This window comes from Ensifer sp. LC384 (assembly GCF_001695865.1).
Classification (GTDB): Bacteria; Pseudomonadota; Alphaproteobacteria; order Rhizobiales; family Rhizobiaceae; genus Ensifer.
On record NZ_MBST01000029.1, the window covers coordinates 1 to 81,713 of the forward strand.

General features: G+C 61.6%; 68 protein-coding genes, 2 tRNA genes and 4 pseudogenes. 38 read left to right on the plus strand and 36 right to left on the minus strand.

Features of this window, described 5'->3' with window-relative positions:
- Nucleotides 1-169: 169 nt before the first annotated feature.
- The 8 genes from pheT to BC363_RS20980 form a co-directional block, all read right to left on the minus strand.
- Nucleotides 170-2,596, minus strand: coding sequence for a phenylalanine--tRNA ligase subunit beta (gene pheT, locus BC363_RS20945; RefSeq protein ID WP_065784572.1), 2,427 nt, complete (start codon nt 2,594-2,596; stop codon nt 170-172).
- A gap of 133 nt (nt 2,597-2,729) precedes the next feature.
- Nucleotides 2,730-3,812, minus strand: coding sequence for a phenylalanine--tRNA ligase subunit alpha (gene pheS / locus BC363_RS20950; RefSeq protein WP_065784574.1), 1,083 nt, complete (start codon nt 3,810-3,812; stop codon nt 2,730-2,732).
- Nucleotides 3,813-3,864: 52 nt separating this feature from the next.
- Nucleotides 3,865-4,692, minus strand: coding sequence for a hypothetical protein (locus BC363_RS20955; protein WP_065784575.1), 828 nt, complete (start codon nt 4,690-4,692; stop codon nt 3,865-3,867).
- Nucleotides 4,693-4,783: 91 nt separating this feature from the next.
- The gene (gene rplT, locus BC363_RS20960) at nt 4,784-5,188 is read right to left on the minus strand and encodes a 50S ribosomal protein L20 (protein ID WP_029742440.1); all 405 of its coding nucleotides are present in this window, start codon (nt 5,186-5,188) and stop codon (nt 4,784-4,786) included.
- Between the two features lie 40 nt (nt 5,189-5,228).
- Complete coding sequence (gene rpmI, locus BC363_RS20965; RefSeq protein WP_025425550.1) at nt 5,229-5,432, minus strand: 50S ribosomal protein L35; 204 nt, start codon at nt 5,430-5,432, stop codon at nt 5,229-5,231.
- Nucleotides 5,433-5,604: 172 nt separating this feature from the next.
- Nucleotides 5,605-6,972 (minus strand): sensor histidine kinase, encoded by a 1,368-nt coding sequence (locus tag BC363_RS20970; RefSeq protein ID WP_065784577.1) that lies wholly within the window; start codon nt 6,970-6,972, stop codon nt 5,605-5,607.
- Nucleotides 6,969-7,634 carry a response regulator transcription factor gene (locus tag BC363_RS20975; RefSeq protein ID WP_065784578.1) on the minus strand — a complete coding sequence of 222 codons (666 nt, stop codon included), beginning with the start codon at nt 7,632-7,634 and terminating at the stop codon, nt 6,969-6,971. Before BC363_RS20975 ends, BC363_RS20970 begins: the two co-directional genes overlap by 4 nt.
- Nucleotides 7,635-7,641: 7 nt before the next feature.
- Nucleotides 7,642-8,136, minus strand: a complete 495-nt coding sequence (locus tag BC363_RS20980; RefSeq protein WP_141690388.1) for a hypothetical protein — start codon at nt 8,134-8,136, stop codon at nt 7,642-7,644.
- Nucleotides 8,137-8,337: 201 nt separating this feature from the next.
- Here BC363_RS20980 and BC363_RS35175 point away from each other — a divergent pair, with 201 nt between their 5' ends.
- Nucleotides 8,338-8,943: a hypothetical protein gene (locus tag BC363_RS35175; protein ID WP_065784580.1), complete on the plus strand. Its 606-nt coding sequence runs from the start codon at nt 8,338-8,340 to the stop codon at nt 8,941-8,943.
- Nucleotides 8,944-9,263: 320 nt separating this feature from the next.
- Here the strand turns inward: BC363_RS35175 and infC are convergent, their stop codons facing one another.
- Nucleotides 9,264-9,800 (minus strand): translation initiation factor IF-3, encoded by a 537-nt coding sequence (infC, locus tag BC363_RS20990; protein WP_077503129.1) that lies wholly within the window; start codon nt 9,798-9,800, stop codon nt 9,264-9,266.
- Nucleotides 9,801-10,018: 218 nt separating this feature from the next.
- Between infC and BC363_RS20995 the strand changes: the two genes are divergently transcribed.
- Both BC363_RS20995 and BC363_RS21000 read left to right on the plus strand, forming a co-directional pair.
- Nucleotides 10,019-10,828 carry an alpha/beta hydrolase gene (locus BC363_RS20995; protein WP_065784584.1) on the plus strand — a complete coding sequence of 270 codons (810 nt, stop codon included), beginning with the start codon at nt 10,019-10,021 and terminating at the stop codon, nt 10,826-10,828.
- A 287-nt stretch (nt 10,829-11,115) separates the two neighbouring features.
- Nucleotides 11,116-11,736 carry a transglutaminase-like cysteine peptidase gene (locus BC363_RS21000; RefSeq protein WP_065784585.1) on the plus strand — a complete coding sequence of 207 codons (621 nt, stop codon included), beginning with the start codon at nt 11,116-11,118 and terminating at the stop codon, nt 11,734-11,736.
- A 73-nt stretch (nt 11,737-11,809) separates the two neighbouring features.
- Here BC363_RS21000 and mbfA read toward each other — a convergent pair whose 3' ends face one another.
- Entirely contained in the window at nt 11,810-12,793 is a 984-nt protein-coding gene (gene mbfA, locus BC363_RS21005; RefSeq protein WP_065784586.1) for an iron exporter MbfA, read from the minus strand.
- A gap of 164 nt (nt 12,794-12,957) precedes the next feature.
- Here mbfA and BC363_RS21010 point away from each other — a divergent pair, with 164 nt between their 5' ends.
- Complete coding sequence (locus tag BC363_RS21010; protein WP_065784587.1) at nt 12,958-13,767, plus strand: lipo-like protein; 810 nt, start codon at nt 12,958-12,960, stop codon at nt 13,765-13,767.
- A 43-nt stretch (nt 13,768-13,810) separates the two neighbouring features.
- Here BC363_RS21010 and BC363_RS21015 read toward each other — a convergent pair whose 3' ends face one another.
- Nucleotides 13,811-15,052 (minus strand): cyclopropane-fatty-acyl-phospholipid synthase family protein, encoded by a 1,242-nt coding sequence (locus BC363_RS21015; RefSeq protein WP_065784588.1) that lies wholly within the window; start codon nt 15,050-15,052, stop codon nt 13,811-13,813.
- Between the two features lie 301 nt (nt 15,053-15,353).
- Nucleotides 15,354-15,923, minus strand: a complete 570-nt coding sequence (efp, locus tag BC363_RS21020) for an elongation factor P (RefSeq protein ID WP_065773805.1) — start codon at nt 15,921-15,923, stop codon at nt 15,354-15,356.
- A gap of 177 nt (nt 15,924-16,100) precedes the next feature.
- Here efp and epmA point away from each other — a divergent pair, with 177 nt between their 5' ends.
- The 5 genes from epmA to BC363_RS21045 all read left to right on the plus strand — a co-directional run bounded on the left by epmA (nt 16,101) and on the right by BC363_RS21045 (nt 21,901).
- A complete protein-coding gene (epmA, locus tag BC363_RS21025; RefSeq protein ID WP_065784589.1) occupies nt 16,101-17,153 on the plus strand; it encodes an EF-P lysine aminoacylase EpmA in 1,053 nt (350 codons plus the stop codon).
- The gene (locus BC363_RS21030) at nt 17,150-18,202 is read left to right on the plus strand and encodes a lysine-2,3-aminomutase-like protein (protein WP_065784590.1); all 1,053 of its coding nucleotides are present in this window, start codon (nt 17,150-17,152) and stop codon (nt 18,200-18,202) included. Before epmA ends, BC363_RS21030 begins: the two co-directional genes overlap by 4 nt.
- A gap of 87 nt (nt 18,203-18,289) precedes the next feature.
- Nucleotides 18,290-19,192 (plus strand): RNA polymerase sigma factor SigJ, encoded by a 903-nt coding sequence (gene sigJ / locus BC363_RS21035; RefSeq protein ID WP_065784591.1) that lies wholly within the window; start codon nt 18,290-18,292, stop codon nt 19,190-19,192.
- A gap of 195 nt (nt 19,193-19,387) precedes the next feature.
- Nucleotides 19,388-20,830 (plus strand): MFS transporter, encoded by a 1,443-nt coding sequence (locus BC363_RS21040; protein WP_083223565.1) that lies wholly within the window; start codon nt 19,388-19,390, stop codon nt 20,828-20,830.
- A 255-nt stretch (nt 20,831-21,085) separates the two neighbouring features.
- On the plus strand, nt 21,086-21,901 hold the full coding sequence (locus BC363_RS21045; RefSeq protein ID WP_065784592.1) for a class I SAM-dependent methyltransferase: 816 nt from the start codon (nt 21,086-21,088) through the stop codon (nt 21,899-21,901).
- A gap of 82 nt (nt 21,902-21,983) precedes the next feature.
- Here the strand turns inward: BC363_RS21045 and BC363_RS21050 are convergent, their stop codons facing one another.
- Nucleotides 21,984-22,649 (minus strand): OmpA family protein, encoded by a 666-nt coding sequence (locus BC363_RS21050; RefSeq protein ID WP_065784593.1) that lies wholly within the window; start codon nt 22,647-22,649, stop codon nt 21,984-21,986.
- Between the two features lie 206 nt (nt 22,650-22,855).
- Here BC363_RS21050 and BC363_RS21055 point away from each other — a divergent pair, with 206 nt between their 5' ends.
- On the plus strand, nt 22,856-23,494 hold the full coding sequence (locus BC363_RS21055) for an exopolysaccharide biosynthesis protein (RefSeq protein ID WP_065784594.1): 639 nt from the start codon (nt 22,856-22,858) through the stop codon (nt 23,492-23,494).
- Nucleotides 23,495-23,586: 92 nt separating this feature from the next.
- Here BC363_RS21055 and BC363_RS21060 read toward each other — a convergent pair whose 3' ends face one another.
- The 3 genes from BC363_RS21060 to BC363_RS21070 form a co-directional block, all read right to left on the minus strand.
- Nucleotides 23,587-23,940, minus strand: coding sequence for a hypothetical protein (locus tag BC363_RS21060; protein ID WP_065784595.1), 354 nt, complete (start codon nt 23,938-23,940; stop codon nt 23,587-23,589).
- Nucleotides 23,941-24,168: 228 nt separating this feature from the next.
- Entirely contained in the window at nt 24,169-24,702 is a 534-nt protein-coding gene (locus BC363_RS21065) for a GNAT family N-acetyltransferase (protein WP_065784621.1), read from the minus strand.
- A gap of 2 nt (nt 24,703-24,704) precedes the next feature.
- Nucleotides 24,705-25,283 (minus strand): XRE family transcriptional regulator, encoded by a 579-nt coding sequence (locus BC363_RS21070; protein ID WP_083222702.1) that lies wholly within the window; start codon nt 25,281-25,283, stop codon nt 24,705-24,707.
- Between the two features lie 209 nt (nt 25,284-25,492).
- Here BC363_RS21070 and BC363_RS21075 point away from each other — a divergent pair, with 209 nt between their 5' ends.
- The 3 genes and pseudogenes from BC363_RS21075 to BC363_RS21085 form a co-directional block, all read left to right on the plus strand.
- Entirely contained in the window at nt 25,493-26,734 is a 1,242-nt protein-coding gene (locus BC363_RS21075) for an MFS transporter (protein WP_065784597.1), read from the plus strand.
- 72 nt (nt 26,735-26,806) lie between these two features.
- Nucleotides 26,807-28,642 (plus strand): translation elongation factor 4, encoded by a 1,836-nt coding sequence (lepA, locus tag BC363_RS21080; RefSeq protein WP_065784598.1) that lies wholly within the window; start codon nt 26,807-26,809, stop codon nt 28,640-28,642.
- A gap of 358 nt (nt 28,643-29,000) precedes the next feature.
- Nucleotides 29,001-29,282, plus strand: a pseudogene (locus BC363_RS21085) (GIY-YIG nuclease family protein); the annotation flags it as partial.
- A 369-nt stretch (nt 29,283-29,651) separates the two neighbouring features.
- Here BC363_RS21085 and BC363_RS21090 read toward each other — a convergent pair.
- From BC363_RS21090 to BC363_RS21105, 4 genes are read right to left on the minus strand one after another with little or no spacing between them, the layout of a single operon-like run.
- Nucleotides 29,652-30,164 (minus strand): GNAT family N-acetyltransferase, encoded by a 513-nt coding sequence (locus tag BC363_RS21090; RefSeq protein WP_083223566.1) that lies wholly within the window; start codon nt 30,162-30,164, stop codon nt 29,652-29,654.
- Nucleotides 30,165-30,182: 18 nt separating this feature from the next.
- Nucleotides 30,183-30,749, minus strand: a complete 567-nt coding sequence (locus BC363_RS21095) for a sugar O-acetyltransferase (protein ID WP_065784599.1) — start codon at nt 30,747-30,749, stop codon at nt 30,183-30,185.
- A complete protein-coding gene (locus BC363_RS21100; RefSeq protein WP_065784600.1) occupies nt 30,746-31,225 on the minus strand; it encodes a GFA family protein in 480 nt (159 codons plus the stop codon). Before BC363_RS21100 ends, BC363_RS21095 begins: the two co-directional genes overlap by 4 nt.
- Nucleotides 31,225-31,980, minus strand: coding sequence for a type 1 glutamine amidotransferase (locus tag BC363_RS21105; protein ID WP_065784601.1), 756 nt, complete (start codon nt 31,978-31,980; stop codon nt 31,225-31,227). Before BC363_RS21105 ends, BC363_RS21100 begins: the two co-directional genes overlap by 1 nt.
- Nucleotides 31,981-32,372: 392 nt before the next feature.
- On the opposite strand from BC363_RS21105, the gene rnk reads away from it, so the two are divergent.
- Nucleotides 32,373-32,780 (plus strand): nucleoside diphosphate kinase regulator, encoded by a 408-nt coding sequence (gene rnk, locus BC363_RS21110; protein ID WP_065784602.1) that lies wholly within the window; start codon nt 32,373-32,375, stop codon nt 32,778-32,780.
- A 258-nt stretch (nt 32,781-33,038) separates the two neighbouring features.
- On the opposite strand, the gene BC363_RS21115 is transcribed toward rnk, so the two are convergent.
- A complete protein-coding gene (locus tag BC363_RS21115; RefSeq protein ID WP_065784603.1) occupies nt 33,039-33,494 on the minus strand; it encodes a DoxX family protein in 456 nt (151 codons plus the stop codon).
- A gap of 300 nt (nt 33,495-33,794) precedes the next feature.
- Here BC363_RS21115 and BC363_RS21120 point away from each other — a divergent pair, with 300 nt between their 5' ends.
- Together BC363_RS21120 and BC363_RS21125 are read left to right on the plus strand one after the other, a co-directional pair.
- Complete coding sequence (locus BC363_RS21120) at nt 33,795-34,076, plus strand: SelT/SelW/SelH family protein (protein ID WP_025425523.1); 282 nt, start codon at nt 33,795-33,797, stop codon at nt 34,074-34,076.
- A gap of 83 nt (nt 34,077-34,159) precedes the next feature.
- Nucleotides 34,160-34,504 (plus strand): VTT domain-containing protein, encoded by a 345-nt coding sequence (locus BC363_RS21125; protein ID WP_065784623.1) that lies wholly within the window; start codon nt 34,160-34,162, stop codon nt 34,502-34,504.
- A 152-nt stretch (nt 34,505-34,656) separates the two neighbouring features.
- Here BC363_RS21125 and BC363_RS21130 read toward each other — a convergent pair whose 3' ends face one another.
- The gene (locus BC363_RS21130) at nt 34,657-35,283 is read right to left on the minus strand and encodes a ribonuclease D (protein ID WP_065784604.1); all 627 of its coding nucleotides are present in this window, start codon (nt 35,281-35,283) and stop codon (nt 34,657-34,659) included.
- Between the two features lie 112 nt (nt 35,284-35,395).
- On the opposite strand from BC363_RS21130, the gene BC363_RS21135 reads away from it, so the two are divergent.
- The 3 genes from BC363_RS21135 to BC363_RS21145 all read left to right on the plus strand — a co-directional run bounded on the left by BC363_RS21135 (nt 35,396) and on the right by BC363_RS21145 (nt 39,055).
- Nucleotides 35,396-35,701, plus strand: coding sequence for a hypothetical protein (locus BC363_RS21135; RefSeq protein WP_065784605.1), 306 nt, complete (start codon nt 35,396-35,398; stop codon nt 35,699-35,701).
- Between the two features lie 200 nt (nt 35,702-35,901).
- Complete coding sequence (locus tag BC363_RS21140; protein WP_065784606.1) at nt 35,902-36,933, plus strand: hydroxyacid dehydrogenase; 1,032 nt, start codon at nt 35,902-35,904, stop codon at nt 36,931-36,933.
- 145 nt (nt 36,934-37,078) lie between these two features.
- Entirely contained in the window at nt 37,079-39,055 is a 1,977-nt protein-coding gene (locus BC363_RS21145) for an adenylate/guanylate cyclase domain-containing protein (RefSeq protein WP_065784607.1), read from the plus strand.
- Nucleotides 39,056-39,068: 13 nt separating this feature from the next.
- Here the strand turns inward: BC363_RS21145 and BC363_RS36045 are convergent.
- The 3 genes and pseudogenes from BC363_RS36045 to BC363_RS21155 all read right to left on the minus strand — a co-directional run.
- A pseudogene (locus tag BC363_RS36045) lies at nt 39,069-39,218 on the minus strand (adenylate/guanylate cyclase domain-containing protein); the annotation flags it as partial.
- 220 nt (nt 39,219-39,438) lie between these two features.
- Nucleotides 39,439-39,525, minus strand: a tRNA-Leu gene (locus tag BC363_RS21150).
- 78 nt (nt 39,526-39,603) lie between these two features.
- Nucleotides 39,604-41,031, minus strand: coding sequence for a phosphomannomutase (locus BC363_RS21155; RefSeq protein WP_065784608.1), 1,428 nt, complete (start codon nt 41,029-41,031; stop codon nt 39,604-39,606).
- A 218-nt stretch (nt 41,032-41,249) separates the two neighbouring features.
- Between BC363_RS21155 and BC363_RS21160 the strand changes: the two genes are divergently transcribed.
- Nucleotides 41,250-41,771 carry a BA14K family protein gene (locus BC363_RS21160; RefSeq protein ID WP_065784609.1) on the plus strand — a complete coding sequence of 174 codons (522 nt, stop codon included), beginning with the start codon at nt 41,250-41,252 and terminating at the stop codon, nt 41,769-41,771.
- A 326-nt stretch (nt 41,772-42,097) separates the two neighbouring features.
- Nucleotides 42,098-42,871, plus strand: a complete 774-nt coding sequence (locus tag BC363_RS21165; protein ID WP_065784610.1) for a hypothetical protein — start codon at nt 42,098-42,100, stop codon at nt 42,869-42,871.
- Here the strand turns inward: BC363_RS21165 and BC363_RS21170 are convergent, their stop codons facing one another.
- Nucleotides 42,872-43,204 (minus strand): DUF6665 family protein, encoded by a 333-nt coding sequence (locus BC363_RS21170; protein WP_065784611.1) that lies wholly within the window; start codon nt 43,202-43,204, stop codon nt 42,872-42,874.
- Between the two features lie 412 nt (nt 43,205-43,616).
- On the opposite strand from BC363_RS21170, the gene BC363_RS21175 reads away from it, so the two are divergent.
- Entirely contained in the window at nt 43,617-45,215 is a 1,599-nt protein-coding gene (locus BC363_RS21175) for a hypothetical protein (protein ID WP_065784612.1), read from the plus strand.
- Between the two features lie 139 nt (nt 45,216-45,354).
- Here BC363_RS21175 and rpsA read toward each other — a convergent pair whose 3' ends face one another.
- From rpsA to aroA, 3 genes are all read right to left on the minus strand, one after another.
- Entirely contained in the window at nt 45,355-47,061 is a 1,707-nt protein-coding gene (gene rpsA / locus BC363_RS21180; RefSeq protein ID WP_025425511.1) for a 30S ribosomal protein S1, read from the minus strand.
- A 166-nt stretch (nt 47,062-47,227) separates the two neighbouring features.
- Entirely contained in the window at nt 47,228-47,863 is a 636-nt protein-coding gene (cmk, locus tag BC363_RS21185; protein WP_065784624.1) for a (d)CMP kinase, read from the minus strand.
- A 113-nt stretch (nt 47,864-47,976) separates the two neighbouring features.
- Entirely contained in the window at nt 47,977-49,323 is a 1,347-nt protein-coding gene (gene aroA, locus BC363_RS21190; protein WP_065784613.1) for a 3-phosphoshikimate 1-carboxyvinyltransferase, read from the minus strand.
- A 284-nt stretch (nt 49,324-49,607) separates the two neighbouring features.
- On the opposite strand from aroA, the gene BC363_RS21195 reads away from it, so the two are divergent.
- From BC363_RS21195 to BC363_RS21215, 5 genes are all read left to right on the plus strand, one after another.
- Nucleotides 49,608-50,000: a TIGR02300 family protein gene (locus tag BC363_RS21195; protein WP_065784625.1), complete on the plus strand. Its 393-nt coding sequence runs from the start codon at nt 49,608-49,610 to the stop codon at nt 49,998-50,000.
- Nucleotides 50,001-50,199: 199 nt separating this feature from the next.
- Nucleotides 50,200-50,275 (plus strand) — tRNA-Ala (locus tag BC363_RS21200).
- A 338-nt stretch (nt 50,276-50,613) separates the two neighbouring features.
- Entirely contained in the window at nt 50,614-51,171 is a 558-nt protein-coding gene (locus BC363_RS21205; RefSeq protein ID WP_141690390.1) for a hypothetical protein, read from the plus strand.
- Entirely contained in the window at nt 51,168-52,022 is an 855-nt protein-coding gene (locus tag BC363_RS21210; RefSeq protein WP_065784615.1) for a ParB N-terminal domain-containing protein, read from the plus strand. The genes BC363_RS21205 and BC363_RS21210 overlap by 4 nt, the downstream gene beginning before the upstream one ends.
- A 394-nt stretch (nt 52,023-52,416) precedes the next feature.
- Nucleotides 52,417-53,037, plus strand: coding sequence for a recombinase family protein (locus BC363_RS21215; protein WP_065784616.1), 621 nt, complete (start codon nt 52,417-52,419; stop codon nt 53,035-53,037).
- A gap of 193 nt (nt 53,038-53,230) precedes the next feature.
- Here the strand turns inward: BC363_RS21215 and BC363_RS36390 are convergent, their stop codons facing one another.
- Together BC363_RS36390 and BC363_RS21225 are read right to left on the minus strand one after the other, a co-directional pair.
- Nucleotides 53,231-53,653: a hypothetical protein gene (locus BC363_RS36390; RefSeq protein WP_065784617.1), complete on the minus strand. Its 423-nt coding sequence runs from the start codon at nt 53,651-53,653 to the stop codon at nt 53,231-53,233.
- 165 nt (nt 53,654-53,818) lie between these two features.
- Nucleotides 53,819-55,216, minus strand: coding sequence for a tyrosine-type recombinase/integrase (locus tag BC363_RS21225; protein WP_065784618.1), 1,398 nt, complete (start codon nt 55,214-55,216; stop codon nt 53,819-53,821).
- Between the two features lie 311 nt (nt 55,217-55,527).
- On the opposite strand from BC363_RS21225, the gene BC363_RS21230 reads away from it, so the two are divergent.
- Both BC363_RS21230 and BC363_RS21235 read left to right on the plus strand, forming a co-directional pair.
- Nucleotides 55,528-56,433: a tyrosine-type recombinase/integrase gene (locus BC363_RS21230; protein WP_065787073.1), complete on the plus strand. Its 906-nt coding sequence runs from the start codon at nt 55,528-55,530 to the stop codon at nt 56,431-56,433.
- A 3-nt stretch (nt 56,434-56,436) separates the two neighbouring features.
- Nucleotides 56,437-57,630 (plus strand): IS91 family transposase, encoded by a 1,194-nt coding sequence (locus tag BC363_RS21235; protein ID WP_083223762.1) that lies wholly within the window; start codon nt 56,437-56,439, stop codon nt 57,628-57,630.
- Nucleotides 57,631-58,176: 546 nt separating this feature from the next.
- Here BC363_RS21235 and BC363_RS21240 read toward each other — a convergent pair.
- Nucleotides 58,177-58,650, minus strand: coding sequence for an isoprenylcysteine carboxylmethyltransferase family protein (locus BC363_RS21240; protein ID WP_065786012.1), 474 nt, complete (start codon nt 58,648-58,650; stop codon nt 58,177-58,179).
- A 21-nt stretch (nt 58,651-58,671) separates the two neighbouring features.
- Nucleotides 58,672-59,565: an NAD(P)/FAD-dependent oxidoreductase gene (locus tag BC363_RS21245; RefSeq protein WP_065786011.1), complete on the minus strand. Its 894-nt coding sequence runs from the start codon at nt 59,563-59,565 to the stop codon at nt 58,672-58,674.
- 290 nt (nt 59,566-59,855) lie between these two features.
- Between BC363_RS21245 and BC363_RS21250 the strand changes: the two genes are divergently transcribed.
- The 7 genes from BC363_RS21250 to BC363_RS21280 all read left to right on the plus strand — a co-directional run bounded on the left by BC363_RS21250 (nt 59,856) and on the right by BC363_RS21280 (nt 77,862).
- Entirely contained in the window at nt 59,856-60,503 is a 648-nt protein-coding gene (locus tag BC363_RS21250; RefSeq protein ID WP_065786010.1) for a TetR/AcrR family transcriptional regulator, read from the plus strand.
- A gap of 639 nt (nt 60,504-61,142) precedes the next feature.
- On the plus strand, nt 61,143-61,772 hold the full coding sequence (locus tag BC363_RS34610; protein WP_141690391.1) for a hypothetical protein: 630 nt from the start codon (nt 61,143-61,145) through the stop codon (nt 61,770-61,772).
- Nucleotides 61,769-72,292 (plus strand): hypothetical protein, encoded by a 10,524-nt coding sequence (locus BC363_RS21260; protein WP_141690392.1) that lies wholly within the window; start codon nt 61,769-61,771, stop codon nt 72,290-72,292. Before BC363_RS34610 ends, BC363_RS21260 begins: the two co-directional genes overlap by 4 nt.
- A 164-nt stretch (nt 72,293-72,456) precedes the next feature.
- Nucleotides 72,457-74,610, plus strand: a complete 2,154-nt coding sequence (locus BC363_RS21265; protein ID WP_244519931.1) for a type I secretion system permease/ATPase — start codon at nt 72,457-72,459, stop codon at nt 74,608-74,610.
- Nucleotides 74,607-76,070 (plus strand): HlyD family type I secretion periplasmic adaptor subunit, encoded by a 1,464-nt coding sequence (locus BC363_RS21270; protein WP_065786006.1) that lies wholly within the window; start codon nt 74,607-74,609, stop codon nt 76,068-76,070. The genes BC363_RS21265 and BC363_RS21270 overlap by 4 nt, the downstream gene beginning before the upstream one ends.
- A gap of 192 nt (nt 76,071-76,262) precedes the next feature.
- On the plus strand, nt 76,263-76,652 hold the full coding sequence (locus BC363_RS35180; RefSeq protein ID WP_065786005.1) for a hypothetical protein: 390 nt from the start codon (nt 76,263-76,265) through the stop codon (nt 76,650-76,652).
- A gap of 172 nt (nt 76,653-76,824) precedes the next feature.
- A complete protein-coding gene (locus BC363_RS21280) occupies nt 76,825-77,862 on the plus strand; it encodes an IS110 family transposase (RefSeq protein WP_065786004.1) in 1,038 nt (345 codons plus the stop codon).
- Between the two features lie 280 nt (nt 77,863-78,142).
- On the opposite strand, the pseudogene BC363_RS21285 reads toward BC363_RS21280, so the two are convergent.
- The 3 genes and pseudogenes from BC363_RS21285 to BC363_RS33725 form a co-directional block, all read right to left on the minus strand.
- A pseudogene (locus BC363_RS21285) lies at nt 78,143-78,559 on the minus strand (transposase); the annotation flags it as partial.
- Between the two features lie 43 nt (nt 78,560-78,602).
- The gene (locus BC363_RS21290; protein WP_065780833.1) at nt 78,603-78,908 is read right to left on the minus strand and encodes a hypothetical protein; all 306 of its coding nucleotides are present in this window, start codon (nt 78,906-78,908) and stop codon (nt 78,603-78,605) included.
- Nucleotides 78,908-79,132: pseudogene (locus BC363_RS33725) on the minus strand (transposase domain-containing protein); the annotation flags it as partial. The pseudogene BC363_RS33725 and the gene BC363_RS21290, both read right to left, overlap by 1 nt.
- Nucleotides 79,133-79,444: 312 nt before the next feature.
- Here BC363_RS33725 and BC363_RS21300 point away from each other — a divergent pair.
- A complete protein-coding gene (locus BC363_RS21300) occupies nt 79,445-79,624 on the plus strand; it encodes a hypothetical protein (RefSeq protein WP_065785974.1) in 180 nt (59 codons plus the stop codon).
- On the plus strand, nt 79,611-81,683 hold the full coding sequence (locus BC363_RS21305) for a recombinase family protein (protein WP_065793326.1): 2,073 nt from the start codon (nt 79,611-79,613) through the stop codon (nt 81,681-81,683). The genes BC363_RS21300 and BC363_RS21305 overlap by 14 nt, the downstream gene beginning before the upstream one ends.
- Nucleotides 81,684-81,713: the final 30 nt, after the last annotated feature.

An 81,713-nucleotide genomic window follows, 5' to 3' on the forward strand; every position in this document is an offset into this window, starting at 1 on the left:
ACCGGCCATGGCGTGAGCCGGCGCGTCCTTCTTCCCCTCCGCCAAAACACGGCCGTCAAAAACAACCCAATCCGCAAAACAAAACCCGCCGAAAAATCGACGGGTTTGTCAGCGGTCTGAGCGCCGCTGCGAGCAGCGGCCTTTACGATGGTTACGGTTCGAACCGCTTTCAGGCGCGCAACACGCCGCCGGTCGTCTTGGTGACGTTGGCGACGATCTTGGCGGTCAAAGCCTCGAAGTCCTCGTCGGTGAGCGTGCGCTCGACCGGCTGGATCGTCACTTCGATGGCGATCGACTTCTTGTCTTCACCCAGCGAAGCCCCCTCGAACACGTCGAAGACACTGACGCCGGTCACCAGTTTGCGGTCGGCGCTGGACGCCGCGCGCAGGATGGCACCTGCCTCGACGCCCTTGTCGACGACGAAGGCGAAGTCGCGCTTGACGGCCTGGAAGGGCGAGAGGTCGAGCGCCGGCTTGGTGCGGGTCGCCTTCTTCTTCGGTTCCGGCATGGCATCGACATAGATCTCGAAGCCGCAGAGTGCGCCGGAGACGTCGAGCGCCTCGAGCGTCTTCGGGTGGAATTCACCGAAGGAGCCAAGCACGATCTTCGGGCCGAGCTTGATCGTGCCGGAGCGACCGGGGTGATACCAGGCCGGGCCACCGGCTTCGAACTGGATATTGCCCATCGGCACGCCGCAGGCTTCCAGCACCGCGATCGCATCGGCCTTGGCGTCGAAGACGTCGACCGGCTTGCCGCCGCCCTTGGCCGCATTCGACCAGAGCCGTCCGGCGCCGTTGAGCGATGCGGTGCCACGACGCACGCCACCGGCAACGCGTCGCTGCTGATCCGCGCCGTCGCCCTCGTAGGTACCGGAGACTTCGAAGAGTGCAACGTCGCCAAAGCCCTTGTCGGCATTGCGCTGCGCCGCAGTCAGAAGACCCGGCAACAGCGACGGGCGCATGTCCGACATATCGGCGGCGATCGGGTTGGCAAGCTTCAGGGCCGGCGCACCGCCGCCGAAGAGCTTGGCATGATCTTCGGAAATGAACGACCAAGTGACGGCTTCCAGCATGCCGCGGCTTGCCAGCGCGCGCTTGGCAAGGCGAGTGCGGATCTGCAGCGTCGTCAGGATCTTGCCGTTGACGGTGCCATGGCTCGGCAAGGGTGCTGCAACGATATTGTCGACGCCGTGAATGCGCATGACCTCTTCGACGAGATCGGCCTTGCCGTCGACATCCGGGCGCCAGGACGGCACCGACACATTGACACGATCTCCCGAGCCCTCGACGCCGAAGCCGAGCTTCTTCAGGATCGTCACGCTCTCTTCTGACGAAACCTCAAGCCCCGTCAGGCGCTTGACCTCGGACATCGGGAAATCGACGATTTTCGGTGTATAGCCCGCATAGCCGACGACTTCTGCCTTGGCCGGCTTGCCGCCGCAGAGTTCGAGAACCAGCTCGGTGGTGCGCTCGAGACCCGGCACCATGTATTCGGGATCGGCGCCGCGCTCGAAGCGGTAGCGCGCGTCCGTGATGATGCCGAGCGTGCGGCCGGACTTGGCAATGTTCATCGGGTCCCAGAGCGCCGATTCGATCAGCACGTCGGTGGTGTTCTCGTCACAGCCGGAGTGTTCTCCGCCCATGATGCCGCCGATCGACTCGATGCTCTTTTCGTCGGAGATGACGACGTTATTCGGGCCGAGCTTGTATTCGCGCTGGTCAAGCGCCAGCACGGTTTCGCCTCCCTTGGCGCGGCGGACGGTCAGGTTGCCCTTGACCTTGGCAGCGTCGAAGACGTGCATCGGCCGGCCCTGGTCGAAGGTCATGTAGTTGGTGATGTCGACGAGCGCGTTGATCGGACGAAGACCGATGGACAGCAGCCGCTGCTGCATCCACTTCGGCGACGGTCCGTTCTTGACGCCGCGCACCAGGCGCAGGCTGAAGCCTGGGCAAAGGTGACGGTCTTCGCCAAGATCGATCGTCAGCTTGGCCGTCGTTTCGCCTTCGACGGTAAAGGACGGTGCAGCGCGGGCCTTCAGTGTACCGAGGCCGGAAGCTGCAAGGTCGCGGGCGATGCCGTAGACGCTGGTGCAATCCGGGCGGTTCGGCGTCAGGTTGATCTCGATCATCGGGTCGTCGAGGCCGGCATAGGCGGCATAGCTCGTGCCGACCGGCGCATCCGCCGGCAGGTCGATGATGCCGTTGTGGTCGTCGGAGATCTCGAGCTCCTTTTCCGAACACATCATGCCGCGGCTTTCGACGCCGCGAATGTTGCCGACGGAGAGTGTGACGTCGATGCCCGGCACGTAGGTGCCCACTGCAGCAAAGGCACCGACGAGGCCGGTACGGGCGTTCGGCGCGCCGCAGACGACCTGAACCGGCGCGCCGGAGCCGGTATCGACCATCAGCACCCTCAGCTTGTCGGCATTCGGATGCTGCTCGGCGGAAACGACCTTGGCGATGACGAACGGCTTGAAGGCGGCCTTGTCGTCGACATCTTCGACTTCAAGCCCGATCATCGTCAGGCGCGCGCAGATCTCGTCCAGCGAGGCGTCGGTTTCAAGGTGGTCCTTGAGCCAGGAAAGCGTGAATTTCATGATTTCACCTGTGTCCTCGAGCGTTTCCGGCTTAAACCGGGTTGCGGAAACGCTCTATCCCTTTGTTTTTACGCATTGCCTGACGGAAAACCGCTTCGCACTTTTCCTGGAAATGCTCCAAATTTCAGCGCGATCAGGCCGAGAGGCCGCCGAACAGCGTCGGCATGTCGAGCGGGCGGAAGCCGTAATGGTTCATCCAGCGGACATCGGCGTTGAAGAAGTCGCGCAGGTCGGGCATGCCGTATTTCAGCATGGCGATGCGGTCGAGGCCCATGCCCCAGGCAAAGCCCTGATACTCGTCCGGGTCGAGCCCGCCGGAGCGCAGCACGTTCGGGTGAACCATGCCGCAGCCGAGGATCTCCATCCAGTCGGTGCCCTCGCCGAACTTGACGATCGGGCCGGAACGGTCGCACTGGATGTCGACCTCGAAGGACGGCTCGGTGAACGGGAAGAACGACGGGCGGAAGCGCATCGTCACCTGGTCGACCTCGAAGAAGGCCTTGCAGAACTCTTCCAGCACCCACCGCATGTTGGCAACGTTCGCGGACTTGTCGACGACCAGGCCCTCGACCTGATGGAACATCGGCGAGTGGGTGGCGTCGGAATCCTGGCGATAGGTCTTGCCGGGGATGATGATGCGGATCGGCGGATCCTGCGCCTCCATCGTGCGTATCTGCACCGGCGAGGTATGGGTGCGCAGCACCTTGCGCTCGCCCTTTTCGTCTTCATTGAAGAAGAAGGTATCGTGCATCTCGCGGGCTGGGTGGCCTTCCGGGAAGTTGAGCGCCGTGAAGTTGTAGTAGTCGGTCTCGATATCCGGACCTTCGGCGATCGAAAAACCCATGTCGCCGAAGATCGCGGTGATCTCGTCGACGATCTGGCTGATCGGGTGGATGCGGCCGCGCTCGACCGGCGACGAGCGCACCGGCAGGCTGATATCGACCGTTTCGCGTGCGAGGCGCTCGGCGATCGCCCGGTCCTTCAGCGCCGACTTGCGGGCGGTGATCGCGTCGGCGACCGTGGTCTTCAGCGCGTTGATCTGGGCGCCACGGGTCTGGCGCTCCTCCGGCGTCATCGTGCCGAGCGTCTTCAGCAGCTCGGAGATCGAGCCCTTCTTGCCGAGCGCGCCGACGCGCACCGCCTCGATCGATCCTTCGTCGCCGGCGGCATCGATATCCGCCAGCAGTGTCCGTTCCAGTGTTTCCAGTTCGCTCATTCTGTCCTGCCTCGATGCGGGAATGGGTTCGGTTCTATATCGGTTGTTGTCTTCAGGATTGTGATTGCGTCGCACTCGCCAGGTAGTCCGTCGCCGCCACGAAGCGCACAAGGTCATGGCCGTTCTGGATGCGCAGAAGGAAGCGCGCCAGCGGCAGGAGCCGCGTGAAAAATGGCATGATCTCGGCAAGAGCGACGGCGGTTTCCGCCGGCGCTGCAAGTTTCCAGGCAGCAAAGGCCCGGTCCGGCGTTTCGGGTTTCAGTGCTCGGCTTGCAATCTGCAGGAAGAGCAGCCAGACGTCGCGCGCCTGAGCGGTCGCGAGCGGCATGACCGCTGCCGGCTCCTCCTCGAAATCGAGGAAACAGAACTCGCCTTTGTCGATGACGAAATCGCGCGGATGCGGGCGCCCGTGGCAGAGCCCCGCGGCATGCAGTCGGCCGAGCTCGGCGGCGCAGCGCACCAAAAGCGCGTCGTGTCCGTCGATGTCTTTGTCGCGCAACGCGCTCATCTGCTTGCTGACCGGCAGGCCCAGATGCGAAAGCACCAGCGCGGTCGTGCCGCGATAGAGGATCTGCGGCGTCTTGAAACCGGCGGCGGAGAAAGCGGTGATCTGCCGGACTTCACGGTCGAGCATGCCTTGCGGGTCGAGAAGAGGCGCCGGCCGGAGGATGGTGACGCCGGTCAGGCGCGAAGCGAGCCACTGCAGGCGCTGGCCGAGACGCGCCCCGAGGCGCTGGTAGCGCTTGATCCAGACCATACGATCCCTAAGCTGGCACCGTTCGACGCGGGACGATCCGCCGGCAAGTGCTGCCAGCAGAGCCGCCATGTCCTCGTCGTCAAGCTCCGGAACCGCAAGCAGTTCCCTTCGATCGTCGTGCACTTTCGTCTCGCCAAATAAGAAAAACCCGCGCTAGCCCTGCCAGCGCGGGTTTCCCAACAAAATTCAAGAACGGTTTTGGGAAAACGCTGGCTTAACGAACAGCGCTTTCAAACTCGTTGGCCGTACCGGCTTCCTTGAGGTAGGCAAGTGCCTTCTTGGAAGCTTCGACGAGGGCGCCGAAGGCTGCCGGCTCATGGATAGCCATGTCGGACAGAACCTTGCGGTCGACTTCGATGCCAGCCTTGTTCAGGCCATCGATGAAGCGGCCGTAGGTCAGGCCGAACTCGCGGACGGCAGCGTTGATGCGCTGGATCCAGAGAGCGCGGAAGTTGCGCTTGTTGACCTTGCGGTCGCGGTAAGCGAACTGCTTCGAACGATCAACCGCAGCCTTTGCAGCGCGGATGGTGTTCTTGCGGCGGCCGTAGAAGCCCTTGGCTGCCTTGAGTGTCTTCTTGTGCTTGGCGTGAGCGGTTACGCCGCGTTTTACACGTGCCATGTCATGATCTCCTTGAACGTGTCCAAAATGCCTGAAAGTCTTAGAGACCGTTGGGCAGGTAGTTCTTGATGACCTTCTTGCCATCGGGCTCCGCGAGAACCATGGTTCCACGTGCGTCGCGGATGAACTTGTTGGAACGCTTGATCATGCCGTGGCGCTTGCCAGCAGCAGCTGCACGAACCTTGCCGGTCGCGGTGATCTTGAACCGCTTCTTGGCAGACGATTTCGTCTTCATCTTGGGCATTTTGCTACTCCATTTTTCTTAAGAATACGAAACGGACAGACGAGGTCCATTTCCAGCGTTAAGAACGGCCACGGCATGCCCTGCCGGACCGTTCGGACGGGGGCTTATACCCGGACATCCCCAAAAGCGCAACTGGGGAATCGAAGAAGCGTCACAGAAGCGACAGGGAGCCTCAAACCGGATCGCGCGGGCGCTTGCGCCCGCCGGCCGTTTCGAAGGTAAGAACCGCCTCCAGCCCGCCGAGCGGCGACTGGCCGAGGGTCAGCGTCGCGCCATAGGCATCGGCGATATCGGCGCTGATGGCAAGTCCAAGCCCGGTGCCCGGCACCTGGCCGGCTTCGCCATCCGCGACGCGGCCGCCCCGTTGCAGGACCCTTTCGCGATCTCCGTCGGCAATGCCCGGACCGTCGTCGCCGACAACGATGCGCAATCGATCCTCGGTGCGCGCTGCGGAAACGCGGATGCGCGACCGCGCCCATTTGGCGGCGTTGTCGAGCAGATTGCCGAGGCATTCGGCCAGATCGGCCGGATCCATATCGAGAGACAAGGACGGATCGATCGTCTTCTCCCAGACGATGCCGCGCTCGGCGGTGACCGGCCGCAACACGTTCACGAGCTTGCCCGCCATGCTGGCAACCGATGTCGTCGCCATGCGCTCGACACCCATTCGGGCGGCCTGGAGCTGACGGTCGGCACGCTGGCGCACAAGATCGACCTGCTGCAGCGCCATCCGGCGCTCGGCATCGGGCAGGCTTTCGGCAAGCTGGGCGAGCACGGTCAACGGCGTCTTCAGGCCATGGGCGAGATCGCTGGCGCGGGCGCGGGCGCGCTCCACGGCGGTTTCGCGCTCGGCCAGAAGCAGGTTGATCTCGTTGATGACAGGCCCGACCTCGCTCGGGCCGGCCGAACCGAAGTCCCGTTCGCTGCCGGCGCGCACCAGCGCCGCCCGCTCGCGCAGCCTTCTAAGCGGCGCAAGGCCGAGAGCGCCCTGCAGGAAGGCAGCGCCGGCGAGCACGGCGGCGGTTGCAAGCAGCATCAGCCGCATCCGCCCGTGAAAAGAAGAGAGCGCATCGTCGAGCTCCTGGCGAGCGAAGCCGGCCTGAACGGAAAAGCGCTCGGCGTTGGGGCCGTCACCGAGCGCCAGCGTCTGGGCATGAACAAGCATCGGCGCGCCGTCGGGACCTTCGAGTTCCACAAAGCCTTCGTAACGGCGCGCGGATCGAGCCGTGGTATCGATGACGGTATCCCAAAGGGATCGGGATCGGATCGGCGTGCCCGCTTTCGGCGTGAGCTGCCAGTAGCGACCGCCGGCCGGCAGCGAAAAACGAGGATCCGCCGGCTCGCGCGGCAGGGCAAGTTCGCCGTTCCTGACGACAACCTGGGCGGCGACCGTGTCGACGACGGTCACCATTTCGGCGCGATAACGGCTGACGACGTAATCGGTAAAAAGCCGCGACAGCGAGAACCAGACCACCAGCAACACCACGCCGACGGCGATCAGCGCGCCAATCGCCAATCGCAGCCGAAGCGAACGGATCATCTGCTATCGTCCGGAAGCAGGTAACCGAAGCCGCGCCGCGTCTCGATCGCCGAACTCTCGGTCTTCTTGCGCAGTCGCGCAATCATCGCCTCGACGGCATTCTTGGCGGCGTCATCCTCACGACCCTGCACATGGCTTGCCAGCTCGAGCTGCGTCAGAACCTGGCCCTTGCGCTCCACGAACAGCGCGATCATGCGATATTCGAGCGGGCTCAATTCAAGAACCTGACCATCGAACGTGACGCGCCGCGTCGTTTCGTCGATGGTGAAGCGCCCCGCCGAGCGCACAGACTGCAGCCGCGGGCCTGCGCGCCGGAGCAGCGCACGCAATCTTGCGACCAGTTCCTCGGCACGAAACGGTTTTGGCAGATAGTCGTCGGCGCCGGCGTCGAAACCGTCGACGCGCTCCATCCAGGAGCCGCGCGCCGTCAGCACCAGCACCGGCGTTTCCAGCCCCGCCTGGCGCCAACGCTTGAGGATCGACAGGCCGTCCATGCCGGGCAGGCCCAAATCGAGGATGATCGCGGCGTAAGCACCGTTTTCGCCCTGCTCCCAGACGTCCGGGCCGTGGGCCAGCGTGTCGACGCCGTAGCCTTCGGCCTCGAGCTTCGTCACCACATGGGTGGCAATGTTACGATCGTCCTCGGCGAGAAGAATGCGCATTCTGCCCTCAGAATCCGAAGATGTTCATGAATTTCCCAGTGCGCGCGTTGATGCGCAGATTTCGGATCGTGCCCTGCTGGTCACGCGTGCGCAGCCTGTAGACTTCGGCATCGTCATATCGCCTCAGGTCCACGGCAATGACCGCACCATATTTGTCCTCGTCGACGAGGCGAAGCACATCCTTCAGCGCCAGGATGCGTCCCTTCTCCACGCCGTCGCGGGCCCGCTCCTGATCGCTGCGGCGGCCGCTGCCGGAGTTGCCGTCGTCATCGCCACCGCCGGGGCCGCTATTGTCGTCGCCGTCATCATCGTCCCCGCCGCGACCGCTGTTGTCGTCGTCACCGGAATCGCCGCCGCCATGGCCACTCGACCCGCTGCTACCGCTACCGCTGCTGCTGTCGTCGTCGCCGTCCTTGGCAAAGGCGGAAAAGCCGCCCACCTGCGGCGCAAGCGAAAGCAGCATAGAACAGCAAAACAGTGCGAGCAGATTTCGTCGTGTCATCGGCATGGTTTCGTCCAGTTCCACATTTTCAAGCCTTGCGAAGGCGCCGCGTCATTCCCGACATCGTCCGGCGCCATGCTTCCCCAAGGCGCATACCCGACATGCGCTTGCAAATTCCTCTCGCCCGCCTCCCAGCAGATTGATCCCCCGCGCTGTCAAGCGCAAGAGGTCGCGCGCGCCGGGCCCGACATGGAAAAGCACATGACCCCCTGCGTCGGTTCCGGCGCAGGGGGTCATGCGTTCCTTGGGCCAATCCGCTGGGCGGGCGTTAAGCGGAATGAGCCCATCATTCCGGTGCACTACGGGGGCGGATGCACCGGACATCAGTTTGGATCAAAGCGCCGATGCGGGCCTGATCGAAACGCTGGTAATTGGACCCGGATTGCGGCGGGCATCGCCACCACCCGGCTTCACGGTCACGACGCGAACCCCATCCTCGATTTCGATCTCGACCTCCAGAACCCGGCCAAGATCGTCAACGGCGATCAGCGATCCGTTGAGCAGACCCCTCAGGCTCTCCTCAGAAACACTCAGCGCAACCTCAGGCCGGTCAACGTCGTCCCGGTTGCCTGGACCGCGGTTGTCAACGCGATCATCATCGTCATCGTCATCGTCATCGTCATCGTCGTCTCGGTTGCCGGGACCGCGGTTGTCATCATCATCGTCGTCGTCATCGTGATCGTTGCCGGGGCCGCGGTTATCGCCGCGATCGTCATCATCATCCCGGTCGTCGTTGTCGCGGTCGTCATGGCCGCCATCATCGCTGCCGCCGCGACCACTGCTGTCGCCATCGTCGGCAAGCGCTGACGTGGCGAACGGATGCGCCGGACCGGTCGCGATCAGCGAGAACCCAACGGGTGCGGACACGAGCCCACAAACACCCATGGTGGAAACAAGCAAAGCTTTTCGAAGCGTGACGTACATGACTTTCGTCCTTCTCCTGATTTCGATCACGGGAGAATGACATGCCGCCACTGACAGCTCGCTGAGGCCGGCTGTCAGCATTCTGTCAGCAGAGGCGCAAAGGCGCTGCGGAGGAAGTCGGGGCGCCCTCAAACGCAAGAAGCCGCCCCGAGGGCGGCTTCCTACCTGATACGTCGCACGGACGACCCGTCCGTCAGCGGCGGTCAACGCGGAGCGAGGACCATCATCATCTGGCGGCCTTCGAGCTTCGGCTCGGCTTCGACCTTGGCGATCGTCTGGGTGTCGTCCTTGACCTGAAGCAGGAGCTTCATGCCGAGTTCCTGGTGCGCCATTTCGCGACCGCGGAACTTCAGGGTCACCTTGACCTTGTCGCCTTCCTCGAAGAAGCGATTCATCGCCCGCATCTTCACTTCATAATCATGCGTGTCGATGTTGGGACGCATCTTGATCTCTTTGATCTCGACGATCTTCTGCTTCTTGCGCGCTTCGGCCGCCTTCTTCTGGTTGGCGTACTTCAGCTTGCCGAGATCGAGGATCTTGCACACCGGCGGTTCGGAGTTCGGCGCGATCTCTACCAGATCAAGACCGGCCTCTTCCGCCATGCGGAGCGCCTGGTCGATCGGGACGGCACCGATATTCTGGCCTTCGGCATCGATAAGCTGAACCCGGGGAACCCGGATTTCCTTGTTTGAGCGCGGTCCCTCCTTGACGGGGGCGTCCGTTTTGAACGGTCTGCGAATGGTCGTACTCTCCTCGAGCTGTTTCCGAAATGCGGTTCAATTAATAGTCGGCGCGGCCTCAGCCGAAATGCTTCAATCTGCCGCCGACGGCAATGTGTGAATTGCGACGGGAGAGTCAATAGCATGGCTCACAAGGAAAATCACCACCTGTCGAAGCCAAGACGAATCTGTTTTAGAAAGAAATTCGCCGCCAATCCGGGCATTTGGAGAGAATTGAGATGCAAACGACGCCAGCCGAAACCGAAACAACCTTCATCGAGGTTGGCAAGGATGCCGCCCGTCGCCGCATCGCCATGAAGATCCTGCGGGCGCAAAAGCCTTCCGATCGGCCGACGCTTGCGTGGCTCGGCGGCTACCGCTCGGACATGACCGGCACGAAGGCCATCGAGGTCGAGCGCCTTGCCCGCGAGCGGGCAACCGACTGCATCCGGTTCGACTATTCCGGCCATGGTGCCTCCGGCGGCGCCTTCAAGGACGGGACGATCTCGCGTTGGCTGGAAGAAAGCCTTGCCGTGATCGAGCATGCCGCCCCCGGGCAGCGCCTGATCCTGATCGGCTCTTCGATGGGTGGCTGGATCGCGCTGCGGCTGATCCAGGAATTGCGCCTGCGCGGCATGGGCGAACGCATCGCCGGGCTGGTGCTGATCGCGCCCGCCCCCGACTTTACCGCCGAACTGATCGAACCCAACCTGACGGAGATCGAGCAGCGCTCGCTTGCGGAACGCGGCTATTTCGAGGAACCGTCCGAATACAGCCCCGAACCCAACATCTATACGCGCGCCCTGATCGAGGACGGCCGCGACAACCGCGTGCTCGTCGGCACGATCACTACGGGCTGCCCGGTTCACATTCTCCAGGGCATGCGTGACCCGGATGTGCCCTACACGCACGCGCTGAAACTGATGGAGCACCTTCTCGCCGACGACGTCGTCATGACGCTCATCCGTGACGGCGACCATCGTCTTTCGCGCGAGGAAGACATTGCTAAAATGAAACAGGCGATCGGAAATATGCTGCCTTCGGCCTAAGCCGATAAGCCTGCGTTCGAAGCCCCTTCTACCCCAATTTTTCGACCCCATGCGCGGCAGACCGCCTGCTACGCAAGGCTTTGCGCTGCATTTCGACATCGGCCTTAACCATAAAGTCCAATGCCCGAATCAGTAGATTGACTCTCCCGTCCCAACTCTATTAACTCTTTGTTAACGATTAGAGCAGCATGAGGCGGAAGACCTGAACAAGCTGCCCTCAACTCAAGATTGCGCGAATACGTCCGGACGGGAAGAGCCCGGAATACCGCGTCACGCAGGGGATTTGTATGGCGTCTTGGACTGGGGTTAAGGGAAGTATCGCGGCGTTTTGCGCACTTTTCATTTCAGCGAACACGGCAATTCCCGCACAGGCGGGATCCTCTCCTTGGATGCAGACCGGCTCGGTTACCTCGCAGCCGATCGGACATTACGAGTTCTGTCAGAAGCACAAGGGCGAATGCAGCGTCAAATCGAAGACGAGCGTGGCGCCGCGTGTCACCGAGCGCGGCTGGGCGACGATCCGCCAGGTCAACGCTTCCGTGAACCGCGAAATCACACCGGTGACCGATCAGGAACTCTTCGGCAGGGATGAAGTCTGGACCTATCCGCAGGATGCAGGCGATTGCGAAGACTTCGTTCTCGAGAAGCGCAAGCGCCTGATGCGCAAAGGCTTCCCGGCAAGCGACCTCCTGGTCACCGTTGTGCGCAAGCCTGATGGTGAGGGCCATGCGGTCCTGACCGTGCGCACCGCCCAGGGCGATTTCGTCCTCGACAATCTTGAGAACGGCGTGAAGCTCTGGACCCAGACGCCCTACCGTTACCTCAAGCGTCAGGCGTCTTTCAACAGCGGTCGCTGGGTCACCATCGACAATGGCGCGGAAGTGGTCGTCGGCTCGGTCGGCAACTGATACCGCAACATCATCGCTTTACAAAAATGGGCCGGTCAGACCGGCCCATTTTTCGTTTCAAGCGGGGGGCTGATCAGGCGTTGCCGATCAGGATGCCCGCCGCCAACACGAGGCCGCCGCCGAGCACAACCTGGAATGCGGCACGCAGGAACGGCGTTTCCATGTAGCGATTCTGAATGAACGCGATCGCCCAAAGCTCGAAGAAGACGATGACCGCGGCCGTGATGGTCGCCGTCCAGAAATGCGGAATAAGATAGGGCAGCGCGTGCCCGAGGCCGCCGAGGGCGGTCATGATGCCCGAGGCGAGGCCACGCTTGATCGGCGAGCCGCGCCCGGAAAGCTTGCCGTCGTCGTGCGCCGCCTCGGTGAATCCCATGGAAATACCGGCGCCGACAGAAGCGGAAAGGCCGACGAGGAAGGTCTGCCAGGTATCCTGCGTCGCAAAAGCGGCAGCGAAGATCGGCGCCAGCGTCGACACCGAGCCGTCCATCAGCCCTGCCAGTCCCGGCTGAACGTAAGTCAGGATGAACTGTCGGCGCGCCGTCTGATCCTCTTCCTCGCGGACATCGTCCGGCGTGTGTTTTTCACCGAGCCTGCGGGCAAGCGATTCATGCGATTTTTCCGCAATCGCCAGGTCGCCCAGCAGCTTGCGCGTCGCGGCATCCTGGGTTCGTGCTGCCGCCTCGACATAGAAGCGGTGCGCCGTCTCCTCCATCGCCTCTGCCTCCGCGCGCGCCTTCTCGATCGGCATTTCAGCGATCAGCCAGTCGGGCTTGCGATCGGGAAAGTCGCGCACATGCTCACGGCGGACCAGCGGGATCCGGTTGCCGAAGCGCTGGACATGCATGTCGATCAGCCATTGCCGGTGGTGGCTCTCCTCCTCCGCCATCTCCTCGAACACTTTTGCCGAGTGTGGATATTTTTCTCTCAGCGCATCCGCATAGGCGAGATAGATGCGGCCGTCGTCTTCCTCCGACGAGATCGCCAGGGCCAGGATTTCCTGTTCGGTGAGAGAAAGAAACGAACGCTTGGAGCGGGAGAAGAGGCGGGAAAACATCAGCGAAAACCTTCTTTAGAATAGTTCTAAAATAGAAACCCTGGGAATGTGCGTCAAGGCCAAAGCCATGCAATCACGAGACAATCACTCGACAGAGTGTCGCGGCTCGGCCACCATGCAGGCGCATGCTTATCCCCATTCCCGTCGTTGGAGCGGCCGCCTCCATGAAGACCATCTACCCGCTTTCCGAAAGCAAGGATACATTTCTGGACCGGCTCGGCGCCCGCATGGCCGCAAGGCTGCAGACACAGACCCTTGGCTATGAACCCTACACGCCATCCGATCAGGAAACCCTGGCGCGCACGCTGCGCCCGGGCGACGTCCTGTTGATCGAAGGCAACCAGAGGGTTTCCGCTGCGATCAAATATTTGACCCAATCGACCTGGTCGCATGCTGCATTTTTCGCCGGCGACCAGATGCCGCTGACGCTCGACCAGGCGACCCTGCCGGTAATCGAAAGGCCACAGCTGATCGAGGTGAATATCGGCGAAGGCTGCATCGCCGTGCCTTTAAAGAAATATGCATCGTTCAACACGCGCATCTGCCGGCCGGTGGCGCTGACGCCCGACGATCGCACCGCGCTGGTCGGCTTCATGATCTCCCGGCTCGGCATGAAATACGACCTGAAGAACATTCTGGACATGCTGCGCTATTTCATGCCGGCACCGCCGGTGCCGGTACGCTGGCGCCGGCGCCTGCTGGCGCTTGGCTCGGGTGATCCGACGCGGGCGATCTGCTCGACGCTGATTGCCGAAGCCTTCCAGCAGATCCGCTATCCGATCCTGCCGGGGGTCACGCGCGCGCCCGGGCACGCGTCGGCCACCTCCACCTATTCACGCGAAGAGATCCTGCATATCCGCCACCATTCGCTCTACACGCCACGCGACTTCGACCTTTCGCCGTTCTTCTCGATCGTCAAGCCGACGCTCGAGTTCGGCTTCGACTACAAGCGGCTGCGCTGGAACGGAGACTGACCGGCACGAAGCCGGTCAGATGGGGCCGGTCAGATGGGGCCGGTCAGATATTGAGGTCGAGTGCGTGCTCGCGGGCCATGAAGTCGCGCTGCCGGTCGGTGATGTAATCGCGCACGATCGGCGCCGCGTCACGTGAGCGCGACAGCTGCATGTGGAAGACGAGCTGGCTGCCGGTGCGGAACATCATCTCGGCACTGATCAGATAGAACTCCCACATGCGAGCGAAACGCTCGTCATACATCGCGATCACCTTGTCGCGGTTGGCCTCGAACCGCTCGCCCCAATGCGCCAGCGTCGTGGCGTAGTGCACGCGCAGGAACTCCAGATCGGTGACCCAGAGACTGTTGCGCTCGACGACGTCGAAGACCTCCGAGAGTGCCGGCGAATAGGCGCCGGGGAAGATGTATTTCCGCAGCCATGCGCTCGCCATGCCGGGCGGGCTCATGTGGCCGATCGAATGCAGCACGGCAAGGCCGTCATCCCGCATCAGCGCATTGAGTTTCTTGAAAAACTCATCGTAGTGATGCACGCCGACATGCTCGAACATGCCGACCGAAACGATACGGTCGAACGGCCCCTGCACGTCGCGATAATCCTTGAGCTCGAAGCGGACACGATCGGCGAGCCCGGCGGCCTCGGCCCTTTGCGAGGACAGCGCCTGCTGCTCCTTCGAAAGCGTCACGCCCAGCACTTCGACATTTTCGAGCTTCGCCAGGTACATCGCCAGATCGCCCCAGCCGGAGCCGATATCGAGCACCTTCATGCCCGGCTCCAGGCAAAGCTTGGAGGCGAGCAGCCGCAGCTTGTTGCGCTGGGCCTTCTCCAGGCTCTCATTCGGCTCACGGAAATAGGCGCAGGAATAGAGCATGTTGTCGTCGAGGAACAACTTGTAGAAGTCGTTGCCGAGGTCGTAGTGATGCGCAACGTTCTCTTGCGCCTTGCCCTTGGGATTTGCCTGCTGGCGCTTGCGAAAGCGCATCTTCACCGCGCGCAGCACCTTCTGGATCGGATAGGAGCCGAGCGAGAGCCGGTTGATCGAAAACAGCGTCAGGAAGTCCTTGAGCGTCGAGCCTTCCTCGAACCGCATGGTGCCGTCCATGTAGGCTTCGCCAGCCGCCAGCTCCGCATTGAAGACAAGGCTGCGATAGAGCTTCTTGTCGGTGAGCCGCATCGTGACTTCGGGTCCCGGCACGCCGGAGAAAATGTGTCTTTTGCCATCGGCGTCGATCACCGTCAGGCGACCCTTGCGAATGAACGACTTCATCATGTGCGACAATGGAAACATGCAGACCCTCTCGTGACAGCAACGTCGTGGCGCCGGCATCCTAGCACCCGTTTTTCGAAATGCTCCCCCTAAATTTGCGGTTGCTGATCGAGCCGCAGCCGCCGCTTGCAGGCTGTACGACGCCAAGCGTCAAAGATGGCACGCAAGGGACGCTGTAGTATTTTCGATCTGCTGGATAATTTGGTCCCTAAATCGATTCCGATCTAGGGAAACATGCGGCAGAAACGACAACGGGGACGGCAGGTTGAACCCGCCGTCCCCGTTCGATGCGATCACTCGATCGTGCCAGTCCCTGATCGTGTCAGTCCTTGGCGCGCTCGACATAGGAGCCGTCTTCGGTCGCGATGACGACGCGGGTGCCGGCCTGGATATGCGGCGGAACGAGCGTGCGAACGCCATTCGACAGAACAGCCGGCTTGTAGGACGACGATGCCGTCTGGCCCTTGACTACCGGCTCGGTCTCGGTGATTTCAAGCGTCACGTGGCGCGGCAGGTCGATGGCGATCGCCAGGCCTTCGTGGATCGAAAGAATGCAGGCCATGCCTTCCTGCAGGTAGGCCTTGAGGTCGCCGATGTCGTCGGTGGTCATGACCAGCTGGTCGTAGCTTTCCGGGTTCATGAAGTGGAAGCCTTCGCCATCTTCATAAAGGAAGGTGTGCTCGCGGTCCTCGACGAAGGCGCGCTCGACCTGCTCGGTCGTGCGGTAGCGCTCGGAGACCTTCACGCCGTCGGAAATGCGGCGCATGTCGACCTGGGTGACCGGCGTGCCCTTGCCCGGGTGGAAGTTCTGCGCGGTAAGAACGACATAGAGCTTGCCGTCAACGTCGAGAACGTTGCCCTTGCGGACTGATGAAGCGATGACCTTGACCATTAGTCTTCCTTGTAACAGAGGTATGCGCGACACGGCGCGCCGGGAAAGCCGGCCCCGAAAGACGCGAAAATTATGATATCGCGCCGCCACTACCCTAATTTCGTGCAAATAGCCAGCCTGCGCCGGCATTGGTGCGAAGAAAGCCTGGGGCGCGCAGAAAGCCTGGATCGAACGACCATGTCGCATGCCTCACCCTGGTGGACGCCGCACGTCCATGCCGACCGGCGCCCGTTTCTCCTCGGGCGCAACCGGATCCAGTCGGCGCTGCGCCGGTTCTTCGACGAGCGCGACTTCATCGAGGTCGATACCGCGACGCTGCAGGTCTCGCCGGGCAACGAGGCTCATCTGCACGCCTTTGGCACAGAGGCGCTCAACCATGACGGCTCCGCCCACCCGCTCTATCTGCACACCTCACCGGAATTTGCCTGCAAGAAGCTGGTTGCCGCCGGCGAAAAACGCATCGCCTGCTTCGCCCATGTCTACCGCAACCGCGAGCGCGGGCCGCTGCATCATCCGGAATTCACCATGCTCGAGTGGTACCGCGCCGGCGAGACCTATGAGACGCTGATGCGCGACTGTGCCGATATCCTTGCACTCGCGGCACAGACGACCGGCACCGGCCAGTTCACCTTCCAGGGCCACACCTGCGACCCCTTCGCCGAGCCGGAACGCCTGGCAGTGGCCGAAGCCTTCGCGCGCTTTGCGGGCATCGACCTGCTCGCCTCGATCGCCTCCAACGGCGAAACGGACCGGAACGCGCTTGCCAGCGCGATGGCAACGGTCGGGTTGCGGGTTGCCGCCGACGACACCTGGGCCGACCTGTTCAGCCGCGTGCTTGTCGAAAAAATCGAACCGCATCTCGGCTTTGGCCGCGCGACAATCCTTGACGAATACCCGGCCGCCGAAGCTGCCCTTGCCCGGCCGACGGCGCGCGACCATCGCGTTGCCGAACGCTTCGAGCTCTATGCCTGCGGCGTCGAACTCGCCAATGCCTTCGGCGAACTGACCGACGCCGCCGAGCAGCGCCGCCGTTTCGAAATGGAAATGGCGGAAAAGGCCCGCGTCTACGGCGAGACCTACCCGCTGGACGAGGACTTTCTGGCGGCGCTGACGATCATGCCGGAAGCCAGCGGCATCGCGCTTGGCTTCGACCGGCTGGCGATGCTGGCAACGGGTGCATCGCGCATCGACCAGGTGCTCTGGGCACCGGTAGCGGAGACGCAGTTATGAACGTTCATCGCCCGATCAAGACGGCCGGCGACCTCGTCGAGGCCGGCCTTATCAAACCATCGCAGCAAGACGCCGTTTCGCGCGTCGCCGAGCGCTATGCGGTCGCCATCAGCCCGACGATCGCAAAGCTTATCGACCGTAACGATCCGAACGATCCGATCGCCCGCCAGTTCGTGCCCGATGCGGCCGAGCTGACGTTGTTGCCGGAAGAGCGCGAGGATCCGATCGGGGACAGGCCGCACAGCCCGGTGACAGGCATCGTCCACCGCTATCCCGACCGGGTGCTCCTGAAAGCCGTGCATGTCTGCCCGGTCTATTGCCGCTTCTGCTTCCGCCGCGAAATGGTCGGGCCGCAAGGCCTTGGCACGCTGACACCTGCCGAACTCGATGCGGCGATCGCCTATATCGCCGAACATGAGGAGATCTGGGAGGTCATCCTCACCGGCGGCGACCCGCTGGTGCTGTCGCCGCGCCGGCTCACCGAAATCATGGAGCGGCTGAAACCGATCGCTCACGTCAAGATCGTGCGCTTTCACACGCGCGTGCCGGTGGTCGAGCCCGAGCGCATCAACGCCGACCTGATCGCAGCCCTCAAGGCGAGCGGCAAGGCCACCTATGTGGCGCTGCATGCCAACCATCCGCGTGAACTGACCCCGGAAGCGCGCGACGCCTCGGCCCGGCTGATCGATGCCGGCGTCGTCATGGTCAGCCAGTCGGTGCTGCTGAAAGGCATCAATGACGATGCGGACGTGCTTGCCGCCCTGATGCGCGCCTTCGTCGAGACCCGGATCAAGCCCTACTACCTGCACCACCCGGATCTGGCGCCGGGCACCAGCCATTTCCGGCTGTCGATCGAGGAAGGTCAGGCGCTGGTCGCATCGTTGCGCGGCCGCGTCTCCGGCCTCTGCCAGCCGGCCTATATCCTCGACATTCCCGGCGGGCACGGCAAGGCGGTGATCAGCGCAGCATCGATCGCCGCGGACGGCGGGGGTTGCTACACGGTCACCGACTTGCGCGGCGAGCAGCACGCCTACCCGCCAAAAATCTGAGAAAAATTTCAAGACGGCGTCACAGGTGCAGCAAGCCAATCGTCAGATGGTCATGAGCAACGATCGACACCCCAATGGAGCCGAGACATGACCGATACGAAAGGCGTCCGCAGCACGGCAATTTTCGAGGAGGCGCGTCCCCGCCTTCTCGGTCTCGCCTACCGGATCCTTGGTTCGCGCACGGATGCCGAAGATGCGGTGCAGGACACGTTCGTTAAGTGGCAGGAGGCCGATCAGACGGTGATCGAAAGCCCGGCCGCCTGGCTGACGACCGCCTGCACCCGCCGCTGCCTCGATCTGTTGAAGGCGGCGCACCGCAAGCGCGTCGATTATGTCGGCGCCTGGCTGCCCGAGCCGATCCATACGGCAAGTGAAGACAATGCCGAGGAAAAGCTGGCGCTGACCTCGTCGCTCACCACCGCCTTCCTCTTGATGCTGGAGCGGCTGACGCCGAAGGAGCGGGCCGCCTATCTGCTGCACGAAATCTTCGGCCAGCCCTATGAGGAGGTCGCCGAAACGCTCGACATGCAGGAGGCCGCCGCACGCAAGCTGGTGTCGCGCGCCAAGACCAATATCGGCGTGGAGAAGAGCCGTCACCAGACGCCGCGCGAACGCCAGGACGAATTGTTGTCGGCTTTCCACGCGGCGATCCATGGCGGCAATATTTCCGGCCTCTCGAGCCTGCTTTCGGCTGAGGTGCGACTGACGGCCGATGGCGGCGGCAAGGTGGCGACGGTGCTCGGCGTGCTTTCGGGCAAGAACACCGTGCTTGCCTTCATCGCCGACCGGCTCACCGAATACTGGGCGCACTATGTCTGGGAAATCGCCGAGATCAACGGCGGCCGCGGCATTGTGCTCAGGGGCGAGAGCGAAAATGATATCGCCGCCAGCGTTTCCTTCGGCTATGACGGCGACGGAAACGTCAACGACATCTTCATCGTTCGCAATCCGGACAAGCTCACGCATCTCGGTGACGCTGCGGTCCACTGAATCAAAGCATTTCCAGAAAAAGTGCGACGCGGTTTTCCGTCAGGAAATGCGTAGAAACAAAGAAATAGAGCGGCTCGAAGACCCTATTTGAAACGGGAGCGCTCGGTCGGTCCCGACGGGGCAAGGCCGACGCGCCGCACGGCGCGACGCGTTGTTTGCCCGGCCGTCGTGACGCCACAGGAAAGGTGCAGACGCATGCTCGACAAGACATCCATACCCGCTGACAGGGCGGACAGCGGCTGGCTCGCCCTGCTGTCGGGCGAAAACGCCATTCATTCCATCGTGCTGAGCGGCGGCGTGGCCCTGCATGCCCTGAACATCTATGTCGTCACCACCATCATGCCGTCGATCGTGCGCGAGATCGGCGGGCTCGAATATTATGCCTGGAGCACGACGGTTTTCGTCGCCGCATCGATCCTCGGTGCAGCGCTTTCGGCCCGGCTGCTTGCCGCCGTCGGCGCAGGCTCGGCCTATGCGATCGGCGCGCTCGTCTTCGGCCTCGGTACGCTCATGTGTGCTTCCGCTCCCGATATGCTGGTGCTGCTTGGCGGCCGGGCGATCCAGGGCTTTGGCGGCGGCCTGCTCTATGCGCTCGCCTATGGCGTCATCCGGCTTGTCTTTGCCCCGGCGCTCTGGACCCGCGCCATCGGCCTGATCTCGGCGACCTGGGGCACGGCAACGCTCATCGGCCCGGCCGTCGGCGGCATGTTTGCCGAATTTGCCACCTGGCGCGCCGCCTTCTGGTCGCTGCTGCCGCTGACCGCACTTCTGGCAGCACTCGCCTTCTGGACGCTGCCGCGCAACGCTTGGTCCGAAGGCAAGCGCACACCGCTGCCCGTGCTGCAGCTGCTGCTTCTGGTCGGCATCGTTCTGGCGCTTTCGATCGCAAGCACTCTGTCCATATCGGGCGAACAGCTCGCCTCGGTCGGCGCGGCCATGCTCATGTTCGCAGTGCTTTTGCTTGTCGAGCGCCGCGCTGTCGGCAAGCTTCTGCCAAGCGGCAGCTTCACCATAACCTCCCCGCTGGCGGCCCTTTATGCGACGATTACGCTGCTGATGATCGGCATGCAGCCGGAAATCTACGTGCCGTATCTGCTGCAGGAACTGCATGGTCTGTCGCCGCTGGTTGCCGGCTACATCGCCGCGCTGATGTCGATCGGCTGGACCGCCGGATCGATGACGAGCGCGCACTGGCATGGCGACCGGGCACAGCGCACGATCTTCGCGGGCCCAAGCTTCGGCTTTGCCGGACTGGCGCTGATCGCCGTGTTCATGCCGATGGCTGGCGCCGGCTTTGCGGCGATCGCCGCACCGCTGTCGGCCGGTATCATGGCGGTCGGCTTCGGCATGGGCTTCGCCTGGCCGCATATCGTGACGGCCGTCTACGAACTCGCGCCACAGGGTGAGCAAGAGAAGGCTTCAAGCTCGATCACCACCGTCCAGCTTTTTGCCGCCGCGCTTGGTGCTGCCCTTGCCGGCCTGACTGCCAACCTGGCGGGCATCGAAGCAAGCACCACCGACGGGGTTGCCCGCGCGACGCAATGGCTCTTCTGGCTGTTTGCGCTGGCACCGGCACTGGCGATCCTGACGGCGAGGCGTGTCCGGCGGGCGCGTGCAGCAAAGGCAGCGGGAGCCTAGAGCGTTTCTGTCCTAAACGGAGTCGCAGAAACGCTCTATCTCTTTGTTTTTCGCATTTCCTGACGGAAAACCGCTCCGCACTTTTCCTGGAAATGCTCTAGGCAGCAGATACGTCCCATGGTTTCCGAGGCCGTGTCTCCTGCACAATTCCTGAAATCGGATCCGATTTCAGGATAAGATTATGCAGCAGGCTTGAAGCGCTACAGCGTCCTTTGCGCGTCATGTTTGACGCGCGGCGCTGTAGAGGAGGAAACGATGGACGCCGACGAGATCGGCCTTAGCGGCACCCGAGAAACGCTGCTGATCACACTGCAGGCAAAGGCCGCCGAAAGCGCGCTTCCCGATTCGCTCCTGCACGACCATTTCGCGGCCGATGCCATGCGGCGCCTCGGGCAGGCCGCGCAGCGTCTCGACGTCGGCCTTGACATGACGATCGGCATCGCCGTGCGCGCCTATCTCCTCGACCGATGGACAGAAGCGTTCGTCGACAGGCACCCGGATGCAACCGTCCTGCATCTCGGTTGCGGCCTCGATTCCCGCATTTTCCGCGTCGATCCGCCGGCAGAGGTGCGGTGGTTCGACGTCGACTTTCCCGACGTGATCGCGTTGCGCCGCAGTCTCTACCCGGATCGCGCCAACGACACGCTGATCGGATCTTCGGTGACGGAGGCCGGATGGCTTGCTGATATACCGGGTGACAGACCGGCGATGGTCGTCGCCGAAGGCGTCCTGCCCTATCTCGCGGCGGAGGACGTCTACGATTTGCTGCGGCGCCTCGTGGAGCGCCTGCCGGCGGGCGAGATCGTCTTCGACGGCTACAGCCACCTCGGCCTTCAGTTGCTGCGGCTCAATCCCGCCATCCGCGCCACGGGTGCCGCGCTTCACTGGGGCATCGACGATCCGCGCATGCTGGAGCGGCAGGTTCCGGGCCTCAGCCTGCTGGAAGAAGTCTGTGACTACGATCCGAGCCAGATAGAAAGGATGTCCGCTGCCGCGCGGATCGCCATGCAGTTCTTCAGCGTCATGCCCGTGCTGCAGCGGATGGGACGGCTTTTGCGCTACCGCTTCTAGCAACAACGTGGAGCGCCAGTCCCAATGAAGAAGGGCTGCACCGGTGCCGGTGCAGCCCTTCGATGTTCTTGTATCGAACCGATCAGCCCTGCTTGATCGGGGCGATGGAGATTTCGACGCGGCGGTTCTGCGCCCGGCCGGCTTCGCTGCCGTTGGAGGCGATCGGCCGTTCCTGACCGAAGCCCATGGTGGCCATGCGGCGCTGGTCGACGCCCTGGCTTGCCAGATAGTTGGCAACGGAGGCTGCGCGGCGCTCGGAGAGGCCCTGGTTGTAGGAGGCGCTGCCGGTGGAATCGGTATGGCCGTCGACATCGATCAGCGTCTTGTTGAACTTGCGCAGCACGATCGCCACGGAGTTCAGCGTATCGTAGAAGGCCGGGATCACCTGGTCGCGGTCGGTGGCGAAGGTGATGTTCGACGGCATGTTCAGGATGATGCGGTCGCCGGCGCGGGTTACGGAAACACCCGTGCCCTGCAGCTGGGCGCGCAATTCCGCTTCCTGGCTGTCCATGTAGTTGCCGATCAGGCCGCCGCCGAGCGCGCCGATGCCGGCACCGACGAGAGCGGCATCGCGCCGTCCGGCGGCACTGCCGCCGACGAGAAGACCGGTCGCAGCACCGAGGCCCGCGCCGATCAGCGCGCCGCCGGCGGTGTTCGACATCTTCTGCTCACCCGTATAGGGATCGGTGGTCGTGCATCCCGAGAGATAGATGGCCGCAACAGCCAGTATGGCGCATTTCTTGATCATAGAATCAATGGTCCCCATTCGTGCTCAAAGGTGCTTCATACTAGCGATTGCGGCAGGAAGATGAAGAGGCGTCCCACTGATGCCATGGTTTGACGACAAATGGCGCCAGGGCCACAGTCATCGGCATGACAAGGCCGGATACTAACCGATCCTTCACACGCTCTTGATAGCAAGGGTGTTCGGGGAAAATCGAGGCGGACTATCTGATGGCAATCGAGTTTGGCGACACGCAGCGCAGTCTCAGCGACACGCTCAACGGGATGATCGGTTCCATCAGCGGCAACACGATCACGCTTCGCGACCTGATGACGGGGATCGGCGAACAGGGCTTTCTGCTGCTGTGCGCACTGCTGACGCTGCCGTTTCTGCTGCCGGTGTCGATTCCGGGCGTCAGCACCGTCTTCGGTGCGGCCATCATCCTGATCTCGATCTCGATCACGCTCAACCGCCTGCCCTGGATGCCGCAGCGCATCCTCGACCGGCAGATCGAAACGGAAAAACTGGTGCCGACGCTGCAGAAGGGTGCGGCACTCGTTTCCAAGCTCGACCGTTTCGTCAGGCCGCGCTTCGGTTTCCTGACGCAAGGGGCGCTGATGAACCGCTTCAACGGCCTGATGATCATGACCGGAGGCGTGCTCTTGATGTTTCCGCTCGGCCTCATCCCGCTGTCGAACACGCTGCCGGGCATTGCCATCCTGCTGTTGTCGCTCGGCATCATCCAGCGCGACGGGCTGATGGTTGCTGGCGGTTATCTCTTCCTGATCGCGACCACGATCTACTTCACCGTTCTCGCCTATATGGCCTTTGCGGCCGGCCAGGGCCTGTCCACCTTCTTCGTTTCTTAAAGCCGAAAGCCTGCAAATTCGTCAGCGAGCCTGACGCGTCGAGATCGACGCGTCGGTCGCCAGTCCCGCCGCAAGGCCGGAGCGGCGTGATGTCATGCAGATACAGCCTGGAAGCTCTTGTAGCTGGCCGAATCGGTCTGGACGCCGAGTTTTTCCATCAGCGCCTCGCGGTCGAGGTTGAGACTTCTGTCCAGCTCGCCGATCGCCGCCGCGACCTTCGGGGCAAACTCTTCGCTCACGAATTCGATCATGGTGACGAAGTTGAACTTTCCCGGGCCGGCATGCTGCTCGAGGAAGAGGTCCTTGACGTAACCGTCCTGGCTGCGGATCACCGCGAGCGTCTTTGCCACCAGCTCCACAAACTCTGCGCGCGCGGCAGTCGGCACCGCAAACTTGTTGATGCGATAGAGCGGCGCGACGGTGCCCGCCTTTGTATTGCTGCTCATTGAACTCTCCTTGAGTATCTTTTCAAAACCCGTCGGCGACGGGTAGAAATATTCGTACAACCTCAAGTAACGTTGAGGTCAACAGGGGTCTCGCGAAAAAGCCTGCGTTGCAGCCGACAGCGGGCAAATGCCGGAGGCTGGAAGATAAGCAGAAACTCCCATTCCCCCTTCTCCCCGCTCGCCGGGAACGGGCCGGGGAGCGGGGCGATCACGCCAAGTGGGTGGCAATCACCCCAGAACCGCGAGATGCTTGTAGAAAAGCGTCGTGGCGCAAAGGCCGCCTTCCGGCCATAGGGCGTAATCGGGGATGACGCCGACGCGCTCCCATCCCAGGCGCGGATAGATCGCCTCCGCCTCGCTGCCGGTCGCAGTGTCGAGCACGAGCAACGCCTTGCCGCGCAGAGCCGCCTCGCGCTCGACGGCCTGCATCAGCAGCCGGGCAATGCCTTTGCCACGGGCGACGCGATGGACGAGCAGCTTCTTCAGATCGCCGCGATGCGGCTGGTTGGGCATCTGCGCCACGCCGACCTGGACCGTGCCGACGATCCGCCCCTCGTCTTCGGCCACCATCAGCAGCGTTTCACCGCCGGCAACGGCATTGGCGACTCCCTCCCAATAGGGCAGGGCCGCCTCCGGCGGATAGGGCTGCATGAAACCGACGGAAGCGCCGCCCTCGACGCAGTCGGACAGCACCTCGGCAAGCGCCGGGATGGCGGAACGAGCCTCGGCTTCGGTGAGAAGGCGGATCGTAATGTCAGGCATGATCAAATCCTGGTTCGGCTGAGGATGACGGCATAGTGAGCCGGCTCACCATGCGGATTGTGAAAGACATGGGCCTGTTCGAGCCCCATGAACAGGCAGTCTCCGGCCTCCAGCACATGGGGACCGGACTCCATGGTCAGCTCGAGCCGACCGGAGAAAAGCCAGAGATGCTGCGTTATGCCCCGGTCGGCCGGTTGCCGCTCGAAGACAACACGGGCACCCGGCGGGAACTCGACCTCGACGATATCGACCGGGGAGCCGACACCTTCCGGCGAGACCGAGCGGCGCAGATAGCCGGATTCCGGATCCCGCCAGAGTCTTTGATCGGCTCGCCTTGCAACCGGCGAGACCTGCTCGCCTTCAAAGGCAAAGAGCGCCGACAGTGTGGTCGAGAGCGCGCTGCAGAGCTTGGCCAGCAACTGCGCCGTCGGGCTCGCCTCGCCGCGCTCGATGCGCGATATCATCGCCCGGCTAACGCCGGAGCGCGTCGCCAGATCGTCGAGCGTGAGATTCTGCCCCACCCTGAGCGAACGCACGCGTTCGCCGATGGCATGCTCAAGGGGATCGCTGCTGTTTTCCATTATTTGAGATTGCATTTCTCATATAATGGAGTCAAGACCATGCCGAACGGAAAATAAAGGCGGGGGATGCCGCTTTGGCGACATTGCAACGACGTGCATTCGGCTAAGGTCTCCCTCGGGTATCCGGAGCAAAAAAGCGTTCCCACTCAATAATTTAGAAGAGCCTCACGCAACAGGCCGTCACGGCCGATGAAACGGACCGGCAAGACATGGACAAGCAGCCCTCCTCGCTGACGTCGATCGCCAGCATCGTGACGTCGATGACATCAGTGGCGATCGGCAACGGCATGATGCTCGCCTACGTGCCGTTCGTGCTGACGCGGTCCGGCGCGCCGGAGTGGGTTCCGGGTGCGGCGGTCACCATGGTTGCCTTCGGCGGCCTTGTCGGCTGCGTCATCGCCGGGCCGATGATCCGTCGCGTCGGCCACGCCCGGGCGTTTTCCTGCTCGATGGCGCTGGTCATCCTTTCGGCGCTGACGATCAGCCTTGGCATGCACCCGATCCTGTGGGTGCTCGCCCGCGGCCTTTACGGCGCCGCCGGCAACACCAATTTCATCATCAGCCAGAGCTGGCTGAACCATGCCAGCGACAACCATTGGCGCGGCAAGGCAATGGCGATGTTCTACATGGCCTATGTGATCGGGCTCGGCACCGGCGCCTGGCTGTTCGGACAGATTCCGGCCGACGGCAACCTGCCGCCGCTCATCACCATCTTCTTCACGGCACTGGCCATCCTGCCGATCGGCCTGACCCGCCTGCCCACGCCGCCGGCGCCGGCCAAGGTCAGCATCGACATCCCCATGGTCTGGCGCAGTTCGCCCGTCGCCTTCATCGGCGTGCTTGCCGCCGGCGGCCTGTCGATGGTGGTGCAGGGTTTTACCCCGATCTATGCCGCCGCCAACCAGGTCAGCCAGGGCGACGTCGCCAACCTGATGTTCGTCATGCAGCTCGGGCTGATCGCCATCCAGTACCCGATGGGCACGCTGTCGGACCGGATCGACCGCCGGCTGGTGCTGATCGCCACCTGCCTGCTGATCGTTGCTGCCGGCTTCTTCGCGATCTCGGCGACCTTCAGCAATCTTCTCTTGCTGATGGTCGTGTTTGCGCTTTTCGCCGGTGCGGTCGAGACCGTCTATTCCATCGCCAATGCCCATGCCAACGACCGCACCGATCCGGCGGATTTCGTGCCGCTCGCCAGCACCATGCTGGTCGCCTGGTCGGCCGCCGCAACCCTGGTGCCGATGCTGGTGACGCTGCTGACGCCGGTGTTCGGTCCGCGCACGTTCATCTATGCGGCGATGGTCGTTGCCACACTCTACGCGCTGTTCGTGCTGCTGCGCCTCAGGAAACGCGACGAGGTGCCGGCCGGGGAGCGCGAGGCCTTCGAACTGAAGAGCGCGCAGGTGCCGAATGCCGGCGCGCTGATCGACGCCGAGGCAAGAGCCGAATAGCCGCCGAGGCTTGCGATTTATAGTGAACGAAGCCTTCATTTCCCGCTTTGCGCGGCTTGAACGCACTGCTATATGCGGCCCATGAGCACAACATCTTCCAAGACGCCCCTGTCGCATATCCGTAATTTCTCGATCGTGGCCCATATCGACCACGGCAAATCGACGCTGGCCGACCGACTGATCCAGTCGACGGGCGGCCTTGCCGAGCGGGAAATGTCCGAGCAGGTGCTCGACAGCATGGATATCGAGCGCGAGCGCGGCATCACCATCAAGGCCCAGACCGTGCGTCTGCACTACAAGGCCAATGACGGCGAAACCTACGTGCTGAACCTCATCGACACGCCCGGCCACGTCGACTTCGCCTATGAAGTCTCGCGTTCGCTGTCGGCCTGCGAAGGCTCGCTCCTGGTCGTCGACGCCAGCCAGGGCGTGGAAGCCCAGACGCTCGCCAACGTCTACCAGGCGATCGACAACAATCACGAGCTCGTCACCGTGCTCAACAAGATCGACCTTCCCGCCGCCGAACCGGAGCGGATCAAGGAACAGATCGAGGAAGTGATCGGCATCGACGCGTCGGACGCCGTGCTGATCTCGGCCAAGACCGGCCTCGGCATCCCCGATGTTCTCGAGGCGATCGTCACCAAGCTGCCGGCGCCGAAAAGCGAGGGCGGCGAAACCGCACCGCTGAAGGCGCTGCTCGTCGACAGCTGGTACGACACCTATCTCGGCGTCATGGTTCTCGTGCGCATCATCGACGGCACCCTGAAAAAGGGCATGACCATCCGCATGATGGGCACCGACGCCAAGTACACGATCGAACGCATCGGCGTGCTGACGCCGAAGATGGTGGCCATGGATGCGCTCGGCCCGGGCGAGATCGGCTTCATCACCGCCTCGATCAAGGAAGTGGCCGATACCCGCGTCGGCGACACCATCACCGAGGACAAGCGCCCGACCGCCAAGGCACTGCCGGGCTTCAAGCCGGCGCAGCCGGTCGTCTTCTGCGGTCTCTTCCCGGTCGATGCCGCCGACTTCGAGGACCTGCGTTCGGCGATGGGCAAGCTGCGCCTCAACGACGCGTCGTTCTCGTTCGAAATGGAATCGTCTGCGGCCCTCGGCTTCGGCTTCCGCTGCGGCTTCCTCGGCCTCCTGCACCTTGAAATCATCCAGGAACGCCTGGAGCGCGAGTTCGACCTCGACCTGATCGCCACGGCGCCTTCGGTCGTCTACAAGCTGTTCATGACCGACGGCTCCGAGCGCGAGCTGCACAACCCGGCCGACATGCCCGACGTCGTCAAGATTGCAGAAATCCACGAGCCGTGGATCCGCGCGACGATCCTGACGCCCGACGATTATCTCGGCGGCATTCTCAAGCTCTGCCAGGACCGCCGCGGCATCCAGATCGAGCTGACCTATGTCGGCACCCGCGCGATGCTGACCTACGACCTGCCGCTCAACGAAGTGGTGTTCGATTTCTACGACCGGCTGAAGTCGATCTCCAAGGGCTACGCCTCGTTCGACTACCAGATCACCGACCACAAGGAAGGCAACCTGGTGAAGATGTCGATCCTCGTCAACGGCGAGCCGGTCGACGCGCTGTCTATGATGGTGCACCGGATGGCGGCGGAAAAGCGCGGTCGCGAAATGTGCGAGAAGCTCAAGGAGCTGATCCCGAAGCACATGTTCAAGATCCCGATCCAGGCGGCGATCGGCGGCAACGTCATCGCCCGCGAAACCATCTCGGCGCTGCGCAAGGACGTGACGGCGAAGTGCTACGGCGGCGATGCCACCCGCAAGCGCAAGCTTCTGGAAAAGCAGAAGGCCGGCAAGAAGCGCATGCGCCAGTTCGGCAAGGTGGAGATCCCGCAGGAAGCCTTCATCGCCGCGCTGAAGATGGGCGACGAGTAAAGGCCAGATACTAACGACATGCGTGGCGACGGCGAAAACCGGACGCCACGCCACAGTTTGCAGCCGATTATTGGCCGCGTCTCCGGCCTCAAGCTTGCCCCGAACCCACAAAATCAAAAATGACGGTCGCGTCTTTGCGGTACGCGAAGGCGCCGACAGCGACAGGGCTGGTCTATGGATCCTCGGGTCAGGCCCGAGGATGACGGTCAGGGGTGGGTGTTGTCCGGAGCAAATGCCGACATTTTCGCGACCGATGGGGAACCACAATGCCAACGCTGTTCTGCATTCAGTTCTCACAGATCCCCGTCGTCATCCTCGGGCTTGACCCGAGGATCCATGCGCAAGCACCATCAGTGTCATGGCCGGATTCGTCTACATCGTCACGAACCACAAGCGCGGAACGCTTTATATCGGCGTCACCTCGGATCTTGAGCGCCGTATCTTCGAGCATCGAGAGGGGTTAACACCGGGCTTTGCGTCAAAATACGGTTGCACCCAACTCGTCTGGTACGAAGAGCATCTGCAGATCGGTACCGCCATTCGGCGTGAGAAGTCTCTCAAACGCTGGTACCGGCAATGGAAAATCGAGTTGATCGAGACAATGAACCCGGAGTGGCGCGACCTCTATTTCGAGCTTTGGTGGGCTTGGGCGTGGATCCTCGGGTCAAGCCCGAGGATGACGGGGAGAGGTCAAGCCCGAGGATGACGGGCGGAGGGGGATCTGGCTAGAAACATACGCCGGCGCTTTTCGCGACCCGTGGGGAGCAGCAAAGCAGCGGCTATTTGTCCTGCGTTGATATTGACCGATTGCGTGGGACCGTGTGCGGTCATCCGGCGAGGAGCGGACCTCAGAGCGATGCCTTGGCATCGGTCGAGGATTGCGACGCTGCCGCCGGCCGACAGACGGCCCCACGCAACAGGTCAATATCAGCGCAGGTTGGTATCAGTCCTCGCAACTCACCGTCGTCATCCTCGGGCTTGACCCGAGGATCCATCGACCAAGGCCGCTTCAGGCTTCGGCGAGCAGATACCGCTTTGAGATGCGGTCCACCGGGCGGCCGCTCCTGAGCGGCACGGCCTTGTCCACCTTGTAGTCGACGAAGCCCATCTTGCCGTAATAGGCGAGGCCGCCCGTGTTGTCGGCGCGGATGGTGGCGTTGATCGCCTTGAGGCCCAACGCACGGGCATTGTCCCTCGTCGCGGCAAAGAGCGCCGTACCGGCGCCGCGCACCTTGGCATCGGGCCGGGAAAAAGTGCCGATATCGGCCCAGCCTTCCGGCAATCCGTCGTAGCGCTCCAGCGCCTGGAACGCGCAAGGGCGGCCGTCAGTATCCTCGGCGACGAAGCAGCTGACGAAGCCCGGGCCGGCGAGATAGTGTGCAGTAAAACTTTCCGGCGTGAACGGCGTTTCGTTGGCGGTCGTGCCGCCGATCCGGATGATCTCGTTGAGGAAGGTGCAGAGCGCCGGCACGTCCGCGGGAGTTGCCGGGCGCACCTCGATCGTTGTTACTTCGTCGACCACCAAAACCTCCCTTGTGAATTATCGCGTCTCGGATCGCGCCAGAGGCCGCGCCGGGTTGCCGACAACCGTTGCTCCCGCCGCCACATCCTTCGTGACGACGGAACCGGCCCCGACGATGGCGCCGTCACCGATCGTCACGCCGCCGAGGATAATGGCGCCGCCACCGATCCAGACATCGGCGCCGATCTCGACCGACCTTGCGATCTCGATGCCGCGGCTCCGGAGCGGCACGTCCTTGTGATGCTCGGCGCAATAGATCTGCACGCCCGGGCCGAGCATGGAGCCTTCGCCGATTGCGATACGGCCGCTGTCCAGCATGGTGCAGCCGGCATTGAGATAGACGCGGGGCCCAAGCGAAATGTTGATGCCATAGGAACAATGAAACGGCGCTTCGATGAGAACATCGTCGGCAACGCTTGCAAAGAGCGCCCGGAGTGCCGGGGCCATCGAGCCCCGTCCGTGGGGAGCCATGGTGTTGTGCTGGTGCACGGCGTCACGCGCCCTTTGGCGCAGCTGCTCGAGCTCCGGGTCGAGGCAGCAGTACCAATCGCCCGCCGCCATCTTGTCGTGTTCGCTGGCGGTCACGCCTTCGCCCTTGCTTCGGCCACTTCACGCCGCGCCAGGCTTTCCGCCGGCCATTGCGTCGCCATGTCGTAATAGATCTCGAAAGCGGGGGCGCCGCCTTGAAGCGACAGCCAGGAGACCTTCGACCGCGTGAAGATATGGGCATCTGGTGGGAAATCCGACGGCCGGTCGAGGCTCGCGATGCGCAGGAAGGCGAGCCAGCCGCGCCGGCCGTAATCGCTCCAGAGCGCCGTCTGGCACTCGGCACAGCGATAGACGTCATGCGGACGGCCACTCTCGGTCGGCAGCGTCACGACGATGGGTTCGCCCGCCATCAGTTCGATGTTCTCCCGCTCGATGACGCCGTTGACCACGAATGCGCTTCCGACCTGCCGCTGGCAATCGGTGCAATGGCAGCAATTGACGAACATCGGCCGCTGTTTCAGCCGGTAGCGGATACGTCCGCAGAAGCAGCCCCCCGCGATGTTCTCATCCATCAGCAGGCCTCCTCCAGCACCTCGTCGCTCGGCACCGCGGCCAAGGCATCGCCACGCCTGATGGTGGCGACCCAGGCGCGCGCCAAGGCGAGGCCGGCGGCATTGGCCTTCTCGCCGTGACGCCTGGCTTGAGCGGGATATTGCGCCAGCCAGTTGGGATCGAGCCGATTGATCGTCTGCGGGAACGAGCGGTTCCAATCCTCGACAAGATCGGTGTCGGCCTCGAAGTGGAATTGCGTGCCATAGGCCGCGCGACCGATGCGAAACGCCTGATGCCGTGTGACGTCGTTTTCGGCGAGGTGCACGGCCCCTTGCGGAAGCGTGAACGTATCGCCATGCCATTGGAAGATCGGGAAACTCTCGCCGACGCTTGCCAGCACCGGATCGCTCTGCCCCTCGGCGCGCACCCGCACGTCGTGCCAGCCGAATTCTTTGGCTTCGCCGAGCAGGTTCTTCGCGCCATAAGCCCGCGCCAGTAGCTGGCTGCCGAGGCAGATGCCGAGCACCGAACGCTCGCTGTCGCCGAAGCGACGCATCAGCGCTGTCAGCTGCGGGAGATAGGGGAAAGCCTCATCGTCGAGCGCGCTCTGCTCGCCGCCCAGCACCACCAGCGCATCGAAGCCATCGGGAGCATCCGGCACCGGGTCGCCGGCATAGGCGCGGCGAACCTCGATCTCCGCCTTGACCTCGCGAAGCGCCGTGCCGACCTGGCCGAGCTCCGTCTTCGCCATGTTTTCCACCACCAGTACCCGCATGATGACCTTCCCTTCGCCGTCTGGGCCGAAGATTGATCACGACATGCGCCTTGGTTCAAGAGGTGGGAGGTTCAAGAGGTAAGAGAGCACTCCGTGCTCATTGCCGAAAGCATCCGGGCCTTGACTTCCGCGCCAAACTTTCCGACCTTCCTGATATCATGACGCTCGCGATTTCTTCCCTTCGCTGCTTCCGGGTGTGCCCGATCGCAGGAACCTGACCCCAGCCCGGATGCTTGCGCTCTCCGGGTCAGGGGAGCCTTTCGCGTCGGCCAATGAGAACGTCCGTTCCCAGGCCACGATCCGAGCGCCGAGTTTTTCCAGATAGAATTAGCCCAGCTAAGATTAGCAATGACGGCGCCCAGGGCCCGTCGACAAGAACGTCAGGTATCATCATGGCGACCACCGCCCGCAACAAACTTCCCGCGATCATCATCAATGCCGAGGATCATAAGCGCCTGACGGCGCTTGCCTCTTCCGCCCTCGACCGTATCCCCGAAGTCGCCGAGGCGCTTCTGTCCGAGCTCGACCGGGCGCGGGTGACCACGCCGGAGAAGCTGCCGGCCGACAGCGTTCAGATGGGATCCACCGTCGCCTTCGACGCCGACAACGGCTTTGCCAAGCAGGTGACGCTCGTTTATCCCGGAGAGGCCGATATCGAGGCCGGGCGTGTTTCGGTGCTGACGCCGATCGGCGCGGCCCTGATCGGCCTGTCCGTCGGCCAGTCGATCGACTGGCACGACCGCTCCGGCAAGGTCCACCGGATGACCATCCGCAGCGTTACCGCGGCCGAACGGGCCTGAGTGCTTCGCAGCGCCCCCACGCGCCTTGCCCTGGCATCGCGGAAAAACGGGGCGGTTGCAAGATATGTGCGTGAACCCCCGCAAAACGCGTCGAGGAGGCCGGTCGTCAGACCGCCCTCCCCGCTTTTCGTTCAACTGTCGCCTACTGCATAACTCCTTAAATCGAAATCGATCTGCGGAGAAAATTATGCAGCAGATTTCAAGCGTTACAGCGTCCTTTGCGCGTCATATTTGACGCGCGGCGCAGTAGAGGCGTTATCAGAACTGCTTGCCGAGCTTGGCGTCGACGGACTGGCTGTTGGCGCCGCGAACGGCGAAGAAGAACAGGATCGCAGCCCAGAGAATGGACTTTTCGGCGCCGCCGAGGCCCTCGCCCTGCACGATGCCGTGGAAATAGACGGTGACGAGCAGTACGATCATGGCGGCAACCGAGGCAGGCCGGGTGAGAAGGCCGATCGCGATCAGGATGCCGCCGAAGAACTCCGTGGCAGCCAAGAGCGGCGACCAGAAGACGCCGGGATAAAAGCCGAGGCTTTCGACCATGCCGACAGCGCCGAACGGATTGACGATCTTACCGTAACCGTGGGTTACGAGCAGCACTCCGCACAGCACGCGCAGCAGTGTTTCGGCAAAGGTATCGAGCGGCAGATAGATCTTTTCCAGCGCCGGCAGGATTGCACGGGGACGGGAAGTCGAAACGGTGGCATCAGTCATTGGAAGGTCCTCTTGGAGGTGGCTGCGACAATATGTGCAATGCAGCAATGTCTCGCCGGGCGCCTTTTCGTTTGCAAGGGAGCGGTCGATAAAAACATGACTAAATCAGTTGACAATTGCGTGAGAGGCGCGTGACCACCGGTTGTTCCCGATCGCCTGCTACAGTGCCGCGCGTCGAGCGTGACGCGCAAGGCTTGCGGCAACGCCTGAAACTGGCTGGACAATTTCTCGTCAAATCGGTTCCGATTTCCAAGAATTATGCAGTATGTTGCGGCGCGCAAACCAGCCGGGAATCATCAGATGGACGAGAAGCCGCGGATCACCATTCTCTATTGCACGCAGTGCAACTGGCTCTTGCGCGCCGGCTGGATGGCGCAGGAGCTGCTGCAGACTTTCGGCCAATCGCTGGGTGAAGTGGCGTTGATCCCCGGCACCGGCGGCAATTTCGAGATCCGCGTCAATGACGAACTGATCTGGGAGCGCAAGCGCGACGGCGGCTTTCCCGGACCGAAGGAACTGAAGCAGCGCATCCGCGACATCATCGAGCCGGAGCGCGATCTCGGCCACACCGACAGGAGCTGATCCTGGATTTCGGCATTCTTGCGGGGGTTTTCTCGGCAGCCTTCCTGTCCGCGACCCTGCTGTTCGGCATGTCGGAGGCGGCGATCGTCGCCGCCGCACTTCATGGCGAGACAAGCCGTGTCGCCCTTTTCGTCGCGGCCACGGCCGGCAACGTGCTGGGTGCCGTCGTCAATTTCGTGCTCGGACGGTTTCTGATCCGCTTTGAGGGAAAGCGCTGGTTTCCCATTTCACCCGCAGCGCGGCAGAAGGCGGAGACGCTGTTTGCCCGTTATGGCCAGCCGGTGCTGCTGCTCTCATGGCTGCCTGTTATCGGCGATCCGCTGACGCTCGTCGCCGGGCTGCTGCGCATGCCTTTTTCTCTGTTCCTGGTGCTCGTGGCGATCGGCAAGGCGGCGCGTTACGCCGCCGTGCTCTGGCTGACGCCGTGATACCAACCTGTGCTGATATTGACCTCTTGCGTGGGACCGTGTGCGGACCTGAGAGCGATGCCTTGGCATCGGTCGAGGATTGCGACGCTGCCGGTGGCCGACACACGGTCCCACGCAAGAGGTCAATATCAGCACAGGTTGGTATGACCCGTTCAGCTATGGGCGAAAATGTCGGTCTCGTCCCAGCCGAGCAGATCGAGCTTGGAACGGGTCGGCAGGAAGGCGAAGCAGGCATCCGCATGTTCCATGCGGCCATCGCGCAAGAGCCGCGCCGTCAGTTTTTCGCGCAGCGCATGCAGGTGCAGCACGTCGGATGCGGCATATTCGAGCTGCGCCGGCGACAGGGTCTCCGCGGCCCAGTCGGAGGACTGCTGCTGCTTGGAAATATCGACGTCGAGCATTTCCTTGAGATTGTCCTTCAGCCCGTGACGGTCCGTGTAGGTGCGGGTCAGGCGCGAGGCGATCTTGGTGCAGAAGACCGGCGTCGCCGTCACGCCGAAGGTGTGGAAGAGCACGGCGATATCGAAGCGGCCGAAGTGAAAGATCTTCTGGCGAGCGGGGTCGGCGAGCATGGCGACGAGGTTCGGCGCCTCCTTCTGACCGGCGGCTATACGGATCACGTCGGCGGTACCATCGCCCGGCGAAAGCTGGACGACGCAGAGCCGGTCACGACGGGGGACAAGGCCGAGCGTTTCCGTATCGACGGCAATCGCGCCTCTGTAGCGGGCGGCATCGGCTGCGGAAATATCGCCTTCGTGGAACCGTATTGCATTCGCCATCGAAAATCCCCAGATGAAACGGAAGTGGTGTCGCCTATACCGCAAGTTCGGCCCCGGCGAAACCGTGTCATGGCGCCTCGCCCGCGGGTGCTGTCTTCGAAAGCTCGCATTGATGACCGCCTGCCGCCTCGCCCTCTCGACCCTCTCCCTGATCCTCGGTCTGTCCGCCATGCCGGCGCTGGCACAGAACTACACGGATCTGCCCGGCGTGCGCCCGATGGATCCTCTGAACGACAACGGCGACAAGGTTGTCTGCGAGCAGACGCTGGTCGATCGTTACTATCCGTTCGAGTCCAGCTCGCGCGGCGGCCCGCGCTACGACACGATCTACAATTGCCGCCGCGGCGACGGCCCGGTGTTCCAGGGCAGCGATCTGCCGCCTTCGCTCTATCGGCAGAAGCGCGGGCTGGGCTACTAAAGCGCGTCGCGATCTCTAGGATTCGCTTGCTGCGCTTTAAGCTCTTGTTTTTACGCATGTCGTTATCGCAAAACCGCAGCACACTTTTGCGCGACATGCTTTAACCTCCTGCATCGGTTCGGCTTGGCAAGCCGCTGAATACTTCCTAGAAAATTGGGCAAGGAACCGTGGAGGCGTTCTGCCTCCACCGAGGAGGAACAATGCCCAACGACAGCAGACCGCTCGCCATCAGCGTGCCGGCACCTCGCACGCTCGACCTGATCTTCACAGCCGATGCATTGAAGCAACTGCATGAGCGCTACCGCATCGTCGAAGCCGACCCCGAGGATGTCGCCAGCCTCAGTGACGAGGTGCTGTCGCAAGCGCGCTACATCATCGGCCAGCCGCCGCTTGATCACGACACCCTGGTGCGCCTGCCGAAGCTGCGGGCCATTCTCAACGTCGAGAGCAACCTGATCAACAACATGCCTTACGAAGTGCTGTTCGAGCGCGGCATTCACGTGGTCACGACCGGCCAGGTGTTTGCCGAGCCGGTTGCCGAAATGGGCCTTGCCATGGCGCTCAACATTGCGCGCGGCGTCGTCGACGCCGATCTCGCCTTTCGCGAGGGCCGGGAACTTTGGGGTGGCGACGGCAATCGCTCGGCGCGGCTGCTGTCCGGCTCGGACATCGGCATCGTCGGCTTCGGGGACCTCGGCAAGGCACTCAACCGGGTGCTGTCCGGCTTCCGCGCAAGGATCCGCGTCTTCGACCCCTGGATGCCGGCCTCCATTCTTCGGGACAACGGCGTTGAACCGGCATCGCTGGAAACGGTGCTGACAAAAAGCGATTTCGTCTTCGTCGTCGCCTCGGTAACCAGCGAAAACGAGGGTTTTCTCGGCGCAAAGGCGTTTGCCAGCATGCGCCCAGGTGCAGCCTTCATCCTGCTCAGCCGCGCCGGCGTCGTCGATTTCAATGCGCTGATGGCATCAGTCGAAAGCGGTCATATCGTTGCCGCCAGCGACGTCTTCCCCGAGGAACCGCTTGCGCTCGACCACAAGGTGCGCCGCCTGCCCGGCTTCCTGCGGTCGGCGCACCGCGCCGGCGCGCTCGACAGCGCCTTCAAGAAGATGGGCGACATGGTGCTGGAAGACATGGACCTGATGGACAGAGACCTGCCGCCGATGCGCTGCAAGCGCGCCGAGCGCGAGACAGTGGCACGGATGCGCTCCAAGCCGGTGACGGTCAACTGATATCGGCGCAGGTTGGGATGAGCCCTTCGCCTATCGGAGATTTCAGGGTTTCGCTGACGGCGGGGAATGCATTCCCGCCGATTAACGTGTTTTATGGGAAAAGCACTTAGCATCGCCGGGATAGGCGCGAGATCAGAGACACGCAATGGCCAACAAGACGCCCGGCTTTCTCGGAACCAGGATACGCGACAGCTGGAACAGTTCGCTGCGCTCGCTGTTCAGCCTGGTGATGGTCGCCATGCTGATCGCCGTGTCGGGCATCCTGGTCGGGCTCGACTATCACCGCTCGCGCAACGCCGCGGTAGCCGACGCCGAAGCCAACATGCGCGGCTTTGCCGGCCGGCTGGTCGATCGTCTCGGCGTGCTGTCCGGCGACACCTCGGCTCTGGTCAGCCTCGTCTCGTCGGTCGCCAACTCCTTCCTCGTACCGCCGCCCGAGCGCATGAACGACAAGGCGGCGGTGCTGCGCGAAGGCATCAGCCGGTCGCCGCATATCGACGGCGTCTATGTCGGCTATCCGAGCGGTGCGTTCTTCCATGTGGTCGATCTCAAACACATAGCCTGGCGCATGGCGCTTGATGCGCCACGCGGCGCCTCGATGGCCGTCCGCTCGATGGAGCACGATGCCAGCGGCAAACCGGTCAATCGCGTCATCTTCCTCAACGAGGCGGGCGAACCGACGACGGAGCGGCGGCTGCCGCCTTCAGGCTATGATCCGAGAAACCGGCCCTGGTACCGGTCGGCCGTCGACGGCACCGCTGCCGTGTCGAACGGCCCTTATGAAATGGCGACGACCGGCGCGCTCGGAATGACGATCTCGCAGGCGCATCGCGGCAATCCCAAGATCGTCATCGGCGCCGACGTGGTTCTCGACACCATCACCGATTTCCTGTCGCGCGAACGACTGACGAAGGATTCCGTCTCCTTCATCCTCGATGCGGTCGGCCGGCCGATCATCCATTCCGACCGGACGATGATGAAACGCATCCTGTCTGCCAAGGACAAGGCCGATCCGATCGTCCCGCCGCAGAACGATCCCCTGGTGCAAAGCATCCGCCTCGGCCCGCCGCCGCCCGGAAAGGCCGGTTTCGTCGAGGTAGGCGACAGGACCTACCTGGTCATGGTGACGCCGCTCGAATCGGAACTGCTGCTGACCGGGCACCGGGTAGTCGTTGCCGCACCGCTTGACGAGCTCATGGCCGATGCCAACAGGACGCTGATCCAGGGGCTCGCAGTATCCGGTGCCGTCGTGGCGCTCGCGGTCCTGTCTTCGCTCGTGCTCGCGCACCTGATCACCAAATCGCTCAACCAGCTGACCGCCAGCGCCAACCGGCTGCAGGACCTGGATTTCACCACGCCGATCGACGTCTCGTCGCATGTCAGCGAGATTTCCACGCTCGGCGGCGCGATGAACCGGGCGCGCGACGCGATCTTCACCTTCGCGCTCTACGTGCCGCGGGAACTGGTGCGCAAGGGCATCGAATCCGGCCAGTTCAGCGGCCGCGCGGCCTGGCGCCAGGAGGTCACGGCACTTTTCACCGATATCTACGATTTCACCACCTTGAGCGAGCAGCACGCGCCGGAAGAAGTGGTGGCGATGCTTTCGGAATATTTCGACATCTTCAGCGAGGTCGTCGATGCCCATGACGGCACGATCATCCAGTTCCTCGGCGATTCGGTGTTTGCCATGTGGAACGCGCCGGCGCCGGACGAGCGCCATGCGGAGAATGCCTGTCGTTGCGCACTGGCAGTCGAGGAACGGTTGCAGTCCTTCAACGAAGCGCAGCGCAAGAAGGGCCTGCCGGAGTTCCGCACCCGCTTCGGCATCCACACCGGCACCGCCGTCGTCGGCAGCGTCGGCGCGAAGGAGCGGCTGCAATATACCGCCATGGGCGACACGGTGAACGTCGCCTCGCGGCTCGAAGGCATGAACAAGAACTACGGCACGACGATCATGGCAAGCGGCGCGGTCGTCGCCCAGGCCTCCGATGCGATCACCTTCAGGCCGCTTGGATCCGCGCAGGCCAAGGGGCGCGCCACCGCGCTCGAGATCTACGAGGTTCTGAACGCGCGGCCGATTGTTGAGACGGCAGTTTCGCAGACGCCGACAACATCGTCCTGAGAGGCGCGTCCGGTCAACGCCGGACGCTATTTCTCTGGTGCATGACCCAACGGATGCCCGCGGCGACAGCGATGGCAAGCAACGGCCACACCGCCCAGAACACGCCGCGCCACGATAGAAGGTTGATTGCGACCAGGACCATGCCACCCTGTGCCGCGCCAATGGGTTGAACGCTGTAGAAATGGCTCCGTTGGCGCGCCAGCGAGGGCGCGAATCCGACGCAGGTACGCGGGCTCTGCCGCGTCGTTTCCGGCGCAGGAATTCGGGCACTTTTCGTCGAGTAAACTTGGCGGCTTCGCTCACCGCTCGGGGCAAAGCCAGAAACGAAAAAACCCCGGCAAGCCGGGGTTTTTCGAACCAAAACAAATGTTTGGCTAAAGGAATGGTGCCCAGAAGAGGACTCGAACCTCCACACCCTTTCGAGTACCAGCACCTGAAGCTGGCGCGTCTACCAATTCCGCCATCTGGGCGACGGACCGGCATGTAAAAGGCCCGAGCCGAAGTGTCAACAGGCATTTTGAAGTTTTCGTGTCAGAACACGAAAAAGGTCAGTTTGACGCCGCTTTTGCCCAGGATCGAATTGTGGAAAGTCCTTGAGCAAGCAGCGATTCGGCCTCTGCCGTCGTCTCGGCCTCAACATAGCAGCGCATCTCCGGTGCGTTGCCGGACGGCCGGAAATGAATCGTGCGGCCGTCGGCAAGGGTTACGCGCAGGCCGTCGATGTCGCTGACGGCGGCCGGGCGGCCAATTCCGGCGAGGAAGTCGCCGAGGTTCTCGGCCCCACCGCGCAGATGCGCCATCAGCCGGGCGCTGGTTTCGACCGGGAAGTTTTCGAGCCGGTCGCTGAGCGCGACTGGAAGTCGATAGGATACCGCCAGCGCCGAGAGCGTCATCCGGCGCTCTGCGGCGCGCGCAAGCACTGCGAGGATCGGCAGGAAGCTGTCACGGGTGGGAAGCGCCCTGAGGACACCATGGCCGACAGGGAAATCGTTGGCCGTCAACGTGCCGCCATTGGCCTCGAAGCCGGCGACCTTTGTCGCACCCTCTCCGACCGCTTGCGCCATTCCGGCAATCACATAGGGCGAACCGACGCGGGTGCGGATGACCGAAAGGCCTTCGGCCCGTTCGAGGCCGGAATTGGAGGTGACCGGTGTCGCGACCACCAGCGCACCCAGGAACTCGCAGGCGACGAGGCCCAACAGGTCGCCACGAAGCGGCGCCCCTTTCTCGTCGGCAACCAGCGGCCGGTCGCCGTCGCCATCGGCCGAGACGATCGCATCCAGTCGATGTTCCGGTGCCCATGCGGCAAGCCTGGAAAGCGTTTCAGGCGAAACGGCCTCCGTGTCGACAGGCACGAAATCCTCGGATCGGCCGAGAGCGATCGTATCGGCCCCGAGATACGTCAGAAGCTCGACGAGCAGGTCGCGCGCAACGGTGCTGTGCTGATAGACGCCGATGCGCAAACCGCGAAGCGACCCGGGCGGCAACAGGTCCCTGTTGCGGTGAAGGAACAACTCTGCGGCCGATGCCGCGTGATCTTCTCCCGACCCGGGCGAAGGTACGGCCTCGCCGGCAATGGCGTCGGCGATGGCACTGATCGCCAGTTCGTCGGTCTTGTCGATTTCGCCGTCTGGCCGGTAGAATTTGATGCCGTTGCGATCAGCGGGAATATGCGAGCCGGTGATCATCAGGCCTGCTGCCTTATGGACAAGACCATAGAGCGCCAGTGCCGGGGTCGGCACGGTGCCGCAATCGAACACGCGAAAGCCTTCGCTCTTCAGGGCATCGGCGCAAACCGCCGCGATTTCGGGGCTGGAATCGCGAAAGTCGCGGGCAATCAGGATCGGATCTCCCGCCTGCGCCTGCCCGGAGGCGATCAGGTGCCGTGCGAAGGCCTTCGCATAGCGTGCAGACGGTTCGCCTTTCAGCTCCTCGGACAGGCCACGCAGGCCGCTGGTACCGAACTTCAGTTGCATCTCATACTCCGTGAACATGGCCTAGCGACAATAGGCAAAAATAACAGTGACATGGCAAACGCGCCGGCGCATCCTATACCGGACGGCAGACAGCGTGGAAATTCGGCAAACGGTCGACCGGATCCGCACCGTTTCGCCATCAATAAACCAAGAAAAAAACACCTAATGTGAAGCAGGGACACAACCGGAAAGCAACCCTTTCGGAAAGCGAGGAAAGCATGACGGGATTTCGGAATTTCGTTGTCGGTTGCGCCTTGGCCGCCGCCTCCCTGATGACCTCGGCCGGGCCTGCCCCGGCCATGCCGCTGGCAGGCCGCGACGTTCAAATCAAGGCGCAAGGCGATGTCCAAAACGCCCAATACTACCCGTACAGGCGATACGGCGGCGTTCGCTATCCCAACGATTGGGGTGGCGGATGGGGACCTGGCTACGGACCTGGCTACGGCGGGGGTTGGGGCTCATACTACCGGCCGGGCTTCAGCTTCTATTTCGGACCGAGCTATGGCGGCTACTACAACAACTATTATCAACGCCGCTATTATCAACGCCGCTATTACGACGACTACTATCCGCGGCGTTACTACCGGGAGCGCTACTACTATCGCGACAACTATGTTCGCCGCGGCACCAGTTCGCATGTGAGCTGGTGCTTCTCGCGCTACCGCTCCTACAACCCGGCAACCAACCGGTTCCTCACCTATCAGGGCGTCTATAGAGTCTGCTACTCGCCCTATCGATAGGTCACGCCCAAGCGGCGCAACGCCAGCGTTGCGCCGCTTTCCCCGCTCCAATTTCTTGGAAAGGCAGGTTATACCAACCTGCGCTGATATTGACCTCTTGCGTGGGACCGTGTGCGGTCATCCGGCGAGGAGCGGACCTGAGAGCGATGCCTTGGCATCGGTCGAGGATTGCGACGCTGCCGGTGGCCGACACACGGCCCACCCGAAGGGCCGGGCGCTTTTGGCCTCCGGACGGCGTCGACAATCCTCACCGGACCGTTAAGCAGCGATTAACCTCGCTATCTTACCGTTTCATCACGTTCGCAACCTTTTGCCGGAATGAAACGATGCTGCTCCCGACCCAGCAATCCAGCGCCACAGCAACGACCAATCTCGTCGGCTCGATCGTGAAGGATATCGAGAAGCGTCAGGCGGAAGAGGACGAAAAGGCCAAGGGCACCAAGGACGACAAGATCCTGAAGGCTCAGGTGAAGTCGGACGACGCCCAGAAGGCAGCCAACACCAAGATCAATGATCATTTCTTCAATCAGGCTGGAAACGGTGCCAACAACAACCGGATGGTGCTCATCCGTGAAGTCGGCGAGTTCTTCGACCTGAAGCGTGAGGATTTCAAGTCCGATTTCGCCTTTGGCAGCGCTCTGGCAAAGATCGTCGAGAACCTGCCGGCCGATACGGTTCGTGACATCGAGAAGAAGCTGGGGCTGACGGATATCGATGTTTCACTGAACGAGCTGATCGATGCGATCAAGGACCCCGAAGGCAGCCAAGGCAAGAAGCTGGACGAGGCCCTCGACAGCAAGGGCGCCTCGAAGGCCGGCCAAAGCAACGGCGCTACGAAAGCAATACAGCGCCTTGCTGATGCTGCAGAAGCGAAATCGCTGGACGAGCTGCAACTGGATAGCTTGACGAGCGACCCGACGCGCGTTGCCGACAGGGAGACCCTTGTCGAGCAGCAGAAGGAATTGCAGGCGCTCGAGGCAAAAGACAATCTGGAAGACGTGCAAGACGCGCGCGAGGCCGAAGCCAAGCGCCCGCTTGCACTCCTGATCGACGAGATCGGCCGCTACAGCCTCGCCAACCAGGCATTTATCGCCGCCTGATCATTTTCGCCGGACGATCCCCAGCCGCGCCATGACCTGCTTGGGGATGCCATAGCGCCGAACCGCGTCGCGGCTATCGCGCAGGCCGCAGATCTCACGCTGGATAAAAAATGCCCAGACTGCATCGGCGGCATCGTCTAGCAGCCGTTCGCGCAGCTCCGGCGTGGTTTCATTCCGCTCGAGTACCTGCAACGCCGCAATCGCCTTTTCGACCTTGAGGCCATGTCGCCCGAGCGCGTCGGCGCGCTCCGAAAGCAATTCGTATTCGAGGGCGCTAAGGGTGCCCGAAGCAGCATATGAGGGGCTTAGGGATCTTGGAGGGCGAACAGTCATCCGAAACTCCGTGGTTCTGGCACGATTGGCGCCACGCGTCGAACAGGGCGCGCGACGGAGGGCGGCAACGCCTAATCTTGCCGCGAGATCAATCCCGATGCAAAGGGATCGTGCGGAAACATGGAGACTTGCGAGGCCCACGACAGGGGCCTTGCGGCGCCGGTGCAGCCCCGCCGTATGGTTAAGATTTCATAAACCTGTCTCGCCTAACATCGCAGCATCATGCCGATTCCCGTATCCGCAGCCACGCTGCGGCAGGTCTGGCCGGTTGGCCGAGACGCGCATGAGGCGCCAGCCCGAACCGAAGTGACAATCTGTGCGGCGGATGGTCGAGGTGATCCGTGAAAACGCGTGGAATGTGGCGGCCGGCGGCCGCTCGTCAACCCGAGGGTCAAGCGAGAGGGAGACCAGAATGCTGACACCCATTCTCACGGTCAGAACCGCGACCGGACTTGCCGAGGAGGCAAGTGCACGGCCCCAGCAACCGGCAACCCCTCTGACGGCCGCCCAGCGCGGCGAAGCGATCCAGAAGATCCTCGATGCATTGACCCGGCACCTCGCCGGCCGCGAGATCCTGTCCAAGGACGCGCTTGTGCGGCTGATGGAGGATCTCGCCCGCATCCTCAAGTTTCCGCCGCTGCCACAGGAGGGCGGGCGCGATTTCGTCCGCCGGCTCGTCACCTTTCTCGAAGCCATGCCGATGCCGGAACGCCTGGCGCTCGAGCGACAGTTGGGCGGCCGCAGCCTGGCGCTGCGGGTCGGTATTCTCGCAGACCTGCCGGCAATCAGAAACGGTGCAGTCCCCGTGTCGACGGGCGCAGTATTGCCGAGCCCGAGCAACCCGCCCTTGCAGCCGGCAATCCCGCTGCATCTGGCCACCGCCAGAGCGTCGGTCGCAAGCGAGGTTGCCTTGCTGCAGACGGCGCTGAAGAAAACCTTTGGCGTTGGCAGCGAGAATGACACGTCGAGCCTGGCAACAGAGGAGGCGGACGCGACGCTGCCGACCGACGATGGAGCAGCGGCACGGCCTCAGGCTTCGCCCGAGCGCGAAGGCGCCAGAACGATGCCCGGCAGGCTGCCTTCGCTGGACGGCCCCGAAATCGAAGCGCTCGCCGCCATCGTCAGTGGCGAGGCCGATCCGGAAGCCACCGACCCGGCGGCGGCCGGCAAAGCACCGGCTGACGAGGAGGAAAATCCGTCATCGCACCCTGCCGCCGCGGCAGACGATCTCGATTTGCCTGCAAAGGCCACGGAAGCAGAGCCGAGCAACGGCGCTGCCCGGACGGATGCCGGCACCGAGGTAGGCCGCGCCGACGAAGGCGCGGAGCCGGATGGCACTTACCGCCCCCTGCCCGACGGCGACGATCAGCGGCCAAACGGCAGGACAACGACGCGTGGCGAAGCAGGCCGCGCGCTCTCGGACGCGCTGAAGGCGATCGTGCGCGATACGCTCGGTCTACCGGGAGAACCCACCGGCACCGAGAGGCCCGAAGTGATCGCGCCCGAACTGGAAAGCGCCGAAACCAGCGCAGCATCAAGCCAGACAGAAACGGACGGCGCGGAACCCGGCCGCACAAACCCGCTCCGGCCCCGCGATACGGCTGCAGGCGCCGAGCTTGCCGCCCTGAGCGTTGCGGACGATCAGACGGAGCAATCTGGCGCCACGGGCGCCACCGCTGCCCAGCGGCCCCAGAAGCCGGCTGACGACCCAGCGATGCAACAGGCAATCGCAAGGCTGATCGAGAACGGCCTGCCGCGCGAGGCAATCCCGTTTGCGATGATCCCCTATCCGATCGCAGTTGAGGACGGGAAGAGCGAGACGGAAAAGAGCGAGCGGGACGAAGGTCGAGGCGAAGGCGGCGAAGAGCCGCAGGACGACAGCGAAGCCGCGCAGGGCGACGCCAACAAGGATGCCCAGCAGACCGAGGACGGCAAGGACGGTCGGGGCGACGAACAGAATGCCGAGCCGGACGTCTACGAACTCTATCGCAAGCTCGGCGGCCTCGGCTGACCCTCAGAGCGATCATTTAGATCAGATCGAGACGATCCACCAAATCCAAGGACGCGGCAGGCCGGACCAAACGCCCACAAGCAAAAGCCCGCGGAGATCGCTCTCCGCGGGCCTTTTCATTTCAGGCGTCAGGCAACGATTACTCGTTGGTCTGGCGGTTCTTCAGAGCGGCACCGAGAATGTCGCCGAGCGAAGCGCCCGAGTCGGACGAACCGAACTGAGCAACGGCTTCCTTCTCTTCCGCGATTTCCAGAGCCTTGATCGACAGCTGGATCTTGCGGTCCTTCTTGGAGAAGTTGGTGACGCGCGCGTCGACAACCTGGCCAACCGAGAAACGCTCCGGACGCTGTTCGTCACGGTCACGCGACAGATCGGCGCGGCGGATGAACGCGGTGATGTCTTCGTGGTTGACGAGCTTCACTTCGATACCACCGTCGTTGACGGCGATGATCTCGGCCGAGACGACAGCATTCTTGCGCAGTTCGCCGGAAGCCGCGGCATCGCCGACTGCATCCTTGCCGAGCTGCTTGATACCGAGCGAGATGCGCTCCTTGTCGACGTCGACGTCGAGAACAACGGCGCGAACGACGTCGCCCTTGTTGAACTCTTCGATGACCTGCTCGCCCGGACGGTTCCAGTCGAGGTCGGAAAGGTGCACCATGCCGTCAACGTCGCCGTCGAGGCCGATGAACAGGCCGAATTCGGTCTTGTTCTTGACTTCGCCTTCAACTTCGGTGCCAGCCGGATGGCTATGCGCGAATGCCTGCCACGGGTTCTCGAGCGTCTGCTTGAGGCCGAGCGAGATACGACGCTTGGTCGGATCGACTTCGAGAACGACGACGTCGACTTCCTGGCTCGTGGACAGGATCTTGCCGGGGTGTACGTTCTTCTTGGTCCAGGACATTTCGGAGATGTGGATCAGGCCTTCGATGCCCGGCTCCAGCTCGACGAACGCACCGTAGTCGGTGATGTTCGTGACGGTACCCGAGATCTTCTTGCCGACCGGATACTTCGCACCGATGCCATCCCACGGATCCGACTCGAGCTGCTTCATGCCGAGCGAGATGCGGTGGGTTTCCTGGTTGATGCGGATGATCTGAACCTTGACCTGCTGGCCGATGTTCAGGATCTCCGACGGATGGTTCACGCGGCGCCATGCCATGTCGGTGACATGGAGCAGACCGTCGATGCCGCCGAGGTCGACGAACGCACCGTAATCGGTGATGTTCTTGACGACGCCTTCGACAACCTGGCCTTCTTCAAGGTTCTGAACGATTTCAGAACGCTGTTCGGCACGGGATTCTTCCAGAACGGTACGACGCGAAACGACGATGTTGCCGCGACGCTTGTCCATCTTGAGGATTTCGAAGGGCTGCGGGTTGTGCATCAGCGGAGTGACGTCGCGGATCGGACGGATGTCGACCTGCGAACGCGGCAGGAAGGCGACGGCGCCGTCGAGATCGACGGTGAAGCCACCCTTGACCTGGTTGAAGATGATGCCTTCGACGCGTTCGCCGGCTTCGAACTTCACTTCCAGGCGCATCCAGCTTTCTTCGCGGCGAGCCTTTTCGCGCGAAAGAACAGCTTCGCCGAGCGCGTTTTCGATGCGCTCAACGTAGACTTCGACTTCGTCGCCGACCTTGAGCGAGCCGTCCTTGGCCTTCGCGCCGAATTCCTTCAGAGCGATGCGGCCTTCGACCTTCAGACCGACGTCGACAACGGCGACGTCCTTTTCGATGGCCGTGACGATGCCCTTGGCAACATAGCCTTCGGCCAGATCGGTCTTCGCGAAGGATTCTTCGAGAAGCGCTGCGAAATCATCACGGGTTGGGTTGGTAGCAGACATGGAATCTCCTGCATGCATCTCATTAAGAGACGCACATGCGCCGGGGGCTGGTGTTGAACAGGCCTGAACCCAGTCCGCCCCATCAAAGGGACAATCCGGCGCGTGGACGGAATTTCAGGCTTATGCAAGAAGAGCGATCCTGACAGCGTCGGGAAAAGGCTCTTCTTCAGATCTTCTTGATCAGGGCCGCATCGATCAAAGACTTCGCGGCCTGAAACGCCGCCTCTATACTCATTTCAGACGTATCAAGCAAGTGCGCGTCATCGGCGGGGCGCAAAGGACTGTCTGCCCGCCCCATGTCGCGCTCGTCGCGCTTCTTCACGTCGTCGAAGATCGCCGCATAGTCGGCGGCGGCACCGTTGCCGACGATCTCGTCGTAGCGGCGTCTCGCCCGCACTTCCGGCGAGGCGGTAACGTAGAGTTTCACCGCCGCATCGGGGCAGACGACGGTGCCGATATCGCGGCCGTCGAGCACGGTGCCCGGCTCTTTTCTCGAAAACGCCCGCTGCGCTTCGACGAGCGCGCGGCGCACGGCCGGCATGACGGCAATCTTCGATGCCGCCTCGCCGATCGCGTGTGCCGACAGCACGGCGCGATCGAGGCCGGCAAGCTCGACCTCGAGCGCCATGCGCTCGGCCACCGCCTCATCGTCGAGCGGCAGGCCGGCATCGAGCAGGGCCTTGGCCGTCGCGCGGTAGGTCAGCCCGGTGTCGAGATGGTGAAAGCCGTATTCTTCGGCGATCTGGCGCGAGAGCGTGCCCTTGCCTGCCGCGGCGGGTCCGTCGATGGCGATGGTGATCATGAATTGCCCTGCGATCAATAATTTTATCAAGCCAGATAGATTAAAACCGACATGGAATCCACGCACCAACAATGCGACTTTGCTGTCCCCATTGATACACCCGGATCGTGGCCCTACTCGATTGTCGCGCCCAGCCCGGTCATCAGCTCCACGAATCCTGGAAAGCTGGTGGCGATCATCGTCGTATCGTCGACGGTAACAGGATGTTCTGAGGCAAGGCCCATGACGAGGAAGCTCATGGCGATACGGTGGTCGAGATCGGTGGCAACCGCAGTGCCCGCGGCATTGCCGAGACCCTTGCCGTCGGGGCGGCCGTGCACGACGAGGAAACTGGAGCCGTCCTCGCAATCGACACCGTTGAGCTTGAGCCCGGCCACAACCGCCGAAAGGCGATCGGATTCCTTGACCCGCAACTCCTCAAGGCCGCGCATCACCGTGCGCCCCTCGGCAAAAGCCGCGGCAACGGCAAGCACCGGGTATTCGTCGATCATCGAGGGGGCGCGATCATCCGGCACGGTGATGCCCTTCAACTCGGAAGAGCGGACGCGCAGATCCACCACGTCCTCGCCGCCCGCAATCCTCGCGTTCAGCACATCTATCCGGGCGCCCATCTGCTGCAGCGTAACGATAAGTCCCGTGCGGGTGGCGTTCATCAGCACGTTGAGAATGGTGATGTCGGAACCCGGCACGAGCAACGCCGCCACCAGCGGAAAGGCCGCCGACGACGGATCGCCGGGGACATCGATGTCCTGGCCGGTCAGCCTGCCCTGCCCCTCGAGCCGAATGATGCGCTCGCCTTCGTTGCCAGTCTCGACTGTCAGGTTCGCGCCAAAGGCCTGCAGCATCCGCTCGGTATGGTCGCGGGTCATCACCGGCTCGATCACCGTGGTGATGCCAGGCGCGTTCAGACCGCCAAGCAGCACGGCGGATTTCATCTGGGCCGAGGCCATCGGCACGCGATAGCTTACCGGGTTTGCCGTCTTCGGTCCGCGCAGCGTCACCGGCAGGCGGCCGCCTTCGGCCGACGTCACCTGAACGCCCATCTGGCGCAGCGGATCGAGCACCCGCCCCATCGGGCGCCTGGAAAGCGAGGCATCGCCGATGAAAGTGGTCGCGAAATCATAAACGCCGACCAGCCCCATGGTCAGGCGGCATCCGGTACCGGCATTGCCGAAATTGAGCGGCGCTTCGGGCGCAAGCAGCGCACCGTTGCCGACGCCATGGACGATCCAGGTGTCGCCCTCCTTGCGCACCGTTGTGCCCAGCGCCTGCATTGCCCTTGCAGTGTTGAAGACATCTTCGCCTTCGAGCAGGCCGGCAATGCGCGTCTCACCGGCTGCAAGTCCACCGAGCAGCAGGGCGCGATGGGAAATCGACTTGTCGCCAGGGATGCGCACCGTGCCGCCGAGTGCCCCGGATCTGCGCGCAATGGCAGGCTTTGCGATCACGCCAGCGGACATATAAACCTTCCTCGAACCTGTGGCCGGCACCATCCCTCGCCACACGCGAAACGGCAACGGCGGCGCGACCGCCTTCCGCTCCCGCTGCCTAACACAAAGCGATTGCGCGATCATCCTGCCCGGCGAAGAAAAAGCAGGCAGCGCAGGGCTTTCGCGATTTATCTTTGACAGACGCGGCCAAGATGATTATGGGGACCGGCTAATCATCATAGGCTTGATATAATTTCCACCCGCCGGCTTTCCGGCAAGCGCCGGCTCGGCCGGCCATTCAAGAGGCTTTGACTGTGGCAAAAGCGGAACTCGGAACAAAGCGCATCGACCCGGAAACGGGGCGCAAATTCTACGATCTGAACCGTGATCCGATCGTCTCCCCCTACACCGGCAAGTCCTACCCGCTGTCCTTCTTCGAAGAAACCTCGGTCGCCAAGGTGCTTGAGAAGGAAGAGGAAGAGGACGTCGCTGAAGTCGACACCGAGAACACGGAAGTCGAACTCGTTTCGCTCGAGGAAGCTGACGACGAAGCAGCAGGCGGCGACGAGATTCCGGATCTGGGCGACGACGACGTGGAGATCGACGGCGACGACGACGACGATACCTTCCTGCAGACCGACGACGAAGACGATGACGACGACATGAGCGACCTCATCGGCGTGTCCGACGACGAAGACGACGTCTAAGCGCTTATAATAATACGCGAATGCCTCCCGTCCCTGCCAGATGGCGCGGACGGGAGCAAATCGGGCCGGAGCCAAAATTATTTCCACCGGCCTGACATTTTCGGCTTGCTATCCGCGAAAAGCAGAAGTAATAAGCCGCCACTCGCCGGGCACAACAGCCCAACGAGTTTCCCGGAACCGGCCTTGCCGGACCCGATATGGGGCTATAGCTCAGCTGGGAGAGCGCTTGCATGGCATGCAAGAGGTCAGCGGTTCGATCCCGCTTAGCTCCACCATCCCTTTTGCGGTTTTCAAAACAAAAGCTTATTCAAGTAGTTAGCTGGCTGACTGTCTGATCGCTCAGACCAAGCCAGACCAGTGTTTCAGACCAATTTTCATCCGTTGCTAATATAACACCCGCGAAATGAATCCGCTGTCTGTGCGACGGTGGGTCTGGTCTAATTTCCACCCCAGTCTTACCTGATGCACGACCGCAGACGAGCGAGGGTGAGAAGTGAGCATGGATAAAGTCTGCCGCGTTAGCGGCTGCGAGAGAGCCGCGAAAGGCCGGAGCGTCCGCTGTGATGCGCATCAGACGGCTCATCGTCGGCACGGGGATGCCGAGCAGAAGGGCGTGACCACGCATGAGCTGAAGCCTTGGGCGACGATGGTTGAGACCCTGTTGAAGCGGAAGCCATCGTGGTCAGGGATTGTCGTGGCAGCAGATCGGTGGGCTGCGGTCGTCGAGGAGGCAAGGGAGGTCAGCGCCGACTACATCGACCGTGGGAAGGCGATGCCCACGTGGAAAGCTCGGGCTGCTCGAACGGTACTGGGCTTGGCCGAGGATGCCACCAGCCGCGAACTGTTGGTGACGGTCGCCTCGATGTACCTCCTGCGGGAGAGCCGTCCCGCTCGGTTCAGGTCTGATCGGGCGTTCTCATTTCAGGTTACGCGAAGGTGCCGGAACATGACCACGGTCTCCCGTGGGTCGTGGTTCGATGAAGCCTCGGGACAAGTTCGGCATTGCTACGCCACGCCGCCTGAGAACGAGGTGCTTGCTCTCGGGGGATGGCTCAACGAAGCCTTCGGTACGCTTGCCTTGGCGTTAGCCAGGGCGGTGATGGCCGAACAGAAGAAAGCAGGTGAACTTGGTGAGCGTACTCATCATGCAGTCATGGAGTTAAACGGATGACCTTGAAGACGAACGTGCAGGGAAAGGCAGCTCTGCCGCTTGGCTTGCATGTGTTGCCAATGGATGTCGCCATCGAGAAGCTGCGGACGCTGAAGCAGATTGGGGTCGATGAAACTGACAGGCCGCAGGCGTTGCTGTCCCGGCAGATCGATACGCTGGAGAACGTCTTCCAAGCTCGGACGGGGCAGCTCAATGAGGCGCATATCGGGGAGCTGGAAGCGGCAATCAGAACTCATGGAACGCTGGAGCCTGTGATCATGTGGCGCTGCGGGGCCTACGCACTTCTCTTGGAGGGCCACCACCGACTGGAGGCTTACCAGCGAACCGAGCAGCAGACGCAGAAGCCGATCTCGATCCCGGTGACGTGGTTCGAGGGGTCTGTCGAGGCGGCGATTGTCAGGGCATCGTCCGCCAACACTCGCGCGAAGCTGCCCATGGCCAAGGCTGAGAAGCTCGATCACGCTTGGAGGCTGGTGCTGTCCGGGGCCTTCTCCGTCAAGGAAGTCATTGACGCTTCATCAATCTCGCGGCGAACGATCATGACGATGCGTTCGGTGCGCAACAAGCTTGGCGATGATGCCAAGCGGTGCGCCTCATGGAGGGCTGCTCTGGCGCAAGCTCATGGGCTAGGCGGGGATTGGTCGGAGGATGAGGAGGACGCCAAGATCGAAGCTCTGGCGAAGGAGTATGCGGACAGATTGGCCAAGGAGTTCAGCACAAAGCTGTCCCATGTTCCGGTCATTACAGCGAGAGCATTCCGCATCCATTTCAACCGTGCCTCTCATGAAGTCATCAGTGCGTGGCAGCAAGAGGTTGGAAGCCCGGTTGAGGACGATGACGACGATGAGTGAGGCGCTGGGTGCATCTCTTACACCGATCATTTGCACGGCTCGGAGGTGCATCTGCACACAGTGCCTCGGTCTGGTTGGGGGGCGGAATGTTCGGTGGAGAAATTCTTGACCTCAGATCAGATACACGGAATTCGAGGGTTCCCCCGTGGCCCCCTCGATTTCGGTTTGTGATGGGCTTGGTGGTCCCCATCGAAGGCCCACCGAGCGGGGCCTAACCGATCAAACGAACATGTCCAACTCATCGCCCTGCCAGGCATGGGAGTCGCTTAATGGTGGTTTGCTATAGGTATGCTTCAAGAGAACCATTGTCGGATTGGTTCGATAAATACCGATTGACAATCCATAGCGAACCACAGATAAGAGAACCACCCATAACGAACTGAGGTGGTTTTCCATGCATGTCCGCGCCTATCTCCGTGCCAGCACCAAGGACCAAGACGCCAGCCGTGCGAGGGATGATCTGTTCCGCTTCGCTGCCGAGCGTGGCCTGAAGATCGCGGCCTCCTACGTGGAGAACGAGAGTGGCGCTTCCTTGGCCCGTCCTGAACTGTTCCGGCTGCTGGCTGACTGCCACCCCGGCGATGTCCTGCTGGTCGAACAGGTGGACCGCTTGAGCCGATTGAACGCTGCCGACTGGGAGAGGCTGAAGGCCGAGATACAGCAGCGGCGGGTGAAGGTGGTGGCCTTGGACCTTCCCACGTCATGGATGATGGCCACGGCTGACAAGGACGACATCCAGAGCCGGATGCTGGACGCCATCAACGGGATGATGCTCGACATGCTCGCAGCCATCGCCCGCAAGGACTACGAGGACCGCAGGAGGCGGCAAGCACAGGGCATCGCCAAGGCCAAGACGGATGGCGTCTACAAGGGACGCCCGGAAGACGCTGCGCGGAATGCAGCCATCGTCCAAATGCTGGCCAGCGGTCAGAGTTGGAACAGCATCATCAAGGCGACCCGCTGCTCTCGCTCGACGCTCTCACGACTTGCCAAGAGGGTTGAACAAAATGCATAGGACTTGAAAGAGTTATGCGCTCTTGTAGGACGGGGCGATTATGCGTTTTCGTCTTCAGTCATCACCTTGAGGTGCCGCCTCTGGCTGACTTGTAGTTGCCGGAGCGGATTGATAGCGCCCGCCTTGTTCCGGGCGAAAAGCCCAAACCATTGCGACTGCAAGCACCACCAGCAATGTAGACATCAACAACCGGTTAGACATTTCCCGGCCCCTTTCCCCGCACCATCCTCCTTAAGGGATAGGTGGAGCGAGTGCGCGTGCGACTCACCGCGCCTCCTTCGTTGTCCCAGCTTTGGAGGTCTGGATCGTAGAACAGGGTTGGCGTCTCTCTGCCAGGCATCATTGGTAAGCCCTGAATAGCGAAGCGCGGAAGCGGTGGCTTGTAGGGCGCGCTGTCTTTGGTCGGTGCGCCGAAGTTTCGCTCCAGTTGGGCGCTGAGAGCGTATGGAGATGTCTCTCCAGCCAAGAACAGCTTCATTACGAGCAATGCAGCAGCGTTAAAAAGCGATTGATCTTCGGCTAGCACGTCAGCGTCATAGCCAGCGTCATCCAGTACGGTCTGGATCATTTCCATTTCGGCAGGTAAGATGGTGGCGTAGGCAGGGTTGGAAGACATGTCGTCCTCCTTTATTGGGGCAAAGGCAATCAACCTTCAAACAGTAGCGCCCGTGACAATACCACTGATGGTCGATACTGCGCCGAACGGGTATGCTAGGCAACCGCCTCTGGGTTTCATCCGGCGAATGACGATTTCGCAGGGAGCCCGGACGTATCTCACATTCTACGAAGATGCATCCGGTAGTTTCACCGCCTCCACGCACTTGCGCTTCTGGTCCTCCGATGGGCCACCAGAGTAGACTTTGAACGTGATCGACTTCCGGCCCTCTTCATGGCCCACCACTTCGGAGATGATGCTTTCCTGTTGCCCCGCCTGTTCAGCCTCAGTCACGAACCAACGCCGGAACGAATGGAAGTTGACGAGGCTGCGGCGCTTGCCATCGACTTTGTCCTCCACCTTGAGCTTCTTGCGGTACTGAGCGAAGCGTTTGCCGAACACGTCGGAGGGGTTCTTCTCGTCCGTTAGTTCGTGGAACAGCCAGTCTGGCGGCCCCTTGTCTTTCTTCCTGCGTCGGATGATCTCAATCAGATCGGGGTGGATGGGTACCCGCCTCTTTGCTGCCCGCGTCTTGCCGTGACGAATATCGAAGTGGCCAACACCTTGCTCATCCAGCGGGCATTCCTCAACCCACAGGGTGACGACTTCGGCAATCCTCATACCGGACAGCGCGGAGATGCGCATGGCGTCCTGAAGCTGTTGCTCAAACTCCTTCTTCATGCCCTTCGGAAACGCGGAGTAGAGCAGCGTCTTCATCTCGTCGGTCGTGAATGGGCGTTCTTCAACATCTGCATCCCGTTCGACCCTGCGGCCCCTGTTAGGCATCGTCTGGCCTTCCCACGGGTTCTTTCCGCGAACATGGCCGCGCATGATCAGGTAATCCCAGTACAGCTTCACGCTGCCGAGATGCTTCTTTGCGGTCGATGGATCAAGCGGGCTGATCTCAGTCGAGACGTACTTACCCGCCACGGCCCTGTCGATATCACCAATCGTCAGGCCAGCTTCATCTGCCCACCTAGCAAACTTCGCGACGAGATTTCGACGTTCTGCCGTGGTCTTAGGTGCAAGCTTCGCCTCCTTCAGGTAGGCTTCCAAATGATGGTCGATGGCGACCCTACCGCTGACGATGTTCAGGAAGCGCGCCTTGGCAGCACTCCCTTGATTGCGCTCGATGCTCTCGGCTTGTTCCTCGATCAGATCATGGGGACTGATGATGTCTTCGTCTTCAACATCACTGGCTTTCCGGCCCGTCACTCTGGCAGTCCACTGCATGGGGTCTTTCATGCTCATCGCCAGCTCAGCGGCCCACGCCTCACCGAGCATACGGACGTTGTCCTGACTGGTGGAGAGCGTGCGACCTTCTCGCGCCTCACGGTAAAGCTTGTCTGTCTCGCGTTCGATGTCATCACGCCTCGACATCGCAAGCTTGAGGTCACTGGTCCCAAGGTTCACGAGATAGGCCGTCTTGCCGTCGAAGTGGAGGCGGATTGCCTGCGGGATGTCACGCTTGAACCAGTAGGTGAGGCCTCGCAAATCGAGGTAGCGGCGGGAGTTTTTCGACATTTCAGACCAATGGTTCAGACCAACTTTTACGCCTGATTATCATGTGATATCAATAAGATCAAGAACATAGATGGGAACCGTGTAGCCCCCGCTTAGCTCCACCAAACTTCTCCTGAAATACAAATCCTTGAACTGACCACCCTTCACCATGTTTGGGCCAACCGCCTGCACATGCCGGCCGTTGAACGAACCCGCTGCGCGGGAGGGCGTCTGCGGTTGAGGTAGAGTGTCCCGGCTGGAGTTGGGGCCTGAATTGAACGTCGTCCGGCAAGGGCAGAGCATGACGAGCTTCTTCAACAAGGAGCCTGACCATGCAGTACCCCCATCTCGACACGCCTGTCAGCCCGCTGCGCCAGCGGTTGATCGACGACATGAACATGCGACGTTTCTCACGCGAAACGCAGCGCAACTATCTGCGCGACATCGGTCGCCTGGCAACCTTCCTCGGGCGTTCACCAGACACGGCAACCGCCGACGACCTGCGCCGGTTCCAGATCGAACAGCAGCAGGATGGCGTTCCCGTTCCGACGATGAACAGCATCGTGTCGGCGTTACGCTTCCTCTTCACCCGGACCCTTGACCGCCCGGACCTGGCACGCAGGCTCGTCCGGCTGGCGCATCCGCGTAACCTGCCTGTGGTGCTGAGCCGCGACGAGGTTGCCCGGTTACTCAATGCCACCACCTGCATCAAGCACCAGGCAGCATTGTCGGTCGCCTATGGCGCTGGCCTTCGTGTCGCTGAGGTCTCCATGCTGAAGGTCACCGACGTCGACAGCGAGCGGATGCTGCTGCGCGTCGAGCGTGGCGAGGGTGGGCGCTATCGCAATGCCATGCTTTCGGAGGACCTGCTCACCCTGCTGCGCCAGTGGTGGAAGGTGGGGAGGCAGCAGGGTGTGATGCATCGCGACGGCTGGTTATTCCCCGGCCAACACGCAATGAAGCCGATCAGCACGCGGCAGCTCTATCGGATCGTGGTGGAGGCGGCCCAGGCCGCCGACATCGCCAAGCGGGTCGGGCCCCATACGCTGCGCCACAGCTTCGCCACCCACCTGCTGGAGGATGGGACGGACATCAGGATCATCCAGGTCCTGCTCGGGCACGCAAAGCTCAACAACACCGCCCTCTACGCCAAGGTGGCAACCAGGACGGTCCGCACGGTCACAAGTCCGCTCGACAAGCTCGGCCTGATCAAGCCGGAAGCCTTCCCCGACAGTTGAGCCTTGCGTGCCTCGCTCGAGGTCGCCGACATCTTCCGTGCAGCCGGGGCGGCGTACCGGCGCGCGCATGCAGGACATCTGAGCCTGCCGCAACTGAAGGTGATGTCGGCGGTCGAGAACTGCCGCACTGCTGCCCTCGGCGGTCACGTCGAGGCCTGCGAGGACTGCGGTCAGTGGCGGATCGCCTACAACTCCTGCCGCAATCGGCATTGCCCAAAGTGCCAGGGTGCAGCGGCACGGACATGGCTTGCCGAAAGAGAGGCCGATCTGCTTCCCGTCGGTTACTTCCACGTCGTGTTTACACTGCCGGCCGAGGTCGCCGACATAGCGTTCCAGAACAAGGCGCTCGTCTATGACCTGCTGTTCAAAGCGGCGTCGGAGACGATGCTGACTGTCGCGGCCGATCGCAAGCATCTCGGCGCGCGCATCGGCATCACCGCCGTGCTCCACACCTGGGGATCGGCGATGACGCATCATCCGCATGTCCACATGATCGTTCCGGGCGGCGGCATCACGCCAGATGGAAGCCGATGGATATCATCGCGCCCGGCCTTTCTCCTTCCGGTACGCGTACTCGGCAAGCTGTTTCGACGGCTATTCCTCGCTCGCCTGATCGCTCTGAACGACGCCGGGCGGCTCGACTTCTTCGGCACCCTTGCTCATCTCGCCGAGCGGCAGGCATTCCTGCGGCATCTGTCGCTGGTCGGGAAGAAGCGCTGGGTGGTCTATGCCAAGGCGCCGTTCGCGGGGCCGGAGGTAGTGCTCGCCTACCTGTCCCGCTACACCCACCGGGTCGCAATCTCGAACCGCCGACTGATCGCCTTCGACGAAACTGGCGTCACCTTCCGCTACAAGGACTACCGCCGCGACGGCTGCGACCGGCAGCAGATCATGACGCTCGCGGTCGATGAGTTCATCCGCCGTTTCCTGCTCCATCTCTTGCCGCGTGGCTTCCATCGTATCCGGCACTACGGCCTGCTCGCCGGCTCAGCCCGCAAGACCAGCCTCGCGCTCGCGCGCGAACTTCTGCACGTCGCCACACCGATCGATGACGGCACACCGGGCGAACCGGATGACTTCCGCCCCCCATGCCCCTGCTGCGGCGGACGAATGATCGTCATCGAGGTGTTTGAACGCCGGAGGCAGCCGCGCGGACCACCGGATGCGACGGCGACAAACCGGGAGACGGCTTCATGACCCGGCATGGAATGGGCAAGTCTTCAGCCGCAGGCCTCACGCCTCCGGCAACCGACCCGCATGCGTCCGTGGTGATCATCGCTGCCGACAGGGTTGCGACGAGCCGGGTGCCGTGCCGCCAAAGCCGCGCGGACGCGCAACGAAGCGACCTGCCCGCATCGATCGCTCCACTCTCTGGCTGCGCTCGCGCCACCGCACCAATCAGCCGTAGAGCGAAATCTCCATAGCCTTCGACTGTGGCCCGCGGGTTCCTTCCTCGGGGACTTTCGTACGCCTGCCGGCGCCCGAAACTCTTCACGGTGGCAGTCTGTCCGCTCTCGGTTACCGCTTCTCGAAAGCAGACATCGGCGTGCGGTGCGTCGACGGCTCATCTGTGGCGGCAAGCGGTAACCAAATCTGCCCATGGTCTGACGATACAGCACGTCGGCTCGCTCCGCTGACCGGCAATGTAGGGCGTTGGCGCGCTGCGGGCGCACACGTCGGCTACGTCACGGTCGTCCTGTTGGCCGCGGCAAGAAGGCCCCGCAGGCGGCAGCGGCGGAATAGTCAGAGCCAGCGGCGAACCTCGGCCTTGTAGCGGCGGTAGTTGTCGCCGAACTTCGCTTCGAGATAGCGCTCCTCGCGGGCGATCACCTGCGTCTGGATCGCGATCAGCACCAACGGGAGCAAGGCGAAGGCGATCGGCCCGTCGAAGCCGATCGCAAGGCCGGCATAGATAAGCGCCATGCCGAGATACATGGGATTGCGGGTCCACCGATAAGGACCGGTCGTTGCGATGAGGGTCGTTGGCTGCGACGGCGGAACGTTGGTGCCCAGCCGCCGGAACAGCCCCGCCGCCGCAAGCATCATCGCCGCGCCGGCAACGAACAGCAGCGCTCCCGTCGCGACCAGCAACCGCCAGTCGATGCCGAAAGAGCGCAGGGTGACGAACCGCTCCGCCGCCAGCCCCAACAGCAGCGCTCCCAGATAGACGAAGGGCGGAGGGAAGCGCACACCCGCGCTGTCCGGTTCGACGGCCATGCTCATCTCCAATCTGTGCTCTCAAACCAGCATCGACTGCTGGGCGAAAATACCCGCCATCGCGCCTTGCCATGATGCCGTGGTGACCGAGGGCATGAGGGGGTTGGCGAGGTCGCCGGCGGCGTAGATGCCGGGCATGCTGGTTTCGCGGCGCTCGTCGACCTTGAGGGCGATGCCGAGGGGCGTATCGACCGCGGCCAGACCCAGTGATTCATGCAGGCTTGCGGACGGCTTGTTGCGCGGATGCGCGAACAGGATGTCGACCGCGACATCGGGGCCGGTATCGAGCTTGACGGTGGCGCTATGGCCCCCGTGACGGGCGATCTCGGTGATCCGGCCCTCGACGACAGGTATGTTGCGACGCGCCAGATCGGCCCGGATATCGGGCGGAATGTCGTGACCATCGGCGAAGAGCCTCAACCTGTCGGTCCAATCGTGGAACAGCCTGACCTGATTGTGCGACTGCGGGCCGGACCAGACGAGGCCCCAATGCTGGCCGGCGACTTCAAAGCCGTCGCAATAGGGGCAGGGCACGATGGACGTGCCCCAGCCTTCGGCAAAGCCCGGAACATCAGGCATCTGGTCGGCGACGCCATAGCTCAGGATCAGGCGGCGCGCCCCAAGGCTTGCGCCATCGGCAGTGAGGACGGAGAAATCGTCGATGGCGCCGGAGACGCTGTCGGCCCGGGCATTGACCAGCCTGATCGTGGGATAGCGCGCCAGCTGCTGCCGCGCCTCGGCCAGGATGTCCAGCGGTGGCTTGTGATCGTGGCCGAGCAGACCATGCGAGTGGCCGGCGAAGCGATTGCGCGGCAGACCGGTATCGAGAACGGTGACCTTGCGGCGGGCACGGCCGAGCTGCAGGGCGCCGGCGAGACCGGCAAAACTGCCGCCGATGATGATGACGTCATCCATGGTGATGGGCTCGGTGTTGTGGTTGGAGGGGGTTGGGCTGAGCCTGGCGCGCAAAATCATCCAACGATACGCGCTCGAGACGGGCAGCGAGCAGGGTCTCGGCATCGGCGAGAAAGTCGCCCCATCACTGTGTTGACCGACCGGACGATGCCCGCATTCGATTTCGCCGGGCGGCCCGGGAAATTTGATTTAGAGGACATGGTTGAAACCCACCCATTGGCTTGCACATTTTGGATACTACATGGTATCTTAATGTAAGAATTAGGATACTGTCAAGTACTGGAATTGTCGTGACCGAAAATAGCCAGGGCCGGCGCGGCCGGCCGGCCAACGAGGCGCTTGGCCAAACGATAGTCGACGCCGCGTGCGAACTCTTTGTGGAATTGGGTTTTCAAGCGACGACATTGGACAAGGTCGCCCAGCGAGCGAAGATATCCAAGCTCAGCATCTATCGGCACTTCGAGAACAAGGAGGCGCTGTTCAGCGCGGCCATCGCGGCCCGCTGCCATCAGTTTGCACCACAGGCCCTTTTTGAAGGCGTCGACGGTTCGGCCGAAGATCAGCTCATGGCGGTGGGATCATCCCTGCTTCGCACGCTGTTGAGCCCGGACGTCCGCAGTGTCGAAGCCATGATCATGGCCGACAAGACGAATCAAAAGTCGTTAAGCAAGCTCCATTACGAAGCCGGCCCCGCCCATGTCATCGCCCAAATCGAGGCCCTGTTGCGTCAGTTGCACGCGAAGGCGGTTCTGAACGTGCCCGATCCTCTCCGGTCCGCCCGCTTGTTTGCCGCGCTTTTCAAAGGATCCGATCTCCTGATTATCGCACGCTTCGATGAGGCGAGAGCAGAGGACGACAACGAAATCGAATCCTATTGCCGGTCGGCCGTCGCCATGTTCATCGCCGCCCACGGTGGCAACGACCACGCGGGCGGATAGCCTAGACGAGGCCGCGAAGGAGTACTTGCTTGATATTTCGGATGCTCGCATTGACATCAACGCCTTGGGCGGTGTTTCAGGACCTGTGACCGGCGGCGTAACCGCTACCACTCCATTCGAGGCCTTAGTGCCGGCTTAGCACGGGAAGCTGCAACGGTGGTCTGAATGGCGGAAATGGCGGCGCAATGCTGTCGTTTGCAGGCCTAAGCGTGCGCCTTACGCGCCGGACAGAATTGCGCCACGAGTCCTGGAACCCTTGTTGCTGCGATGTTCACCCTTTGGGCCACGAAGATCGCATAATGTATCAAGTGCAACCGGCTGCGTTGTCTAATTAGTAATCACCGCTGCTTGTTCCGGCCCTTTGCGAGGCCGGTCTTTCCGAGGGTTCTGCGAGGGGGCCCGATCATCCAATTGCATAACGGTTCTGCGTGCGGACCAATTTGATTGCCAACCGCAATCGCAAAAGTCGTACTATTCGCAGGCGTTCCTCATAGAATAACTCACTGACATATATCGGTTTATTCAAGCGCGCCACACTGAAACAATAGTTGCATGTCGCTAGGATTCTGCACTATTGCTCGTCAGGGTGGCGGCCTGAACAGATATGGGCTGTACCGTTGGAATGAATAGTGGCTGCGAGTGAGCTTTAACGCAGGATTGCGCGGCCAAGGCACAGCTGAAATCAGGGATCTGCGCGTGAATCGGTATTTGTATTTATTCTACAGAGCACAACTTCCTGCATTTCTAATAATATTGGCGCCGATATCCTCATACTACCTTTTGCACTTCGACATTTACGATTACATCACTGGTGGACTGTCGGAGACATTGTTTAGCCGGTACAAATGCGACGCCCTAGCGATACGAAATCTTTACGGTTACAGTGAACGTTTGTATCTCTCCGCGTATTTCGGTGGCGTGGGTTTGGTGGTGGCGTTTTGCACCGTTCATGCGGGGAACCTACTGGCCGCACCTTTGTCTGTCGCAGCGCTGACTGAAAATCAAAAATATCCGCTAGTCGCCGTAGTGGGTTCACTCCTGGCAATCGTATTTCTATTTCTCACATTGTCTACCTGGTCGCTTGTAGGCCCAGACGGCTTGGGTTGCTCATGGTTTAATAGTGTTGAACGACCAGAAGATTTTGAATTTCAGTTTGTCAAGACACTTTTTATTATGGGTGGACTAATGGCCGGGATTTACATCGCCATTTTGATAGCCAGCATTTTCGTCGTTATTTCTATCAACAATCGTCGGAGTGTTACTCGATGAGTTCGCCAGAACCTAAATTCGACCCGTACACCGGTTTGGATTTCACCCAAGATTTACTTTTTGGCTTGTTGGGAACGGCACTTGGTTTTGCTGCGGAAATTGAGAAGAATCCGCAGATTGCTCTAAGCATAGCTAAGTCAGGTCTCGTGTTCTTCTCCGTTGTCGGGGCAGCATTCGAAATTAAGAATGTAAGCGAAGCCGAATCTGAAGCCGACAAGGTTGTTGAGGTTGCGGGCGCAACCGGTCGAGTGCTCGGCGGTATTGTTTTCGGCTCGCTTGGCAACCTCCTTGGTCCGGCAGCGGGCATATTTTTCGGCGGCATCGGAGTATACGCAACGGGCCAAGCATTCGAAAACGGCATGCGAATGCTGATCGATTACGATCTTGAACCCTTCGCCTATGCGGAACAAAGCTGGAGGGTGCACCTGACACCTGATCCATTTGATGCCGACCCCTATTTCAAAATGGATCCGGCGATTGGCGGTCCGAGGTTTTCAGGATATACAGGGCCTGGGACAGGCTACGACACGCCTTCAGAACAGATAGATCCCGCTGACAGACCGTCACTACACCCGCCTTTAACCGAGGTTCTGCCGGACAGTACGATCAGCCCAACTACTCTACAACCGACTACTGTTGCACCGTACATGTTCGTCCCCGATCTGCCTGCGCCGATCGCTCCGGTTGCTCCATACATCTTTGATTCAATCCACCCGATCGTCATCGACCCGGTAGAACCAATTCTATTGGTGTCGCTGGATCTGAAGCCCGTCGCTCCACCAGCTTTGCCGCAACCGCAGCCCGAGCAAACTCGCCCCGACAACACCATCGGAAGCCCATTATCCGGGGGAAGCGGCCTCGGCGGAGGCGGATCGCGAGGCGAGGATCGCAATGACCGCGGAAGCAACGGCTATGGAGCAGGTAATTACGGGAATAGTGGATCCAGCGGGCGTACCAACGCATCGTCAACGCCGAGTCGTGACAACCAGACCTCGAGTTCGGGCAGCGGTCGAGGGTCCGGCGGTGGATATGCCTCCACGCCAAGAGAGGGGCCGACACCGAGTTCCAGGCCGGATCGCGGAAACAGCCCCGGCGATACTGCTAAAGGGAATGGTTTTGGGGGAGGAGGCTCACCTAGTGGTAGCGTTTCAGGTTCTGGCCGAGGTGGGGCGAACGCCGGCACTGGTTCAAGCGGTAGCGGCCGGTGGGACCGAGGACATCCGGGCAAGGAGAAGGACGATCGCAGCGGTTTCGACAACAGAGGGAAAGGCGGACATTATTGGCCTGTTCTTCTCGACCTCACCGGCAACGGTCTCGACATCAATCCGCTCTCCTCGTCCTCGACGTTCCTAGAAACAAACGGTGACGGATATCAGCGTCGGACGGCGTGGGCCGGTGATGGCAATGGCGTGCTTGTCATCGACCTCGGTGGCGACGGCAAGATTTCGGAGGAGAAAGAATTCGCCTTCGCGCAATGGGACCCAGGCGCCAGCGGCGACCTCGCGGCACTGAAGAGTGTCTTCGACACGAACCATAACGGCAAGCTCGACGCAGGCGACGTGCGCTGGAACGAATTCAAGGTGATGGTGGGCGAGCAACTTGTGTCGTTAGCGTCCCTTGGCATTGAGTCGATCGATTTGACCCCGACCGGCGCGGGCCGCGTCTTTAGTGACGGCTCGGCGATCACCGGCACGACCACCTTCACCCGGACCGATGGTACGAAGGGCGCGGTTGGCGACGCAGTGCTGGTGGCGGACGCCACAGGCTACATTATCAAGCGCGACACAGTCAGCAATGCCGACGGTTCGACGACAACGGAGATCTCCGGCTTCGACAAGGTGGGTGTGCTGGCTTTCCGCGAACTGGTGACGGTCAGCGCCGACAAGGCAACGACCACGACTCGCTTCGACGACGATGGCAACGGTACCTATGACCGCCATCAGACGGTGACGCTCGCAGTTGGCGCCGATGGTTCGAGGACCGGGATCGTCTCGAACTTCGCTGCGGACGGTACGCTTGCCGATCGCACGACGACAATCAGAAGCGGTGACAAGTCCGCTGTGACGACGCTGCTGGACGCTGACGGCGACGGCAGCACCGACGAACGTCAGGTGTTTGTCACGAATACAGACGGTTCCACGTCCACGACCGTCGAAGAACTGAGCGCGAACGGAGCACTTCTGAAGCGTGTCGTGAGCACTGCCACCGCCGACGGCTTGACGAAAACGACGAACATCGACTCCACCGGCACTGGCACATTCGATCTCGTCCGTACGGAAGTGACGGTTGTCGGCTCAGGCGGCGCTCGCACCAAGACCGTGACGACGGCAGGTTCCGACGGGACGGTGCTGTCCAGAAGCGTCGAGACCATTTCAGCGAACGGACGAGCGCAGTCGGTCGATCTCGATCACACCGGCACTGGCACGTTCGATGAGCGCCGGTCCGTTGCAACGGATGTGGCAGCGGATGGCGCGGTCACGACGACCTCCTATGTTCGCAACGAAGACGGCTCGCTGAGAACCAAGACAATCACGACCAATAGTGCGAACGGTCTTACCAAGATCGTTTCGTCTGATCTCACCGGTGATGATGCTATCGATCGGGTTTCGAGCAACGTGACCAGCGTTGCCGGAGATGGGACCTGGATGGAGACCATCGAGGAGCGTAGCGGCAACGGTGCCCTGCTCTCGCGGCGGGTGACGACCAAGAGCGTCGACCGAGCGAACACGACAATCTCCGATGACAAGGATGGGGACGGCTTCGCGGATGAGACCGCAGTGATCGCCGTCGCGGCCGACGGTTCGGCAACAACGACCGTCACGGCCCTGGCGCGCGACGGAACGGTTATCACAAAGACGTCGAACGTGGTCTCTGCGGATGGATTGACGCAGACGACCCGCCGCGACGTCGACGGCGATGGAACGGTCGACGAAACGATCGTTGATTCCATCGTCCAGAACGCTGATGGAAGTCGGACTCAGACTGTCTCCAAGACCAGCACCTCCGGCGCGTCGCTTGGCAGGGTCGTGAAGACAGTCTCGGCGGACAGCCTGACCGTGGTCACTCAAATGGATATCGATGGCGACGGCACGACAGATGTCACGTCGACGGATATCACACAGCTGAATGCCGACGGCAGCCGCACACAGCGCGTCGCTCAGCGGTCGGCCAACGGCACGTTACTCAGTTCTTCAGAAACCGTAATCAGCGCCGACCGCAAAAGCGTGACGGTCACGGAGGATGCAAACCGTGGTGGCGGTGTCAACAGACGGCGCACGACGGTGATTGGCGCCAACGGCAGCAAAACAGAAACCGTTGTCATCGTGGCAGCGGATGGCACAACGCTTGGCCGTGAGACGACGGCATTGAGTGCCGACGGACTGACCGTATCGGTGGCAACCGATGCCGATGGTAATGGCACTGCGGAACGGACAACTACCGAAAACACTGTCATTAATGGCAATGGCGGCCGCATTCGCACCGTCTCCGAACGTGCACTCGACGGAGCGCTTCTCAACAGCACCACGGTCTCGGCCAGTGGTAACGGCCTTGTCATCGAGACGGCCAGCGACCGGAATGGTGATGGCGCCATCGATCATCGTGTGAGCGATATCACGGTTTTCAACCAGGACGGTTCGACGACCCGTACGGTTTCCAGCGTCGAAGGCACGGTTAGCACGACGACGAGCGCGGGCGGCCTCACGGTGAGTCGGGTGACTGATGTCGATGGCGACGGTCAGTCAGATCAGCTCGCCACCACCAGGAAGGTGCTGAATGCCGATGGCAGTCAGCTGATCACGGTGGAGGAGCGCAGCGGTAACGGAACGCTTCTGAACAAGGTCACGACCTCGATCAGTGTCGATCGCTCTGAAACGGTTACGCAAGTTGATGCCGACGGAGACGGGAACAACGATCTTTGGGAACGCACGACGAGAGCGAATGATGGCGGCCAGATGGTCGACAGCCACCGCTACACCGCCAGCGGGGCGCTGATCTCAAAGAAGTTCGTATATGCGGATGGAAACGGTCTCTTCAAGAAGGAGTTCGACGACGTAAACGGCGACTGGGAGAACGATTTCACCACCGAGACGTATACCGTGTTGCACAACACTGGCGGCAACACACTAATCACAGCGAAAACCTCGGCAAACGGCACGCTGCTGAACCGGAATAGCATCACGACGAGCGCGGATGGCCTCACGGTGAGCCGGGTGACTGATGTCAATGGGGATGGTCAGACAGATCAGCTCGCCACCACCAAGAAGGTTCTCAATGCCGATGGCAGTCAGCTGACCACGGTGGAGGAGCGAAGCGGTGGCGGATCGCTTCTCAGCAGGAGCACCACCTCGGTCAATGCCACCCACTCGTTCACTTTCGCCCAGCGGGATACCGACGGAGATGGACAAACCAACTTCTGGGAAACGACGACCATAAACGATGGCGGGCAAACGACTGACACCCGTAACTACGCCAACAGCGGGCTGCTCATCTCGAGGACATTTACCTATGCGGACGCAAATGGGCTCTACCGGAAAGACTTTGACGACGTAAACGGCGACTGGTCGACCGATTTCACCACAGAGACACATACCATGTTGCACAACAATGGCGGCAACACGGTTACCACATCGAAAGCCTCAGCAAACGATACGCTGCTCAGCCGGAACATGGTCACGACGAGCGGGAACGGCTTTTCGATAGTCCAAGAGACTGACGCGAACGGCGACGGGGTTGTCGACAAAACCGTTATCACCATCACCATGATTGAAAACGACGGTTCCAAGGCAGTGACCCAATCCACGATGGCAGGCACCAGTCTGGCTTCGCGGTCCACGGTCTCGACATCGGCCAATGGACTGGTATCGAGCACCGTATCGGATCTCAATGGTGACGGTGTCACCGATAACACGATGCGCCAGTGGAAAGCGCTGAATGCTGACGGGTCGACCTATTCTGCAGCGGAAAGCTATGCCGCCGATGGAAGGCTTGTCGCCAGGTCCGAGACGAACACGAGCGCTAACGGCAGGCACGTAACCCAGGGTATCGACCAGGATGGAAACGGTGTCAGTGATCGATGGATCGAGGACAAGATCAATGACAACGGGGAACAGGTGCGCTCGGTCACCGAGCAAAACGCATCTGGAGCTGCGCTAAGTGCCAGCGTGACCATCGTTTCGGCAAACCGATTGATGACGACGAAGACCTTCGATTTCAACGGAGATAGTACGCCAGATCTGCACAGGCGGGTGGAAACGTCGATCGCAGCAGACGGCGTGACCACGACGCTTCAGTCCGAATTCTCTGGAAACTGGATCCTGAAGGAGGGAATAAGGACGACCGTCAGCGCGAATGGCCTGACGAAGCAGATCGTCTATGCCGATGGCAACTATGCCACGCTGCGCGCCTTCACAGACGCGACCACCCATCACCAGGATGGTTCCACTCAAAACGACCGCCTGTTTTTCAATGCCGACTGGTCGCGCGAAAGCTATGTGGGGACCTGGACGAGCGCCGACAAGCGGATCGTCAACGTTACAAAGGATATCGATGGCGACCTGGTCGCAGATCAGTTCACACTCACGCAGTTGTACGATGATGGGACGACGCACCAGGTTTTGACCGACTATCGCCCCGACGGTCAGACGATTGCCCGTCAGACAGTCATCGATACCAGCGGCAGCGGCCTTTCCAAGACCTACACCTACGATTTCGACGGCAATGGTGTCGCGGATGCGCAGGTGACGAAACTGACGGCCATCGGTGCCGATGGCGGTAAGACGACCACCACCGACTATAAAACCAATGAGAACGGCTCGTTGGTGCTGAAGGGTCGGGAGGTTGCGACGGTCAGCGGTGATGGTTTGACCGAAAATCTGCAATGGGACGATAGCGGCACGGGATCGTATGGTGGCCGGAAGAGCAAAGTCACGACGTTGAACGCAGACGGCTCGCGCACGACGACTGAGCAGCAGTTTGAGAATGGTCAGAGTGCCGGTAGCCTTACAACGATCGTTTCTGCCAATGGCCTCGTCACGACAAAGCAGCTCGACACCGACGGCAATGGCACTGTCGACCAGAGGCAAACCGACACCACTGTTCTGGATGCGGACGGCACGTCCACGCGCACCATCGCATCACTGGCAACGGATAGCGCTGTCCTGTCGACGATGACCATCTCATCGAGCGCAGATGGCAGAACGGTGACAGTTCAGGACGTTTCCGGAATTGACGGTATTGCTTCTCGATCTACGACGTCTGTATCGCGTCAGCGTGCGGACGGAGGCTCGGTGAAGGTCTACAGCGTCCGCAACGGCTCAGGTCAACTTCTCGAAGGGGTCACCACCACAGTATCCGACGACAACCGGCTGGTCCAAATCGACCGCGACACCAATGGTGATGGCCAGACCGATCAGATGGAGCAGACTGTTACCACAGTCGAGGGCCGTAAGCTGACCACGGTCACGAATTTTGACAATGGCACCATGACGGGCCGGATCGCAACGACGCAGGCCGCCAACGGACTATCGTCCGTGACCGAAGTTGACCGGAATGGTGACGGGACTGCGGATACGCGAAAGGTACAGGAGAACGCAATCTACGCAGATGGCAGTCGAGAAATTGTCATCGCGGATACGGACCTGAAGTCCGGAAACCTCCGCACTAAGACCACGAAAATAACCAGCGCCGATGGCAGGACGCACGTGGAAACCACAGATGTCGACGGGGACGGGGTGATCGACCGAACCGTTCGAGAGACCGTCCTTGCATCCGGAATCCGACTGACGTCAGAAACAAATAATTCTCGTGCCCGTAGATCCGATCAAAAGTTCAATGGCGAAACTTACTGGAACGACAAGGTTCCGGCAGCGTCTGAAACGACCACATCGGCCGATGGTCGCCTCAAAACGACATCCGTTGATATCGATGGTGACGGTCGCTTCGAGGTCTCCATGGAGGCCAGAACCCGGATAGATGGCAGCATCGTCACAATGGTCACGGAGACCAACAGCGACGGAAGTGTGAAGGCTCGCGGCCTTTTTGAAGTAAGCCACGACGGCGTTGCGAACGTCTTTAAAAAGGACGGCAACAACGATGGTTTCTACGAACTTGTGGAGACGACAACCAAGCTTAGCAGCGGTGCGGTTGAGCGAACGGTCGTGACCAGGGAAATCGGCGGGACGGTGGCCAAGACGGCGCAGATCAAGGTTGATGGGTTTGGGAACGTCCTGCATATCAAAACGGTGGATGGTGCCGGGCGGACACTGGATGAACAGATCAGAGCGCCGAACGGAACATCGACGCGCACGTCCTATGTGGCGGCGACCGGCGCGGTCCTCGCGACGGAAGTGCTTGATGATCTCAACATCATCCGCAGTTCTGTGCTTTATGATCCGCTCAACCAGCAGGCCTGGTCACGAGTCGAGCAGACTTATGATACCGCCGGCATCAAGATCCTCGAGAAACAGTTCCTTGACGACGGTAGTACCGCGGAGTTCTTCTACCGGGCACCGGACGGGCAGATCTATGAATCGCGAACCTTTGCTGCCAATGCGGCATTGACATCTACCACCCTTTACGACGCACAGGGTAAGCGCACGAGCGCCGTCCTGCACGACCCACTGAGCCAGCACGCCTGGTCGCGCGTCGAGCAGACCTTTGATGTCGCCGGCATCAAGACGCTCGAGAAGCAGTTCCTGGACGATGGCACGCGCACGGAGCTCCTTTACCGGTCACCGGGCGGTCAAATCCAGCAGTCTCAAACATTTGCCGGCAACGGTGCGCTGACATCGGTGACGCTCTACGACACGCAGGGCAAGCGGACGAGCGCGGTGCTTCATGACCCGCTCAACCAGGACGTCTGGTTGCGAGTAGAACAGACGTTTGACGCGGCCGATGTGAAAATTGTCGAGAAGCAGTTCCTGGATAACGGAGGCAGGAGCGAATCTTACTATCGTTCACCGGGCGGCCAGGTCTACGAGGTGCACAGCTTTGCCGCCGATGGCGCCTTGCTTTGGAAAACCTTCCATGACGCGGCCGGCACGAAAACCAACGCGACCGTCTTCGATGCTTATAGCCAGAGTGTCTGGTCTCGCGCGGAGTTGACGTTCGACGCGACGGGCGTAAGAATCCTTGAAAAGCAATTTCTCGACAATGGCGGGCGGAGCGATTTTTACTTTCGCTCACCCGGCGGACAGGTGCATGAAATCCAGAACTTTGCCGCTGACGGGGCATTGCTTTCCAAAACCTTCCATGACATCGCCGGCAAGAAGACGAGCGCTGTCGTTTACGACCCCTACAACCAGAGTGGCTGGACCCGCGCAGAGCAGACCTTCGACGCGGCGGGCGTGAGGACCCTCGAGAAGCTGTTTAATGACAATGCAACCCGGACCGATCTTTACTATCATGCAAGTGGGTCGCTCTTCGAAGCGCAGGTCTTTTCCGCAGCGGGCGCACTGACCAGCAAGGTCGAATATGACGCGTTTGGCAATCAGACCTGGACCCGGCGGGAGCACCTGATCGATGCCCAGGGGCGCACCACGCAGTCATCGGTCTTCAACGACAACGGTACGAGGACTGCGACCGTCTTGGATGCGTCCAACGCACAGAGTTGGTCCACGAACGCATCTTACTACAATGCCGCGGGACAGCTCTATTTCGTCGATCAGGCCAACGACAACGGCACGTTCAACACGATCACCTATGACGTCGACAGTAGCCAAGGCTGGTCACGTTATGAGCAGCATAAGGACAATAGCGGCCGTGTCCTGGTTCAATCGAACTTCAATGACAATGGCACCCGCTCCACCTATTCCTACGATCCAGCGAATGCCCAGACCTGGTCATTGCATCAGCAGAACTACAATGCGGCCGGCCACCTCCATACTGTCGATCAGACCAACGACGACGGCACGCACAACACCATCCAATACGACGTCGATAGCAATCAGGGATGGTCACGCTACGAACAATACATCGACAACAGCGGCCGCCTCGTAATCCAGACCAACTACAATGATGACGGGTCGAGACATGTCTATAGCTTCGATCCGGCAAATGCCCAGGATTGGGTCAAAATTACCCAAGTCTACAATGCGGCTGGCGCACTCGCGTGGCAAGCCAACGAATACGACAATGGGACCACCCAAACAACGACGTTCAACGTCTACAACAATCAACCATGGTCGAAGTTCGTCGAGGTCAAGAATGCTGCGGGTACAGTGACGACGACGGCCGCCTATCAAGGCGACAACTCCCGTTTCGCCAAATTTTGGGACGTGAGCAACAGCCACCCCTGGTCGTATCTGGAGCAGTACGTCAATGCGGCCGAGCAGGTGACGGCGCAGTTCCAGCGGCGCGACGATGGGGTGGTTGAAGAGAGCCGCTACGACGGCCAACCGACGGCACGGCAGCTCGCCACATTCGACCCAGAATATTACATGGCCGCGAACCCGGATGTCGCCGCGGGCTGGAATGCGCCGGCGATCGACCATTTCAGCCAGTTCGGATGGAAGGAAGGACGACGGCCGAATGCGTGGTTTGATTCGTCTTTCTATCTTCAGCAGTACGCCGACATCAGAAATGGCGGTCTCAATCCGTTCGAACACTGGCGCGGCTGGGGCTATGCCGAAGGACGCAAGCCCTATGCCGGCTACGCGGGCTTTGATGCCCGCGCCACTAGCGATTTGGCTGGGATCCAGGAGCCGTTGTTTACAACCCTTCAATGGAACCGCATTGGCGCGATGCGAACTTATGCAAGGGATACCTACAACCGCATAACCTCCGACAACGATCGTTCGCGGCCGAGATATGGTCCGGGAGTTATGAACACTCTCTATGGTGTCGCTTACACGTACGACGATCGACATGTCCTGTCGTTGTACCCGCAGTACGTTCAAAGCGGATTTGGCGTCCGGAGCTACAAGCCGGTGATGCTCGACCTTGACGGCGACGATCACATTGATCTTCGCATGTTCTCGTCTGCCGAGTTCGAGGCGGGCAATGGCCCGCGGTTCGACTGGGATGGTGACGGTATCGCTGACAGTAGCGCCTGGGCCGGTCCTGCCGATGGCTGGTTGGCAATCGACGTTGCCGCCGATGGCAGTGCAGGTCCGGATGGGCTGATCAACCAGGCGAAGGAACTGGCCTTCACCATGTGGAAGACGTCTGATGAACTCGCGGGTGAGCAAGCGGAGATCACCGATCTGGAAGCCCTGCGGCTGGTGTTCGATACCAACGACAACAACCAGCTCGATGCCGGTGACGCGCGCTGGAGCGAGTTCCGCGTCTGGCAGGATGCCAACCAGAACGGCGTCACCGACGCCGGCGAATTGCGCACGCTCGAGGAGGCTGACATCCGCCTGATCGAACTGGTGCCGTCACCCGCTGGCGCGCAGCAGTTCGCGGACGGTTCGGCGATCACAGGTACAAGCAGCTACCTCAAGGGTGATGGGTCTCGTGCCCTCGTGGGCGATGCCACCATCACCTATCGACCCGGCCAGCCATCGACAGCCGTCGCATAAACCTGGCTCTGCTTATTTCCGTATCAACGATCTGCCCGCCGCTGTTTGGGGTGGGCAGATCGCTTGTTTGGCGCCGTACAGCGCAAACCCCTTTTGCCTCCAGATTTTTGCGCGGTTCCATGGACACCCCTCCGCTTCCTCGAGATACCTCTCCAACAACAGAGGTGCCGCAGCTACAGCCTGATCCCGGCCTGACGGCACTCTGCCTCGTTGCCGGCTACTACCGGATCGCGGCGCAGGCGGAGGTGCTGTCGAAGCAACTGGCTCTCGGCCAGCACGCTGCCGCCGACGATGTCTTGCGGGCGGCTCGCTTGGTGGGATTGAAGGCAAGACGTGTTTCCGGCGTTTCCGAACGGCGCCTGAGCGGACTGCCGACGCCAGCGATTGCGTGCCTGCCCGATGATGGCTTTGCGATCCTGGCGGGGGCGAACTCCGCCGGTCAGATGCGGCTGGTCAATCCGACCAACATGGAAACCGAGGAGCTCGAGCCGCGCGAGTTGCTCGAGCGTACCGGCGCCAGCTTCATCCTGCTGCAGCGCAAGTTTCTGGGCGCAGGGGCGTCCGCGACCGGGTTCGGGTTCCGCTGGTTCCTGCCGTCGATCTGGCGCTATCGCCGGTCGCTCGGCCATGTGCTGATCGCCAGCCTGTTCATCCAGCTGTTTGCGCTGGTGACGCCGTTGTTCTTCCAGGTCGTCGTCGACAAGGTTCTCGCCCACCGCAGCTATTCGACGCTGACGGTTCTGGTCATCGGTCTGGTGGTCATCGGCCTGTTCGACGTCATCCTGCAATATCTTCGAACCTATGCGCTGTCGCACACGACGAGCCGCATCGACGTCGAGCTCGGACGGCGCCTGTTCCGGCATCTGCTCAACCTGCCGCTCAACTATTTCGAGACCCGCGCGGCCGGCCAGACGGTGGCGCGCATGCGCGAGCTCGAGACGATCCGCGAGTTCCTGACGGGGCAGGGGCTGTTCAGCGGCCTCGACTTCATTTTCGCCTTCGTCTTCATCGCCGTGCTGTTTGCCTATTCGACGACGCTTGCCTGGATCGTCGTTGCCTCCATTCCCTTTTACATCGCCATAGGTTTTCTCATCCGGCCGTTCCTGCGCGAGCGCATCGACGAGAAGTTCGACCGTGGCGCCTTTAGCCAGCAGCTCCTGGTCGAATCCGTCGTCGGCATGCAGACGCTGAAGGCCTCAGCCATCGAGCCGGTTGTCGCCTCGCAATGGGAAGAACGGCTGGCGGCCTATGTGCGCTCGTCCTTTGCCGCAACCATGCTGGCCGCCAAGGGGCAGAATGCCATCCAGTATGTCAGCAAGCTGACGAGCGCTGCCTTGCTTCTCTTCGGTGCCCAAGCGGTGATCGATGGCAGCTTGAGTGTCGGCGCGCTGGTGGCGTTCAACATGATCGCCGGCCAGGTGGCGCAGCCGATCCTGCGGCTGTCGCAGCTCTGGCAGGATTTTCAGCAAGTGCAAATCTCGGTCTCGCGCCTGGCCGATATCCTCACTGCGCCGTCCGAGCCGCGACCGGCCCAGCCTGTCGCGTTGCCAAAACCACGCGGCGCGATTTCCTTCAAGCATGTGAGTTTCCGCTATTCGCCGAACGGACCTGAGGTCTTGAAAAACGTCGATCTCGATGTTCAACCTGGCGAGGTGATCGGCATTGTCGGCCCGTCCGGGTCCGGCAAGTCGACACTCACCAAGCTGATGCAGCGGTTCTATATCCCCAATTCCGGCCAGGTCTTTGTGGACGGCCAGGATATCGCCCAAGTCGACCCCGCCTGGCTGCGTTCCCATGTCGGCGTGGTGCTGCAGGAGAACCTGTTGTTCAACCGCACCATCCACGACAACATCGCCCTTTCCAATCCGGCGATGTCGCGCGAGGCCGTCATCAACCTGGCCCGGCTGTCGGGTGCCGACGAGTTCATCGTCAAACTGCCGAACGGCTACGAGACGATGATCGAGGAACGCGGCGCCAACCTGTCGGGCGGTCAACGGCAACGGATCGCCATTGCCCGTGCACTCTCGACCAATCCACCGATGCTGATCCTCGATGAAGCGACGAGCGCGCTCGACTATGACAGCGAGCGCATCGTGCTTGCCAACATGCGCCAGATCGTGCGCGGCCGAACGGTGATCATCATCGCGCACCGACTGGCCACAGTCCGGGCCTGCAACCGCATCATCGGCATGTCGGAAGGCCGTATTGTCGAGGTCGGCAATCACGATCAGTTGCTGGCACGCAAGGATGGTCTCTACGCCCATCTGTGGCGGCTGCAGAACGGCATGTCCGACGTGGCCGCGGAGGCACAGGCATGAGCCGTCCTTCAAGCCGTTCCACGAAGCAGACCAACCGGGCCGACAACGAGTTCCTGCCGGCGGCAATCGAGATCCTGGAAACGCCGGCGTCACCGGTACGAGCGGCGATGATATGGCTGATCTGCGTGCTCGCAGCGCTCGCGCTGATCTGGGCCTATTTTGGCAAGTTCGATATCGTTGCTACGGCCCAGGGCAAGATCCAGCCAGTCGGCCGGGTCAAGATCGTGCAGTCCGAGGAGCCGGGCAGGGTGACCACCGCAAATGCCGTCAACGGCATCCGGGTGCAGAAGGGCGAGGTGCTGGTCGAGCTCGATCCGACGACTGCGCGGGCTGAAGAGCAGGCGTTGAAACTGCGGCTTGATGCATTGCAGGCGGAGATCGTCAGGCGGCAGGCGCAACGGGATACCGTGGCCTCATGGGCCAAGAGCGATCTGTGGGCGAGCGCCAGTGGCCCTGCACCGCGGGTCATCGCTTTCCCCACGGAGACGCTTGCCTCGACGGTCGCGCGCGAGCAGCAACTCTACGACGCCGAACTGGCGAAGCTTTCCGGCGCGATCGCCAATCTGAAGGCCCAATACCGCAAGAGTGTCGCCCAGGTTGACCGGCTGGAACACACGATCGTTGCTCAGCAAACATTCGTCTCCACGCTGTCCCAGCGCGTGTCGATGCGCAGCCGGCTTGTCGATGTCGAGGTCGGCACGAAGGCGGCGATGATCGACGCCCAGGAAACCCTGCAGGAAGCCGAGCGCGATCTCGTCAGCCAAAAGGGCGAACATCAGGAGGCAAAGACCGCACTCGATGTGCTGAAGGCGGAGGCGGACAGCCAGTTCAGCACCTTCCAATCGGAGAACATGCAGCGGCTCGCCGAAGCGATGCGCGAGGCCGATCAGGCGGTGCAGGAACTGGCCAAGGCCAGCCGGCGCCTGTCCGCCATGACCATCCGCAGTCCGGAAACCGGTGTTGTCCAGGCGTCGGCGATCACCACCGTCGGACAGGTGCTGACACCGGGCACCGAACTGATGCGGATCGTGCCGAGCGAGCAGAAACTGGAGATCGAGGCCTATCTGCCCAACCGCGATATCGGCTTCGTCGAGGCCGGGCATGAGGCTGTCATCAAGGTGGAGGCGTTTCCATTCACCCGATACGGCATCCTGCACGGCAAGGTCATTCGTGTCGCCACCGACGCCATCCCCGAACCCGATGCCCGCCAGCTCGAGGAAATGTCATCCGGCAATCTGCAATCGGCGGTTCCGGTCAGCAACGCCCAGCGGGTCCAGAACCTCGTCTATCCCGTGATCATCGAGCCAATCGAAACCGACATTCTGGTCGACGGCAAAGCCGTTCCGCTGGCGCCGGGAATGACGTTGACCATCGAGATCAAGACCGGGCAGCGCCGCATTCTGGAGTATCTGTTCTCGCCCTTGGCCGAAGTCGCATCGGGCGCGATGAAGGAAAGGTAGAAGGACCGTGGGACCGGGGATGGCGGAGTCCTGGGCATCCGAGCTCTGCCTACAACTCGCCCTAAGATTAGCTTTTCTTTCGCCCTTTAAGATTGCCAACGCGAGTGGAACTACCGATGCCTGAGACTACCAACCTGACGCCTTTCTATCGCCACTATGCTTTCGTCGCGCTCGCCGCCGCTTCCAAACAGCATGGGAACCGGCGTCTCCATTGGACTGATATTTGCCGTCGGCGGCGTCTCGGCGGAAAGGTTCATAAGAGTTAACGAGCGCCCGCCCACCCTGGCCGAAAAGAGGCGGCTTGCGTCCGTTGGCTCGTTTCTATCCATAGTCATGGGCCTGGTCGGCGGCTTGGCTATGGTGGCTTTCCACTACGTTATGGCGTTTCTGATCGCTCATCCGGTCTACCAGCTCTCATACTATGTCATGCGCAAGCAACTCGTGGCGATGTGGATGGATCTTGGAACCGGCTTGCTGCTTCTAATTTTTGGTGGAGCAGGCGTGTTCTCTTGGCTCCTTGGATACGGGATATTGAGATGGACTTATGGACGGTCTGCCCGGAAGTTCGCGTTGAGGCTGTGAAGCTGGCAATTCGATCCGCGAGGACTGTTTCGATGTTACCGTTCGCGCTCAAAAGATGGTGTAACGGGCGGAAGCCGGCCCGCCAGGTTTGAAGGGCTGGTGGTCGTCCCTCACAATGATGGTGTCGCGGAGTCAGGAGTGGCCTGCTCCATAGCAGCACGGAGAGACGACCATGAAAGAGTATGCCGGCATCGACGTATCATTGGAATACTCAAGCGTGTGCGTGGTGGATGCGGATGGCCGCATTGTGCGGGAAGCGAAGATCCTCAGCGAACCCGATGCGCTAATCGCCTGGTTCGGCGAGCACGGCGTGGCGATGGAGCGCATTGGTCTGGAGGCCGGCCCTTTGTCGCAGTGGCTGCATGCCGGGATGGTGAAAGCAGGTCTTTCCGTCGAGCTGATCGAGACGCGCCACGTGCGTGCAGCCTTTAAGACGATGCCGGTCAAGACCGACAAGAAGGACGCCCGGGGCATTGCGCAGTTGATGCGGCTTGGCTGGTTCAGACCGGTCCACTGCAAATCTCTTGCCGCCCAGGAGGTGCGTGCGCTGCTGACCGCCCGCAAGCTCATTCAGGGTAAGCTTCACGACATCGAGATGAGCATCCGGGGCATCCTGCGCGGCTTCGGCCTCAAGGTAGGGCCGACGACGCGGCGCACTTTCGCGGGGCGCATCCGCGCGCTGATTGCAGGCCATTCGACCTTGGAAGCGATCGCTACGGCACTGCTGAAGGTGCGCGACGCGCTTGTGCATGAATTTGCAGGTTTTGAGCGCACGCTGCGCGCCATGGCTCGTCAGGACGACAACGCACTTCGGTTGATGACGACGCTAGGCGTTGGCGTCCTGGTGGCACTGACGTTCGTGGCGGCCGTCGATGCGCCGGAGCGATTCCGCTCATCACGCGCGGTGGGGCCGCATTTCGGATTGACGCCGAAGAAATATCAATCGGGCGAGACCGATCATAGCGGTCGCATCTCGAAGATCGGCGATGGCAGCGTGCGAACCGCGCTCTACGAGGCGGCCAACGTCATCCTGACGCGACCGGTCAAAGGTTCCGATCTGAAGGGCTGGGCGTTGGCGGTCGCCAGACGTGCCGGTCCCAGAAAGGCGCGTGTCGCGCTGGCCCGCAAGCTGGCGGTGGTGTTGCATTGCATGCTCAGGGACAGAACCAACTTCATTGCTCATAAGGGAGCGCCGGCCCTGGCTGCTTGATCGGAGGAGACGACAACACAGGCTTTCGGACGGGCACAGCCATCAGCCCTCCGGAGCAAGGTCCCTTCGCCGGGACGATGGATGGGTTAGGCCGTTATGCGACGAGCAGCACGCGGTGACTGCGCCTCTAAAAGATTGGCCAACCGGTCCTCAGCAGACCCCATAGAGCAGCGGCAAAGCTCCGACTGCGGACAGAAGCAAGCACTCGGCGAGGGATTACGCCCACAAGGGATTGACGAAACGCCCGTTACAGAAGATCGCATAATGTATCGGGCCTTTATCAACCAAAGACCGCGACTGCTGATTTGACGATGATCCCGCCATCCGGACTTCTGCGCATTTGCCGACCGGTAGCAGCGCGAAAGACCTGCAGCAATTGCAGCGCCGGCGGTACCCGTGACCACATTGTTTTCATGCGTTCCACGCCATTTCGGCTTTTGCGCACAGCCTGGCCAGTCACAATGCGCTGTGACCAGCGGAAACCGATCTCGTGGAAATACAGATCGGCGTGCTGCGGGCTGATATGATGAAAGACGCCGGCAATCGTGCGGCGAACGCGGGAATTGAAACCTTCGACCGAATTGACATGGGCGGCGTCCCGAACGTATTCGCGGCTGGAATGCTTCACGGTGTCATGCCTGGCATAGTTCTCGCCAAGGGCTATGAACGCTGTCGCCTCATCGCTCATCAAGTGTGAGCGTCCGGCGAGCGCATTTTTTGCTCGAGGCGTAGGTGTTTAGCTAGCGGTTGCGCTTTACCTCGTCGGCCATAATGCGCTCGATCATTTCAGGATCGCATTGCTCGTCAATGAGAAACTGGCGGATCCCGCCGTCCCACGTCCGTATGTCCGCGAGAAGCTCCTGGAGCCCCTCTACGCCATCGCCAGTCAGGCCTCTTGTACCGTATTCGCTTCCGTCACGGACGTGGACCATTTCGCCTTCGGCGATATTGTCCGAGTTGCTGGTGACTTCCTCAAGCAGCTCGAGGTTCTCCCCGAGCATGCCCGCGATTTCTTTGAGTGTGTAGATAGTCTTCGAGCGGGCCATCACGCAGCCTCGTGCAGGTCTTTTGCCGGCGGCCACTGCCACGGCAGCAGTTCTTCAAGGCGATCCTTGGGGTGATCCTGGATCCGAGTCAGGACGTCTGTCAGATAGACCTCCGGATTATGGCCATGTTGTTTGGCCGTCTCGATGATGGTCAGGATATCCGCGATGCGCTCGCCACCCTTGTCGGAGCCGGCGAAGAGCCAGTTCTTTCGGCCAATTCCAATGCCCCGTTCATTCTGCCCATGTCGGCGATGAAGTCGAGGTCTATTATCGCTGGCATCCGTATTTCGGCCAGAGGGTTTCCATTTGCCGCGTAGAGGAGCGAGCGACAGGTCGGTTTTTGAAGGTACTGGGGCCGCCAGGTGTGGTGATCGCGATTTCGGAGTGGATGATTGATCCTTTGGTGTGCGGCGGCATGACCATGGGTCTTGCACGCGTCGATCTTGCGGCGCTGATCGAACTGAACAGACTGGTCTCAGGCGGTGCGAAGGCGGCACTCTTCCGAGGTGAACATAGAATCACTCAGGAGGAAGATGATGAGATCCCGCAACACGCTGGTGTCGGCGTCGAACCGGCAGCTCGACCTGATATTCAAAACCCGGACGCTAGACGGACTAAGCGACAAGGATCGCAAGAAGGCGATATCAACACTGGCTTGCCTGCTGATGCAGGCGGCTGGTCTGGTCGTCGAGGAGTTCAACGATGACCAGCACTGATTTAATGCCGGCAGCGTTACTCGCGCGCAAGGCCATCGTTTACGTGCGGCAATCCACGCAGTCGCAGGTCATGACCAATCTGGAAAGCCAGCGACGGCAGTATGATCTTGTTGACGTCGCGCGACAGCGCGGCTTCAGCGACATTGAGGTCATTGATGACGACCTCGGACGCTCCGCCAGCGGAACTGTCGCCCGCCCCGGCTTCGATCGTCTCGTCGCCCTGTTGTGCGCCGGCAAGGTTGGTGCCGTTCTATGCTTCGATGCATCACGGCTCGCACGCAACGGACGTGATTGGCATCATCTGCTCGAACTTTGCGGCCTTGTTGAAGCCCGCGTCATAGACCACGACGGTGTCTATAATCCATGCCGGCCCAATGATCGTCTGCTGCTCGGGATGAAGGGTAGTATCAGCGAGTTCGAACTAGGCGTGCTGAGAGCTCGCATGCTCGATGCCGCCAGATCGAAAGCGCGGCGTGGCGAATTGCGCCTTTCTGTGCCGTTCGGTTACATATGGCATCGGGAGGCGGGGCTTGGGCTGGACCCCGATCTGCGTCTGCAAGAGGTGATCCGATCCATATTCGCCCGCTTCCACGAGCTTGGAAGTGCGCGCCAGGTGCTTCTGTCGATGACGAAAGATCAGATTCACTTCCCGCGGCCGTCGGATGAAGGGCGCATGACCAACTTCGTATGGAAGCCTGTCCGTTATCGCAATGTGATCGGCATCCTCAAAAACCCTTTCTACGCCGGCGTCTATGTCTATGGGAAGAGCGAGAAGCGCACTGCCATCGTCGATGGACGGGCTCGGCGCAGTTACGGGCACGGCAAGCCCGTCGGCACCTGGGAGGTGATGATCCCGGACCATCACGAAGGTTACATCAGTTGGGACGAATACGAGCGCAACCAACAGCAATTGGCGCTCAATAATTATGGCCGCTCGGGCGGGACTAAATCGGGCCGCGGCGGCAAAGCGCTATTATCGGGTCTCCTAACCTGCGGACGGTGTGGGCAGCGACTGAGTGTCTACTATACGGGCAACCCACAATGCCGACCCGTCTATCGCTGCGACAAGCAGAATCGAATGATGGGCTTGCGCCGGTGCATGACGTTCGGTGGCCCGAAGGTCGATGCAGCGGTTGCGCGCGAGTTGTTGCGCGCGGTAGAACCGTTAGCGATCGAAGCGACCTTTGAAGCAGAGCGGATGCACCGGGAGCGGCAAGAAGACCAGCGGCACATTCACGATCTGGAGCTACAACAGGCTCGCTACGAGGCCAGCCTGGCTGAGCGTCGCTATGCGGCATGCGATCCCGACAACCGTCTCATTGCCGCGCAGCTTGAGAAGAATTGGGAAACTGCGCTACGCCGCGTCCGGGATCTGGAGGAGCGCAAGCCTGCCGACAGCCCTTCGACAATAGAGGTCGATCCAGGCACCTTCGCGAACTTGGCCGACAATCTCTTAGCGGCCTGGGAGTCGCCCGATGTGACCATGCGCGTGCGCCAGCAATTGCTTCGTACTTTGATTGCGGACATTGTTGTTGATGTCGATGATGCGGTGCGCGATGTGGTGTTGACGATCCATTGGAAGGGCGGTCAGCATTCGGAGCTCAAGGTCCGCAAGCCTCGGACCGGTGAACACGGTTGTGCCACCACGGAGGATGCCCTGGCGGTGATGCGCAGCATGGCGGGTCGCTGGTCCGATGAACATATCGCCGCGTCGCTCAATCGAATGGGCATGCCCACGGGGCAAGGAAAAACCTGGACCGCGCACCGGGTCGCTTCTGTGAGGCGCGTTCGCGCAATCCACGCGTACAAATCAGCGGACAAGGACGGCGAATGGCTGACCATGACAGAGGCTGCGGCGGTCTTGGGCGTGACCAATCACCGGATACGCCATCTGATCAAGACGAACGTATTGTCTGCCGAACAGGTGGTTCCCGGCGCGCCGTATCAAATCCGCGCCAGCGACCTGACTTTGGCGACGGTTCAAGCCGCTATAGCCCGAAAGGGCCGCCCGTGTCGCAGTGCTGACGCGGACACGCTTCCAATGTTTACAGATACTTAGAGAAGGAGTGCACAATGACTCAGGTCCGGC

Excerpts from the sequence above, each read along its gene's own strand:
- pheT (WP_065784572.1), bottom strand. The coding sequence starts at position 2,596 with ATGAAATTCACGCTTTCCTGGCTCAAGGACCACCTTGAAACCGACGCC.
- pheS (WP_065784574.1), bottom strand. The coding sequence starts at position 3,812 with ATGAGCGAACTGGAAACACTGGAACGGACACTGCTGGCGGATATCGAT.
- rplT (WP_029742440.1), bottom strand. The coding sequence starts at position 5,188 with ATGGCACGTGTAAAACGCGGCGTAACCGCTCACGCCAAGCACAAGAAG.
- rpmI (WP_025425550.1), bottom strand. The coding sequence starts at position 5,432 with ATGCCCAAGATGAAGACGAAATCGTCTGCCAAGAAGCGGTTCAAGATC.
- BC363_RS20970 (WP_065784577.1), bottom strand. The coding sequence starts at position 6,972 with ATGATCCGTTCGCTTCGGCTGCGATTGGCGATTGGCGCGCTGATCGCC.
- BC363_RS20975 (WP_065784578.1), bottom strand. The coding sequence starts at position 7,634 with ATGCGCATTCTTCTCGCCGAGGACGATCGTAACATTGCCACCCATGTG.
- BC363_RS20980 (WP_141690388.1), bottom strand. The coding sequence starts at position 8,136 with ATGACACGACGAAATCTGCTCGCACTGTTTTGCTGTTCTATGCTGCTT.
- BC363_RS35175 (WP_065784580.1), top strand. The coding sequence starts at position 8,338 with ATGACCCCCTGCGTCGGTTCCGGCGCAGGGGGTCATGCGTTCCTTGGG.
- BC363_RS20995 (WP_065784584.1), top strand. The coding sequence starts at position 10,019 with ATGCAAACGACGCCAGCCGAAACCGAAACAACCTTCATCGAGGTTGGC.
- BC363_RS21000 (WP_065784585.1), top strand. The coding sequence starts at position 11,116 with ATGGCGTCTTGGACTGGGGTTAAGGGAAGTATCGCGGCGTTTTGCGCA.
- mbfA (WP_065784586.1), bottom strand. The coding sequence starts at position 12,793 with ATGTTTTCCCGCCTCTTCTCCCGCTCCAAGCGTTCGTTTCTTTCTCTC.
- BC363_RS21010 (WP_065784587.1), top strand. The coding sequence starts at position 12,958 with ATGAAGACCATCTACCCGCTTTCCGAAAGCAAGGATACATTTCTGGAC.
- BC363_RS21015 (WP_065784588.1), bottom strand. The coding sequence starts at position 15,052 with ATGTTTCCATTGTCGCACATGATGAAGTCGTTCATTCGCAAGGGTCGC.
- efp (WP_065773805.1), bottom strand. The coding sequence starts at position 15,923 with ATGGTCAAGGTCATCGCTTCATCAGTCCGCAAGGGCAACGTTCTCGAC.
- epmA (WP_065784589.1), top strand. The coding sequence starts at position 16,101 with ATGTCGCATGCCTCACCCTGGTGGACGCCGCACGTCCATGCCGACCGG.
- BC363_RS21030 (WP_065784590.1), top strand. The coding sequence starts at position 17,150 with ATGAACGTTCATCGCCCGATCAAGACGGCCGGCGACCTCGTCGAGGCC.
- sigJ (WP_065784591.1), top strand. The coding sequence starts at position 18,290 with ATGACCGATACGAAAGGCGTCCGCAGCACGGCAATTTTCGAGGAGGCG.
- BC363_RS21040 (WP_083223565.1), top strand. The coding sequence starts at position 19,388 with ATGCTCGACAAGACATCCATACCCGCTGACAGGGCGGACAGCGGCTGG.
- BC363_RS21045 (WP_065784592.1), top strand. The coding sequence starts at position 21,086 with ATGGACGCCGACGAGATCGGCCTTAGCGGCACCCGAGAAACGCTGCTG.
- BC363_RS21050 (WP_065784593.1), bottom strand. The coding sequence starts at position 22,649 with ATGATCAAGAAATGCGCCATACTGGCTGTTGCGGCCATCTATCTCTCG.
- BC363_RS21055 (WP_065784594.1), top strand. The coding sequence starts at position 22,856 with ATGGCAATCGAGTTTGGCGACACGCAGCGCAGTCTCAGCGACACGCTC.
- BC363_RS21060 (WP_065784595.1), bottom strand. The coding sequence starts at position 23,940 with ATGAGCAGCAATACAAAGGCGGGCACCGTCGCGCCGCTCTATCGCATC.
- BC363_RS21065 (WP_065784621.1), bottom strand. The coding sequence starts at position 24,702 with ATGCCTGACATTACGATCCGCCTTCTCACCGAAGCCGAGGCTCGTTCC.
- BC363_RS21070 (WP_083222702.1), bottom strand. The coding sequence starts at position 25,283 with ATGGAAAACAGCAGCGATCCCCTTGAGCATGCCATCGGCGAACGCGTG.
- BC363_RS21075 (WP_065784597.1), top strand. The coding sequence starts at position 25,493 with ATGGACAAGCAGCCCTCCTCGCTGACGTCGATCGCCAGCATCGTGACG.
- lepA (WP_065784598.1), top strand. The coding sequence starts at position 26,807 with ATGCGGCCCATGAGCACAACATCTTCCAAGACGCCCCTGTCGCATATC.
- BC363_RS21100 (WP_065784600.1), bottom strand. The coding sequence starts at position 31,225 with ATGGATGAGAACATCGCGGGGGGCTGCTTCTGCGGACGTATCCGCTAC.
- BC363_RS21105 (WP_065784601.1), bottom strand. The coding sequence starts at position 31,980 with ATGCGGGTACTGGTGGTGGAAAACATGGCGAAGACGGAGCTCGGCCAG.
- rnk (WP_065784602.1), top strand. The coding sequence starts at position 32,373 with ATGGCGACCACCGCCCGCAACAAACTTCCCGCGATCATCATCAATGCC.
- BC363_RS21115 (WP_065784603.1), bottom strand. The coding sequence starts at position 33,494 with ATGACTGATGCCACCGTTTCGACTTCCCGTCCCCGTGCAATCCTGCCG.
- BC363_RS21120 (WP_025425523.1), top strand. The coding sequence starts at position 33,795 with ATGGACGAGAAGCCGCGGATCACCATTCTCTATTGCACGCAGTGCAAC.
- BC363_RS21130 (WP_065784604.1), bottom strand. The coding sequence starts at position 35,283 with ATGGCGAATGCAATACGGTTCCACGAAGGCGATATTTCCGCAGCCGAT.
- BC363_RS21135 (WP_065784605.1), top strand. The coding sequence starts at position 35,396 with ATGACCGCCTGCCGCCTCGCCCTCTCGACCCTCTCCCTGATCCTCGGT.
- BC363_RS21140 (WP_065784606.1), top strand. The coding sequence starts at position 35,902 with ATGCCCAACGACAGCAGACCGCTCGCCATCAGCGTGCCGGCACCTCGC.
- BC363_RS21145 (WP_065784607.1), top strand. The coding sequence starts at position 37,079 with ATGGCCAACAAGACGCCCGGCTTTCTCGGAACCAGGATACGCGACAGC.
- BC363_RS21155 (WP_065784608.1), bottom strand. The coding sequence starts at position 41,031 with ATGCAACTGAAGTTCGGTACCAGCGGCCTGCGTGGCCTGTCCGAGGAG.
- BC363_RS21160 (WP_065784609.1), top strand. The coding sequence starts at position 41,250 with ATGACGGGATTTCGGAATTTCGTTGTCGGTTGCGCCTTGGCCGCCGCC.
- BC363_RS21165 (WP_065784610.1), top strand. The coding sequence starts at position 42,098 with ATGCTGCTCCCGACCCAGCAATCCAGCGCCACAGCAACGACCAATCTC.
- BC363_RS21170 (WP_065784611.1), bottom strand. The coding sequence starts at position 43,204 with ATGACTGTTCGCCCTCCAAGATCCCTAAGCCCCTCATATGCTGCTTCG.
- BC363_RS21175 (WP_065784612.1), top strand. The coding sequence starts at position 43,617 with ATGCTGACACCCATTCTCACGGTCAGAACCGCGACCGGACTTGCCGAG.
- rpsA (WP_025425511.1), bottom strand. The coding sequence starts at position 47,061 with ATGTCTGCTACCAACCCAACCCGTGATGATTTCGCAGCGCTTCTCGAA.
- cmk (WP_065784624.1), bottom strand. The coding sequence starts at position 47,863 with ATGATCACCATCGCCATCGACGGACCCGCCGCGGCAGGCAAGGGCACG.
- aroA (WP_065784613.1), bottom strand. The coding sequence starts at position 49,323 with ATGTCCGCTGGCGTGATCGCAAAGCCTGCCATTGCGCGCAGATCCGGG.
- BC363_RS21210 (WP_065784615.1), top strand. The coding sequence starts at position 51,168 with ATGACCTTGAAGACGAACGTGCAGGGAAAGGCAGCTCTGCCGCTTGGC.
- BC363_RS21215 (WP_065784616.1), top strand. The coding sequence starts at position 52,417 with ATGCATGTCCGCGCCTATCTCCGTGCCAGCACCAAGGACCAAGACGCC.
- BC363_RS36390 (WP_065784617.1), bottom strand. The coding sequence starts at position 53,653 with ATGTCTTCCAACCCTGCCTACGCCACCATCTTACCTGCCGAAATGGAA.
- BC363_RS21225 (WP_065784618.1), bottom strand. The coding sequence starts at position 55,216 with ATGTCGAAAAACTCCCGCCGCTACCTCGATTTGCGAGGCCTCACCTAC.
- BC363_RS21230 (WP_065787073.1), top strand. The coding sequence starts at position 55,528 with ATGCAGTACCCCCATCTCGACACGCCTGTCAGCCCGCTGCGCCAGCGG.
- BC363_RS21240 (WP_065786012.1), bottom strand. The coding sequence starts at position 58,650 with ATGGCCGTCGAACCGGACAGCGCGGGTGTGCGCTTCCCTCCGCCCTTC.
- BC363_RS21245 (WP_065786011.1), bottom strand. The coding sequence starts at position 59,565 with ATGGATGACGTCATCATCATCGGCGGCAGTTTTGCCGGTCTCGCCGGC.
- BC363_RS21260 (WP_141690392.1), top strand. The coding sequence starts at position 61,769 with ATGAGTTCGCCAGAACCTAAATTCGACCCGTACACCGGTTTGGATTTC.
- BC363_RS21270 (WP_065786006.1), top strand. The coding sequence starts at position 74,607 with ATGAGCCGTCCTTCAAGCCGTTCCACGAAGCAGACCAACCGGGCCGAC.
- BC363_RS35180 (WP_065786005.1), top strand. The coding sequence starts at position 76,263 with ATGGGAACCGGCGTCTCCATTGGACTGATATTTGCCGTCGGCGGCGTC.
- BC363_RS21280 (WP_065786004.1), top strand. The coding sequence starts at position 76,825 with ATGAAAGAGTATGCCGGCATCGACGTATCATTGGAATACTCAAGCGTG.
- BC363_RS21290 (WP_065780833.1), bottom strand. The coding sequence starts at position 78,908 with ATGGCCCGCTCGAAGACTATCTACACACTCAAAGAAATCGCGGGCATG.
- BC363_RS21300 (WP_065785974.1), top strand. The coding sequence starts at position 79,445 with ATGAGATCCCGCAACACGCTGGTGTCGGCGTCGAACCGGCAGCTCGAC.
- BC363_RS21305 (WP_065793326.1), top strand. The coding sequence starts at position 79,611 with ATGACCAGCACTGATTTAATGCCGGCAGCGTTACTCGCGCGCAAGGCC.